Below are 115,343 nucleotides of genomic sequence, written 5' to 3'. Positions count from 1 at the left end.
CTATCCATTGTATCATATGCGAGCGTCAAATAGGTGTGTTTGCCCAGCGGAAGCGGGCGGAAACAAAAAAAAGCGCATCAAATCGTTGCCGATCCGTGCGCTTTCTTATTCTAATTCTTTTGTCAAAAAAATGTCCAACGCCTTATCTCCCTGCTTTCTTACCCGTTCCTAACCGGCAATGCAATCTTTCCTTTCACGCCGTAGTGAACGGTCCATGTAATCATTTTCCCTGCGATGCTGACCGCAAGAATCGTATACAATGTTTCGGCGATCGGCAAATAAACAAGCGACAGCAATAATACGATCACGTCAAACAATATGAACATCGTTCCGATTGAAATTCCGGTCCACTTGCTCAGAAATAAAGCCAAGATGTCGTCGCCGCCCGTCGCTCCGCCGAAGCGAAGCACGATCCCGGCTCCGAATCCGGTCGTTACGCCCGACAATATCGCCGCGATGAGCATATTATGGCGAAAGTCCATGACCAAAGGCGAGAAGCGCTCGAACAAATCGTAAAATATGGACAGCGAGGCTGCGGCAATTACCGTATTGAGCAAAAAATTGCGCCCTTTCACAAACATCGCAGCGACAATGATCGGAATATCGAGCATCAGCATCGTAATCGCAGGCGACCAGTCAAACGCGTACTTGCCCAGCAATGCCAAACCGACAAAGCTTCCTTCCGCCAAATTATTCTGAAAATTGATGTGATAGTAACTAAAAGCCAAAATAAACGTACCGATTAAAATGACAGCAATTTGTTTACCCTGTTGAATCCGTTCTTCTTTTCTCCTCATATAAGTTCCCTCTTATCGTCGTTGGTTTCGTTTCAAACGTACAACCAACCACGTGAAGAAACTTCGAGGACTTCATCCTTCGCATCATCACACTCTTCTTTCGTAATTGGTTGTTGGCAAGCCGACATATCAACCAATGACGAAGCTAAGTGTAGGAGAGATCATAACGTTTCCAGACTGTCCTTTGGGAATTCGTCCTTCGGGGACACATGGTATCCTGATCCTTTCTTTTTTTGAAATGATACATTTATTATACCACAACATGCATCGTTTAAGAAGAAAGAATTTTCAGAATATTTTGTCTAATAAAGGCGGTTTTTGTATCGGAAACGTTCACCTTTCGGCCGTTTTTTCTGTGACTTAGATCACAATTCACTCCCTTTACCGGTACTATACTGGGACTCATGGCGATATGCCAAGGGATGCAACACATTATACGATGGAAAAAGAGGGATGAACGATGTTGAATCAACGAACGATATCATTAAATCGACTGTACCGGTGTTGGAGACGAACGGCCGGGCTATTACGGAAACATTTTACAAGCTCTTATTTGCGAACTACCCCGAACTTTTAAATATATTCAATCACGCCAACCAACGGCAAGGCAAACAGCAGGCGGCGCTGGCGAATGCGGTATATGCCGCCGCGGCCCACATCGATCGGCTGCATGCGATCATGCCGACGGTCGAGCAAATTGCGCATAAGCACCGTGCGCTCCCAACACCCTGCCCCCGCGCTCGCGGACGGGGTGTTGGTTTATTTTTTGCAAATCGCGAAAATTCCGCTTGAAATGAGAATCCGTATTCGCTATTCTGAATATAATCATAACAGGAACATATGTTTGATTATTGGAATAAATTATACAACCGTTAAGGAAGTGTTCGCATGAAAACCGTTCCCCAGCAAACGGAAGAAGATTTCCTGCTCGTCAAACAATACGTGCTGCTCCCGATCTTGCTCGATGTACTGGAGCGGGATATTAACGTTCTTGGAACCGTCCGTTTAAAGATGCCCGAAGTCTATATTAACCATCTGCGCCAGGTGCAAGATCAAACCCACAAAGATTTGGTACGAATCAGAAACAGGCTGAAGACGCGCGGCATTCGCGTATATGAGGAGAATCGAACGGCAAATGGCATCGAAGCCCTTTATCTTTGCCGCGGATACCACCGCAAATTGTCCATGCTGTGGAGTGTCGTGAAGTCCGACATCGAAAGGGGGCTTACCCGGTATCTTCAGAATTGAAATTTTTGACAAAACCTCGCTCGCTTCCCCTGCCTTCTTCTTTTTGCTGCTTTATCGATAACTTATTTGCTGTAGATTTAGGAGTATCTTGGCGATTTTTACATTCTAATTATTCCCATTGCATTACGAACGTACATTCTGTATATAATAAGAATACACGTTCGTATTGGGCGGCGTGTACCGACTTTGTTAGCACTTCTCCGAATCGATTATAGGAGTGAATTGCCATGCATCAAGAGCGAACCATTATGTTAATTGACGGACAATCATTCTATGCCTCGATTGAAAAGGCGGGCCGGCCGGACTTAAAAAACAAGCCGGTAGCCGTAGGCGACCCTTCCAGAAAATCCGGAATCATTCTGGCCGCTTGCCCGGTGGCCAAATCACGCGGCGTAACAACGGCCGAAAGAGTGGGCGAGGCGCTTGCGAAATGTTCCGATTTGATCGTCATACGGCCCCGAATGCAAACTTATATCACCATATCCTTGCTTCTTACCGAGATCTTCGAGTCCTTTACGGACCAGGTCGAACCTTATTCCATTGACGAACAGTTTCTTGATATTACAGGTTCTATCGGTTATTTCGGGGCGCCGGAGGAGATTGCCCGCGAGATCCAAACGCATGTCCTGCTATCGACGGGAGTTTGGACGCGTTGCGGAATTGGACCAACGAAAGTGTTGGCCAAAATGGCTACCGACAATTTTGCCAAAAAGACGTCCAAAGGCATCTTTAAACTTGGCTTCGACAATTTGGAATCCGTATTATGGCCGTTGCCGGTGCATCGAATGTTTATGGTCGCTTCCCGAATGACTCGGCATTTTACGCGCATGGGTCTTTGCACGATCGGCGACATTGCACGTCTGGAACTGAATGATTTTAAAAGGCGCATGCGGCAGGAGATGGGTAAACAAAGCGATATACAGGCGGAATATTATTGGCAGACGGCGCGTGGAATAGACCCCAGCCCTGTCGTGGCAAGCATTCGCAATCAATTAAAATCGGTTAGCCACGGCAAGGCGCTCAGAAACAGCCTTTATCGGAAGATGGAAGATATTGAGGTTGTGCTGCTGGAATTGGTGGTGGAGGTTTGCCGCCGCAGCAGAAGGCTGGGTTATATCGGGCGGGTCGTGTCCGTCGGAGCGGCGGAAACGGATGGCCAACGTTCGGCCTCGTTTCATAGACAGGTAACGATTCCTCATCCTACCTCCCTTTCACATGAAGTCGCATCGGCGGCTCTCGGAATTTTCCGTAAACATTGGAGCGGCATGCCCGTTAGCCATCTCTATGTTGCATTGACCGAGTTGACAGACGATAACGTTATTCAGCTTACTTTTTTCGACGACCGAATCAAGGCATACCGCCTGGAAAGAGTAACGGATGAGATTAAGGATAAATACGGCAGCGCCGCTATTATGAGGGCATCGTCGTTACTACAGTCCGGAGTAGCCCGCGAGCGGGCGGAACAGATTGGAGGCCATTACAAATGAGCAAACTGGACGGCAACGAACGGTGGAAGTCCAAAATGCTGCTTACCGAGCATCAAGAACAATACGAACATCGCCACGACGCAAAGAACTCCCGGAAACGGCCTACGGAGGACGAGTTGATCATGATCCGGGACTGTATCCTGCTTCCGTACATGTTAAGCATGGTACAAAAGAGCATCGAAGACATAGAGAACCGTTCCAATCTTCTAAAGCAGCTTTATTTGACCGCAGGCCGGGTATTAATGAACCGAATAAGTGCGGATTTGTACAGACTGCGCCGCGAATTGTCAAGGCGTAATATTAAAATCATGAATGACGAGCAAGCGGATATGGTAATATATCACCGTTTTATTTGCAGAGGATACGAGGAACGCTTTGGAATGGTTCGGGATGTTATGCGTTCGGAAATCAGCATTCGATTGTCCAAATATGTGAAAGAATTGGCCGGCCGAATGAGTGCAAACGAATAATCGTTACTGCCATTAAAACAATGTTTCAAATAAAAGAAATATGTTCAATAGGACGACTAAAAAAGCGATGATCCAAGCCAATATCGTTGTCAAGCGGCGATTCACTAATCCCCCCATAATATTCCTATTGCTTGTAAACATAATGAGCGGTACCAGCGCAAAAGCAATTCCAAATGAAAGCACGACTTGGCTTATCACTAGCGCATTCGTCGGATTGACGCCTGAAATAATGATTAGCAGCGGCGGAATCATCGTAATCGCTCTTCGGATATATAAATGGATTCGTTTGTTAATAAACCCTTGCATGACGATATCGCCCGACAATGTACCGACGGCGGAACTTGATAATCCCGCTATAAGCAAACCGAGAGCGAATGAAATCGAAGCAGTCGGTCCGACATACTTATGAAATTCGTCGAAAGCAATACTTAAATCTTCTATAAACAAGCCGTATTTATGAAACAATGCCGCCGACACGACCAGCATGCTCATATTGATCGCCCCCGCGACGACCATTGCTATAATAATATCGATAAGCTCAAATTTGAAAATTTGCTTTTTTTCTTTCTCGTTCTTTCCGACGACCCGATTTTGGGTAAGCGAAGAATGCAGGTAAATGGCATGCGGCATCACCGTCGCGCCCAATATGCCGGCAGCGAGCAGAATGCTATCCGTCCCTTGAAACCTTGGCGTAAATATACTTTTGGTCACAGCGGCAAAATCGGGTTTCACCAAAAAGATTTGGACCGCAAACGCCAATACGACAATAAAAACCATGGAGCCGATGACGGCCTCAAAAGTACGGTATCCCCGCCGCTGAAACTCCAATATGGCAAATGATCCGACAGCTGTAATCGCGGCAGCCGGAACCATCTGAATATGAAATAATAAATATAATCCTAACGCAGCCCCTATAAATTCCGCCAAATCCGTTGCAATAATGACAAGTTCGCTTTGAATCCATAAAAGAACGGAAACGAATTTAGGTATTCGTTCTCGTGCTACCTCGGGCAAATTTTTCCTTGTTGCGATGCCCAGCTTAGCCGACAGGGATTGAATGAGTACCGCCATTAAATTGGAGACGACAATGACCCACAGCAAAAGATATCCGTATTTCGACCCCGCTGTAATGTTTGTTGCAAAGTTGCCGGGATCAATATAGGCAACAGCCGCTATGAATGCCGGGCCCAGGAACGGGAAAATTTTTTTTACGCCTGACAGCTTCCCTTGCAGCGCCGCCTGTGCTTTCCGGGAGGTTTTTTGGGTCGGGGTTCGGTTCTTCAATGTCATCCGTCCTCCATAATTAAGATGGATAGGAAGAAAACTTAATTTAGCTTGCCCGAATCAGGGGTCCCTTATCAATCGACTGTGAAAAGCGCAAACCCAAAGTCTCTTGCAAAACGATTCGGATAAAATGGCTCCGATTGTCAAAAAATAAAGTGAAAAATTCGCAAAGTCAGGGGATTGGCATGAAGTTATCTTCGTTATTGATCGGACTCGTCACGACACGAATTTCCGGCGACCCGCATATTGAGATTAACCGCATCGTCGTCGATTCCCGACAGGTGAAGCAGGGAGATCTGTTCGTCTGCATTCCCGGCTTGACGGTCGACGGCCATCGATTCGCGGCCGAAGCGATAGCGAATGGAGCCGTTGCCTTGATGACCGACCGGGAAATGGCCGGATTGTCCGATCCGATAACGATCGTACAAGTGCGCGACACCCGGCGGGCTCTCGCCGTTATGGCCGACGCATTTTACGGGCATCCTTCCCATCGTTTGAAGCTGATCGGCGTGACCGGCACAAACGGCAAGACCACGACAACCCATATGATCGAAACGATCCTGAACCGTTACGGCCAAAAAACCGGCTTAATCGGTACAATGTACATGCGTATTGGCGAGCATCAGGAGAAAACGGTAAATACGACGCCCGAATCGTTGGAGTTGCAGCGCTATTTGCACGATATGAAAAAGCATGGGGCCGAATACGCCGTTGTGGAAGTTTCGTCTCAAGCGATCGATATGGGCAGAGTGAGAGGCTGCGATTTCAAAACGGCGGTATTCACCAATTTAACGCATGATCATTTGGATTACCACCGAACGATGGATCGATATCTTCATACGAAAGCGCTCTTGTTCGCTCAACTCGGCAATAAATTCGGGGCGCCGCCGAAGACGGCCGTATTAAATACGGACGACCCCGCGGCACAATATATCGCCGAACAAACTTCCGCGACCCTCGTCACATACGGAATCCGCCATCCCGCCGACGTATGGGCGAGCGACATACGAACGATGCCGGACGGGATGACGTTTACGGCGAATACGTTTCGGGGCGCGTTTCCGATCCGTTTAAACATTGTCGGCTGGTTTAATATTTACAACGCGCTGGCCGCGATTGCCGTTTGCCTCATCGAAGGCGTGCCCGTCGAGCGTATTCGCTCAGGCCTTGCGTCGTTTATGGGGGTGAAGGGCCGGTTCCAACCGATACGCAGCGGACAAGACTTTTCGGTTATTGTCGATTACGCGCATAATCCCGACGGGCTGGAAAAGGCTTTGAGAACGGCGCGCGAACTGACGAGCGGCAAGCTGATTTGCGTCTTCGGCTGCGAAGGCGACCGCGATCGGGAGAAGCGTCCCATGATGTCGCAAATCGCCGCGCAATGGTCCGACCTCGCGATTCTAACGTCCGACAATCCCCGTTCCGAAGATCCGGATCGCATTATTGACGAGATGGCGCGAGGGCTGGGCGCGAATCCTTTCGCCGACCGCTGTTTGCGCATTACAGACCGCAGGGAAGCGATTCGCCACGCGATCCATGCGGCAGGGACGCAGGATTGCGTCATTATTGCCGGCAAAGGGCATGAGACGGTCCAAATCGTTAAAACGGACAAGCTGCCATTCGACGACTCCGAAGTGGCCGCGGAATTCATTCGGGAGAGAAGCCGAAGCAGATAGGAGACGCTACGTCCGACCTTTTCCCCGTTGCAAGCCGGAGAGGATCATGATCGCGTACGCCCAGAAAAGCCATGCGCACAGAAGCGGAAGTTGTTCCGCGGTCAACCCGGGAAAGACCGTTTGGTACCAAGCAATACTGAACATGTCCAGCAGCATGCCGGGGACAGCCACCGAGACGGCAGCATGCATACGTTCGCCGCGGGAAACGTTTCGCAACTTGAACAACCCGATTAAGACGGGCCGCATCGCCAGAACGACGGCAAAAAGGACAACAATCAACGTCATATTGCCGGGATCGAGCAAGACCGAACCGCCGAACCTGAAAACGAGCGTAGCGGCCAGCCATAACAAAAAACCGAATATCGCAAAAAAAATCATTGCAATCCCTCCCTATTCGCTTGCGTCAAACCATAAGTTGCAAAGCCGCTCGACCGCATCGTACGCATCGTCGACGGGAAAATCCTCGTTCAACAGAGCTTGCAGCGCTAAACCGTCAATCAGCGCATTGATAAGAATCGCGGCCGTCCCGGACGGCAGTTCTTCCGTTCTCTGTCCCGCGCCGTCCAGCAATTGGCTGAGGCGGTCGTTTTCCATCCGAAGCAATGTCCCGAGTTGTTTGCGAATATCGGCTTGCTGAAAACCGGCGACTACAAGCGAATAAAACAATTGATGGTAAAAAGATCGGTATTGGCAGCGGCTTCGGGCGGATTGCAGCGCTTGCCCGATCCCCTCCCTGCACTCGAGCGAAACGGTCCGGTTATTCAAATCGTTCCATGAAGATTCGCATAAATCTTTGACAATTTCGAACAATAGCTGATCTTTCGTACGAAAGTGATAAAATACCGTGCCTTGCGTAACGCCCGCTCCCTCGGCAACCGCCTTGAGCGTGAGCTTGCCGATTCCGTCTTCTGCAATGCAACGCTTGGCTGAAGCAAGCAAATCCGCTTTCGAAACGACATTCGGTTTCGCCATAGGTTCATCTCCCTCGCATATGTAAGTTATCCAACTAACTAACTTAAGTTCATTGTAACGATCTGCCGTTTCCAAGTCAACGTCTTTTCCGAAAGGAATCGCCCAAAAAAACGCCAATACGCAAACAAGCGCCTCTCTCGAAGAAGACGCTTGTTCGATGCCCCGGCGCATTACCTGAACATGCCCCATAGCTTTAACAGATGAAACGTATTATTCGGATCGATTTTTTGATCGATAACGAACGATACGATTTGTTCTTCCTGCACACTGGTCAATCTTTCATGCAAAATGCCGCAAGCCGTCTTCAGCAGCCTGCGGACTTTGACGCGATCCTGAAGATCGTATTTCGTCACTCCGTTCATTAACTGCTTCATCCTGTCTTTGACGACGGGATTTTTCATTTTCAGCTTCACGCGCTCGACCAAGGCCGGATCGATGCCGTATTTATGATAGCTCAACGCGAGCACCTCCTGGAAAAGACCTATTTTCCAAGTATATGCCGCATAGCTTGGCTAATTGATCAATCCAACAGATCGCCCTGGAAAATTTGTTCGCGCTGCAAGAAACGGCGCAGCGGCGCATATTCCGCAGCCGTCCAGAAGCGTTCTTCCGCCACAAGCGCCGCCGCATCGTCCCTGGCCTGTTCCAGTACGGCAAAATCGCTCACCATATCGGCAAGCCGAAATTCCGGCAACCCGCTTTGTTTCGTACCGAAAAAATCGCCCGGCCCGCGCAGTTCCAAATCCCGGCGCGACACTTCGAACCCGTCGTCCGTCTCCGTCATCACCTGCATGCGTTCCTGGCCTACCTCCGATTTCGGATCGGCGATCAGCACGCAATACGATTGATGCTCGCCCCGGCCGACACGTCCGCGCAGCTGATGAAGCTGCGACAAGCCGAACCGGTCGGCATCCATGACGATCATAAGCGTCGCATTCGGCACGTCGACTCCAACTTCAACGACCGTGGTGGAGATAAGCACATGTACGCTGCCTTCGCTGAACATGCGCATCACTTCCTCCTTCTCCTGCGCCGCCATCCGGCCGTGCAGCAAGCCGATCCGGTATTGCGGCAGCGCCTGCTGCATTTGCACGTGCAGATCGATGGCGTTCTGCACGTCGAGCTTGTCCGATTCCTCAATCAGCGGACATATCATATAAGCTTGCCGGCCTTGATCGACTTCCTTGCGAATAAAGCCGAGCACCCGGTCCAGCATATCGTGCTTGACCCAATAAGTAATGATCGGTTTGCGTCCCTTCGGCCGCTCCGACAGCGTCGATACGTCCATATCCCCGAACGCCGTAATGGCGAGCGTACGCGGAATCGGCGTCGCCGTCATCGTCAGCACGTCCGGATTCATCCCTTTCCTCCGCAATATGCTGCGCTGATTGACGCCGAACCGGTGCTGCTCGTCCGTAACGACCAATCCCAATTGGCGGAAAAACACGTCCTCCTGAATGAGCGCGTGCGTACCGACAACGATATCGATGATGCCCATTTGCAGCGCGCCGAGCAATTCGCGCCGTTTGCGTTCCGTCAAGCTGCCCGTAAGCAGGCCGACTTCGATGCCATGAGGCGCGAACATTTGCTGCAGCGATCTGCTATGCTGCTCGGCCAATATTTCCGTCGGCACCATAAGCGCTCCTTGATACCCGGCCTTTACCGTCGCATACAAAGCGATCGCCGCCACCGCAGTTTTGCCCGAGCCTACATCGCCTTGAAGCAGACGGTTCATGCAATATGGGGCGCGCATATCGTTCAAAATTTCGAGAACCGCCCGCTTCTGCGCGTCCGTCAATTCATACGGCAAACTGCGCGTAAATTGACGAACCGTTGCGTTATCCACCGCTTGCGCGGCTCCGTCCATCCGGTTGCGCGTTAGAGCGCGGAACGCTTGCAGTTTCAGCTGAAACAGAAACAATTCCTCGTATACCATCCGTTTGCGGGCCAGCCCGCCTTCCGCCGCATCCTGCGGCTGATGGATATGCGCAATCGCCTGTTTCCGGGGCATAAAACCGTATTTAGCAACGAGCGGCTGCGGAAGCACTTCCTCGATCATCGCTCCGAACTGCGTCAACGCTTGCGTCATCGTCTTGCGCATCCATGCCTGCGTTATTTTGCCGCCGACGGAATAGACAGGCTGCAGCGTGCCCGAGCGGCCTCCGCCGCGATCCGGAAATTCGGATTCGCCCACGGTTAACTGCATCCTTTTCTGCTCCCATTTCCCTGTCATGACGATTTCCCTGCCGACCGTAAGCTGATCGCGCAGGAAATGGCGGTTAAACCAAGTCGCCGTCACCATCCATTGCTCAATCATCACTTTGCAGCTCAAACGCGATTTATTTCGCCCGTATCGCTGCAGCACCGGCACGCCTACGATTTTTCCGAGCACGGTAATTTTCTCCCCATCCTTAACCTCGGATAGATTCCGCAGGCGGTAGTCTTCGTAACGGTACGGGAAATATTCAAGCAGATCGTCGACCGTACAGATGCCGAAGGCGTGAAGCTCTTGTTCCTTCAGAGCTGTCACGCCATGTACTTTTCGAATCGAAATGTTATGTAGTTCCATCTTATTCCCTCATTACTTCGCTTTAGGCGGGACTCATGAACACCGCTATAACGCCGGGCCCTACGTGTGTGCCGATCACGGAGCCGATCAGCGTATAATCGACTTCCGCAACGTCGAAATGTTCGCGCAATTGCGCCTCCATCGCCTCGGCTTCGCTTCGATCGGTCGCGTATCCGATCGTAATATTGACCCTCATGCTCCCTAAATTGCCTTTTAACAACTCGATAATGCGCGCTACCGCTTTTTTATGGCCGCGCACCTTTTCGACCGCATGGACTTCGCCTTCATCGTCAATCGACAGAATCGGCTTAATATTTAGAATCGTGCCGAGCATCGCCGAAGCTTTTCCGATACGTCCGCCTTTTTGCAAATATTCCAACGTATCGACGAGAAAATATAGTTTCCTGCGCTGGCGGAGCGTTTCGACCGCTTCCAAAATTTCTTCCTTGCTCTTCCCTTCCGCGGCCAACCGGGCGGCAGTCACGACCAACATGCCAAATCCGTACGATGCGGACTTTGAATCGATAATCGTAACGTCGATCTTGTCCTCCAACATCGATTTGGCTAAGACGGCCGATTGGTATGTGCCGCTTAGCGCCGCCGAGAGATGAAACGAAATAATTTCCGTGCCGGGTTCAGCGCCAAGCCGCTCATACACTTCCACAAAGTCAACGGGCGAAGGCTGAGACGTCGTCGGCAATTTGCTCGCTTGCTGCAGTTTTTCGTAAAATTGTGCGGGCTCGATCGTAACGGCGTCCGAATACTCCTCCTCGCCGAAATGAACTTTCAGCGGGATCATGGTGATGCCCCACCTCTCCCGCACCTCGCGCGGGATGTCGGACGTACTGTCGGTAACGATTCGAATTTTCCCCATACGGTCCCTCCTCATTATTCATATAATAAGTTCAGCGCAATCCCTTAGACGATCTTCCTTCGTTTATTCAACCGAAAAGAGAAAATGATACACGGGTTGTCCGCCTTCATGCATCTCGACTTCCACATCGGGATGCGCTTCATGAAGCCATTGTACGAGTTCCTCGGTTACCGCCTCATCCGCATCCTCTCCGGTCAAAACCGTAACGATTTCGGCGCCGCCTTCCAGCAAATGATCCAGCAGACGCTTGCAAGTTTCCGTTATAGATTCCGTAGCGGCAACAATTTTCGAGTTGTGAATGCCGATATAGTTGCCGGCCTTAATCTCCAAATCGTCAAAGTTCGTATCTCTCACGGCGTACGTTACTTGTCCGGTTTGTACGCTCGCGATCGCCTGCGACATCGCTTCTTCGTTCGCTTCCGGCATTTCATCCTCTTGGAATGCAATCGCCGCGGCAATTCCTTGCGGAATCGTCTTCGAAGGGATGACCGTAACGTTGCGATCCGTCAAATCTTTCGCTTGCTGCGCGGTCAATATAATATTGGAATTGTTCGGCAGCAGGAACAGATGCTGCGCGGCGATCGAATCGATCGCTTTGACGAAGTCTTCCGTACTCGGGTTCATCGTCTGTCCGCCGGTCAATACGATATCGACGCCTAGCGAGGTGAAGATGTCGGTAATGCCTTTGCCGGACGCGACGGCAATGATGCCGTACGGCGCCATTTCTTCCGCCGGCGGTTCCGCGCTGACTTCGACTCTGGCCGGTTCAGACGAGATTGCGGCATACAACTCCGGCATCGGAGCGACGTCGCCGCCGTCGGCGAGCAAATCGCGATGCTGCTCGCGCATGTTCAAAATGTTGATTTTCGTCAATTCGCCGAATTGCAACGCCTGGGTCAGCACATCTCCCGGAGCTTTGGAATGAACATGCACTTTGACGATTTCGTCGTCGGCAATCACAATAATCGAATCCCCATTTTTTGCAAGCGCTTTCCTAAAATGTTGCTCGTCAAAGGGTTTCGAGGAAAAATTACCCAGTTTCAAATTGATGAAAAACTCCATATCGTACAGAAACTCGATATCTTCCGTTGCCAATTTCGACTGTGCCGATTGACGGCTCACGCGAATATCCGGTACGGCGCTATCTTCCGCCGGCTTGACCGACCGTTCGGCCGGAGCGGCATGTTCCGCGGCGAACGGTACGGCGCCTTGCTCCAACGCCTTCATGAAGCCTTCGTAAATATAAACCAAACCTTGCCCGCCGGAATCGACAACGCCTACTTGCTTCAGCACAGGCAGCTGTTCGGGCGTTCTCGCCAGCGCCTCCTGGGCTTTGCCGCATACTTCCCTCATCAATTCGATAACATCCGGATGGCGCCGCGCGTGCGACACCGCATGCTTCGCCGCTTCCTTCGCTACCGTTAATATCGTGCCTTCGACAGGCTTGACGACCGCTTTATAAGCCGTATCGACACCGCTTTGCAGCGCTCCTGCGAACTGCGCCGCATCCACCTCGTCCAGACCGGCCACAGCCCGGCTGAAACCTCGAAACAACTGCGACAAAATAACGCCCGAATTCCCTCGCGCGCCCATAAGCAGTCCCTTGGAGAGCACTTCGGCGCATTTGCCGATCGAAGGCGAAGATTTGGCCTTTAATTCGCCCACTCCGGCAGTCATCGTCAAGTTCATGTTCGTTCCCGTATCTCCGTCCGGAACCGGAAATACATTCAATGAATTGACATGATCCGCTTGCTCATGCAGCCGCTCGGCACCTGCCAATACCATGTTCGTAAAATCTGCTCCATTTAATGAAAGCTTCCTCAACCGTGAATTCCCCTTCCTAACTTGATACGCGGACGCCTTGCACATAAACGTTGACGACATCGACGTGAAGCCCTAGAACTTCGTTCAACACATATTTCACTTTAACCTGAATGTTATGCGCAACTTCCGATATTTTTGTTCCATAACTGACAATGATGTACAGATCGATTTGGACTTGATCGTTTTCCCTGCGTACCTCTACGCCGCGCGTTAAATTTTCGCGGCCAAGCAGTTCGGTAATTCCGTCTTTCAACTGCTTGCGCGAAACCATGCCTACGAGCCCATAACATTCCAAAGCTGCCGAACCTGCCAGGATCGACACGACATTGTCCGATATGTTTATCTTCCCATATTCCGTACCGAGTTGAATGGCCATCCTTATCCACTCCTTCTTGAGTATTATGGACTAATCAACATTGTACTATAAGATAATGGATAAATAAATAAAGTTTTTATTTGAGTTGACGAAGCTTTTTTGGCTATGCTATTATATTTAAGTATTGTTTTATGCAGGGTCTTCATACAAGGAGGTGTAACAATATGTCTCGCAAATGCTATGTAACAGGCAAAAAACCGGGAAGCGGAAATCACGTGTCTCACGCGAATAATAAAAATAGACGCACTTGGGGCGTAAACGTACAAAAAGTTCGGATTTTGGTAGACGGCAAGCCGAAACGTGTCTACGTCAGCACTCGCGCTCTGAAAGCCGGCAAAGTAACGCGCGTGTAATCCATTACGATGAATATGCAGGACAAAAAGCACCTGGCCGACAGGTGCTTTTTCTACGTTTAAATTCAATAAAGTTTGCGGTCACCGCTGCAGTTGTCGACCCCGGTCGGCACATCCATAACTCATTGAATACGCTTGTTAATTTTTATGGAACGTATTTAAGATTGCCTTCACGAATCCTCCCAAAAACTTCGGCAATTTGAACGTGTAAAATTTCATGCTTCACCCTCCCCGCTAACTTCGAACCTTCGCTATGTAAACATATGTATGCGGGGAACGCATGCCCTATTCCTCATACGGGAATCGGATGTTCCCGAATATAATTCACAAATGCCAATACGATAATGAATATAAAATAAATGACGACGGCCGACGCGATGAAACCGATGCGCATCTTGACGGATTCGAAATTTTTAAAAAACCGGATGCCTAAAAAGATGGCGGCCAGCGACGCGATCATACTGACGGGAAACGGCAGGATCGAGTATAAGCCAAGCAGCGTTCCGCATAAAACGCTGCTTACGATAAACGACAACGTCTTGGTCAAGTCGTTCTAGTCCCCTTCGCGCCGAACGCTTGCGCGAATCGCGTCGATCGCCGCTTTCCTGTCCGGATGGCCGAATATCGCACTCCCGGCTACCAGCACGTTCGCTCCTGCGGCATATACCTCAGGAGCCGTTTCCGCTTGAATGCCCCCGTCCACTTCGATATGCACATGTTGCAAGCCCTTCTCGTTCAACAGGCTGCGCAGGCGTCTAATTTTGGATAGCGTTCCGGAAATGAATTTTTGTCCGCCGAATCCCGGATTGACCGTCATAACGAGAATGAGATCGATATCGTCGAGGATCTCCTCCACCGCGGCCAGCGGCGTTGCCGGATTGATCGCGACGCCTGCCTTGACGCCAAGCTCCTTAACGGAGTGAACGACGCGATGCAGATGGGTGCACGCTTCGGCATGGACGGTAATCCAATCCGCTCCGGCCTTCGCGAAGGCGGGTACGTACAACTCCGGCTTTTCGATCATAAGATGCACGTCGAGCGGCAGCGCAGTATGCGGGCGAATCGCTTCGACGATGAGCGGCCCAATCGTAATGTTCGGGACGAACTGCCCGTCCATGACATCGACATGAATCCAATCGGCGCCTCCGCGTTCCACATCTTGAATTTCCGCGGCCAGTTTGGCGAAATCGGCTGATAAAATAGATGGTGCGATCGTTAGCATAATTAATACCTCCGTTTTTTGTCTTTCATTTCCGCATGAAATTGCACATAATGCTCATAGCGGCTTGTCGCGATGCGGCCGCTTTCCTTCGCTTCGATGACTTTGCAGCCCGGTTCATGCAAGTGGGTGCAGCCGCGAAATTTGCATTGATCGGCATATTCGCGGAATTCCCGGAAGCAGGAGCCGAGTTCCTCGACCCCAAGCTCCAGAAAGTCCAACTGGCTGAAACCCGGCGTATCCGCCACAAAGCCTCCGCCCTCGAGCGGAATGAGTTCCACATGCCGGGTCGTATGCTTCCCGCGGCCGAGCTTCGCGCTGATCCGGTTCGTCTCAAGATGCAACCCGGGAATGATGCTGTTCAACAGAGACGATTTGCCGACGCCCGATTGACCGGCGAATACGCTGATGCGCCCCGCCAGCAATTTACGAAGCCTTTCCCTCCCCGAACCGCTTACCGCGCTTGTCCCGATCACCTCGTAACCGATCGTTTCGTACATTTCCTTTGCCTGTGCCAAAAGCGCCTTATCTCCCGTCGAGGCTCCGAGCAAGTCCTCCTTCGACAAGCAAATAACCGGGTCGAGCCCGGCATGTTCGATATGAACAAGAAATTTGTCCAGCAATTGCAGATTGAGCGCAGGCTCCCGCACGGAGAATACAAGAATGCCCGTCTCCACGTTCGCGATCGGAGGCCGAATCAATTCCGAGAATCGGGGGAAGATTTCGTCCACCGTTCCTTCCCCGTTCTCGGTCAACATGTATCGAACCTTGTCCCCTACGAGCGGGGAGACGCCTTTCTTCTTGAATATTCCCCGCGCCCTGCATTGCACCGTTTCCGCTTGCGGCCCTTCCTCCGCCAGCGGCTGAACGTAATAATATCCGCTTAACGCTTTAACGATCAAGCCTTCCGGCATATAGTCGCTGCCTCCCGTTCGTAGTCTAGTCCGTAAATTGCTGTTCCGGAGCTTCTCCGTCATGATGCTGTTCTTCTTCATAGAACGCATCCGTGTCGGGAGGAATGTCGGGCTGCGGAACGTTCACCGTTCCCGTCTTCGCTTCCATATACGATACCGGGTAGGTGTCCAGGAATTCTCCATCCCGGAAGACGGATACCGCGCCGTCCTTGTTCGGCGCAAGGACGAGCTCGACCGAGAAAATTTGCGGATTGGTTATATTTTGCGTGCCCCATTCGATATTTTCGCCGCGGGCGTCCGTATAAGTTAACCGGATCTTGCTTTCCGTACCGACTTCTTTCGGCGATACCGGAATATTGAAATCATATACGATCGCCTCCGGCGGATAGCCGGAACTGACGTAGATCATAATTTCCGTTCCTTTCGAGACCGCTTCGCCCGGTTCATGCGGCCATTGCTTGAATACTTCCCCTTTCTGGAAATAGCTTGGTTCCCGCATTATGCCCCCGGATTCCTTCGCCAATTTCAAATCGTTCTTCTCGATGATAGCGATCGCTTCGCTCTCGGTTTTTCCGATCAGACTCGGCATCTTGAACGTTTCGCTGCCTTTGCTGACCGTCAGCGTAATTTGCACCGACTTCGGATCGACCATCTCGCCTTCCGCCGGGCTTTGCTTGAAGATCAGGCCGCTTTCCATCTCATCGTCATAGCCTTCCTCCTGTTTAATTTGGCTTGCGTCGATATTTTCGCTTTCGAGCATACGTACGGCGTCCGCGAATTTCTGGCCGCTCAAATCGGGCATTTTAAACTGAGGCGTGCCTTCGCTGACCGAGATGATGACGGACGAGCCCTTCTTCACTTTCGTGTTCTCAGGTTTGCTCTGGTCGAAGACGATGCCTTTATCGAACCCTTCCTTCGGTTCCCTGATAATCGGATCTTCCACTTCGAGGCCCAATTCGTGAAGCTGCTTGACCGCTTCTTCTTCCGTCAAATTGATCAACTTCGGCATCGTCACCTCGGGCACGACGACTTGGCTTAAAACGTACATAACAAGTCCGAACATCAATCCGAGCACCAGCAGCGTCGAGCCGATCCAAACGACGGGCTTGGCCCAAGGGCGATTGTTCTTGGGCTCCTCCGCTTCCCGATCCTGCTTGGGAGGCTCTTTCTTCGGTTCCCGCGAAGCGGAGGCCGAAGGCTTGGCCGTTTTCGGCTCGGGCCGGATTGCCGGAACGACGCGCGTCTTCTGATCGTCGGCATCCGCATCCGCATCGTCGTCGAACGTTATTTTCGCATCATGCAGGCGTTCCGGCGATAAGCATGTTTCCAAGTCCCGCAGCATTTCCTGCGCCGACTGGTAGCGTTCCTGCGGATTTTTACGCATCGACTTGAGAATAATATTTTCGACGCTTTGCGGAATTAACTTGTTCACTTTGCGCGGCTCTTCGAACTCGTCCTGCAAATGTTTGAGCGCTACGCTGATCGGACTTTCCCCGAGAAACGGCAACTGTCCTGTCAACATTTGGTACATCACGATGCCGAGCGAATAAAGATCCGACTTCGTTCCCGTCGCCACGCCTTTCGCATGCTCCGGCGAAAAATAGTGCACCGAACCCACAACCGAGCCGGTTTGCGTAATCGTCGACGATGTAACGGCCCGCGCAATGCCGAAATCGGTCACCTTCACGCGGCCGTTCTTGCCGATTAATATGTTATGCGGTTTAATGTCGCGATGAATGATTTCGTTATGATGCGCGTGATCGAGCGCGTCGCAAATTTGGGATGCGATATGCACCGCTTCCTCGACTTGCAGCGGTGCTTTTTCCTTAATGATCTCGTTTAAATTATGCCCTTCCACGTATTCCATGACAATATAATGCGTATCGCCTTCCTGGCCGACATCGTATATGCTGACAACGTTAGGATGCGACAACGAGGCGGCAGATTGCGCTTCGCGCCGGAAACGATGGATGAACTCCTCGTCATGGACGAATTGCTGGCGGAGCACTTTAATCGCCACATACCTGTTCAGCAGGAGGTCGAGCCCTTTATACACGAGCGCCATTCCGCCGCCGCCGATGCGCGTTACAATTTCATAACGGTTCCCCAATTCGTGACCAATCATCTATTCCACCCCCTTGCCGATACCGTTGTCCGCGTCATCCGTTTGTTCCAGCAGCACAACGGTTATGTTATCCTCTCCGCCCGCTTGCAAGGCATCCCGCAGCAGACGCTCGGCTTTCTCTTCGAGAGATAGGCTCGGCAAACTGACGATCGCCGCGATTTCTTCGTCCGTCATCAAATCGCTAAGGCCGTCGCTGCAGAGCAGCAATATTTCCCCTTGTTCCAGTTGGATCGGATTGATGTCGACCTCAACTTCGGCATCCGTTCCCAGCGCCCTGATGACAACGTTGCGCCGCGGATGACGGCGCGATTCTTCGAGGCTGATTTGGCCGGATTTCAACAATTCGTTCACCAAAGAATGATCGTCCGTCAGTTGGCGAATAACCGTGTCATTTATGTTGTATGCGCGGCTGTCCCCAATATGACCGACAAATCCGTTTTCCCCGTTCAACAGAACGGCGACGATCGTCGTGCCCATATTATGGTATCGCTCGTCTTGCGACGCCATTTCATAAATGACGTTGTTGGCATGCAATATGGCCTCGCGCAACGCCTCCGCGCACGCCGGCCCCGTTAATCCGGGGGCCAGCGGCATGAGCCTCTCCGCGACCGTTTCAACCGCGATGCGGCTAGCAACTTCCCCGGCCTGATGACCGCCCATCCCATCGGCGATGATCGCGAGCATATATCCGTTCTCAAGCCGCTGTGCCCAGGAACGGTCTTCATTCACCGCTCGCCGTCCGATATCCGTTCGATGTACGACTTTCATTTCAATCACCTCGCACCTAACTCCAAATGCTTCGCTCGCAGCTGCCCGCATGCCGCCGCAATATCATGTCCTTGTTCCCTGCGGATCGTGACATTGATCCCTTTGCTCTGCAATACCCGCTGAAACGTAAAAATATCGTTGCGCGGCGTCCGCACATAATTCCGCTCCGGAACGTAATTGACCGGAATCAAATTGACGTGGCAGAGCATGTCCTTAATCACTTCTCCCAGTTCTTCCGCATGTTCGGCTTGATCGTTGACCCCGCCGATCAACGCGTATTCGAACGTAATGCGCCGCCCGGTTTTGGCAATATAGTAACGCAGCGATTCCATGACGTCGGCAAACGGAAACCGCCGGTTGACAGGCATGAGCTTCGACCGGAGCGCATCGTTCGGCGCATGGATGGAGATAGCTAAGTTGATTTGCGTATTCTCGTCCGCAAATTTATAAATGTTCGGGACGATCCCGCTCGTCGATACGGTTATATGCCGCTGGCCGATTTTCATGCCTTTTTCATGAGTCATAATACGCAAAAATTTCATCGTCGCTTCATAATTTTCAAACGGTTCGCCCGTTCCCATAATGACGATGCTGCTCACTCTTTCGCCGCGCGGGTCCAATATTTTTTGCGCTTGAACGACTTGCGCGACGATTTCGCCGGGCGTCAAATTGCGTTTCAAACCGCCGAGCGTCGAGGCGCAAAACCGGCAGCCGATACGGCAGCCCACCTGGGTGGTGACGCAAACGCTGTTGCCGTAGTTATGCTTCATCAGCACCGTTTCGATCGCATGATCGTCATGCAGGCCGAACAGAAATTTCACGGTGCCGTCCTTCGATTCGAATTTCGTAATCTCGTTCAGCGTTACGAATTCGAATTGATCGCTTAACTTGCTTCGCAGCTCTTTCGGCAAATTGCTCATCTCTTCGAAATTGTCGGCCCGTTTGCCGTATAGCCAATCGAATACTTGGCCGGCGCGGAAACCGGGTTCCCCGTTCTCCTGCATCCATGCCTGCAATTCTTCCAATGAATAATCGTAAATAAAAGGCTTCATGATAAGTTTCCACAACCTTTAACCTGTACAGTATAGTTTCCCTAATCTATGAAAAGAACGGTCTCCACCCTATAAGAGGTTGTTCAAAAAGTCCTCTTTCGATCACTTTGTGAACACGCATAGTAATCTCTAGTGTGATCCTATTCGATTTATTTTAACATAAAAAAATGCGCCGCTAAAGTAGGCGAACCCGCTGCGGTTGGCGGGCGGGTCGGTTGCGGTCACATTTGTTTTTGCATTCTGGCGATAAAGAAGCCGTCGGAGTGGAATTGATGCGGCAAAATCCGCATCATTCCGGCGCCTGCCGGATGTGGTCCGGTGCGGCGGATTGCGCTCCGCCACGCTTCGTTCTCCGTAGACTCGTCAGCCGGTATAAAAGAAGGATTTTCTTTCAAAAAGCGGCTGATTTGCCTTTCGTTCTCCCCTTGCTCGATCGTACAGGTGCTGTAAACGAGAATGCCGCCCGGACGGAGCAACCGTCCCGCCTCGGCTAACAATTGGCGCTGCAAAACGATAATTTCCGCGATTTCCTCGCTGGCCTTCGTCCATTTCAAGTCCGGCTTGCGCCTAATGACGCCCAAACCGGAGCAGGGGGCGTCCAGCAGGACGCGGTCAAACGAAGCGTCTTCCAGCCTTTGCGTTAACAATGCCGCATCGCTTACCATCGTACGAATCGATCGAAGCTGCAAGCGGTCGGCCTGCTCGGCAATCAGCTTTTGCTTGTGCGGATGCACGTCGTTGGCCAGAATCATGCCTTGATCGTCCATCATCTCCGCCATATGCGCCGTCTTGCCTCCCGGCGCGGCGCAGCAATCCAGCACTTTCATGCCAGGCTGCGGATTTACCGCGGCGGCAACGAGCATCGAGCTTTCGTCTTGAATCGAGATGAGCCCGGCACGGTACCAATCGGTGAACGCCATATTGCCGCCGCTCTCGACGACGATGCCGTCGCTCGACAGCAGGGAAGCGCGGACTCGATGTCCGGCATCCGCCATTTTATTCATCATTTCGTCGCGGGAAATTAGCCTGCGGTTCACGCGCACGCTCACATGCGGCGGCTCGTTGTTCGAAGCGCAGATCGCCCTCGTTTCCTCTTCGCCGTACTGCTCGATGTAGCGGGCAACCATCCACTCCGGGTGGGAATGAGCAAGCGCAATCCCCTTTACCGGATCAAGCGAGGCCGGTATTTCCAGCTCGTCCGTCGCACGGAGCACATTGCGCAGCACGCCGTTCACCATGCCCGATATTCCTTGATGTCCGCGGCGCTTCGCCAAGTTAACCGCCTCGCCCACGGCCGCGTAAGGCGGAATCCGGTCCAAATAATACAGTTGGTAGAAGCTGAGCCGAAGCAAGCTTCGTACCCATGGCTGCAATTTCGACATGCCTCTGGATACGAATCTCTCCAAAAAATAATCGATCGTATTCAAACGCTGAATCGTACCGTACACCAATTCCGTTGCGAAGGAAGCTTCTTCGCGCGCGAGCTGATGCTTTTGCAGCGTTTGGTTTAACAGCAAGTTGCTGTAAGACCGCTCTTGTTCCACTTTGGTCAGCACGTCGAGGGCCACCTCGCGCGCCGACGGTTTATGCCGGGATTGACTCACGTCAGTATCGTCCCTTTCGTCAATTTACTGCCGCGCGCGAATTCGGACACGTCCATCGCTTTTTTGCCCGCAGGCTGCACTTTCGTCAGCCATAGCGAGCCGTCGCCCGTCTTCACTTCGATGCCGTTCTCGCCGACGGTTAACACCGTTCCCGGCGCGGCGCCGCCTTCCGCTGTCCGTTCCGGCTTGCGGCAAGCCCAAACTTTGAACACTTCCCCGTTCCAATGCGTAAACGCTCCGGACCAAGGTACCAATCCGCGCACTTGATTATACGTTTCCCAAGACGAGCGGTTCCAATCGATCCGTTCGTCCTCGCGCGTTAAATTGGGCGCATAGGTGGCTTCGGCGTCGTTCTGCGGCTCGGCGGCGATTTCTCCCGCGATTAGCCGGGGCAACGTCCGGCGCAGCAAGTCGGCGCCGGCTAGGCTCAGCTTCTCGAATAACGTACCCGACGTATCCTCATCGGCAATTTCCACCTCGACGCGGCTGATCATGTCGCCGGTATCCAATCCTTCCGCCATATACATAATCGTCACGCCGGTTTTTTTCTCGCCGTTCATAATGCAGCGTTGAATCGGGGCGCCGCCCCGGTATTTGGGCAGGAGCGAGCCGTGCACGTTGATGCAGCCGAGCCGCGGCAGTTCTAGCACAGCCTTCGGCAATATTTGTCCGTACGCTGCCGTTACGATCAAATCCGGCCTCAATGCCGCAATTTCCGCAATCGCCTCCGGACTGCGCATTTTGACCGGCTGCAGTACGGGCAAGCCGCGCGACTCGGCAAGCTCCTTGACCGGCGGAGGCGTCATGACGCGCTTTCTCCCTTTCGGACGGTCGGGCTGGGTGACGACGGCCGCTATGTTATATCCTTCTTCGAGCAGCATATGTAGGGAAGGCACGGCGAAATCCGGCGTGCCCATAAATACGATGTTCATCTGTCATTCCCTGCCTTTGCGCGGCTGAATTTCATATACGCTTTCCGCGATATCCGTAAACAATACGCCGTTTAAGTGGTCGATTTCGTGCTGGAACGCGCGGGCGAGCAAGTCGGTGCCCGTAATCGTCACTTCGACCCCGTCGCGATTCAGCCCCTTAACGGTTACTTGCTGTGCGCGCCGAACGTCTCCGTTCAGCCCGGGAATGCTCAGGCAGCCTTCGGGCCCGAACTGCTCCCCTTCTTTCGCTACAAGCTCGGGATTAATCAATTCGATCAGCCCGTTTTCGTCGCCGACATCCACGACGATGACGCGTTTCAATATGCCGATTTGCGGCGCGGCCAAACCGACGCCCTCGGCGTCATACATCGTCTCCGCCATATCGTTCAACAATTTATGAATGTTCGGCGTTATCTTCGTAACTTCTTTCGCTACTTCATGCAGCACCGGATCAGGCTCTTTCACAATCAAACGAATGGCCATTATCGCACCTTCCTTATCTCTTTCCCATTGATAACGTCAATGATTACATAAGCATTTGCGGGTCGACGTCGACGCCGATTTGCAGCTGATGGCGCCTCATCGCGTCGTCGAACTCCATCGTCGTCCGACGGATCATGCCCGCCAAATCCATGCTTCCCCGATATTTTATCATACATTGGAATCGGTATCTATTTTTCAAGCGCGGAATGGGCGACGCGACGGGACCGAGCAATTCCATCGCGTCAGGTTGGCTGCTATGGAGCGGAGCGAGCCATCCTGCCGCGGCCGCTTCTTCCTTCAGCCGGTTTGCGAAATTTTCGCTCATTCGCACAAGCAGCGGCAACTGCTCATGCGAGAAGGTGATCAATATAAGGCGGCAGTAGGGCGGATAAATCCGCTTCAGCCGATGCTCCAACTCATCCGAGACGAACGCTTCGTAATGATGTTCTCCGGCGTGTACGATCGAATAATGTTCCGGCGTGTACGTTTGCACGAACACTTCGCCGGGCAAGTGATGCCGGCCCGCGCGGCCCGCAACCTGCGTAAGCAGTTGGAACGTTTTCTCGGCGGAGCGGAAATCCGGAATATTGAGCGCCGAATCTGCCGTTATGACCCCGACGAGCGTAACGTCGGGGAAGTCGAGCCCTTTCGCCACCATTTGCGTGCCTAGCAGCACATCGGCCTTACGGTCCCGGAATATGCCGAGCAGCTTCTCGTGAGCCCCCTTCGCGGATGTCGTATCGACATCCATACGCACGACGCGAATGCCGGGAAAAAGCTTCGCTAGCTCCTCCTCCACCCGCTGGGTTCCTGTGCCGAAATAGCGAATATGCTCGCTGCCGCACGACGGGCACACCGAGGACGCCGTTTCGGCATAGCCGCAGTAATGGCAGCGCAAGCGGTTCGACTTTTGATGATAGGTGAGCGAAATGTCGCAGTCCGGACACCCGGCGACATATCCGCAAGTTCTGCACATGACGAAGGTAGAGTATCCCCTTCGGTTGAGCAGCAGCACGATTTGCTCGCGCCGCTCCAGGCGGGCCGCAATCGCTTGATGAAGCGCGCGGCTGAACATGGAGCGGTTTCCGTTCTTCAATTCTTCCCGCAAATCGACGATATGCACTTGCGGCAATTTCCTGCCTCCGACGCGAGTCGGCATTTCCAGCAGCTTCAGCCGCAGTTCCGTTCGTCCCTCTTCCTTCATTGAGCGGGCTTCGGCGTTCGACGCAACGGCCGCCTCCCGCCCGGCTCGCGAGCGGACCGCCGCCTCGTAGCTTTCCAACGAAGGGGTGGCCGAACCGAGCACGACGACCGCGCCATGCCGTTCCGCGCGTTTCATGGCGACATCGCGGGCGTGATACTTCGGGCTCTCCTCTTGCTTGTAGGAAGTTTCATGTTCTTCGTCGATAATGATCAGCCCGAGCCGTTCGAACGGGGCGAAGACGGCCGAACGCGCCCCGATCGCCACCTTCACTCGCCCTTCGCGGATTTTGCGCCATTCGTCATACCGTTCTCCGTCGGACAAACGGCTATGCATGACGGCGACCATCGATCCGAAGCGGCTTTTGAACCGCTCCACCATTTGCGGCGTGAGCGAAATTTCCGGCACAAGCACGATCGCCGCGCGATCTTGAGCTATGCATCGCTCGATCGCCTGCAAATACACCTCGGTCTTGCCGCTTCCGGTCACGCCGTGCAGCAAATAGGCTTCATGCCGGCGCGCGTCCAAGTCGGAAGCGATTTGCGCGTAGACGCGGCTTTGTTCCGCCGTGAGCGGCAACGGTTCCGTAGGCCGGAAGCGGCGCTCCGCGTAGGGATCGCGGAAAACTTCCACATCCCGTATTTCGATCCATCCTTTGTCCGCCAGCCCCTTGACCGTTGCCGCCGTCGTGCCGAGCTGAGCAATCAGATCTCGCAGCCCGATCGGTTCCATACGGTCAAGTAAAAAGGCGAGCACTTCCTTTTGTTTGCGGGCTTTCGCGGACAACGATTCCAACGCCGCTTCCGCTTCCCACGCATCAATGCGCAACTCGACGGTTTTCACCGTCTTCTTGGCTAATTTGTCTTTAATGTTCTGTGTTTCGATCAATTTGCCCGTCCGCAGCAGACGCTTGATCAAGGAGGCATCGTTTGGAAAGGATTGCTTCAATTGCTCCAGACGGATCGGGGCGTTCCGCTCGACATATTCGAGCACTTCGCTCTCCGCCGGCTCCGCAAGCAATTCCGCCGCCCATCCGTCCGCTTCTCCGTTCGGGCCGCCTTCCGCACCCGGTTCGGGCAAGCTGACGTATCTTTCCGCTTTTCCCTTCAACGCTCTTGGAATCATTGCCTGCAAAGCGGTTATTTCATGGCATACGTACTGCGCGCTCATCCACGCGCCCAGCTCAATCAAGTCCGGCGAGAGCGGAGGCGTAAGATCCAGCAGCTCTTGAACCGGCTTCACCCGGCCGGCGTCCATATCCGAATCGGCGCTGAGCGCGACAACGAATCCTTGCACGACTCTTGGGCCGAACGGAACGCCTACGCGGCTCCCCACCTCGATCCAAGGCGCAAGCTCGGCCGGAACGGCATAATCGAACGGCCGGTTCGTTTGCTTGCTGGGCACATCCACGATGACTTTGGCATAACGCATCAATCCGTTTCACCCGCCAACCGACCGGCGACGAACTGCAGCAATCGGAAGGCCACTTCCGATTTCGCCATTTGCGGCAACGTTTCGACCAGCCCGTTACGGTCGTATATTTGAACGATATTCGTATCCTTGCCGAAACCGGCGCCTTCCGCCGTAACGTCGTTCGCTACCAGCAGATCGCAGTTTTTGCGGCGCAGCTTGTCCATCGCGTATTGTTCCAAGTTATCCGTTTCCGCGGCAAAACCTATCACATACTGGGTTGTTTTCCGCGCGCCGACTTCTTGCAAAATATCCGGCGTTTTCTCCAGATGGAGCGTAAGCTCCCCGCCCGACTTTTTTATTTTGCGCAGGGCTGCTTGAACCGGCCGGTAATCGGCCACAGCCGCCGCCTTGACGATGATGTCCGATTCGGCCATATGCCGCATGACCGCATCAAACATGTCTTGCGCGGAAACGACCCGGGTCACTTGAATCCCGGACGGCGGATCGATGGCGGCATTCGCCGCGATCAGATGCACCCGCGCCCCCATCGCATGCGCCGCTTCCGCAATGGCAAATCCCATTTTGCCGGAGGAATCGTTCGTAATGTACCTTACCGGATCGATCCGCTCGATCGTTCCCCCCGCCGTCACCAACACGCTTCGCCCTTTGAGCGGCTCGTTCCGCCGCCCGCGCCGCGCGAAGAACGACTCGATCCACGCGAATATCTCCTCAGGCTCCGCCAGCCTTCCTTTGCCGACGTATCCGCACGCAAGCTGCCCGAAGCCCGGCTCGACAAACATGACGCCGCGCTTCCGCAGCGTCTCCATATTGGCGACAACCGTCGGATGCTCGTACATATGAACGTTCATGGCGGGAGCAACGACGATCGGAGCAGTCGTGGCGAGCAAAGTCGTTGACAGCATATCGTCGGCCAGGCCGTACGTCATCTTGGCGATCGCGTTCGCCGTTGCGGGAGCGATTACAACCAGATCGGCGCGGTCCGCCAAATCGATATGCGATACCACCGAAGGATCGCGTTCGTCGAACGTATCGGTATAGACCGGATGACGCGTAATCGTCTGCAATGTTAGCTCGGTTACGAATTTCGCGGCCGACTTCGTCATAATGACATGAACCTCCGCACCGCTCTGCGCAAGCTTGCTGCAAAGCGCGATTGCCTTATAGGCCGCAATTCCGCCGGTAATGCCCACGATAATCGTTTTTCCTTTTACCATATGGCCACCCTCCTTGCCGAAAAAAATAACAACCTTTCGGTTGTCAGAGCAATGATCATCTACGAATCGTTTATTGCTTGCTTCGGTCGATCTGCACGAAATCGCCGTAAATTTCCTCTAACGCGACGCCTACGAACTTATGGGATTTCGGGTTGCGCAGTTCGCTTTTCTCCCCGTCTCTAAGCTGTCTGGCTCTGCGGGATGCCGCTACAACGAGCGAATATTTGCTGTCTACTTTGTTCATCATTTCGTCTATAGACGGATACAACACGAATTACCACTCCTTTTCCAAATCTATTTCACAATTTTGCAATGTTCCGCCACGATAATCGCCTGGATCCGATCGCACGCCTTCTCGATTTCATCGTTGACGACCGCGTAATCGTAATGTTTCATCAGATTGATTTCATCGACCGCGACGGACATGCGGTGATCGATCACGGAATCGTTCTCCGTTCCCCGGCCTTTAATCCGATCTTTCAATTCGTCCATGGAAGGAGGCAATAAAAATATAAAGATGCCCTGCGGAAATGTTTCTTTTACTTTCAATGCTCCCTGCACTTCGATTTCCAGAATGATATCTTTGCCTTGAGCGAGCGTCTGCTCGACGAACCGGCGGGGCGTTCCGTAGTAGTTGCCTACGTATTCCGCATATTCCAACAGCTCGTCCCGTTCGATCATGTCAAGAAACTGTTCCCTCGTCTTAAAGAAATAATTCACGCCGTCCTCTTCGCCAAGCCGCGGCTGGCGCGTCGTAGCGGAAACCGAGTAGACGAGCTCGGAGCTTCTCTTGCGCAGCGCGCCGCATACCGTGCCTTTGCCGACGCCGGAAGGACCGGACAAAACAATTAACAAACCTGATCTCATAATCTTCTCCATCTTTATTCGTCGTTGTCGTCATCTTTCGTCGATAAGCGATGCGCAACCGTTTCGGGTTGAACCGCGGATAAAATGACATGATCGCTGTCGGTAATAATAACCGCTCGTGTACGGCGCCCGTAAGTAGCGTCAATCAGCATATGGCGATCGCGCGCCTCTTGAATGATTCTTTTGATCGGTGCGGATTCCGGGCTTACGATTGAAATGATTCGATTCGCTGACACGATGTTGCCGAAACCGATGTTAATCAGTTTGATTGCCATTTTTTTGGTTCCCCCTATAAAAGTTCCTTTATTCCATATTAGCCACTTGCTCGCGAATCTTTTCCAGTTCGGCTTTCATGTCTACGACACGGTTCACAAGCGCCAAATGATTGGCTTTGGAGCCAATCGTATTCACTTCCCGGTTCATCTCTTGAATGAGAAAATCGAGTTTGCGCCCGACCGGATCTTCGGATTGCAGCAGTTGCCTGCATTGTTCGAAATGGCTGCGCAGCCGTGTCAACTCTTCGTCGATATTGGAGCGTTCGGCAAATAGAGCGACTTCCATTCCGAATTTATATTCGTCGATTGTAAAAGCGGAGTCTTGCAAATCTTCCAGCTTCTGCTTCAGCTTCGTGCGGTATTCCTCGACGACCGTCGGAGCGAGACCCGCCATTTCGGCGTGGATCGACTCCAAGTACAAGAGCCGGTCCATGATGTCCCGGGCAAGATGCTCGCCCTCGCGCGCCCGCATACGGCAAAGCCCGTCAAGCGCTTCGCTGAGCCCCGCAAGCAGTTCCTTCTCCATCTCTTCCTCGGACAGCGTCGCTTCATCGCGCATCGCGATGACGTCGGGCAGCTGCAATATATCCTGCAGCCTTACCGAATCGGTCAAGCCGTAACGGTTCCTCAGCCGATCCGCCGCCTGCATATACGCTTCGACCATCGGCCATTGAATATCGACGGCGGACTCGCCCTCTCCTTCGCGTTCCCGATGGATAAAAATATCGACCCGTCCGCGCTTAATGCGCTGTTGGACGGCGCGTTTCATCGCTTCTTCGAAGCAAGTCCATTCCCTGGGCATCCGCACGACGATTTCACTGTAACGATGGTTGACCGATTTGATCTCGATTTGCACTTTATATCCGCCGAAATGGTTGGCGGAATGACCGTATCCGGTCATGCTTCGTACCATGGAAACCACATCCATTACACTATTTTAATTCATTCCGGTAACCGACACAAGTGGGAATCCGGGCGGGCCGCTTTTTCTCTCACATATTGCGTTAACTGGACGGTCATCTCGTAAAACATGAATGGAGTAATCAAATAAATGCCGTTAAAATATCGGACCGCCGTATCCAGCAATTGCTTCGCGATTTCAACTCCTACTTTGCGCCCTTCCTCCCCTTCGAGTCCGGCCATTCGTTTGCGGACTTCGTCGGATAGTTGGATGCCGGGCACTTCATTATGCAAATATTCGGCGTTTCTCCCGCTGGCCAGCGGCATGATGCCGATAAAAATCGGAATGCTCAAATGTTTGGTCGACTCGTAAATTTTGACGATTAACTCGGGATCGTATACCGGCTGCGTCATAATATAGTCCGCGCCGGCCTCGATTTTTTTCTCCATCCGTTGAACCGCTTTATCCAAATTTTTCACATTCGGATTCAAAGCCGCGCCGACGACGAACTTCGCCTTTTGTTTCAACGGTTTGCCCGAGAACGCGATCCCTTCGTTCAATTGTTTGATCATCCGAATAATTTCGAACGAACTCAGGTCGTATACCGAGCTGGAACCCGGCAAATCCCCGAACCGGGCGGGATCTCCCGTCACCGCAAGCACATGATCGATACCGAGCGCGTCGAGCCCCATCATATGGGATTGCGTGCCGATCAAGTTGCGGTCGCGGCAGGCGATATGGACGAGCGGGCGCAGCCCGATTTCGTCCTTAACCTTCAATCCGAGCGCCATGTTGCTCATGCGGGTAACCGCGAGCGAATTGTCGGCGAGCGTGAGCGCGTCCGCCTGCACATCCCTCAGCGCCCGCGCCCCGTTCATAAATTTCGTAATATCGAGATCGCGCGGCGGATCGAGCTCTACGATGACCGTATGGCGGCTCCGCACGAGGTCAACCAGCGAAGGCTCGCGGCTTGCGCCGCCGGATTGGGCCGCATCGGCGTCCGTCCGGCTTCCCTCCACGGCCAAGCTTTCCGCTTGCGCCGGTTCCGCAACCGGCGCGATCGTTGCCGCCGCCGCGCCGGACTCATACGCCGCCGTTTCCGGCACATAGCCGGCAAGCGCTCCTGCCATCGCCGCGATATGCTTCGGCGTGGTGCCGCAGCATCCGCCGATAATTCGGGCGCCGCCGACGGCAAATTTCAAAGCGAATTCCGCGAAATATTCCGGAGTGGCCATATATTCATATTTTCCATCTATATAATCGGGAATACCTGCATTTGGAAATACGGATAACGGGACTCCCGCTCCTCCTTGCAAGGTTTGGATCGAACGCATTATGCCGTTCGGACCCGTGCGGCAGTTGAATCCGATCACATCCGCTCCTTCGCCCGCCAGCACGCGGAACGATTCGGCCAGCGTCCGGCCGTCCAACGTTCTGCCCCCGTCTTCCACCGCAAACTGGCATATAACCGGAAGCGGGCTTCGTTTCCGCACTTCGCGCAGCGCAAGCTGCAATTCTTCCAAATCGTAAAACGTTTCCAGCAAAATGCCGTCCACATCTTCTTCCAGCAAGGCGCTTATATGTTGTTCGAAATTGAGCGCAAGCTCGGCATCGGATATGTTTTTCCGTTTGCCGGCGCGGATCGAGCCGACCGCCCCGACGACATAGGCTTGATCGCCGGCGGCCTGACGGGCGATTCTCGCCCCGGCACGGTTAATTTCCTCCACCTTGCCTTCCAAGCCGTATTTGGAGAGCTTATCCCGATTGGCAGAGAACGTATTCGTTTCGATCAGGAGGGCTCCCGCATCCACATATTGTTTATGCACGTCCGCGATGACCTCGGGACGAAGCAAATTCAATTCTTCATACGAAATGCCCACCGGAAAACCCATTTGATATAAGTAAGTCCCCATCGCTCCGTCGCCGACAAGAACTTGTTGCCGCAACGCTTCGCGGAAATCCGTTTTCATCTCCATCCCATCCTTAAGCAAGCTATCCATAATACTTTATCATAAATCGGGCCGAAACATAAGAGTTTTGAACCTATTTTCACAAAACCGACCGAACGCGAACATCCCGCCCCACGTTGTACGCGTGGCGACGGGATGATCGGCATTATCGAGGCAAGCCTTTATACAATTATGAAGCCCGAACGTTCGTGCTTCCAATCATCGGACGGCCCGGCTTCGAACGTTTCGATTTGCCGTCGGACAGCACGCTGCCGATTCCCATCACGAAAGTCGGAATGCCTGCCATGACGAACGTAATCGCCCATTCCCGCATGCCTAACGAAACCGTCTTGAATATCGGCTGAAGCGGTTCGATATAGATGACGGCAAGCAGCAGCAAAACGGAAGATATGACGGACAATACGAGATAGCGGTTTTGAAACAGGTTGCGATGGAAAATGGAACGGGAGCTGCGGCAGTCGAATACATGAATCAATTGCGCCATGACAAGCGTGGCGAAAGCGACCGTTTGCGCCAGCGTCAGCTGCGCGGCGCTTTGCGGATCGACCCGCAGCGTCAGCCAAAAGGCGGCGAGCGTGCAAATGCCGATCAATACGCCGCGGCTAATAATTTTCCACCCGAGCCTTCTGGCAAAAATATTTTCCTTGGCGCCGCGCGGCTTTTGCTCCATCAAATCTTTCTCGGCCTGGTCGACGCCGAGCGCCATCGCAGGCAAACCGTCGGTCACCAAATTGACCCACAATATTTGAATCGGAACGAGCGGCAGCGGGAATCCCATCATCATCGCGAGAAACATCGTCAATATTTCCCCGACGTTGGAGGCCAGCAAATAGCGAATAAATTTGCGGATATTCTCGTATATGCCGCGGCCTTCCTCAATCGCCGCCACGATCGTGGAGAAATTGTCGTCGCTAAGCACAAGCGACGAAGCTTCCTTGGATACGTCCGTGCCCGTAATCCCCATCGCAATGCCGATATCGGCCGCTTTGATGGCGGGAGCGTCGTTGACCCCGTCGCCGGTCATCGCAACGACATGCCCGCCGCGCTGCAGCGATTTGACGATTCTGAGCTTATGCTCCGGCGATACGCGGGCGTAGACGTACACGCGCTCGACATGCTGGTCGAGTTGATCGTCCGTCATGGCCGACAATTGCTGGCCGGAGAGCGCCTGCCCGCCGCGCGGCATAATGCCGAGCTGTCCGGCGATCGCTTCGGCCGTCGTTTGATGATCTCCGGTAATCATGACCGTCTTGATGCCGGCGCGGCGGCAAGTTGCGATCGCATCGCGCACCTCCCGGCGCGGCGGGTCGATCATGCCTGTCAGGCCGACGAAGACGAGCTGCTTCTCCACATCCTCGTCCGTATTGCACGGATCGGTCGGCTTCAAATCGCGGTACGCCATCCCGAGAACGCGCAATGCCGATTTCGCCATCGCCTCGTTCGCCGCAAGCACCTTCTGCTTCAGCGTTGCCGTAAAAGGCACGACTTTGCCGTCCCATAGCATATAGGCGCATTGTTCGAGCATCACGTCGGGCGCGCCTTTCGTACAGATTAAACGTCCGCCCTGATGCTTCACCAGCACCGACATTCGCTTCCGTTCCGAATCGAACGGAAATTCCCGTTCCCGCACATACATGGCGCCGAGAGACTGCGCCGTCATCCCCATTTTGACCGCCAGCGCGACAAGCGCGCCTTCCGTCGGGTCTCCCTTCAGCTCCCATGTCGATTTCAGCTCTTCCTTCGCTTTTTTCTTGCGTTGTTCTTCGGGGAAGGTTTCATAGATCGAAGCGTTGTTGCACAAGGCGCCAACTTGCAACAACCGGCGCAGCGCCTGATCGTTTTTCAGCTCCACCGGTTTGCCGTCGTCCAGAATTTGCCCGAACGGTTCGTATCCTTCTCCCGTCACTTCCAAATTGCGGCCGCCTAGCCACAGACGGGTGACCGTCATTTTGTTTTGCGTCAGCGTGCCCGTTTTGTCCGAACAGATGACGGAGGCGCATCCCAACGTTTCGACGGAAGGCAGCTTCCTGACAATCGCCTTGCGCTTAATCATCCGCTGTACGCCGAGCGCGAGCGCGATCGTGACGATCGCCGGCAACCCTTCGGGTATGGCGGCAACCGCAAGGCTAACGCCGGCCAGAAACATGCCGTACGCCGGTTGCCCGTGCAATATCCCGGCGACGACAACCATGACCGTCAAGCCGAGAGCGACGACAATCAATATTTTGCCAAGCTGTTCCAAACGGCGCTGCAGCGGCGTCTCCGCCGACTCGGTGCTTTGAATCAATCCCGCGATTTTGCCCATTTCCGTATCCATGCCGGTTCGAACGACGATGCCTTTGCCCGTGCCGCGCGTCATCATCGTACCCATAAAGCCTAAATTTTTCATATCGCCGAGCGGAACGTCCGCTTCGTCGATTCGCTCGCAATGTTTGCTCACGGGGACCGACTCTCCCGTCAACGCCGATTCTTCGACATAGCAACTGTTCGTTTCGATAAAACGGATGTCGGCCGGAATCCGGTCCCCGCTCTCCAGCAGAACGACGTCGCCCGGGACGAGCATGCTCGCCTGAATTTGCCGCACTTCCCCGTCCCGTAACACTTTGGCGGTTGGAGCGGATAATTGTTTCAATGCGCGAAGCGAACGCTCCGCGCGAAATTCTTGTATAAACCCGAGAATCGCGTTCAGTACGATAATCGCGATAATCGTAATCGCATCCAAATATTCGCCGAGCAACCCCGAGATGAGCGTCGCCCCCACCAGCACAAGAATCATAAAATCTTTAAATTGATTCAACAACAGCGTAATCGGGGAGATCTTTTCCCCTTCCGACAGTTCATTCGGCCCGAATCGCTCGTAGCGCTTGCGCGCTTCCTCGGACAAAAGCCCCTGTCCGGTGACATCCAGCGTCTGCTGCAGCTCCAGTGTATCCATCTGGTGCCAATTTTTACGTTCCATGCTCCGATTACCCCTCCCGCTTCCGCATTGATTGATCATTAGGATCGGCATCCGCCAAGCCGGACAAAAGCATCCTTGGACAGACACCTAGGGTAAATGTATTCTGACAAGCCGTAAAATATCCCAAATTGGGCTCTTCCAGCGAGGCAAATTTTTTTGAAGCGCTCAAACCGAAAGCGGCCGGGGGCGAATCGGCATCGTTATTCGTTTGGCGGGACGGCCAAGTTGGCAATGGCTTCCCCGTTCCCGGTTACGAATTGAACCGAAGAGACCGGGTATCCGGACGGAATGTCGACTTTGATCACCTGAAACGGATACGTCAATACCGTCAAGTAATCCATATCGGGCAGCGGCTGCAATTCATGGAACATAACCGTAATCCGTCCGTCTTGCATCGTCACACTGGATGCCGCGATACTGTAGCCGCTGCTTCCTTTTTCGCCCGCGAACAGCCCGATCAGAAGCTCGTCCTTCGCCGCTTCCCGTTTCTCTTCGACCTTGTCGCGCTGCTTGCGGACAAACTCCTTCCATGTTTGCGGAGTAAACAGCGTGAAACTGCGGTCTTTTTGGCCGCGGCTTGCATCCGTTAGATTCGCTTCGGCAATCACTTCGAAAGGAAGCGTCATAACGCCCGACATATTCCGAAGCAAGCGCAAAGAGTTTTGGAATCGAATGAAATCCTGCCGTTCGACGCCGGGTGCCGACAGTTCAAATCGGTGCCCCGCCGAGGACCAAGTCAGCTTGGTTTCGTTTCCTCGCCGGCTCCACTCGCTTTCCCGATCCGGCGCATCGCGTTCTGCAGGACTTTGGGAGAAGAGGAGCGTTTGCGTTTCGTTTTCGTTCGTATAGATCCCTCTAAAGGTTGCGCCCTGCGCTTCCACATATTGAAGCCGGTACCCTGCGGGCAGTTCGCCGGGGACGTAAACTTCCGCTTGCTTCGCATGTTTTAGCGCTTCGAAATCGGAGTAACGCTCCCATTTGTCCGGTAGTTTTATACGCACCGTCTTTTTGGCCGGTATTCCGGCAGCGCCTCCTTCGACAACACGCACCGATTGTTCGAAATCGACCTTCACGCCTTTCGCCTCGGAATAGAGGGCAAACTGCAAGGCCAGCACGCCGGCGACCGGCAGCAGACCGTACACCCATCGTTTTTTCACGGTATCCCTTCTTTCTGAAATAGGTTTTATGTAATGAACGGAAACGATTGCCATATTGTTGCATGGCTCAAACGTGAGCCGACGGAAGTTTCGCCTCCTTATGAATAAGCCGGAATCCGATTTTTGCCGCTAGCGTTGCATTGAGCGTTTTGCCGCGCTTCCGGCAACAAGTCATTTACGGACAGGTTCAACTCTGCGGATACGGCAAACCCCTTTTGTCGAAATCCCCCTCGCTCAGCAGGCTGAAACAGTGTCCGGCACAATAACCCCAGTCGGTATTTAGGATGCAATATCCTCATGATGCTTCGCTTCTGAACGAGGGGGATTTTCACAAACGGCCGAAAGAAGCTTGATCTGCACGAAAGGTACGAAAAAGCCTATTGCAACGCGAATGAGTTTTTGCACTTAAATTTTTTCCGAAAGTATGGCATCATTAGAAAATAGACGAAATGGCGAAATGGAGATAATGATATGGCATTAGACGGAATCGTAACGAGAGCCGTCGTCGCAGAGCTGCAGCGCTGCGTCGGCAGCCGTATTAATAAAATTTATCAACCGACCGAGCATGACCTCGTATTTCAGCTTCGTTCGCAAGGGGAGAACGTGAAGCTGCTATTGTCGGCGAATCCAACCTACCCCCGCGTCCATTTGACGCAACAGCAATTTCTCAATCCGCAGGAAGCGCCGATGTTCTGTATGCTGATGCGCAAACATTGCGAAGGAGCCGTCATCGAATCGGTGCGCCAAGTCGAGATGGAACGAATCATTCATATCGAAGTGCGGCAGCGCGACGAACTAGGCGACATATCGGTCAAAAGAATCGTAATCGAACTGATGGGAAGGCACAGCAACATCATTCTAACCGATCCGCCGACCGGCACGATTGTGGACGGAATCCATCACGTGACGCCAGCGATTAGCAGCTACCGCATCGTTATGCCCGGGTTCGGCTACGTCGCGCCGCCGCAACAGCATAAACGGCATCCGTTGGAAGTGGCGGAGGACGAGTTTGCAGCCATTATGACTGCGGCTGCCGAGCCGGACGCCGCAAACGGGGAAGAACCCGCGGCGGCCCGGGAGACCGATATCGCGCATACGCTGGTCGACCGCTTCAGCGGGTTAAGCCCGCTGATCGCCCGGGAAATCGAATATCGCAGCCGCCAGGAAGCGCCCGCTTCGGCGACATCCGGACTTGCGAGTTTATGGCGCGCTTTCGCCGCGCTGATGCAAGACGTCCGCGACAACCGCTACGCGCCGACCCTTGCGGAGAACGAGAAGGGCAAGACGTTCTTCTCCGCCGTTGCCTTGACCGCAATCGAAGGCAAGCTGCAAACGTTCGATACGATCAGCGCTTGCATGCAAGCCTTCTACGGGGATAAAGCGTTGAGAGATACCGTGAAGCAGCGGGTCGGCGACTTAATTCGATTCGTGCAGAACGAGAAGAACAAAAACGTCAAAAAAATCGACAAGCTGCGCGAATCGTTGGAGGAAGCGAAAGACGCCGATCAATACCGCATTGCGGGGGAATTGCTGTTTGCTTCGATTCATCAAATCGAACGCGGGCAAAAAGAAATCGAGGTCGTCAATTATTACGACGAAGAACAACGCCCGATCCGGATCGCCCTCGATCCGCTGCTGTCACCGTCCGAGAACGCGCAACGCTATTTAAAAAAATATAACAAATATAAAAATAGCTTAGCCGTAATCGAGCAGCAAATGGACATGGCGCAGGAGGAAATCCGTTACTTCGAATCGCTCCTACAGCAATTGGAACAAGCGTCGCTGCACGATATTGACGAAATTCGCGAGGAATTGATCGAGCAAGGCTATTTGCGCGATCGCGCGAAAAAAACGCGCAAAAAGAAAAAATCGGACAAACCGACCGTCCAATGCTTCACCTCGTCGGAAGGAATCCCGATCTATGTGGGCAAAAACAATATTCAAAACGAATATGTAACGAACCGCCTCGCCAACCCGTCGGATACATGGCTGCATACGAAAGACATTCCGGGTTCGCATGTCGTCATCCGCGGCACCGATTACAGCGACGCGACGCTGGAAGAAGCGGCGCAGCTTGCCGCCTATTTCAGTCAGGCGAAGCAATCGAGCATGGTTCCGGTGGATTACACGCTGATCCGCCATGTCCGCAAGCCAAACGGCGCCAAGCCGGGCTTCGTCATCTATGAAAACCAAAAAACGCTCTATATTACGCCGGACGAGCAAAAAATAAAAAGCATGCCGAGCACGCTGAAAAATAATTAAAACGGGATCTATGAATGCTCTCCCTGCAATGTAAATGCGAATTTCGCCCGAGCAGCTGCAATTTTCCAGCTATTTCAGCCCGGATGACCGTAAACAATGGGATACGAGGTCGATGAAACGAATCATTGCCACGAGCGTTTGCATCGAATGTTTTATTGCGTTTCAAGCCGACGATTCCGATTGGGATGAACAAAGTTTAACGGATTTTGGAGGCCTTATTCGATCCAATAACGCTGTTATGGCGGAGTTAGCGGATTTGAGGGTTCTATTTTTGTCGAAACTAACAACACCAGGGATTCTCAGGCCGATCGCGCCATGTTAACGGTTCGAAAATCCGTTAATTCCAAATATTCGACTGGGATTTAAAAAATAAGACCTCGGAAATCCGTTATATTTGCTTGGCACCGCATCCCAGTTAGAAAATTTAATGCACGCTAGCGAACCATTGCGGTTACTGTGCACCAGAATGGATGTTAGTCGAGTAATAAAAGAACCGGGGAGGAAAAAGCCCGCCGGGGGCGGTTTCCGGCTGCCGAATGCGCAAAAAAGGCTGTCTCTTCGTCAAATTGACGTAGAAACAGCCTTTCCTATGGTTAAAACATCGGCCGCGCGCCGATTTGCGTCACGACTTTGGACGAAATTTGAATCGCCTTTTCCGCCGCGCGGGTCGGGTCGCCGGTCCGCACATACGTGCTTAGAAACGTTCCGGTGAACGAATCCCCCGCTCCGGTAGCGTCGATCGCCTTCACTTTCGGCGCCGGAATTTGCACGCATAATTCATTATCGAACATGAGGCAGCCGTCGGCTCCCAATTTCAGGACAGGGTAAGGGACATACGTTTTTAATGCGGCCAAAATTTTATGAGGCTCCGTTTCCCCTGTCAAAAACACGCCCTCGTCGTAGTTCGGGAACAGAAATGTAACGCCTTCCAAAAACCGCAGAAATTCTTCCTTCCTTCCCTCCAGGAAATGGGTAGAACTCGGATCGAGCGCAATCGGAATGTTGCGGGAAACAGCGATGCGCTTGGCATGCTCGACCGCTTGGCGCGGCTGGTCCACGAACAGGCTATAGCCTGACAAGTACAGCAAATCGCTGTCCTCGATGCCGGTAATATCGCTTTCCGACAGCAGCAAATTGGCTCCGCGGTCCGGAATCATCGAGCGCTCGCCGGTCTCGCTGTCAATAAGCACGACGATTTTCCCGGTCGGCGCATGCGGATCGACTGCGATGCCGCCGGCGGTTCCCTGCTTCCGCACTGTATCGATTAAGAACGTGCCGAACACGTCATCGCCCACTTTGCCGATCAGCCGGGTCTCCGATCCGTCCCGCGCCGACCAATAGGCGACATTGTTCGCTTGCCCGCCCGCACAAACTTCAATCGATCCGTCCGTATCCGTTCCGAATTTCGTCGCTTCCTTCGTCACCAAAATATCGACAAGCAAATCGCCAATTACGGTAATCATACGCCATGGAAAGCAACCGCGATTTTCGCAGCGGTTTTCGCATTATTTTTCATCAGCTTAATATTCGAATCCAGGCTCTTGCCTCCTGTCGTTTCTTTAATTTTCGACAGCAGGAACGGCGTAACCGGCTTGCCGGAAATGCCTTTTTGCTCGGCTTCTTTCAAAGCTTCGGTGATCGTCGTTTCCACCAATTGCGGATCAAGCTCCGCTTCTTCCGGAATCGGCACGGCGACGGATACCGCATAGCGGAATTTCATCTCGTCTCTTACTTTCAGCAAATCAACCAATTCGTTCAATTCGATTTTCTCGACGGAATGCCCCGAATCGCGCACATAAAATCCGGGATAGCGATCCGTTTCGTAGCCGTACACAGGCACGCCCAGCGTTTCCAAATATTCGATCGTTTTCGGAATATCGAGAATCGATTTCACGCCGGAGCTGACGATGCAGATCGGGCAGTCGGCGAGCAGCGTCAAATCGGCCGAAATATCGTACGATTCGTTTACCCCGCGATGTACGCCGCCCAGTCCGCCTGTCGCGAAGAAGCGAATGCCGGCCAAGTTGGCTGCATAAGCGGTCGCCGCCACCGTCGTCGCGCCGATCAAATTGCCGGACAATACGCGCGGGAAATCGCGGATGCTCGCTTTAAATACGTTCTGGTCCGTACCCAAACGCTCGATTTCTTCTTTGGACAAGCCGATGCAAATTTTGCCGTCCATAATGGCGATCGTTGCCGGCACCGCGCCTTGTTCGCGGATGAGCTCCTCAACGTCCAGCGCCATTTTCACATTGTCCGGATAAGGCATACCGTGGGAAATGATCGTCGATTCCAATGCCACAATCGGCTTGGATGCCGCTAATGCTTGCTGTACCTCTTCGTTGATTTTCAGAAAACTCATGTCAATTCCTCCTATTTTGTATTCATAGTGTTTGTAAAACTGCTTCCAAACAATCCGTGCGGCGAACATTTGCGGCCGATTTGATTGAAAGCGATGAATAAACTTATCGACATTATTGCTATCGTTGGCAATTTTAAAAGGGAACAGCCGATCCGTTTGAATAACGTTGACTGCCGAACGGGGAACTCGGTTCTTAGATCGATTCCCTTTCAACAATGGTCGGCATAATCATGATGCGTTTGGCTGACACGTCTTTCCGCTCGATCTGTTCGATCAGCAATTGCAGCGCGGTTTCGGCGATTTCCGCCTTCGGCTGGTCGATCGTGCTAAGCGCCGGGAACAAGTATTGCCCCATTTTCAAGTTATCGATGCCGAGAATGCCTATATCCTCGCCGATCTTCACCCCGTTCTCGGCAAGTGCGCGATATACGCCAAGCGCGCGTTCGTCGCCGGAAACGAAGATCGTTTGCACGCCGCTAACATCGTTGATCAGCTTCAACGTCGCGCGGTAACTCGATTCAAGATCGGTCAAACCGAATATGACCGGATTCGTCAGCTGTTTCTCATTGCAAAATTGGCGAAATCCTTCGGCCCTTTCCTGATTGACCACCGATTTTTCGTTCCCGAGCAAAAACGCGAAGTGGACGAAGCCGTTTTCATAAATATACTTTGCCCCTAAATAACCCGCGTATTTGTTGTCCAGATCGACATACGACGTTTCGTAGTGGCTATTGTCCTTGCCGATGACGGCGAACGGAATTTTCCGTTCGTGGAAATATTCAATCCGCTTATCCCCGACTTGCGGGTCGAAAATAATCGCGCCGTCGCACAGGCCGTGCTTGACCAAATAAAACCCGTCGTTCTCGTCTTCCTCGAAACTGTCGGGAGACGAGGCCGATATGAGCATGCGAAGATTTTTCGACTTCACCAACCGCTGCAGTTCGACCAAAATTTCGTTATGATATGCCCCCCAGTACACCCCCTGACGTTGATCGATAAAAACGACGATTTGATTCGTTCGTTTTTCCTTCAAACTTCTCGCTATCATATTGACCGAGAAGCCCAGTTCTTCGATAACGGCTTGAACCTTTTCCCGCGTTTCTTTCTTGACGTTCGGATCGTTGTTAATGACGCGCGAGACGGTACGGATCGAGATTCCACTTGCTGCGGCGACATCTTTAATCGTAACCTTTTTCATCGCTTCATACCTCTAAATTCAGCTTTGCCAACGATGGCATTTCTTATGCTTTCATCATATTCGATCCCGATCCGGTTGTCAACAACAAAAAAACGCAGGCTATACATACCCGCGTTTCATATCTCGTTGGAACCCTAAATATCTTGTGCCTTGAAAGGTTAATTTCCCCGTGTCGCCTTCCGCCAACTGCCCGTATTCATTTCCGGCCACCCGAAATTCGAGCCGGTCCCCGCTTTCCACTTCGAATGTCACATAGTACGTCGTGTCGGTATGGCTATGCATATGCCCGTCATGCGTATTATGACGATGCCTAACATCGGTTCGTTTGCCGATCAGCCTCGCATCTACCGACAGCACCGGCTGCTTATTGTTATGCGACCATTGCGACACGCCTTTGAAAACCGAGAAAAGGATCGCGATTATAATGACGGCGAATACGATAAAGAAAAAAACCGGAAAAAGATCCCATATGCCCCCGAACGGACTTCCGAATCCTCCCACATCCATGACGAATCCCACCTCTATCATTCATATAGTCCGACACGCTCCAACGTTTATTGTTCCCCGCGCCGCAGACGCGGCAATATATCGACGCTCACCGTGCGTCCCCCAATATCGCCGTGAAATACGATCCCTTGCCTGGCGCCGTGAAAATCGGATCCTGCCGTCGCGATCAATCCGTGACGTTCCGCCATCGCCGTATACCGTGCTTGGTCGGCTGGCGAATGATCCGAATGATGCGCTTCAATGCCTGCGATGTTCGTTTCGCGGATGATCCGCTCCACCAGCGCGTCGTCGCCGTAGAGCCCCGGGTGAGCCAGGACCGGCGTTCCTCCGGCTTCGCGTATCCATTGAACCGCTTGTTGCGGCAAAATACGGGGAGGATTCACATAGGCCGCTCCCCGCTCGCCCAAATACCGGTCGAACGCATCGCGTAGATCGGCGGCATACCCTTTCCGCACGAGAACGTCGGCAATATGCGGCCGGCCGATCGATTCGTCCGGCATAAGCGCGCGGCCGAGTTGGGCAACGACTTCGTTCATCGTAATCGGGATGCCGAGTTCTTGAAGCTTGGCGATCAGCATATCGTTGCGCCGTTCGCGTATCGAGCGAAGTTCCCCGAGCCGTTCCAGAAACGTCTCTTGCTTGCAATCGATATAATAACCGAGAACGTGGATATCCGTTCCGGACAGGACGGTGCTGATTTCCACGCCGGGAACGACGACGATGCCGAGCCGCTTCCCTTCCTGCAAAGCTTCTTCGACGCCCGCAACCGTATCATGGTCGGTGATGGCCACCGCGGCGAGCCCGGCAGCCTTGGCCAGTCGCACGTTCTCAGCAGGCGGCTGCATGCCGTCGGAAGCGCTTGTATGGGTATGCAGATCGGCACGCCCGTCATTCGAACCGTTAGACATCATCTCAATCCTCTCTTGATGGTATGGGCGCGGGCGCCTGTTCCCGCAAAAACGTTAAGAACGTAACGGCCGTAATCGGCAATATTGTCGATTTTAAATAAATGGAATAAAAGCGGCGTTTAAATTCAATGCCGCGAATATCGATGATTTTGACGAGCCCTAGCGCCACTTCATGCTTCACGGAAGACGGCGACAAAACGGCAATGCCCAGGCCCGCTTCCACCGCCGATTTGACCGCTCCCGTACTGCCAAGCTCCATGACGGCGCGAACGGATTTCATCTCGATGTTTCGAAGCCGCAGCTCCTCTTCCATCACTTGCCGCGTTCCGGAGCCTTGCTCGCGCAAAATGAACGGATATTGCAGCACTTCCTCCATCTCAACCTGCTCGAATTCGGCCAGCGGATGGCCCGCGGGAACGATCAGCTTCAATTCGTCATGCATAACGGCATCGATTTGCATATCCGGATGTTCCACCGGCGCCTCGATCAAACCGAAATTGAGCTGGTGGCTCCGTATTTCCTCCAAAATTTGCGCCGTGTTGATCACTTTCATGCTGATTGTTATTTTCGGATATTGTTGGCCGAACGGGCCGAGCAGCCGCGGCAGCACATATTCGCCGATCGTCAAGCTGGCGCCGAGTTGGAGCCTGCCTTGCAGCATATGCGTAAATTTGGACATCGTCACTTCCGTTTCTTTCACGAGATCGATGCTTTTACGGGCGAACGGCAGCAACGCCCTTCCCGCTTCGGACAGCTCGATTTTTTTCGTGGAACGGTGCAGCAATTTGGTGCCGAAATAATCCTCCAACCCTTGAATCTGCATCGTCACGGCGGGCTGCGTCATATGCAATGCTTGCGCTGCCGCGGAGAAGCTTCCCTTTTCCGCTACCGTATAAAATATGTGAAGCTGGTGAAAATTAAACGCCATTTTCCCTCCTAAAAAAAGCATGCGGCGATTTATCCGCATGCTTGCATATTTGAAACGGTTTATTTGCGTTTACGGCTATTTTTGATCAGTGTCATCCGGCGAGAGTGGCGCAGCCAGGAATAATACGTTTTCAAATCGCGGAGCTCGATCGTTTCGGACATGCGCCCCAAAAACGTAACGATAATCATTTTATGCAGAGGGTTTCCCGCAATGTCGATTTCATTTTCCAAAATAGGAAATTCCGCCACAACAACGAGATCTTCATCAATAAGATATACGTCCTGTTCATTACGATAGTAAGGTTGAATGCGGTTCTGTTTCAAGCATTCCCAAATAAACATGGCAATATCGTCATAGCCGGTTTTGTCGCGCTCAACACGTTCGGCCCAACGATTTAGTGCATGGTTCGTAATCACGACGTCCGCAACCTTCTTATCGCCTAAGGTTACGTAGAAAGGCTCATACGTGCTGTAACGCTCCATAACCTTATCTCTCATTGGGGTACCACTCTCCATTAGATAGGTCTTACTACCTAAGTATATACCCATTATATTACATGATTGCTGAATATTTCTCAAGACTTTATTTTAATGAATATGATGAAGTTATATACTGTAAAACCTCGTTTTATCCGGAATATCCTTGGAATATTCCGTTTTGATTTCATTCCGGTAAGAACGTTCGATGCGTTTGACGAAAGCGAGCCTGCGCACGTTTTTCATCGCCTCTTCCGCACGGTCCGCATTCACATACATAACAACATAATGCATTCTACGCGAAATATAATGAACGGTTCCGTATTTCTCCAGATTTCTGGCCGCTTTCAGATCCGACACCCAAATAATATACCCCGTACGTTCCGCAAACATCGATAACCCCCTCTTTCAACCTACTAACCGCATGATCCGGCGCAACCGCCGCCGCCGCCGCAATTGCAGCCGCCCCGTTTCGGGTTCGGATCGTTGCTGGGAACCTTGATCGTTTCCGATACCGAATAGGCGATCGTAGCAGATATATTGTACAGCATTTCATCCAGCAGTCTTTCCGCTTCTTTAAACCGTCTGACTTCCTCGTACGATTCCAATTCCTTCTCCGCTTGCTCCATGCTGTCCTTGGCCGCATGATAATCGGGATGGAAATGGCCGAAGCGTTGGCATTCCTCGAAAAGCTCCTTTTTCTTGACGAACTGCCGGATCGCCGCCTGAATTGCCTCGTTTCCTTCGACCCGCCGCTTCCAAAACAAATAATTTGCAACATCGGCAGAATTATTAATCATATCGCCCAACTCATAGGCGTTCGTCAGCAGCGAGGCCATATCGATCGTGTTCACTTGGGACACGCTCATATTCTCATCTCGCTTTACTATAAATTTGTTGCAACTCTATCATATCATGAAAAAGGATGTTGTTCGAATTTTTTTTCATCCGTTCCCGGAACGACCAGCTTCATTTCCTCCCAATCGCTCGGAAACAGCCGTTGTTTTCCCGCATCGTCCGCGCCGTACCAATATCCTTCCACCGACCAGTCTTCTTTCGTCGATTGCACGCGAAGAGGGAGGAAGGGCATCGCCTGCCCGTCTTTTTGCAGCACGACTTGCGTCTGCCATTCGACCGCGAGCTCCATCATTTCTTTGCGCGTCGACGCATGATAAGAGCGCATTTGCTTCGTCCACATATTCGGCAACGTTTCCAGTTTCGGAAACAGTTCGTTCAAATCGGGAATTTCCATATCCAAATCATAATAAACCAATGAAGAGCCGGTGTAAACGATTCCTTGGGAAGCGAAGTCTCCGGCATCGTCTCCCGCCCCGTTCCAAGCGCCGTCGTCAAGCAAACGGTTAGCCGCAGGCGCCGAATCCAGACGCGGGAACGATGGGGCGGGCAGGGCGCCTTCCCCCGCAATTTGCCTTTTCGGCGTATATCCGATTTGTTCCAACAACGGCCGAATTTCTTCGATCCGTTCCTTGGCGACGATAAAATCCGTCTCGCCCAGCGGCTGCAGCATGCCGTTCAGCAGGGAGGAGTTCCGTATCGCGGCGGCGACTTCGCCGTCTTCGCAGCGCAATAGCGTCGTTTCGGCGAAATGCACCTTGCCGTATTGCGACTTCCATTGTTCCAGCGCGATAAGAACGTTGTCGGGTATGCCCGCGGCGGACCATTCGCCGAGCAACCGTTCGATATCATGCGGCGATCTGCCGTTTTCCACCGCATGGACGAAACTTTCCTTAGCGAGAACATAAATAACGGCGATATCGCTTTTAAGCCGTTTCGCGCAGCATTCCAATTCCCATCGCACCGCAAACGGCACATCCGGAGGAACGATAATTTCAAAGTCCGGCTGTACGTAAAAAGAAGGGCGAAAATGCGCCCCGATCGCGCAATCCCCCATTCGTTCCAGCGAATCCGCCTCATATTCCCGGTCCGCCTCAAAGCGCGTACCGCAAATCCAGCGAAACAGCAAATCGCCTTCCTTGCCCCGCCCGAGCTCTATCCAGCCCAGCGCGCATAGCACGCTTAGCCAGCCTTCCCAAATCGTCTCCGCCGTCATCTCCCGGGACAGTTCGCTTTGCGGTCCGAATTCGTGCAGACGAATCCACTCAGCCGCATCCTCCGCGCGGTACCAACGCCCCGGCGTCAATTCGCCGAAGCAGAGAGCGTATGCCAAATGCTGCAGCCAGCCTTCGCGCGGAGTATACCGTTCGACGAACAAACGGAGCAATTCGGCCTGCATCCGCTCCGCCGGCAGATGCAGCCATTCGTTCAGGCGCGGGAAAACCAACTGGAACCGCTCGGATTCCTTGCGCAGCAGTCCTAGCCGCAACGCCATATCCAGAACCAAAACGAAGGCGGGCGAATAGATTTCGGCATGCGCATACGCAAGCCTAAGCGGCGCGACGTCGCGGTCGCTAAGCTCCAGCTCGGAGGAAAGCTTCTGTATGTTTCGTTTATGAACCGTCCCTTTGCCCGTCAGCGGAAGACCGTGTTTGGCGGTAAACGACAAGGTATAGAACAATTCGTAGACGAGTCCCCGCTTCGCTTCGCGAACAACGTTCGCCGCGCCGGCTTCGTTCTCGTCAAGCGGCTGCAGGCGCAGAGGAGCGACTTCCCGCTGCAAGAGCGGAAACAGATCGATCGGAATAAAAAAAAGCCGCTCTCCCCACGTTTTTTTGACCGCGTAAAGAAGACCTTTTTGTCTCAGGCGCATCCAGCCCACTTTGATTTGCGCTCCGCTCAACCGTCCATCCGCCATCTTATCCAGATCGGCCATCTCGAACGGCGCAAGAGCATGCCTTTTTACTATGCGTTCAAGGGCGGCAAGCTCAAGCGGGGAAAGCCCGGCGATCGCCGATGACGCGTCCGGCCGTCCGCCGAACCGTTGCGCTTCCTCCCCTTCCGCCGTCCGCTTGAACCGGCGAAATATTTCATTCGTATTCATGTTCCCGCCACCTCCTGATAGCGCCGCATCGCATCTTCGCCGACCGTTTCAATCTCGTACGTATAGCCTTGTTCAACGAGAAACAGCTGCCTTTTTATCGCAAAATCCTGTTCTTTCGAATGCGAAGAAACCAATGTATAAAAATATGCATCGCTTCCGCCCCGCTTCGGCCGCAAAATGCGTCCGAGCCGCTGCGCTTCCTCCTGCCTCGAACCGTAGCTGCCCGAAATTTGGATCAGCACCGTCGCATCCGGCAAATCGACGGCAAAATTCGCCACCTTGGACACGACCAGCAGTTTGATCGCTCCGCTGCGGAATTCGGCGTATAGCTCGTTGCGCCGCTCCTGCGGCATCGAACCGGTAATGAGCTGCGCGGATAACGCCTCCGAAATAAGGCGAAGCTGATCCAAATATTGCCCGATAACAAGCGTAGGCACTCCGTCATGCTGCGCAAGCAAACGGCAAACCCAATGCAGCTTGTCCGGATTCTCGCAAGCGATGCGAAATTGATGTTTCGGCTCCGCCAGCCGGTAGCGCTCGAGGGAAGGGGGCCGCAGCGGCAGCCGAATTTCCCGGCAACGGACGCGAGCGATCCATCCTTCGCGCTCCAATCGTTTCCAAGGCAATTCCAGCCGTTTCGGGCCAATTAGCGAAAAAACATCCTTCTCGCAACCGTCCTCGCGAACCAAGGTCGCCGTAAGCCCGAGTCTCCGCGTCGCCTGGATGTCTGCGGTCGCGCGAAAGACGGGTGCCGGCAGCAAATGAACTTCGTCGTATATGATCAAACCCCAGTCCCGTTCGTTAAACAGCTTCATATGCGAGAAATCGTCCGTTTTCCGTTTGCGGTGCGTCAATATATGGTACGTTGCGATCGTAACCGGCTTTACTTGTTTCGTAAGGCCGGAATATTCGCCGACATCGTCCGCCGCGATCGTCGTTTTGTCGAGCAGTTCCGCCTTCCACTGGCGCACGGACGTTACATTCGAGGTCAGAATGAGCGTCTCGCATTGCAATCTCGCCATGGAGGCGATGCCTACCACCGTTTTGCCGGCGCCGCATGGCAAAACGAGCACGCCGCTTCCTCCCGGGTCCGCGCCCCCTTTGCCTGTAAATGCGTCCGCCGCCAGCCGCTGATAGTCGCGCAAGCGAAACTCCCCTCCTCCGGGCAGCTCCTGCCGTAAGGACACGGCAAGCGGCCTTCCTTCATGGTATCCGACGAGATCGACGACGGGATAGCCCAGTCTGGTTAATTCCTGTTTCAACAAGCCGCGATGGCGCGGCAGAACGGAGACGGTTGTGCGGCTTGTCCGCAAGCCGAAATAAGAACACGCGGTTTTCTCCGCGTGCAATTCGTCGAGCGTCTCTTCGTCCGCCGCTGCCAGTTGCAGCGTTTGGCCGGCTTTCTCCAGGCGGAGCTTCCCGTAACGCGACATCCACAGTCGAATTTGCCGCTCGACCGCAGACGGAAGATCCCATCTGGAATACCCTCTCAGCGCGGAGACGACCTCCTCCGCGGTTAAGCCGGATGCGGCCGCATTCCATAAAGATAAAGGCGTAATCCGGTACGTATGTACGGAGACAGGGCTTTTCACCAATTCGGCAAAGCGAAACAGCATGTCGCGCGCCTCTTCGAACGAAGGATGTTCCGTCTCCAGCAGTACGGTAAAATCCGTTTGTACGATGCAAGGTTTGGCGGATCGATGAAACGGCACCTGTCTTCCTCCTAACATTTAGTGGACGTAATGGTTTTCCGAAATTTCGCTGAGCGCTTGCCCGGCTTCGTTCACGAATATATGTCTGATCGCCAGATCGCCCAGCGAAACGATGCCGACCAATTCGCCGTTCTCCACGATCGGCAAACGCCGGATTTGTTGATCGGCCATCAATTGGGCCGCATCGTCCACCGACATATCCGGGGACGCGGTCCGAATCGAAGAAGTCATCACTTTATCGACGGTTTCCGAGCCGGAATGCTTCTCCGCATACCCGCGCAACACCAAATCGCGGTCCGTAACGACCCCGACCATTTTTTTGCCGTCCAGGACGGGAATAAAGCCGATATCGTTCTCTTTCATTTTCACCGCGATTTCGTATAAACTATCGTTCCGGTTCGCCGTTACGCAATCCTTGGACATAATGTCTCTTACATTTCTCATGTGAATCCTCCTAAAAGTTTTGTGAAGCTTCGCTTCTTGGGTGATCTTCGCAACAAAACTCGCTTCGGAAGCATATGCCTAAGTTTTGTGAAGCAATTGCCTCTTGCTTAGTCCTCGCAACAAAACTTACTTCGGAAGCATACGCTTTGCATATGCACTGCAAATAGATTGCCCGAAAGCGGGAGGAAACATTCATAGACCGCAACCGAAAAGTCAAACTTTTCGGCGCGGCCGGAAACTCTTTATTTGCCGTCTAAAGCATAGTCGACCGCCATCCGAATCATCACCTTGGCCGCATTCATCATCGACGCTTCGTCGATATCGAACCGGGGATGATGGTGCGGATGCACAATCCCGTCGCGCTCGTTCCCCGCTCCTACGAATAGGAAGCAACCGGGAACGCGCTGCAAATAATAGGCGAAATCTTCAGCCGGCATGACCGGCCGGCAGCGCTCGACCTTCGCCTCCCCGAACAATGCCGTCGCAACGCGGAAAAACCGTTCCGTTTCCCGTTCATCGTTCACCAGCGTCGGATAGCCTTCCAAATATTGGATCTCGGCTTCCGCGCCGTACATTGCGCAGGAGTTGCGCACCGTCGCTTCGATTCGGTCGCGAATCAATGTCCGCGTATGCTCGTCGAACGTTCGGACCGTCCCCTTCAAACGGCAGCGGTCGGCAATGACGTTCTGGGTCGTCCCGGCTTGAATCGATCCGACCGACACGACCGCAGGTTGAAGCGGATCGACGCTGCGGCTCACGACGGTTTGCAGATGGAGGACGATCGACGCCCCGACGACGACGCTGTCCACCGTATCATGCGGCAAGCCGCCGTGTCCGCCTTTGCCGATGACATCGATGACGAAATCGTCTACCGAAGCCATCATCGGCCCGGGAGCGGACGATACTTTCCCTGCCTCGAGCGGCGTCCATAAATGAACGCCGTAGATGACATCGACGCCATCAAGCGCACCGTCGCCGATCATTCGGATCGCTCCGCCCGGAATCACCTCTTCCGCCGGCTGAAACAGAAAGCGGATTTCCCCGCGGAGCAGGCTGCGGCGCTCGCTGAAATACGAAGCGACTCCGAGCAGCGTCGCCGTATGCCCGTCATGCCCGCAAGCATGCATGACCCCTTCCGTTTTCGATGCATATCCGCACTCTTTCTCATCCTGAATGGGGAGCGCGTCGATATCGGCGCGCAAGGCGACGACAGGCCCCTCCAAGCTTCCTTTTAATATGCCGACCACTCCATGTCCCCCGACGCCGGTTCGAACGTCCATACCCAAATTCCGCAATGTCTCGGCCACGAATCGGGAAGTGTTATATTCCTGAAACGACAATTCCGGATGTTGATGCAAATATCTGCGCCATTCCACCATTCGCGGAAATATGCGATCCAATAGGGATTGATCGATTTCCTTATTCACTCAAAACACCCCCGCAAGAATTGAAATATCTCTGTTCATAAATTTTCGCCCATTCGATCCGAATTTGTCTATACCCATTTCACAAAATATTCAAAACCATAATTCACCAACTGTCGGGACTCAAGGCTTGCACAACTTTGGGAAACATACTATCATGAAAAGAGAAGATGAACGCTAAGGATGATGGCGTATGCTTCCGCTGCGAAGCGCAGCCCGAAGCATTTTCCAAAATTATGAGGGGGAACGATAACGATGCTATTTGAAAATACAGGCCTGGTTGGATTGAAAAGCGATCTGGCCTATTTGGACGAATCGATGGATAAAGTCGGATTTTTCCGTTCGCAATGGGATTACAATTTCGCTACATACGACCTCAAATTCGAAGACAAGAAGAACAATGCGGATTATTATTTGCGCATCAATACGAGACCGATTGACGGAAAACTGGAAAGCCCGCATGCCGTATTGGAGATTGAAGCGGTCTACATGGGCAAAGCGATGCGCCCGCAAGGCATCGAATACGAAAGCCCGATTCCGCAGCATTTGCTGACCAATGCGACGCAGAGACTGGAAGATCTCAAAAGATTGTTGGATGCATAGCAGGTAAACAATGAGAGAAACTGAGCCACAAACGAAGAAAGGTGCACCGGATTTCCAACTGTTGATCCTCACCTTGATGTTGGTGGGATTCGGTTTAGTTATGGTTTTCAGCGCAAGCTCTAGCATTACCGTGATCAGCAAAAATTTCAATTACGATTCCTTATACTTTACGAAACGGCAACTGTTGTGGGCCGGTCTTGGCGGGCTCGCCATGCTCGTCGCCATGAATATTCATTATGCCAAATATAAAAAGCTGTTCGTGCCCGTCTTCGTCATTACGATTATTATGTTAATGCTCGTTCCTTATATCGGAGTCGTCAGAAACGGGGCGAGAAGCTGGTTCGGCGTAGGGTCGCTCGGCATTCAACCTACGGAACTTGCCAAAATTACGACCATTCTCTACCTAGCCGCCTTGATCACGAAAAAAGGGGATCATTTCCGTAATTTTCGCAAAGGCTTTCTTCCGGTTATGCTGATCGTCGGTTTTATTGCCGGCTTAATTATGCTCCAGCCCGATCTGGGTTCATGCCTCATTCTCGTCGCCTGCTGCGGCATTATCATCATTGCCGGAGGCGCGAACTTGAAGCATATCTTCGCCTCGATTCTTGTGCTAATCATCGGAGCGAGCCTGGTCGTCAGCGTCAATGCTTTGTTCAACCCGGATCGAGGCTCGGACTATCGCGCAGGCCGGATCGCGTCTTTCCTCGACCCGTGGGGAGATCCGCAAGGCTCCGGATATCATCTGCTCAGTTCTCTAAAGGCGTTGGGCCACGGCGGCTTAACGGGAGCCGGTTTCGGACAAAGCATTCAAAAGCTGCACTATCTCCCGTATCCGTATAATGATTTTATTTTTGCGGTCATCGGCGAAGAATTCGGTTTTATCGGCAGCGCCGCATTTTTGCTTTGTTATTTGTACTTTATATGGAGGGGGCTTATCGTTTCCTTGCGTTGCCCCGATCCGTACGGTACGCTCGTCGGAGTTGGCATCGTCGGCTTAATCGCCGTACAAGCCTTTATCAATATCGGCGGGGTGTCCCATACGATACCGATTACCGGCGTTACATTGCCGTTCATTAGTTACGGAGGTTCCTCGCTGTTGATTATGATGGCCAGCATGGGCATATTGTTAAGCATTTCACGCGAATACAACCGGGTACAGCGAACGGAGAAGCCGAAACGGTTCTAGCGCAAAAAAGAAACATCCTTTCGACGCTATGGCGTAAGCGACTCGGGATGTTTCTTTCTTTTCAAACGAACATCGTAATGATAACTATTATCTTCATTCGCTTCTGCGGTCATTCGCTACTTAACCCGATTCATCAATTCTTCGGTTTCTTCCTCTTTAAAGGAGACGCCTTCCACTTTCACATTGACTTCGACGACGCGAAGCCCGGTCATATTTTCCACCGTTTCACGCACGTTTTGCTGAAGTTCAAGACAAACCTTATGAATCGATGTGCCGTATTGGACGATGACGCGCAAATCGATAGCCGCCTCTAATTGGCCGACTTCAACGGTAACGCCCTTTTGCGCGTTTTTCCCCGACAGCCGCTTTGCCCATCCTTCCGATATGCCGCCCGACATGGCCGTTATTCCTGGAGTTTCCAAAGCAGCCAAACCCGCGATCGTAGCCACTACATCATCAGAAATACGAATTAGTCCATTTTGAAGCTCTTCAGACATACTTCTCACTCCTTCTTCAACCTTCTATGACATTAGTTTAAAGCCTTTTGGAGCGGAAAGCAAATGCGGCGATTATCGATTCGCTTCACATGTTTGCCGGATTTGGGGTATATTATAATCCATAGAAGCGCGCAAGCTTCATTCAATTGCAATTGAGGTGTCCATTTTGAACCAAAAACTGTTTTTCGCCTTACTGGCCGTTTCGTTTCTTTTGAGCGGGGCGGCGCATTATGCCGGATGGAACGAAACGGTGCAGTTCGTTATTTCCGCGGTCGCTATCGTCTTCGTAGCCGGCTTTCTAGGGAAAGCGACGGAAAACGTGGCGCATTACGCGGGGCAACGCATAGGCGGACTGTTGAATGCAACGTTTGGAAATGCGGCGGAGCTGATCATCGCCATCTTCTTGATCAGAGAAGGATTGTTCGATATGGTCAAGGCGAGCCTGACCGGTGCGATTATCGGCAATTTGCTGCTCGTTCTCGGCCTTAGCCTATTCCTGGGCGGCTTAAAGCATAAAATTCAAACGTTCAACCGAACGCTTGCCGGTCATAACGGTTCTTTAATGTCGATCGCTATCATCTCTCTGTTCATTCCGGCGATGTTCGCCGGCACGAAAGCGATCACGCATGAGGAGACGCAGTTGCTCAGCTTTGCCGTGGCGGGAATTTTAATCGCGGCATACATATTATGGCTCTTATTTTCTTTGGGGACGCATAAGCGGTTTTTGGCGGACGAAGCCCATCCCGGCGAAACTCGTGAACCGGAAGAGGAAAAGCCCGCTTGGTCGAGATCGATGTCGATCGTCGCTCTCGTCGTCGCAACGGTGATGGTCGCTTTCGTCAGCGAATGGCTCGTCGGAACGATTCATGCCTTCACGGATCGATTCGGCATGTCCGAGCTGTTCGTAGGCGCGTTCATTATCGCCATTATCGGCAATGCCGCCGAGCATAGCGCCGCCGTTATGCTTGCGATGAAGAACAAAATCGGCGCTTCGGTGGAAATCGCGGTCGGCAGCAGTTTGCAAATCGCCCTGTTCGTCGCCCCCGTCCTCGTATTTGTCAGCTTTTTGTTCGGCAATCCGATGGATTTTGTCTTTACGACGATCGAATTGGTCGCAATCGGCGTTGCCGTCATTATCGCCAAATCGATCACGCAAGACGGCGCGACGAATTGGTACGAAGGCTTCCTTCTCGTGAGCGTTTACGCGATTTTGGGCGTCGCATTTTTTTTAATTTAAATGTAAAGTTCAAAAAGTCCACTTTTTGAACAACCCCTTTTAATGAAAAAAAAGAGTAGTCTTCGACGGAAGGCTACTCTTTTTGGTTTAATGCTTCATACAGCGAGGCTAAATTGCGCTCCAAATTGCTGATCAGTTCTTTGCCGACGCTCTCCTGAATCAATCCGGCTCTGACGGCAAAATCAACTTCGCGGGAAAAGCCGTACATTTGCGTATCGAGCACTTCCTCGTATAAAGGACATTTGCGCGTCGTCAAATTCTCCATCTGAACTTCAATCAATTTCTCGATTTTATCTGCATCCCCTTGAAGAAGAGATAACGCTTTATGGTGTAAATGCTCCATAATTTCCGATGAAGACATGTAACTTCCCCCCTGTGTCCAACTTCATCATCTTTCTATCCCTAATATTAGACGAAAACGAGAGTTTACACAAGGAATTCTGTAAAACAATTAAATATAAGCGGCTGCGAAACGCCGAAAAAAAGAAAGTCCCGATCCGTAGGGAACGGGATGCTCTCTTATTCTTCTACAACGGTCACGTTAAGATTATGCTTGGCAAACACTTCTGCCATCGCCGCTTTCGCTTCATCCGCGTCGGGACCGTGCACATGCAATTCGTATTGGTGGTTGTTCAACAACGTCGTGAACAATCCGAGAATGCTTTTGACATCGATATACTTGTTTTCGGTTTGAAGTACGATGGACGATCTGAATTTGCTGGCCGTTTGCGCGATTTCTACAATTGCGGTATTGTTGGACATGACAATCCCTCCGTCAATGTTCATTATAATGAATCTCCCTTAATGATACATTGACTTCCTATTTTTTAGCAAGAAGAAGTTTCACGATTTTAAGTTTTCGGGATTCAATCCTTGCAGTTCAGGCAGGACGAAGATGCCGTCTTTGCGAATCAATACGTCGTCGAAGTAGATTTCCCCGCCTCCGTATTCCGGACGTTGAATCAATACGATATCCCAGTGAATCGATGACTCGTTTCCGTTATCGGTCTCGTCGTAGGTTTGCCCCGGCGTAAAATGCAAGCTGCCGGCTATTTTCTCGTCGAACAGCGTATCTTTCATCGGCGTCAAAATATACGGATTGAAGCCGATTGCGAACTCCCCGATATACCGCGCTCCTTCGTCGGTATCAAGAATCGCGTCCAGTTGCTCTTTGCTGCCCGATTCCGCGTCCGCTTCTACAATTTTTCCGTTTTCGAAACGGAAGCGGATATTGGCGAACGATATGCCGTTATATACCGTCGGCGTATTGTATGTGATCGAACCGTTTACGGAATCGCGGACCGGCGCGGTGAACACTTCGCCATCCGGTATGTTTCGATGCCCGGAACATTTCTTCGCCCCGATTCCTTTGATGGAGAATGACAAATCGGTTCCCGGCCCGACGATGCGCACCCGGTCGGTGCGGGCCATCAAATCGGCCAGCGCATCTTGCGCTTTATCCATTTTCGCATAATCGAGGTTGCATACATCGAAATAGAAATCTTCGAACGCGTCCGTACTCATGTTGGCGAGCTGCGCCATGGAAGGGCTCGGGTAACGGAGTATCACCCATTTCGTCCGTTTTACCCGTTCATCCAAATGAACTTTATGGCTATAGATCGATTGATACCATTTCATTTGCTCGTCGGGAACGTCGGACAGTTCGCTAACGTTCTCGCCCGAACGAATGCCGATATAGCAATCCATTTTTTTCATTCGTTCCAAATCCAGTTCGGCCCACGTTTCAATCTGCTCCTTGTTCGCATGCGTAAGCAGCGTGCGGTGAACATTGCGGTCGGTCAGTTCCACGAACGAATTCCCGCCGCGCTTCGCCACTTCTTCAAGGATGCACTTGAGCAATTCGCGTTCGGAACCGATCATTTCGACGAGTACGTTTTCGCCGGGCTGAACGTCGACGGAGTAGCATACTAAATTTTGGGCCAATTTTTGCAATCTTGTATCTCTCATTGCTAAATATTCCCTCCTCCTAATCGAAAAAAACTTAATAATGCTATGTATTCAGCAATACAATCTATTGTACCATGGTCAAATCTATTCGTCATCTTTTCGTTGCGAAGTTTATCGATAATTTTTAAAATAGGCGTCCGTAATCAGTTCTTCGCGGCGATCCGTTCCTTCCGCTTTATATCGGGAAGCGGTGACCGACACGAGACGATGCGGCAAATTCGTCTTCCGGTGAATCCATAACGTATATGTCGTATCCACCTGCGCGTCTTTCAGCATCTGTTCAAGCTGATTGCGTCCCTGATTGACAACATCCGCCAGCTCCGAGCGCAGCCGTTTCGTTTCCGCAGCGGACAAAACCGGGCGGGATGAGGTTTGCAGCAATGGTGCGCTCAGCTTGTCCATCTCATCGCGCAGCTGCCGGCCCAGAAGTTCTTTCGCATCCTCCGGATTGAGCACGATCTCCAGTACCGCGAAGCCGCGGCCCGATTGATCTTCAAGCAAAGAGACCGTTTTGCGCGAAGCGTGGATCGCCTCCATCTGTACGAGCGGATTCCATCGCTCCGATACGTTCGTTTGCTTGGAATTGATCCCTTGCCCTCTGACCGCGATTTGCTTATGGTTCCGTACAACGCCTTCGAATTCAAGATGCTGCAGCGGTGCGGACGAATGCCCCGACAGCGATTTCACATTTCCGCTAAACGTGAAATCGTCGACGCCCGACAGACCCGACAATGCCATAGAGAATAATTTCTCGGGTTGTGGCGAGAATAGCGTGCAGCCGGCCGTCGCCAGAGATGCGATCCATAAAGCCAGCGTTCCGGCAGCGATCGTTCTCCATTTGTTTTTCATGCGATGTTCGCCTCCGTTCATCGTTTGGACTTCGTCCCTTATCGTCTCCTTTTCTTCCCAACTTATACGCATATGAAAAACGCCCGTCTCTTGAACGGGCGCTAATGAGGCATCAACCATTTTAATGGATTTTAATTTGATTTCTGCCGTTTTTCTTGGCACGGTATAATGCCATGTCCGCCTTGTAGAATAGCGATTCCACGCTTACCTTCTCGTCCTCCCAGTTCCAATCGGCGATTCCGCACGATACGGTGACGCCGGGTTCCGTCTCCTCCGCAACCCTCGAGCGGATTCGTTCGGCGGCATGCAGCGTCTGCTGCGCGTTCAACTGGGGAAAATAAACGGCGAGCTCTTCCCCGCCCCAACGCGCGGCAATATCCGTTTCGCGGATGGCGGTGCGGATAATATCGCATACTTGCTTCAAAATTTTGTCCCCGACCTGATGGCCGTACGTATCGTTAATTTGTTTGAAATGATCGATATCGATGACGACGAGCGATCCGCAGAAATCGATTTTTTGCTTCTGGTTAATTTGGCCGTCCAAGTAATGGCGGGCGTATAAGCCGGTCAAATTGTCCCGGTTCGCCATGAGCTGCACTTTCGCATGCAGCGACGCATTCGCGATCGCCACGCCGATATGGGCCGATAGCGTCTGCAGCAGCTTGAAATTATCGTATGAGAAATAATTCGATTCTTTGTGCGAGAGCAAAATCGCCCCGTTAACTTCCGAATTGACGACAAGCGGGGTTGCGATTAAAGATCTGGATTCGGTCTCATCCATCAGCATGGAACGGACTTTGGATTGAGCGCGGTAATCCGGCAAAATAATCGGTTCCTTCGTCGAATAGATCAATCCTCCGAAGCCGTAATCGAGCGTGAACAATTCTTTGGAGATCGTCGCCAAGTTGCACGCCATCACTTTAAAATTGTTTTTGTCTTTATCGAGTTGCAATATGCAGCAATAATCCGCTTTAAATATCGTCAACAATTCGTATGTCGCGAAATTGAATATTTCATGCAAACTTAAACTTTGGTTCAATCTTTTCGTCAATTCGTTAATTAACCGCAGCTCGCTGATCAATAAATTCGCCTGCTCGTGCAGCTTGGCGTTCTCAAAGGCGGTACCCGCCGTATCGGCAAGCATGGTGATCAGTTGTATGTCCAGATCGCCTAGCAATTGTTCCTCCGCTGTGAGAAGAAGAACGCCGTAAGCCCCTTGCTTGCCGCTGAGCGGAACGGCGATTTTCAACAATGCGGAATCATTCTTTCCGATAACCGTCTCTTGTACCACTTTTCCTTCCATAAAAGCGCGGACGCGCAAATCGTCTTTCGAGTTTCGGAATCGTAACGGTTTGACATGGATGTTAGTGCTGCGTTGATCTTGGGAGATGTATAATTCCAACTGTACGGTAGGATATATGTGAGCAATGCTGTCTATGACTTCCGTGAGCACGGAGTCGACGTCGATCGTACCGTGAATCTTTTGTACGGCGTTGAATAAAATCGTTTTCTTGCGCGCCGCCTCGTCGGCTTGCCGCTGCAATCTCATGACGTCGCGTATAAAGACGAGTTCGAATCGCCGGTAAAAGCAATTGCGGAAATGAAGCGATCCGTTCGTCAGCAATTCCGGCATGTACGCTTCAAACGATTGCAACGGAATGCGGCAAGCGAAGAGCGCAAACAGTTCCGCTCCGCTTCGCGTCATTACCGGTACGAGGATTGTGGCATACGAATGCAAATCTACGCGTGAATGGCGGCCGCCTTTCCAAATGACGGGGGCTTTGGCCGCAAGACAAGACGCAACCGCTTGCTCGTCCCACGGCAGCCCGGAATCGGCGCCGGTCTGTTCGCCGCTGCTTGCCGCCAAATTGCCTTCATGGTCGAATAAGGCGATGGACGCTTGTTGAACGAAGGGCAACGATTCCGACTGCCGGAGCCATTCGTTGAAGCTTTGCACGAGCATCGGCCGGATGTATGGGAAATCGAAAGCGGTAATATCCTGCTCTTGCAGCCAAGAATCGCTGTAATATACGCTTAAAGGCGGATCGGTCGACTGGCCTGTATGATCATGTTTATTTTCTACATTCGTATCGCGTAGATTTTCAATCACACTTTGCTCCCCCCACCCTAATGTCCAAAAATACAATAAAGACGTTCATAATTCTAATGACTCACTTTCATCATACCGTGTTTCTACCATTTTTGCACTAGTATTATCGCAAATTCAATTATTTTTTTAGGTCGTAAGAACTAGTTTTTCATTATGAGTCCGTTATGCAAATCTTCCCTTGACATTGCCTTCTATTTTCATATAATATTTATTGTTGAGTACAAATGTACAAATATTGATAGCACATGGGCGAAGCGATTGTGTCACCCTCGCGAATTTTGTTGCTGACAAGACAGCGGCTGAACTTTCTTGTCAGAGTCGATAAGGGCGCTATCCCCTCGTTTGACGCAAACAAAATTCGGCGCAATGAAAGCCATGCCCAACATCACACTACAAAACGAGCGTTCAAAAAGCACTTTTTTGATCGTCTCTGACAAAGGAGTCTATTTATACATGTCACGTTACACAGGTCCGAAATTCAAACTAAGCCGCCGTCTTGGCATTTCCTTGAGCGGCACCGGCAAAGAATTGAAACGCCCGTTCCCTCCAGGCCAACATGGCCCGGGACAACGCAAAAAAATTAGCAACTACGGCATGCAGCTTCAAGAGAAGCAAAAATTGCGCCATATGTACGGCTTGAACGAGAAACAATTCCGCAACTTGTTTGACAAAGCTGCCAAAATGCAAGGCATCGCCGGTGAAAACTTCATGATCTTGCTGGAAAGCCGTTTGGACAACCTCGTTTACCGTCTGGGACTTTCCAACTCCCGTGCCGGCGCTCGCCAATTGGTCGCTCACGGCCATGTTACCGTTAACGGCAAAAAGGTTGACATTCCTTCGTATATCGTAAGCACAGGCGATGTGATCAGCCTTCGCGAAAGAAGCAGAAACCTTGCCACGGTAAAAGAAGCGCTCGAAAACCGCAATCATCTTGCGGCATATCTTGAGTTTAACGAGAACGCGATGGAAGGCAAATATATCCGTTTGCCTGAGCGTTCCGAGCTTCCTCAAGAAATCGACGAGAAGCAAATCGTCGAGTTCTACAGCCGATAAGAACGACAAAACAACAACCTTGCCTCGGTTATGCCGAAGCAAGGTTGTTTTTCTTTGCCCGCTTCCCCGCTTACGACGCCGGCATGTGCCGGGACGCTCCTTCTTTGTCTTCCGCCGGCGTAAAGAAGAAATAAAACAACGCAATGACGCCGAGCAAACCCGCGCTGATCCAAACGGTGGCCGTCTCGCCGTATATGCCGGCGATCGCCCCACCTATCGCCGGTCCGATCATGACGCCGATCCCTTCCACGCTGGACAGTACGCCCCAGCCCATTCCCGGATGTTCCTGCGGCACATAGCGCGCCATAAGCGCATTCCAGGCGGGCATCGCGGCCGCAAAGGCGATTCCGATCAGGACGGCGAAGGGAATCATATAGGCGAGACCGCGAATAAACGTGATGCCGAACAAGAAGGCCGTGATCGCCCCGAAACCGATCACCAGAAAGACTCTGTAATGCAGACGATCCGTCCACTTCCCCATCGGAATGAGCAATGCCGTGGCGCATATCCCGCCGACCAACAACAAGAGCGAATATTGGGAATAATTCAATTCAAGCGTATTCGCCGCAAAGCCGGGCAATATCGGCACAAGCATCCCGCCCGCCGTCGTCTGCAGCACCATTCCCGGAATGAGCGGCTTCATCCGAACCAGCTTATTGCGCAATTCGATCCATTGCCGTTTCAACGGAATTTGCCGGAGCGCCGAATTCGCCTCGGGCTCGAACGGCAATGCCGCAGCGCATCCTGCGCAGCACATCGCCATCAGCACGGTAAAAGCAGTAAATATATCATGATCGATCAAAAAATTCGTAATGACGAGTCCGCCCCCTAGACTTGCAAACCAGGCGGTATACAACATTCCCATCTGCGACGCCCGGCCGACCGGGTTTACTTCGCTTAAGCAGATGAGCCATATCGGAGACACCCCGATGCCGATCAAAGCGGTCCCCGTCACGAAAGACCAAACGGATCCGGCATAATTCGCGAGCAGCAAGCCCCCTGTTACGCAAGCAAGCGAGAAGTATAAAATCAACCTCGGATTCAGCCGGTCAAGCCAGAAGCCGGCGACGCATTTGATGAGCGTATCCGCGACATAATGAATCGATATCGCGATTCCGATCACGGACGCGGACAATTGCAACTCATTCGCGGCATATGCCGGCAAATAGGAAAACACAAACCCGCTCCGCGCAAATTCGATAAAAAATAAAATAGAGACCGCATGGATAAATGTGGAGTTCCGGATTCGATTCCGCTTCATATCATCGATTTCTTCCTTCCTGACTCGATTTCCAAAATTTATTATATATTCGGCGCAGGAACAGCCGCAAATGACTTAAGGCCAGTTTCATACTGGACTAAAGTCAAAGGCGGAGGCCCCTCCTTATTATCGGTCTTTCCTCCCCTTTCTTGAACAATTATCCAAAAGTCAAAGGCTTTATGCTATAATATACCTGTTATAAAGGAGGAACCGATACATGGTTGGAGACAATGTAGAGCAGCAAAAGGACAGTTCCGAACCGAACAAAGGAAAGCGGCGCAGGTCGGCAGGCCGAATCATCTGGAATATTGCCAAATGGTTGTTTGCCGTCATCTTCATCATCGGCTTGTTCGGCGGAGGAGCTGTATTCGGTTACGTCGCTTCGATCGTGAAAGACGAACCGATCCGTTCCCAAGCGCTCATCCAAGAGAAAATTAGCGAAAATACCGAAACCGGTTTTGTCTATTTCAACGACGGCACCTTAATCGGCCAGCTTCGGACCGACGAAGACCGAAGACTGGTAGATTTAAAGCAAATTCCACAGCCCTTGATCGACGCGCTCTTGGCTACGGAAGACAACAATTTCTATAACCATATTGGAATCGACTTCAAGGGAACGACGCGAGCGGTGCTGCAAAAAGTGCTGAACAAAGAAACGCAAACGGGCGGAAGCACACTGACGCAGCAATTGGCCAGAAGGGTTTTTCTTAATTTGGACAGGACCAACGACCGGAAAGTGAAGGAAATTTTCCTGGCGTTGCGGCTGGAACGTTTTTTATCCAAAGACGAAATATTGGCGGCTTATTTAAATAAAGTTCCTTTCGGCAGCGGCTCCCAAGGTTATCAATTGCACGGCGTCAAGGCGGCGGCGAAAGGCATTTTCAACATCGACCAGCTCGACCAATTGAACATCGCCCAGAGCGCTTATATTGCGGGATTGCCGCAGCTTCCTTCCGTCTACTCCGCCTTTAACGGCAAAGGCGAATTTAGCGAGAAAGGCTTTAAGCGAGCGATCGAAAGACAACAATTAGTATTGCGCCGCATGCTGGAAGAGTCGAAAATTACGAAAGAACAATACGATGAGGCTTTGCGATTCGACATAAAAAGTTCTCTGGCCAAACCGGCGGCGAACAAAGCATACAATACATATCCTTACCTCATGATGGAAGCCGAACGCGAAGCGGCCAAAATTCTGGTCATGCAAAAAGATTCGTCCTTGACCGCTGCGGATTTATCCAAAAAGGAATACAGCGAACTTTTGGAAGAAGGACGCGAACATTTGCTGCGGGGCGGCTACAGAATTTATATGACGATCGACAAGCAAATTTACGATCTCATGCATCAAATATCGAGCAATCCGGATCACTTCTCCCCCGATCACGACGTCAAAGGGGTGGAGCAAATTGCCGCCGTCATGCTCGATCATAAAACAGGCGCGATTCTTGGAATGATCGAAGGCAGAGACTATTACTTGGAACAAATGAACTTTGCAACGCAAATGCTGCGGCAGCCGGGCTCCGCGATGAAACCGATCGCGGCGTATTTGCCGGCATTGGAGGAAGGCTTAATCCAGCCGGGCAGCATTATCGACGATGCGCCGATTGTGCTGAAGAACGGCACGAACGGCTATCATATACCAATGAACGTGAATCGCACATATGAAGGTTTGGTAACGGCGCGCCACGCGCTGAATAAGTCGTTGAACTTGCCCGCTCTGAAAATATTTTTAGAAAAGCTCGGCATCGAGAAATCATGGGAATTCGTCAAGAAAGTCGGCATTCACTCCATTCAACCGGAAGATTACCATGCCCAGACCGGCGTCATCGGAGGATTGAAGTACGGCGTATCGGTTGAGGAGTTGACGAATGCGTACGGCACGATCGCCAACCGCGGCGTGTTCAACGACGCTTATATCATCGGCAAAATTGTGGATTCGAAAGGAAATATCGTTTACCAGCACGAATTGAAGCCGGAAACGGTCGTTTCCGAACAGACTGCCTACTTAATGACCGATATGCTTAGAACGGTCGTTACGTCCGGAACGGCTTCCCGCATTACTTCCGAATTTAAAAATTATAAGAAAATTCCGATCGTAGGCAAAACGGGAACGACGCAAAACTATGCGGACGTATGGTTCCTCGGCTACTCGCCGGATATTACGCTCGGCGTATGGGCAGGCTACGACCAGCCGATTCATACGCTTTCGACGGACGGCAGAACGCGCGCCCGCAAAATTTGGGCAACCATTATGAACGAGGTAACGGATGCGCGACCGGATCTATTCAAGACGGCAAGTTTCGAAAAGCCGGACGGCATCGTGTCAATGACCGTCTCCGGATACAGCGGCAAGCTGCCGTCGGAATTAACGAGACAATCCGGACGGCTCGTTACGGATATTTTCAATAAAAAATACGTCCCTACCGAGCAGGAAGACGTGCTTGTCAGCATGAAATACGTTACTTACAACGGAGTCAATTATATACCGCATCCGACTACGCCGGATGACATGCTGCGCGAGAAGATCGTCGTGAAACGGGAAAAGCCGTTGCAAGAACTGATGAAGGAAATCGAGCAAGCATTGCCGAGAGTGACGAGCAAAAACCGCGGATCCTTGCAGTCGTACTTGCCGAAAGATGCCGGTCTCGACGCTCCTGCTTCCGAAGATCCGAGGATCGACGACGGAGCGACGCCGAATCCGCCGCAAAACGTACGCCTGGAGAAGCTTGACGGACCGGTGCGCATCTCTTTTACCGCCTCCGGGGAAACGGATGTGGCCGGTTACCGCGTGTACCGTTCAATGAACGGCGCGCCCTATCAGAAGATTGGCACGGTGCTCACAGGCGATGAGCTGCAATTGAAGAACGACATATCGTCAAGCAATCAATATAGCTATTATGTAACCGCAGTGGATATCGCCGGGAACGAATCGGCCCCAAGCCAAATCGTCTCCCTTGACGGCGGCGGCAGCCCGGTCTTCCCGGATTTGCCCGGCCTCGGCGAGGAAGGATCGGATGGCGGCGAAGATTCGGATACTACGGCAACAAGTGCGCCCAGTACGCCGCATAAGCCGACCGTGGCGGCCAATGCGCTCGGCCTGTCGTTATCTTGGAAAGAAAACGGCGCCGGCGAGCAAATTAAACAGTATACGATCTATTACAGCGAATCGAAAGACGGCACATACAAAAAATTGTCGACCACGACCGTACCTAAATTTGATTATATCGGGGCCGGTTTATCCGGATGGTATCGCATTACCGCCTCGAACAGTTTCGGCGAATCCTCGCCTTCCGAAGCCGTGGAGTTTAAAGAGTAACGAATCCTTCGCAACAACGTGCAAAATCCCGTATCACGCCGAACGTGATACGGGATTTATTTTCGCTTCGAAACGTCTTGCGACAGATGCCGTTCGCAATCTAGAGCTTTCCGTTTATTTTACAGCGCCTGCGGTCATGCCGCTCGCGATTTGTCGTTGGAAGACGATATAAATGATCAATACCGGCAGAATGGACAGTACGAGACCGGCGAAGAGCGGCCCCCATTCCGTGCGGTATTGCATTTCGGCTTGCATGACCGCGATGCCGATCGGCAGCGTATATTTGGACGGATCGTTGACAAGCACGGTCCCCATAATATATTCGTTCCATATGTTTAATACATTCATAATTCCGACCGTAATTAATCCGGGCTGCGCAAGCGGCAGCATAATCCGGAAGAACGAGCCGTAAAACGAAGCGCCGTCGATCGATGCGGATTCGTCCAATTCTTTCGGCAATGTTTTGAAAAATCCGACCATGACGAATATGCCGAAAGGAAGGACGCTCGCAGCGTATACAAGCGTTAAACCGAATAAATTGTTAATAAGCCCGAATCTGTTCAAGAGGAAAAAGAGCGGGATGAGCCCGAGTATCATCGGAATCATCATGGAAGCCAAATAGGTGTTGTACAGAACTTGGCTGCCGGTAAACCGGAAACGCGCGATAACGTAAGATGTCGTCGAGGAAAGCAGCAATGCGAGCAAAGTGCTTCCTACCGTAACAATCAAAGAATTCGTAAAATAAGTGCCCACATGATAATTGTTCCAAACATTGGAGAAATTCTCCCAAACGAGCGGAATTTGCGGCAAACTCCAAGGTTTATTAAGCAGAAATTGCTGATTGTCTTTCAACGCGCCTAGAATAGTCCATACAAGCGGATAAAGAACGCATACCGCCCATATCATCATGAAGGCAAGCGCAATGGCGCGCAGAAACGAAAATCGTTTTCGATTGTCCATAGTTCGATCGTTTGCCTCCTTATGAAATCTCGTACGTTTCTTTGCGCATCAAGCGTTGAAGCGACAATATCGTAATTAAAGACAGCACAAGGATCAGCACGCCGATTGCCGCCGCATATCCCATATGGAACTGCCTGAAACCCATTTGATACAAATAGGAGCCCATTACTTGCGTTGCGTTGTCCGGGCCGCCCTCCGTCATAATCCAGACGATAATGAAAGAGCCGTTCAGCGTCGTCATGACGATATGCAAGACGGACACTTTGATTTGCTCCCATGTGAGCGACATCGTAATATGAATAAATTGCTGCCATTGCGATGCCCCGTCCAGGCCGGCCGCTTCGTAGATCGAATCGGGAATGTTCAATATCGCGGCGATTAACAAAATCATATAAAACCCGATCCCCGCCCAAATCGATGGCGGCAGGAGCGACCAAATCGCATAGGCGGCGTCGCCGAGCCACGGCGTCGTCACCGGTTCCTTCGTGAATAGCGACAAAAACGAATTCAAAAATCCGATGGTCGGATTGTAAATATAATTCCATAATACGCCGATCACGACGACCGAAATGACGTTCGGAATAAAGAAGATCGAGCGGAAAAATCCGGACCATATCATGCGCAGCCTCGTAACCGCCACCGCGAAAAAGGTAGCGAGCAGCATAATCCCGATCGCCTTGCCGACGACGAGAAAATAGTCGTTCAAGATGGCCCAGCCGATAATATTGTCATGGAGCAGCAGTTCCTTAAAGTTGTCCAAGCCGATAAATTCCATATTCGCCCGGCTGCTGGAACCGGACCAGTCGAAAAAGCTAATATAAAGCCCGTCAAAGATCGGGTAAATCGTAAACAAGCAAAAAAACAAGAATGTTGGTACGATAAATATAAAAATGAAAATTTTCCGTTTCGTTTTCCAACTCATTGTACTCGGGGTCCTGTTCACCGTTCTCCCTGTCGCGCTCTCCAAGTCCGAGCTTCCGTTCAACGGCTTTCCCCTCCATTTCCGTATCGATTTTCAACATGTTAAAGCGTCCCGGGGGAAACGCTTTTCCCCCAAGACGTTGAATTATTGTTATTTCCGCGCTTTCGCCGCCGCTTTTTCCAGCCGGTCCATCCACTCTTCCGGTTGGATTTTGCCCGTCATCAGCGCTAACGTAGCATTTTGCTTTTCCGTGTCGACATCCGCATTCAATTGGACGTAAGGTGCGACAATCGTGTTGTCGGAGCCGTAAAACTTCATCGCTCTCTTCGATAATGCGCTCGCATCCGAATTTTCCAAGTCCACTTTAATGTTGCCTAATGCGCCCGTTTCAACGGCCCATGTCGTTGCCGACTGTTTCGTGAAGAGGAATTCCAGGAACGCTTTCGCAGCGTCCGGATTTTTCGCGTTTTTCGAAATGGCGACCGTAGCCGTAAACGGAATAGCGATATATTTCCCTCCCGGAGCTTGCGTAATGGAAGGCATGAAGCCGAAATCGAAACCTTCCGGAACATCCTTTTTCATCTCGTTCTCCAGCCACAAGCCGTTCGGAATAAATGCGTCCTTATGCTGCAAGAACATCGCTTGCGAATCGGTATGATTGATTTGCGCCGAAGCCGGATCGATAATTTTGGCGTCGCGGATTTTCACCATTTGATCCAACGCTTTTTTGACCGGCTCGCTTTTGAAGATGCCTTCTTCGAGCGCCGCCATTCTTTGCAAAATGGAAGTGTCGTTATCGTTATTGACGACAAACGCCGAATCCAAAATGCCGCCGTGGAAGTAGTACGGGTATTTGCCGGTGAAAATCAACGGATACATTTTACCGGAGTCTTGAATTTGCTTGGAAATGCTCATGAAACTTTCGAAATCCGTCGGTTCGCTCCAGTTGTTTTTCGTAAATTCGGCTTTATCGTAAAATATGCCCCACGAACCGAAGACAAACGGAATGTCATAATATTTGTCGCCTTCGTATTGGATCGGCTGCAGCAGCAACTGATCCATAATTTTGTCGCCGTCGGCGTTTTTAGCTTCCTTGATGTAATCGGTTAAATCCATCAATTGGCCGTCGAGCACCATTTGCGTCGCGTTCGAGCCCGCTCCGTCGATGTATACGAAATCAGGCGTATCCCCGGAAATCCAGCGCGGCTTCATTTGTTCGTTAATTTTCGGTCCGGCGGATTCTTTAATGTTTACATTCGGGTATTTTTCTTTAAACGCGGCGAGAATTTTTTTCCAACCTTGGTCGCCGTAACCGCCTACAAAGTATTGAATTTCAAAATCGCCGGAAATCTCTTTCGCGGCGGGCTCGCCGCCGCCTTCCGTCGTACCGCTGTCCGTATTGTTGTTCGTGTTCGTATTCGTATCCGTACCGGAATCGGACCCCGCTTCCGTCTTCGCTCCCTCGTTCGGTTGTTCCGCCGTTTTGGAACCGCAGGCTGCCGCCAACGTAAGAACGAGCATGGCGATGAGCAGCACTGTTATTGATTTCCCCCATCTGATTTTCATTTTTTAAACTCCTTCCAGCGTCGTTTAAAATTTTACAAAACAATTCGACACAACAAAAAGGGCATACGTCAAAGAAGTTTGCTAGCCAACCTCCATAACGCATGCCCTGTCAAGGTAACATGTTATGTTCATGAATTATTTTGTTCACAGAAATCATAACGTCTGCTTCATAAATTTGTCAATACATTTTTTGCAAAAAGTTGAATATATTTGTTCGTTAATCTTCGATCGTCGAAAGATCGCCAGTCGGCAAGTTCAATTCCCATGCCTTCAATACGCGGCGCATAATTTTGCCGGACCGGGTTTTCGGCAATTTATCCTTAAATTCGATTTCCCGCGGCGCGGCATGCGCAGCGAGGCCTTCTTTGACGAATTTGGCGATCTCCGCTTTCAATTCGTCCGAAGGCTCATACCCTTCCCGCAGCGATATGAACGCCTTGATCAATTCCCCGCGCACCGGATCCGGCTTGCCGATGACGCCCGCTTCGGCCACCGCCGGATGCTCGATCAGCTTGCTCTCGACCTCGAACGGCCCAACCCGCTCGCCGGCCGTATTAATGACGTCGTCCACCCGGCCTTGGAACCAGAAATAACCGTCTTCGTCCATATAAGCCGAATCGCCGGATACGTACCAGCCCTGAAAGCGGAAATACTCCTCGTATTTGGCAGGGTTGTTCCAGATTTGGCGCATCATCGACGGCCAAGGCGTCTTAATGGCCAAATTGCCCATCCGGTACGGAGGCAGCACATTGCCGCTATCGTCGATAATCGCCGCCTGTACGCCGGGTACCGGACGTCCCATCGATCCCGGTTTGATCGGCATGCTCGGATAGTTGCATATGAGTTGACCGCCCGTTTCCGTCATCCACCACGTGTCGTGTATGCGCTGATTGAACGCTTTCATGCCCCAGCGCACCACTTCCGGATTAAGCGGCTCACCGACGGAAAGAACGTGCCGCAAGCTGGACAGATCGAATTTGGCGAGCGTTTCCTCGCCCGATCCCAGCAGCATCCGAAGCGACGTAGGTGCCGTATACCATACGGTTACTTTATATTTCTCAATCGTGTTGTACCAATCGGACGGGTTGAACCGGCCGCCGCGGACTACGTTCGTCGCCCCGTTCAGCCACGGCCCGAAGATGCCGTACGAAGTTCCGGTTACCCAACCCGGATCGGCCGTACACCAATAAACGTCGTCCGGCTGCAAATCGAGCACGACTTTCCCGGTATAATAATGCTGCAGCATGGCGTTCTGCACATGAAATACGCCTTTGGGCTTGCCGGTCGAACCGGAGGTGTAATGCATAATGAGGCCGTCTTCGCGTCCCAGCCATTCAATCTCCGTCTCATCGGAAGCTTGCTGCATTTCCGCGAAATAATCGATCGTCCCGGCACTCGCCTCCACATTTTGCCCGACGAGCACGACATGCTTCAATTCCGGCAATTCGTCGCGGCGTACGCGGTATTCCAGCTCAGGCGTCGTGACGACGGCCACGGCGCCGCTGTCCTCAAGCCGGTCTTTGACCGCCGTTTCCATGAAAGCCTCGAACAGAGGTCCCACGACCGCGCCTACTTTCAAAATGCCGAACAAAGCGATATATAATTCCGGGGAGCGAGGCATAAAAATAAAGACGCGGTCCCCTCTCTGTATTCCATACTTGCGCAGCACGTTGGCGAATTGGTTCGATTTGCGCGACAATTCCGCGAACGTGTACTTCTCGTCGCGCTCCGCATTGCTGTAGTACAATGCGATCTTATCCCCGAGCCCGTTCTCCACATGCCTGTCGAGCGCCTCATACGCCATATTCACTTTTCCCGTTTCGTACCAGGAGAAATGTTTCTCGACTTCCTCCCAGTTGAAACCCGCATACTCTTCCTCGTAATTTTTCAAGTTCGAATTTGTCGCCACAACTTGCAGTACTTCGTCTTGCATGTTCTCCATTTTCCATCCTCCCATTTCATTTACAAATATAAGTTTCCTTTACTCGCAATTTAGGTCAAAAAACGGCAATTTAAACGCTTTCAAGGGAAATAAAACGTAGGTCGCAGGATGAATCTCATGCTGTCAATACGATCGATCAGAAAAGTTTGTATATTTTATGGCAACAACCATTATAGCATACCTGACTTCATTCGCCTATTCCTTTTCAAAAAATCGTTTTTTTGTTATAAGTTAATAGAGATGAAAGGAGTTGTGCTCGTGGAACATCGGAAAATTTATCACGCCCATGTGTTGCAGTTTCAGGATAAAGTGCTGATCGTCGAAGGTCCGGTTCGCGCCGAAACGCTCAAAACGCTGCAGATGCACCCGGGTCTGCGCGCCTTTCGAAGGCCGAAGGAACAGCATGAAGCCTTGATCGAAATTAGCGAGCTGCCGGAAGGCAGAATTATCGTCGCAAGGGACGAGCATACGATCGTCGGATACGTAACATTTCACTATCCGGACGAATTGGAGCGCTGGTCGGAAGGCAACATGGAAGATTTGATCGAACTCGGGGCGGTTGAAGTAGCCAAAGAATACCGCAGTTTCGGCCTTGGCAAAAAAATGATCCAAACCGCGTTCGAAGACGATCAGATGGAAAACTATATCGTGTTCACAACGGAATATTACTGGCATTGGGATTTGGACGGCAGCGGGTTGAGCGTATGGGATTACCGCAAAATGATGGAGAAACTGATGCAATCGGTCGGCATGATTTGGTACGCCACGGACGATCCGGAAATTTGCTCGCATCCGGCCAACTGCTTGATGGTCCGCATCGGCAAGGACGTTCCGAATTCCTCGGAACAGCAATTCGACCGCGTCCGTTTCCAACGGAGATTCATGTATTAATTATAGCTCGCGAGGGGGTGGCGTTCGACTTATGTCGTCTGCAAACGCTTTATTCGTTCACCATAACGATACGTTAACATATCGCTTCAACGATGATCATCCGTTCAATCAGAACCGGCTGAAGCTGACGGGCGATCTGCTGACACAGATCGGCGCTCTTCGCCAGGAGCAAATCGTATTGCCCCGTACGGCGGCGGACGAGGATCTTCTTCATATCCATCAACCGAAATATATCGAAGCCGTCAAGGCGCTCAGCGAAGCCGAGCCTGCGGCCGATTGGACCCGGCTTGCGGAACTTTTCGGGCTGAATACCGAAGAAACTCCCTACTTCGCGCAAATGCATGAAGCGGCGGCTGCGATTGTCGGCGGGTCGCTGACGGCGGCGGATGCGGTGATGTCCGGCCGATGCTTGCATGCGCTGCATCTCGGCGGAGGGCTGCATCATGCATTATCCGGGAGAGCGGCCGGTTTCTGTATCTATAACGACGCTTCCATCGCCATCGCTCATATCCGCAAACGTTACGGCGCCAGAGTGTTGTACATCGATACGGACGTCCATCACGGCGACGGCGTGCAATGGTCTTTCTATACCGATCCGGACGTCTGCACCTACTCGATCCACGAAACGGGCAAATATTTGTTTCCCGGCACCGGATTCGTGCATGAACGAGGCGAATCGGACGGCTACGGGACATGCTTCAACATTCCTTTGGAACCGTTTACCGAGGATGAGTCGTGGATGCAATGCTTTCGCGAAACGGTCGTTCGCGTCACGTCCGTCTTCCGGCCCGACGTCATCGTCAGCCAGCACGGCTGCGACGCCCACGCCTACGATCCGCTGTCGCATCAGCATTGCAGCATGCGCATATACGCCGAAATGCCGGCGATTATACACGAGCTTGCGCATCGTTTCTGCGGCGGGCGATGGATTGCGCTCGGCGGAGGAGGCTATGACATATGGCGAGTCGTTCCGCGGGCATGGAGCCTTCTATGGCTTGAAATGAACGATGACCCGCTGCTGCGCGCAATCAAGGAAAATCCGCTTACGCCTTTGCCGCGCCCATGGCTCGAGCGCTGGCAGCAAAAAACCTCGCTACCGCTCCCCGCAACCTGGTTGGATGACCTAACCGAATGGGAAGCGATACCGAGGCGTACGGAAATTTGCAACAGAAATTTGCGCACGATCGAAATCGCCATGCAAGATATTCCTTAATTAGAAATGATTTATCATTTCGCTAATAATTTGAACCGAATGCTCGGAAGCCTGTTTCGTAAACTCGGGAAAATTCGTATGCGCGGAACCGTCCGCTTTGTCCGACATCGAACGAATGACGACAAACGGCGTTCCGTTCATCGCGCATACTTGAGCGACGGCGGCTCCTTCCATTTCGACGCATGCGCCGTCCATCGTTTCGAACAACTCCTTGACGATGGAACGGTCGGCGATAAATTGATCCCCGGACAATACTTTGCCGAGCATATGCCGCCCGCCGAACAGTCCTTCGCATGCTGCGGCGGCAAGCTCGACCAAGTCGGGAGCCGCCGCAAATTCCGAGCGTTCCTGAAAAGGAATGACGCCGCGCGGAAAGCCGAGCGCGCTTACGTCTATATCATGCTGCATGCAAGTCGTGGACACGACGATATCGCCAATGTTTAACGAAGGGTGCAACGCGCCCGCTACGCCGGTGAACAATATGCAATCGACGCCGTAAGCGTCGATCAAAATTTGCGTCGTAACCGCGGCGTTCACTTTGCCGACGCCCGACTTGCAAACGACGACGTTGCGATCGCGGAACACTCCTTCGTGGTAAACGACGCCCGCCCGCTCAGTACGCCGCACTTGTTCCAATTGCTGAAGCAACAGCTCGATTTCCTCGTCCATCGCTCCGATGATTCCAATTTTGCGGTATTGATGTTTCATCCCGTTACTCCCCATCACGAATTGACATGGCTCACGGACAGGCGAAGGATCGTCTCATGCGGCAAGATGACATGGGATTGCTCCACGTTCTCCTTCTTCATGAGCTTGGTCAATAAGCGCATCGCTACCGCGCCGATATCGTACATAGGCTGGGCTACGGTCGTCAACTGCGGACGAACCATCGATGCCATCCGAATATTGTCAACGCTGATCACGGAAAAATCGTCGGGAACTCTCAATCCTGCGTCTTGGATGCTGTGAATGGCGCCGATCGCCATTTCGTCCGTTGCCGTAAATACGGCCGTCGGTCTTCGTTTCAATCCGAGGAAGTATTTCATTGCTTCGACGCCGGATTCGTAACGGTAGTTGCCGATACGCACCAAATCCTCCTGATACGTAATACCCGCCGTTTCCAGAGCTCGTTTGTAGCCTTGGAAGCGGGCATAACCGTTCGCCGGATCCTGCAGCGTGCCGCTGATCATCGCGATTTCCCGATGGCCGTGGCGAATGAGCGTGCTGACCGCGTCGAACGCCGCGCCTTCGTGATCGATGTCTACCGAAGGTATAGCGCCATGCTCGTCCTTCGTCGCGCACAACACAATCGGCACGGACGATGTTTGGAACGCTTGAATATGGTCGTCTGTGACCGTGCCTCCCATGAACAGCAATCCGTCAACCTGCTTCTCGAGCAGCGTGTTAATGACGCGGATCTCCTTCTCTTTCTTCTTATCGGCATTGCAAAGAATGATATTGTAATGGTACATGTTCGCGATATCTTCGATGCCTCGAGCAATTTCCGCGAAAATTTGATTGGAGATGTCCGGAATGACTACTCCGACCGTCGTCGTCTTCTTGCTGGCCAATCCTCTCGCTACCGCATTCGGGCGATAGCCCAAACGTTCGATTGCTTCGTACACTTTTTTGCGGGTTTGCGGTTTAACGTTCGGGTTGTTGTTTACGACCCGAGAAACTGTCGCCATCGATACCCCCGCTTCTCTTGCTACATCGTAAATAGTTACCGTCACATTCCTTCTCTCCAATATCTACAGATTTTTTAGAGCATATTTAGCAAATTTTCCAAATGGGTCGTTTCATTGCAGTACATATTAAATGTAATAATACGACAATTTTTTACTTTTCGCAACGTAACAGCGCATTCACCTTATTGTATCATACTCCAAAGTAGCTCCGCGAGCGGCGGTCCTTCCCTCAAGCTTGCGCATCGCTAGGAGCTTACTTCGCATTCGATCGATAGGCATGCAAGGAAAACGACGTAATTTGCGTTAATCGTTTCTCGATCTCCGCCGTCCAATGTCGATCGCTCAACGATCGAGCCAATAAATAAAGATCCAGCAATTGATTAATTCTCTCTTCCAGCATCGCCTCAATATTGCGAACATTGGCGTAAGCGAGGCCCTGCGTAAAGACTTCGTACAGAACGTCGACCAGTTCGTTGCAATCTTCGAAACGAATCGGGTGCTCGTCCGGATTCGAACCCAGATTCGCTATCAATTCCTTCAAATCCCGCTTCACGTCGTAGAGCACTTCGCTTTGCGAGCAAGAGCCGCATGAGAAAATCGGAACATTGGCGATTTCCGTTTTGCCTGCATAAACGACAGTTCGAAGCAACAATTTCATCTCATTACCGCATTGGCAACGTTTGTGCACACTGACCACCCCGTTGAATGTCAAAATGATCGTCCTTTATTGCGATCAGAATAATAATTTATACATTCGACTTGTTCGGCGGAACTCCTTCTATCCCGATGGTAGTAATTATTATCTCTATAGGAAAGCAATGATCTTGATCACATTCTTTGGTACAATAGAGACATAGCAACTAGCTAAGATTGTGAAGGAGTTGATGGTCAATGCGTTTAACCGGTAAAAAAATTATCGCGCTCGTCGATGACGAATTCGAGGATTTGGAACTATGGTATCCCGTGTATAGAGCAAGGGAAGAAGGCGCGATCGTGACGCTGGTCGGCCCGGAAAAGGGCAAAAAATACATCGGCAAATACGGCGTTCCGGCCGAAGCCGAGCTTTCGTTCGACGAAGCGGACAGCGCCGATTACGACGGCATCCTCGTTCCCGGAGGCTGGGCGCCGGACAAGCTGCGCCGCTACGACAAAGTACTGTCGCTTGTTCGCGAAATGGATGCGGACCGTAAGCCAATCGGGCAAATATGCCATGCGGGGTGGGTGCTCATCTCCGCGAAAATTTTGCAAAATCGCAAAGTTACGTCCACGCCAGGCATTCGCGACGATATGGAAAATGCCGGAGCCGAATGGTTCGACGAAGCGGTTGTTGTCGATAACCATATCATCTCCGCCCGCCGCCCTCCCGATTTGCCGCCATACGCGAAAGCGTTCTGCGATGCGCTGGCAGCGCGTTAGCACGTCGGATAGACCGCCGGTACCATTCCCGGCGGTTATTCTATTTGCCAAGCAACGCCTGAATCGTCGATACAGTTCGGCCTGTTCGCCGGGATGCGCTCCGGTTTCCATGAAACGACCGTTTTCCCTATATTTCATCATATACGAAAAAAGGGGGCGAGCACAACTCATTTTCATCGATTTTCACTTTATTTCATGGTTATTTTCAACATTTTCATGAAAATGTCACTTCCACGCATTACCTAGTTTCGCCAAATATGTATCGAAACTTTCTTCCATATCACAACTTTATTGTACTAATTGATCGCCGTATCCGGTTTGCCCGTTTTTATCATGCACATTGATCGCACTGAGAGCAGCATTAGTATCTCGATTTTTTGCCGTCTGACTCTGATACATATATCGGTTCTTACTTATTCTCCACAGAAGAAGCTCCGCATTCGCCTTTTACAGCATGCACTTTTCATATTTAATAACGTTTTCCGTTGCCCTTCGAATATGCATTCCATTCGCTTTCTTGAATATAGTTTCCATCCTTTTCGATTCCATAGAAACATGTATTGCGATATCTTTCATGGCTATAATATATGTACCTTGATCAGAAGGTACGTAAAAGAGATACATTCGCCAAAAAGATCCTCGATATCCCAATTATGGCTTGATAAACGAACGTATGTTTGTTATAATATGTATAACAAGGAGATGAGGATGTGATAGGATGATGTCGCTGGACGCTTTTATGCGGCAATTCGGAGATGACGAAGCTTGCCGGTCGTACTTGAGCGAACTGCGTTGGCCAAGCGGTTTTTGCTGTCCAAGATGCGATAGTAACCGGCATTGCTACATCGAATCCCGTCATGTACACGAATGTCTCGATTGTCACGCCCAAATTTCCGTTACATCGGGAACCGTCATGCATGGGACCAAGCTGCCCCTATCCTATTGGATGTTTACATTTTGCTGGATCGCATCCGGCGAACTTTGTACTGCGCGCAAATTGGCGGCAACGTTGCAACTGAATTATCGTAGCGCAAGCCGGATGCTAAGAGCGGTTCGAATGGCGATGCAACATTCCAACGGATTTCACCCTTTATCCGAAGCCGCCAGGAAGAAACCCGTTCGGCCGCAGACGGAGCCTGTTATTGAAAAAGCGAGAGAAATTTCGAGGCGTAGAGCGCTTAGGTTTATTCGGTCCGTCTATCGCAAAGTCAGCCCGGCCTATTTGCAGAGCTATGTTGACGAATACTATTTCCGGTTTGCCCGGAACTTCTATAACAAACTGGCCTTGCCCGTGCTTGTAAGAGCCGGACTTTATTTATCTTTTCCCGGTACGCAGGCGTATCGCTGAAATGCGGCATAACGGCAAAAAGGGCCGCCCGCTTCACGGCAGCCCCTTCAATATTTATGTTATTCAAGAGCGAACGTATCGAGCAATTGTTCGACTTCTCCATTCGTCCGGCATTCGAACAGCGAAGGGAAAAATTCGGCGCAAGCTCCGCTATCCGTTTGCAATATACGATTTTTCACCCGCAAAATCGAATGAGCGGACATGCTTAAGTTACGCACGCCCATCGCAAGCCAGATCGGAACGGCTCTTTCGTCCCCGGCCATTTCGCCGCAAACGCTAATCGGTATGCCCCCGTTCCGCGCCGCTTCGACGATCGTTCTTAACATTCTTAATATGGCGGGATGAAACGGTTCATACATATGGGCAATTTGTTCGTTCATCCGGTCGACCGCCAGCACATATTGCACCAAATCGTTCGTGCCGATACTGAAAAAGTCGACTTCTTCCGCAAGCAAATCGGCAATCGCTACAGCAGCCGGCACTTCGATCATAATGCCGGCGGGAATATCCGCAATCCCTTTTTCGCCTCTTGCCTCCAATTCCTGCTTCGCCTCTTCCAGCAGCCTTTTCGCTTCCCTTGCTTCGTCAATCGAAGAAATCATCGGAAACATCACTTTCACGTTTCCGTAGCGGCTCGCGCGCAAGATCGCACGCAATTGCGTCTTGAACATTTCCTTGCGGTCCAAACAAACGCGAATGGCCCGGTATCCGAGCGCGGGATTGTCTTCTTCGGGCAGATCGAAATAGTCCAAATGTTTGTCGCCTCCGATGTCTAACGTTCGAATGACGACGCTCTCCTCCCCTAGCCGTTCAACAACGCTGCGGTATACCTCGAATTGCTCGTCCTCGTTTGGAAACTGGCTGCGGTCCATATATAGAAATTCCGTGCGGAACAATCCGACCCCGGTCGCTCCGTGCTTGAGCGCGAGATCCAATTCTTTTGCGGAACTAATATTGGCGGAAAGACGCATGACCGCTCCGTCCGGCGTAACCGACGGCACATGCGCCAGACGCTCCAGCCGGTTCTTCTCCTCGTGGAGATCGCGCTGGAGCTGCGCATAGCGCTCCAAGACCTTGTCCGAAGGATGAATATTGATCGTCCCGGCTCCCCCGTCGATGACGAGCATGTCCCCGGTTTGAATCGGCTGCATCAACTTGCCTTCCAGGCCGAGAACTAACGGGATGCCGAGCGCGCGCGCCATAATGGCGGCATGCGATGTTTTGCCTCCGAGCATCGTCACCAGACCCAGCACGTTGTTCGGGTTCAAGTTCGCCAATTGGGAAGGGGACAATTCTTTCGCCACGAGAATGTACGGCTGGTTGTCGGACGGCAGCGTAATTTCCGGCGCGCCGAGCAAATGCTTGAGCAGCCTGTTGCCGACATCTTTAATATCCAGAGCCCGTTCCTTCATATATTCGTCGTCGAGAAGATCGAACATCATGACGAAATGATCGATCGCTTCTTTGACCGCTACTTCCGCCGCTTTATATTGACGTTCGATAATGCCTTGAATTTCATTCATAAAGACCGGATCGTCCAATATGGCCAAATGGGCGTCAAAGATCGACGATTGCTCCGGTCCTACGATTTCCCGAATTTCATTTTTCAAAAACTCGATTTCGTTTTTAGAGGTACGAATTCCTTCGTACAGCCGTTCGAATTCTTTGGCCAAATCTACCGCATCCATTTTCTGCTCGGGCAAATCCCATTCCCACGTAGGCAGCACGAAGGCTCTGCCTATCGCAATTCCTGTCGATGCGCCGATGCCTTGGATCATTGTGTACCCCCTCCAACATCACTGTCGTTGATTACAACGGACATCACCGAAGCTTGTCCTTTTTTAACCGCTTTGAACGGAGCGAAGCTCCACGATTTAACCCGTTCCGGATTGGTGATCACCATCGGCGTCGCCAAAGACGCGCAATGTTTACGGATATAGGCGAGATCGAATTTCATCAGCAATTGTCCGGGCGCGACCTCGTCTCCTTCCCGGGCGCTTACTGTAATGCCCTTCCCGTTTAACTCCGAAGTATCGATTCCAAGGTGAATCAGAACGTTCAACCCTTCCGGCGTTTCGATGCCGATCGCATGCTTCGTCGGGTAGACGGTCATGATGCGCCCCGCGACGGGCGCTACGACTTCTCCCCGGTCGGGTATGAAGGCAACGCCGTTGCCTACCAGCTTCCGGGCGAATATTTGGTCGGGAACGTCCTCTAACGGAATCATGCGACCCTGCACCGGAGCGTTGAAGAGAACCTGATTTACTTTCTTATGCATCAGTTTCTCAATTTCCGCCCGGATAATTTCGGAATACGTGCCGAAGACGACTTGAATATTGCCGCCTCCCAGCCTGATCATGCCTGCCGCGCCCAATAAGCGGAGCGCGCTGCGGTCCAGCTTGCGGTCGTCCACAAGCGTCAGGCGCAGTCTTGTTACGCAAGCTTCGATGCGGACAATATTCTCTTTCCCTCCCAGCGCCTGCAAGATGAGCGGCGCCCGATACGGCAAACTGCCCGCCCAATCGTCCAATACCGATCCTTCCTCCCGTCCCGGGGTCGGAATTTGGAATTTCCGAATAACGAAGCGAAACAAAAAATAGTAAGCCAGCCCCAGACATAGGCCGATCGGAATAAGCAGCAGGCCCTTCTTCGCCAAATACCCGTTGAGCACATAATCGATCGCGCCCGCCGAAAAAGAAAACCCGTGATGGATATCCAAATAATAGGTAAGCCACATGACGAAGCCGGACAACAAAGCGTGAATAACGAATAAATACGGGGCTACGAACATAAAAGCGAACTCGATCGGTTCGGTAATTCCCGTCAAAAAGCTGACAAATGCCGAGGTGAGAAACGTTTTGCGAATTTTCGGCCTAAGATCTTCGCGCGATTCGTGAATGATAGCGAAGGCAATCGCGGGAATTGCAAACATCATCATCGGGTAAAGTCCCGTCATGAACTGTCCGGCCGTCGGGTCCCCCGCAAAAAAGCGCATCAAATCTCCGCGTATAACGTCCCCGCTGCCGTTGTCATAGGTGCCGACTTCAAAAAACATGACATAGTTCAATAAATGATGCAAGCCGAAAACAACCAGAATCCGTTGGAAAACGCCGAATAGAAACACGCCGATTCCGCCGGACGCCAGCAACAGATCGCCCAATGCTTGGATGCCCGCCTGCAAATACGGGAACAGCCACATCATTAGAAAAGAAATGAAAACCGAAGCGATTCCCATAAACAACAACACGAAACGCGGTCCGCCGAAAAACTGGATATATTCGGGCAGTTTCAAATCCTTATACCGATTATGGACGCTGCCCGCAATAACGCCTAAGATGACGCCGACCAAATTCGGCGGATGGGAATCGATATGGGCGATCTGCTCCATCATTTGCTGGTAAATAAAAATGCCGAGGAGCGCCGCAATACCGGCCGTACCGGCATTGTTCGCCATGCCGAGGGCGACTCCCACGGCAAAGAAATAAGGAAGAAACGTAAATATCGTTTGACCGGCCACCACCAGGACGTTGCCGATTGCGGGCATGCCGGCATGTTCCCACGGCAAATGCCCTAAGCTTAACATGATGGCGGCAACCGGCAGCACCATCGTAGGAAGCATGATCGCTCTTCCGAAATGCTGCAACGCTCCTACACCATTCAAGCGTATCCTCTCCTTCCGAGAGCGCTGGAAACTTTATTTGCCGTGCGGCAAAAGGATGGAATCCTCTACTTTAATGCAGCGGTCCATAATGGCGGTCATGCCATGCCGCGCCGCAATGTCAGCCGCTTCCTCGTTCACGATACCGAGCTGCAGCCACAGCACCTTCGCCTTGATCTCCGTCGCCTCTCCGGCAACGGACGCGCAATATTCGCTGCGGCGAAAAACGTTGACGATATCGACCGGCTCCGGAATCTCTTTGAGCGAAGCATAGCATCTTTCGCCCAAAATTTCGGTCGCATTCGGATTGACCGGTATAATGCGGTAACCCTTTTGCTGCATGGCGGCGGACACCATATACGACGTCCTTTCCGGATTGTCGGAAAGACCGACGACGGCAATCGTATGGGACGCCATTAAAATCTCCTTGATTTGTTCGCGAGTTGGATTTTCAAATGCCATACCGTTTCTCTCCTTTCAAATCGAGCAAAGTTTACGAACCTTCGACCCATTCCACCTGCGCGCCGAGCGCGCGGATATGATCGAAGTATTGGGGATACGACTTCGCGACATGATGCGCGTCTTTAATGCGGATTTCCCGTTCGGATCGCAATCCGACAACCGACAGCGCCATAATGACGCGATGATCGTAATGCGCATTGATCTCGACGCCGCCTTCGACGCCCTCCGGACGGCCGTGCACGATAATTTCCGCTTGGCGCTCTTCGACATGGGCGCCGGCTTTGCGCAATTCATGTAAATAGTCTGTAATTCGATCGCATTCTTTATAGCGTAAATTTTCCACATTGTAAAAACGGGAGGTTCCTTCCGCAAATACGGCGGCCGCCACCATCGCGAGAACCGCGTCCGTCGCCGCGTCGCCGTCGAACTCGACCGCCTTCAATTTGCGGTTGCCCCGTACACGCACCGTACCGTTCTCATGCGTCAGCGGCACTCCCATCATTCGGAGCACGTCGACGACCGCGCGTTCGCCTTGCTTGCTGTTTTCGGCCAGGCGGTGAACCGTTACGTCGGATTCCGTCACCGCCGCCGCAGCAAGAACGGCAGCCGATCCCGGATAATCCCCTTGCACCGTATACGTCTGCGCTTTATATTTCTGTCTGCCCGGCACTTTAAAGTACATATAATCTTCGCGCGCTTCAACCGTAATTCCGGCTTGCTCCAACACTTCGAGCGTCTGGCCGACGACGACCTTCGATTTCAAATCGTGCAGCACTTCGATTTCGCTGTCTTCCTCGAGCAGCGGCGTCAAAAAGAGCAGCGCGCTTAAAAATTGCGAGCTTACGCTGCCCGAAACTTGAATTTTCCCGCCGCGCGGACGGCCGCCGCGAATGGTGATCGGGAGCTTGCCGTTATGATGTTCTACCCCGACGCCCATTTGTTCCAGCGCATCGATCAAATCGTCATGCGGCCGCTTGCCGAGGGAGTCGGGATACGTATTGACGAACGTCAGTGCAGGACATAACGACGCAATGGCCATCAAAAACCGCAAGACCGCTCCCGCATTGCCTACGTTCAATTCGCTGATATGCTTCGGACGGCCTCCGAAACCGGTAATGACGATCTTCTCATCATCCTCTTCCAATACGGCTCCCAAATCGCGAATGCAGCGGCGCATCGCGTCGCTGTCTTCGCTATGCGCCGGATATAGAATCGTGCTTGTCCCTTCCGCCAATGCCGCGGCCAACAAGTAACGCGTCGTATAATTTTTGGAAGATAAGGCTTGAATTTCGCCCTGCAGTCGAGGGGTAGGTCGAACGATGACATCCATAAATTTTTCTCCTTCCAATATCTATGCTAATATGATTATGATATATATGAAAATAAACTTCACTTCTTTGGAGGAAAACGAAATGACGGTCAATATTATTTTGCCCGAGGAAATCAAATCCAGATTGGGTCAAGGCGAACGTTTGAATCTGATCGACGTGCGCGAGGCCGAAGAAGTGGCCGAAGGCATGATCCCGGGCGCCAAACATATTCCGCTCGGCCAAATTCCGGAGCGGCTTGAAGAAATCGAGCAAACAGGCGAAATCATTATGATTTGCCGCAGCGGCTACCGCAGCGAGCGGGCTTGCGAATATTTGCAGCAGCTTGGATTCCAAGGCCTCAAAAATATGCAAGGCGGAATGCTCGCTTGGCAAGAACTTTAAAGTAACGTTGCATAGCTTATCGCCGCCGTCGCCGATTCATACTTGACGCCTTGCCAATATGAGTTCGGCGATGGCCTCGACGGTTAGATCCGTCGTATCGATCGTCACATCGGCAAATCCATAAACGTCTTTGCGCCGTTCCATCAATTCCGCCACCCGTTGGCGTGCGTTGCCCTGCAACAGCGGCCGCGCGGGATCTTGCTCTACCCGGCGCACGATGACATCTTGGGCAGCCGTGAGCGCCACCACCCAGCCGCGCTCCAGCATCAATTCGCGATTCTCGCGGCGAAGAACGGCTCCGCCTCCTGTCGCTATAATTTGGCTGGATTGCCGCAGCGCTTCGTGCAGCACTTCGTGTTCCGTTTCGCGAAATCGCGATTCGCCGTGCAGCGCGAAAATTTCCGGAATCGTGAGCGATTCCTTGCGTTCGATCAACGCATCCGTATCTACAAACGTCCAGCCGAGCTTCTCTGCAAGCTTGCAGCCGACGCTGGATTTACCCGTACCCATAAATCCGATTAAAATAATGTTACGCTTCTTCGAAATCTCTTCCGGGTTCACCAAGACACCTTCTTTGCCTATATCATCCGCTAAACTTCCCATATCATACCATAGGTACAAAAGATCAGACAATCTTTAAAAACATGTATAAAAGACCCGTTATTTTCGTAAAGATGTTAATACCAAAATTTGCAATAGTAGGAGTGAAAATGGAATATGCCATCAGCGGCCTTCAACGCCAATTCCACGACACGGCGATTGGAACGGATCTTCGATCCCGATCATCCGCTCTGCAAAGAGGACGTCGTCTGGATATTGGAATATATTAAAAAAAAGGTGGCCGATGAAGATCCGAGCCTGCTAGATCTGTCTCAGCCACGCTTATTAAAAAATTTCCATTGTTTCGCCGAGGTCGCTCTATCGCTTATACACCGCCGCACCGTGTACGACCAGGAAATCGATGGGTTAAGATCGTACTTGGCGGAAGCCGTTCACGGCTTGTACGTTCATAAATCTTAGAACCAGTTGAAGTGGAAGACGCCTTCCTTGTCTACCCGTTTAAACGTATGCGCTCCGAAATAGTCGCGTTGCGCTTGCAGCAGGTTCGCGGGCAATCTTTCCGTGCGGTAGCTGTCGTAGTATGCCAGGGCGCTCGAAATGCCTGGAACCGGAATGCCTTGCGTTACCGCGACGGACACGACTTGTCTCCACGCGTCTTGATACGTTTCGACGATTTGTTTGAAATACGGGTCCAGGAGCAAGTTTTTCAAGCCGGGCTCGCGGTCGTACGCGTCTTTAATGTTTTGCAGAAAACGCGAACGAATGATGCAGCCGCCGCGGAAAATCATTGCGATGCCGCCATAGTTCAAATTCCAGTCGTATTCTTCCGAAGCTGCGCGCATTTGCGCGAAACCTTGGGCATAGGATACGATTTTGCTTGCGAACAGCGCTTTGCGCACCATCTCCACAAGCTCCGCCTTATCTCCGCTGTATGCCGAAGCGTTCGGCCCGCTGAGTACTTTGCTCGCATAGACCCGCTCTTCCTTCATGGCCGACAGGAAACGCGAGAATACCGATTCGGTGATCATGGAGAGCGGAACGCCCAAATCGAGCGCGCTTTGGCTCGTCCATTTTCCGGTGCCTTTCTGTCCGGCCGAATCCAGAATCACGTCAACCATCGGTTTGCCCGTTTCAGGATCGACTTTGGAGAAAATGTCTGCCGTAATTTCGATCAGATAGCTGTCGAGTTCCCCTTCGTTCCATTCCGAGAAGATGTGATGCAATTCTTCCGCGCCCACATTCAATACCGACTTCAACAAATGATAAGCTTCGCAAATCAACTGCATATCCCCGTACTCGATGCCGTTGTGAACCATTTTCACGTAATGGCCTGCGCCGTCCGGACCGATATATGTACAGCAAGGGTCGCCGCCAACTTTCGCGGAAATAGCCGTCAAAATCGGCTCGACAAGCTTATACGCGCTTTCTTGCCCACCCGGCATGATGGCAGGACCTTTGAGCGCGCCCTCTTCGCCGCCCGAAACGCCGGCGCCGATGAAACGGATGCCTTTCGCTTCAAGTTCCTTGTTTCTGCGCTGCGTATCCGGGAAGTAGGCGTTGCCGCCGTCGATAATAATATCGCCTTCGTCCAAATGAGGAATTAACTGCTCGATCGTCGCATCCGTCGCCGGACCCGCTTGAACCATAATGAGAATTTTGCGGGGGCTTTCCAAGGATTGGACAAATTCTTCGATGGAGTAGGTGCCCACCAAGTTTTTGCCTTGCGCTTCGGCAATCAGATCTTTCGTTTTCTCGGGAGAACGGTTGAATACCGAAACCGTAAACCCTCTGCTTTCAATATTTAAGGCCAAGTTTTTGCCCATAACCGCTAAACCGATCACACCAATTTGCTGTTTTGACATTTGGTTCTTCCATCCTTTATCTAGATTATTTTTCGCAATACATCTATTTTACTCTTTTTCGCCCAAGATGTGAACGTTCAGACCGAAAATAACGATAAAAATAAGTGATCGCGCCCTAATCATGCGAGTTCAAAAAGTCAACTTTTCAGCACCGAGAAGGTTGCGAGAACCCGAAGCCCATGCTTCCGAAGCGAGTTTTGCTGCGCAAAACTTTCAGGAGGAGCGCAGTGTAGGCAAACCTACATGAGCACCTGAAATGTTTCCGGAGGAAACATACTTCGTAAGCATACGCTCTTCGAGGGTGAACGCAAGATTCGATGTCGAGTGAACTCTCATAAATGCTTCGTGATCAAAAGGGGACTTTTTGAACAACCTTTAAAAACGCAAAAAAACGCCCCAGGCTTCGTCCGCTCTTCGCGGCTTCTTATACCAGGGCGCTTCGTCGTGGTCTGCGTGTGATCATGTTTCATCTCCCTTACATTTCTCGCAACCGTTCTCTACAATTCCAACAAAAGCATCTCGTGCCGCAATACGGCCAGCTTTTCCTTGCACTTTTCCGTCTCCTCGGCATCGTTCCGCCGCATCGCGTCGTACAGGCAAGCGAGCTCGTAATCCAGTTCCACCCTGACCTCCTTGGCCCGTTCTTCCGCCCGCTTCGATTGAAAGGCCTTGGCCACTTCTTCGTTTGTCACAAGCGGACGTTTCTGGAAGATGACCCGATGCTCCATTCCGGATACTTCAACCTGGCGGATCAATTCGCCGAACAAAATATTTTCGATCAAAATTTGCCTGTCTTTGAATCGCTTCACTACCGCATGTCCGCGGGTATCCCCAATGAGCCGTTCGATAAATTCGCCGAGCTTCTCATCTTTGATCGTATAATCGCCGACGATTTTATAACGGTTCTGCAGCCGTTGAAACCGAAGCTTAACGAGCTTGCGCCCGGTCCGGATGGAGATGATGAACGAAGAATCGTTCTCGCTCCAGTATAAGGAATACCCTTCATGAATCAAATCGCGAATGAGATTTTGGATATGCCGACGTTCGAATCGTAATTCCAAATTGCAATATTCAACTTCATAACTTTTATTCACGGCAATCCCTCCTAAACGAAATGGGTCAAGCTTTCATGAATTGATCCGATTGCAAATCCGAGCGGAAACCTACGATAATTCACGAAATATTGTGATCATTCCTTCTTACTTCATATCTTATACTCCATCTTATGTTTCGGTAACTTGGATTATTGACTATTTTTGCGTCCAAACGAAAGATGGATGCAAAAAACCTTGAAACCGCACCTTTGTGCGATTTCAAGGTTTCACTCCTTTATCGTGCCGCGGATTGCCCCGGTTTTAAGACGAATGCGCCGAAAGCAAGCAATATGATCGAAAACAACAGCAAGATTCCGATATGGATGATCACGCTCTCGAATCCCCCGCCGTTCGCAAGCTTGCCCGCCGCGTCAATCGCCCATTTTTGCGGTACGAAATTGGCGATTTTCTGCATATAATCCGGCATAATGTACAGCGGCCAGAAGCAGCCTCCGAGCATGCAGGTAGGCGTAACGATCAACGTGTTGATGTGCCCGAGTCCCGCCGGGTTTTTGACCATGCTCGCCGTCGCGCTGGCCATCCCGATCGCCGCCAGCAGGAAGCATTCCAAAATGACGAACAATTGAACGAGCGGCATACCGTAATCGTAACCGATCGCATAGCGGGTAAATAGCAGCGTTACGGCCATTTGGATCGTACCGACCAGAAACGCGCCGATAAAATTGCCCGCCGCAATTTCGAACGCGTTGACGGGAGCCGTATACATGCGCGCCATCGTCAACTGCTCCCGATCCTCGACCACCGAATAGATCGAACCGTTGCAAGCGAGCAAAATAAACAGCACCATTATACCGATCACAGTAGAAGCGAGCGGATTGCGAGCCAACCCGAAATCGGCCTCCTTCGTTTCGACGATCCGCTTTTCCTGAGCCTGAAGCAGCGCTTCGAGCAGCTTCGTTTGCTCCTGTTCGTTCCCGTCCGCCGCGGCGAACCCGGACGCGCTAACCGCCTGCTCGATCCGCTGTATTTCCAGATCGATATAAAGCTGCAATTTGACGGATTCCTCGCTCTCGTTCAATTGATACATCATCGCCTTGGACGGTTCCCCCGCCAGCAAATTCGCCGTAAAGTCGGAAGGAATCGCCAGCGCTCCGGCAACCCGATGCGAGATGACCTCTTCTTTCATGTCCGGGGTGCCGGACGATTCGACGAGCTTGATGCTCATCTTGTTCGTCAAACCTTGGAGGACATGCGCGCCGAGTTCCCCCCGGTCTTCATTCACATACGCGACTTTGACCGGTCCCGGCCCTACGCCGCCGATGACGGCGATGATGCCGGAAATAACGGCGACAGGGAGCAAAATGCGGGTAATAAAACCTTTGCGGTTGCCGATGACCCGTTTCATCAAATGCATTGCGATGACCCAACTATTCATGGATCGAACCCACCTTTCTGAAGCTGAACAGCGCCAAAACGAACAGAGCGGCGGAAATCCACGCAAGCACGCTCATGTATTGATATGCGACCGCCTGCTCGCCTCCCAGCATAAACCGCAGCATGCTTCCATTCGCCCAATGATTGAGCGTGAACTGCCCGATTTTTTCCATGTCTTCGCTGAAAAAAACGATCATGCCCCCGCTTAGGAACGTCATCAAAATGATGAGCAGCGAGTAGATCGATTCGACCGCCTTGCTCGTCTTGGCGTACGCGGCGAGAATAACCGCCAAGCTGATCGAAGCGATGATCGTCAATACGATGACCGCCGCGACTCCGGGCAAATTCCCGCTCCAATCGACGCCGTACGCGAAAGCCGAAAACAAGATGATGATCGCCGCCTGCAGAACCGCGAACAGGCCTGCTCCGAGCAATTTGCCGAGGACGACTTTCCAAGGGGCGATCGGCAGCGCAAACATCCGTTCCAACGTCTTTTTTTCCTTTTCGTCCAATAGGCTGATTGCCGCCGACATGCCGGAGAACAGCAAGAACATAATCAACATCGTAGCGGAATAATATTCGAGGGCCGACGCGTTCTGCAATTTATCATGCAGCTTGCCGATCTCCACCCTGCTCCCGCCGCCTGCGGCCTTCGCTCCCTCCGCGGCCATGAGGTCCGCCTGCGCCGCCGACTGGCGATCGAGCACGGTATGGTTCGCGAACGATTGCTGCGTCTTCTCGAGAAACAGATTGATGACCATTTCCGCCGAAATATTCCGATCGTGGCTGCGGCCGGGATACAGCGTCCATACGCTCGTTTCCGCGCGAAACAGCTTGTCGGAGAAATCGGCCGGCACAACCAGGCCGTAATCCGCCTCTCCCTCCCGCAGCGCTTCTTCCAATTCGGAGACGGAACCGACTTCCATCACCCGAACGTATTGCCTCGTCTCCGGCGCGTCCAGATAACGGTCCAAACCGTCTTTCATCGGTCCCGTATCCATATTGAGCACGGCAACCGCCGCCTGTGGCGGCTGCCGCTCTTCCGTCGCAAATTCGCCGGAGAGCGCAAGCCCGAGAATGAAAATAATGAGCAAGGGACTTACGATCATTAATATCATTACCGTTTTCATCCGCATCATCTTCCGCAATTCATTCATCATAATCGTCCAAATCTGCATATCCGTCGCCTCCTAATCCCGCAGCGTGCGGCCCGTGAGCGTCAAAAACAGCGACTCCAAATTCGGCTCCGTCCGCGTAAACGATTGGACGCGGACTTGATGCTTCGCCAAAATAAACATAATGTCCTGCAATACGCTGTCCGCGGCTTTTAATGTAATCTCGATCGAGCGCTCCTCGATTTGCATCATTTTCAATCCCGGGTGGCGGCGAAGCTCCTCCGCTGCCTCTTCGTTCATCTCTTGCACGGAGAACGACAGCTTCTCTTCCCCGCCCAGCTCTTGCAGCAGTTCATCCTTCGTGCCGCATGCGATGAGCTCGCCGTGATCGATAATGCCGACCCGCGTGCCGATCGCTTCCACCTCTTCCATGTAGTGGCTTGTATAGATAATGGTCGAACCCATCTCGTTCAATTGGCGCACCGACTGCAAAATATGGTTGCGCGATTGCGGATCGATGCCGACGGTCGGTTCGTCCATAATAATGAATTCCGGGCGATGCATAATCGCACAGGCGATGTTCAAGCGCCGTTTCATCCCGCCGGAGAACGCGGCCGGTTTCTCGTTCTGCCGATCCGTCAAGCCGACGAACTCGAGCGCTTCGTCGACGCGCTGCATCAATTGCTTGCCGCGCAATCCGTATAATTTTCCGAAAAAATGGACGTTTTCCCGTGCCGTCAACATCTCATAGATGGCTAACTCTTGCGGAACGAGTCCGATTTTCCGTTTCACTGCCAAGGGACGTTCCGCGACGGATACGCCGCCGACGCGGATTTCCCCCCGGTCGATCGGCAGCAGACCGCTCATCATTTTGATCAATGTGCTCTTTCCCGCCCCGTTGGGCCCGAGCAGCCCGAAAATTTCCCCTTGTTCAATCGTCAAATTCAAATGATTCACCGTAATTTTCGTTCCGTAACGTTTCAAAACGTCCTGCATGACAACAAATCCCATCTTCAAGCCTCCCATTGCGCAATCCATTCGTTTTTGTTAATTCGATTGTATTACGAAGGAAAGCCGCCGGACACGTCCGAAAGGTCATCAATTCGGGTGACGAAAGTCACCTTAGCGTCAATGGCGAAAGTCATAGCCGGCTTGGTTATGTTATAATGGGAACAACATTTTGCGCGCCAGAGGTCGATTGGTTCATGAATATCGTGTTGCCGTGGCTTCGCCACCTGCTTATCGTCGTGCCGGCGATCGGTTCGCTCGGTTCGGATCGAATCGCATCCCATTCCGTATACACGCTGCTCGTTTTATTGGCTTTATTGATCGTCCGCATTCGCATCCAATGGCCCCGTTTTCTTCCCGCCGTGTTGTTCTGCGGGGAAGTCGCCTTTGTCGGCTATTTGAGCTATTCATTCGGCGGCATTCTTTTCTTATGCCATTTGTCCGCGCTTATCTCGATCTTCGAACGGCGGCCGGCCGGCTTGACGTTTCCAATGCCGCCTTGGCTCGCCGCCTTGCTGCCTGCCGCGGCCATGAACGCTGCCTTGGCGGGACAGCCGATACAATCGCCCGAGACCTTCCTGCTTGCCAACGTCGTCTTCGGTTCGTTCGGCTTGCTGCTGTATGTTATACAAACGGCGGCCGTGCAAAAATCGGAGGTCGAATCGTTGTACGACGAATTGAGCCGCAATCATCTCGAATTGCAACATGCGCGCAAAAGGTTGATGCAGTATGCCAAACAGGTCGAGGAATACGCGCAGTTGGTGGAACGCAACCGCATCTCCAAAGATATCCACGACGATTTGGGGCATCGCCTGATTCGGCAAAAAATGATGGTCGAGGCCATTTTGAGCATTCGCGCGGCGGAACCGGAGAAAGCTGCGCTCATGCTCGAACAGGTGCGGGATCAAATGACGGAAAGTATGGACACGCTGCGCCGAACGGTACGCAATATGTCGCCGGAGACGCATGCGAGCGGGCGCTATTCGCTGGAGAAGCTGATCGAGTCTGCGGGAACCCAGCTTGGGATTGACGTGCGCTATCGAACGGAAGGGCTGCCGTACGCGCTTTATCCCAGCCTGGAATATATTTTATACCGGAACGCCCAGGAAGCCATTACGAATGCGATACGCCACGGCGGAGCGACGGAAGTGGATATCGTCCTTGCGTATACTCCGGATCATGTGGCGATGAGCGTAAGCAACAACGGAAGCTTGCCCGATCCCGAGTCGAAGGTTCGCAAAGGTCTCGGAATTCGGGGAATGGAGGAACGCGTATCGCTTGTCGGCGGACGCGTCGATTTGGGGGGAGACGGCTCGTTTACCGTAACAACCGTTCTCCCTCATTACCGCCAAGACGGCCGGGAAGGAGGAACAGCATGATTCGCGTTTTAATAGTAGACGACGACGCGTTTATTCGCGAAAGTTTAAAAATGATTTTCGAATATCATCCCGCGATCGAAGTGGCAGGGGTATGCGGAAACGGGCGGGAAGCTTTCGAATTCGTGCGGGAACGCCCGGACGTCGAAGTGGTGCTGATGGATATTCGGATGCCGGAGTGCGACGGCGTCGAAGGCACCCGGCTCATTAAAAGCGTCGCTCCGCATATCGCCGTGCTCATATTAACGACATTTGACGACGACGATTACATTGTCGAGGCGATCCGCAACGGGGCGGGCGGATATTTGCTCAAAAACATTGCGCCGGAACGAATTGTCGAAGGCATACAGACGGTACATAAAGGCGATCTGCTCATTCATCCCGACGTCGCCCGCAAGCTGGCGGGCTTAATCGGCGATGCGCGCAAAAGACCGAGCCGCCCTGCCTCCGGACCGAATCTGGAGTCGTACGGCATCACGCCGACCGAGCGGCAGATTATTGCGTTAATTGCCGAAGGGCAATCGAATAGAGAAATTGCGCAATCGTTGTTTTTGAGCGAAGGTACGGTCAAAAATTATATATCCGACATCCTGAGCAAACTACAATTGCGCGACCGGACGCAAATTGCCATCTTTTATTTGAAACAATCCCAAAACTAGCATCGTTGCAGGAGGTATCGAACATGGTATTTCAAGGTTTTGCCGAATCCGATTTCGACACGTTTCACATTGACGGTCTGGATGCCAGAATGGAAGCGATCCGGACGCGAATCCAGCCGAAATTTCAAACGATCGGCGAGGCGTTGTGCGGCAATATCGCGCTGCTTGCCGGGAACGAAATGTTTGTGCATATCGCGAAGCATGCCAGACGCACCGTGAATCCGCCGAAGGATACATGGCTGGCCGTCTGCCATAATAAACGCGGCTATAAGCAATATCCGCATTTTCAGGTCGGCTTGTTCGACGACCATGTTTTTCTTTGGCTTGCCCTTATTTACGAAGTGCAAGGCAAACGGATAATCGCGGACCATTATTTGAAGCGCGTCCGGACGGTCAAACGGACGGTGCCGCAACATTATGTCGTATCCTACGATCATATGAAAAAAGAGGCCGTTTCCGCCAAGGAGCTTACCGAGAAACGTTGGCGCGAAGCGCTCGAGCGATTCCGCGACGTCAAAAAATCGGAGCTGCTGATCGGCCGCCATATCGCGGCGGACGATCCCGTCTTGCAGGATGGACAAGCTTTTGTCCGTCTGGCCCAAGAAACGTTCGAAACGTTGATGCCGCTCTACAAGCTGGCCCGCGACGCGAAGTAACACGAAGATAGCCCGCGCCTGAATGAAAGGCGCGGGCTATCTTCGTCCCGGATATCGAGCTATACGGCCGTTTCCACCGGCGATTGCGCTTTGTCCAGCATTCCGAACCGGATGATGAGTCCGATCGCCGCAATGCACAGCACGCCGCCGATCAGCATCGGCAAATGAATATTAAAGTTGAATACGAACGTCGCGAGCAGCGGACCGGTAATTCGTCCGAAGCTGTCCATCGACGAGCTAAGCCCGGATGCGACGCCTTGCCCGACGGTCGTTTTCTGTGTAATCAGCGAAGTTACGCATGGGCGCAGCAGCGCGTTTCCCACTCCGAATACGCATAAAAATACGGTAGCGTTCACTAGATTCGAGGAGAACAGCAGCAGGAAAAATCCGGCCGCCGAAACGACAAGGCCGATAACAATGACTCTTTTCTCCGCCCCGTTCTTAATAAATTTGCGCACGACTCCTCCCTGCACGAGGGCGCCCGCGAGGCCGCAGAAGAAAAACATGAGCCCGACTTGAAAAGCGTCGATGCCTTCGATTTTGGCCGCCGTAAAATAGAGTAGCGTCGCCTCCAATCCCGCCAGCGTGAACGTTACGAAAAACGCAAGCACGTACAAATATTTCATGCGTCCGGTAAAGGCCGTCCACCGCGAAGGGGACTTGTCCGATTTCGTTCTGCGTTTTTCCGCGGGCAACGATTCTTTCACGAAAGCAAACCCTAGTACAAAAGTCAAAAACGTCAAAATCGAAGCGGCAAAAAACGGCGCGTTCATTCCTAATTTACTGAGCAATCCGCCGAAAGCCGGACCGAACGTAAAGCCCATTCCGATCGATACGCCGACGAGGGCCATCCCTTTCGTTCGCTGCTCCGCCGTCGTAATATCCGCTACATAGGCGACAATGACGGACGTAACCGCCCCGGAAAAAATGCCGCCCAGCACGCGGGAAGCGTACATGATCCATAGGCTGCCCCCCGCCAAACCGAACAGCAAGTAACTTGCGCTGAAGCCGAGCGTCCCGATGACGATCAGCGGCCTTCTGCCGATCCGGTCCGACAATCCGCCCCAGAACGGCGATAATATAAACGAAACCGCCGAATAGATCGACAGCATCAAGCCTAAATGAAATTCATTCGCCCCCGTATCCGTAATCATGACGGGAAGTACGGGAATGACGATGCCGAAGCCGATAAAGACCATCATAAGGATAAGCATGACAATCGTCATTTCTTTCTTCATTATGATTCCTCCATTCGTGACGTAGATCACAATCCATCGTTATCTTACCACAATTCGCTCCTTTGCGGTAATGAACAAATGAAGAACAAATAAAACGGCCTGCGTTGCCGCGCTTACCCAAAACGGCGCTTGCGGGCCGAATAAATCCCATAGTTTGCCCGAAATAATCGGGCCGAGGACCATTCCCGAACCGTTAATCGTCAGAAAAAACCCCCAAGTCGCCCCCCGTTCCTCCTTCGGTACGATCGAACCGACCCAAGCGTTCCAGGCCGGCAAAATAAGCGCATAGCTAAGTCCGATCATGCCGACAACCGAATAAACGGCAGGGAGAGAACGCGTCCACGTAAGCGTGACGATCGCAGCGGTCGACAGCGCAAAGCCGATATGCAAAAACCAGGAGGATCCGAACTTGTCCACCAATTTCCCTGCCGGAATGAGGCCGAGAAGCGTAATGCCGCCTCCCGCAACGAGGAGCATGCTGAACTGCGAAGGCGACAAATGCAGCACCGTGCGCGCATAGAGCGTAATGACCGGCGATAATAACCCGACGGCGAAAGTTTGCAAAAACAAAGCGGGATAGAACCATCTGCTTACATGCAGCGTTCTGCCGATTTGGCGGTACGACCCGACAATGTTGCGCCAAAGACCGCGCGGCGCCAATCGAGCATCCGCGCTGCCGCCGTCCTTTTGCCGATCATGCATCGCCTCGGTTTGACGTTGACCCGGCAGAAACAGCGCGATCACAATAATCGCGGTCATGCAAACAAAAAGGACGCGAAATGCCGGCGCAAACGAATCTTTCATCACAAAATTAATAATGACCGGGCCGGCTCCCGTTCCCGATAACCACGCCGCATTGACGATGCTTAGCACGGTTCCCTGCTTCTTCTCCCCCGCCATCTGGGTAGCTCCTGTCACGACGCACGGCCATAGCGGCGCCGTTCCGACACCCAGCAGCGCGCAGGCGACTACGATCCACCCTACGGAAGACGTATAAGCGATTATCGCTACGGCTAGCAAAGTCAGCGCCAAACCCGCGATCATACTGGCCCGGTAGCCGATTCTTTCTACCACCCAGCCGATCGGGCTGCGAAACGCATTGTCTCCGATATATTGCAGCGCGAAAGCCCATCCGATGGAAAAGGCCGATAATCCCAGCACCGTTCCCATATAGACCGGCAATATGGCGACAAGGAGCGCTCCTTTCACAAATTCGACCAAAAACATAATGATTAACAGTTCAATAACGAACGGAGAGAACAGGTGTCGGTTATGCCTTAACATTGTTGCGGTTTTCATTCGATCACGACTTTCCGGATAGTTTGTATGGGGATAAGCTATCCTATAGTCTGACCTATACGATGTCAAAACTTGCATTTCAAGCCGATATTCGCATGCCAAGCGGCCCTCGGCATACGGTGCAAAACGGTTCTTGCAATCCGTCGTGATTTTGTTATACTCAACTTTGTTTATATGTTTATGCACATGAAAGGTTGTGACAGTGAAATGGATCATCAACGCACGCCGTTATTCACCGCATTGAAAAAGCATGCGGAAAGCAATCCCGTACAATTTCACATTCCCGGACATAAAAAAGGGGTTGGAACGGACCAAGAATTTCGCCAATTTATTGGAGATAACGCCCTTTCCATAGATTTGATCAACATCGCCCCGCTCGACGATTTGCACCAGCCTACCGGAGTGATTGAAGAAGCGCAGCGCCTGGCGGCGGACGCTTTCGGAGCCGATTATACGTTTTTTTCCGTACAAGGAACGAGCGGCGCGATTATGACGATGGTCATGTCCGTCTGCTCGCCCGGCGATAAAATTATCGTGCCGCGCAATGTGCATAAATCGATCATGTCGGCCATTATTTTCGCGGGAGCCAAGCCCGTCTTTATTTCCCCGGCGCGGGACGCCAACTTGGGAATCGATCACGGCATAACGACCCGTTCGGTAAAACGGGCGCTTACGAAACATCCCGACGCCAAAGCTGTGCTCGTCATTAACCCGACCTATTACGGCATATGCGCCGATTTGCGGGAAATCGTCGAACTGGCCCACTCCTTCCGCGTTCCGGTACTTGTCGACGAAGCTCACGGCGTTCTGATCCATTTTCACGACCAATTGCCGATGTCCGCGATGGAGGCGGGGGCGGATATGGCCGCGACCAGCGTTCATAAACTGGGAGGGTCGATGACCCAGAGCTCGATTTTGAACCTTAATGTCAAGAACGGATACGTCAACCCGCAGCGGGTTCAAACGATCATCAGCATGCTGACGACGACATCGACATCTTATATTTTGCTCGCTTCGCTGGACACATCGCGCCGGAATTTGGCGTTAAACGGGCGTAAAATCGCCGAGGAAGCGATCCGATTGGCAAACTATGCGCGGGACGCAATCAACGAAATTCCGGGCCTGTATTGCTTCGGAGACGATATTCTCGGTGACGAGGCGACGTTCGATTACGATCCGACCAAAGTAACCGTTCACGTTCGCCATCTCGGCATCACCGGCTACGAAACGGAAAATTGGCTTCGCGAACATTACAACATCGAAGTCGAATTAAGCGATATGTATAACATCCTTTGCCTCGTTACCCCGGGCGATACCCAGGATACGGTCGATATCCTTCTCGCCGCCTTGCGCCGTTTATCCGAGCAATATTATAACGTTAACGAAGCGAAGGAACTGATCGTGAAAATACCGGAAATACCGCAGCTCTCGTTAATACCGCGCGATGCTTTCTACGGCGATACCGAAGTGATTCCTTTCCGTGAATCGGCCGGCAGAATAATCGCCGAGTTCATTTACGTCTATCCGCCGGGCATCCCGATTCTGCTCCCGGGGGAAGTCATTTCGCAGGAAAATATCGACTATATTATGGAACATGTCGAAGTCGGTTTGCCCGTAAAAGGTCCCGAGGACCGCTCGATCCAGCACATTAAAGTGATCGTGGAGACGGAAGCGATATTCTAGTTCCGCTTCTCCGCCGGCAAGAAGCCCGGAACGTCAATCGTTCCGGGCTTCTTATCAGATGATGAATGCGATTTCAATATTGATCGTGATATCCCATGACGGGTATCCGCGTTTTCAGAAATACCGATAAATCTTCGCCGACCTTGTCATCCGTAATATGAAACATTTTCTGCAAATAGTCGACATGATCCAGATCGTCGGCGCTTATGACGGCGGATCTCCCTGTCTGCATGCAAACGACCAAAGGCTTGCCGAAAAAATGGTTCGTGAAAATAATGGAAAAATCATATCTCGCTCTCTCGGAAATACAACCTACAAAACTTACATTCGCTTGCTCTGTTTCATCATACAGATGTTCAAACACGTTACATTCCTCCTTTCAAATGTCGATCCACTCAAATTTTCTGAATATTTTAACTACTATAACACGGAAATGTTTGTTCAAGCAACAAAAAAATGCCATTTTATGCCGTCGGCAATAAAAAAACTTTTTCGAAAAAGCGTATGGTTTTGCATTCTCTTACATTGTATAATATGGAATGGAAGCGATATAACGCTTGGAAGACATATACGAAGGTGGTGTGCCAATGAGTCAAAGCGCTTACATAACATTCGCGGAAGGGTCCGCCGTCTCGGGGATGACGCTAAGCGAACTGAAAGAGGCGTTGCTGCATTACAAAGAGCAAACCGCGTTAACCGGCAAGCAATTGGATTGGGATTATGCGGAAGCCGCATTTCCGTATACGATCGAGACCAAACCCGGCGAAGAAGAACGTTGGTTTTATTTAAAAGGCAAAAATCCGTTATATAAATACATCGTATTCGGCGTAGGAACGAAAGTAGAAGCAGACAAGTCCCGCAATTTTGTGCAGGTTGTCTTGCCGGACGACGCTACGCACGGGGACAAAGCAAAAGGAAACGAATTGTGCAAATATTTGGCCCGCAAGCATAAAGCGGAATTGAAGATGTTCAACGGACGAACGATCTACTACAATCCGCGCAAATAATCGGCATTTTCTAGCGAAAGAAAGCCCTGACTCCGATCTTCCGGAATTAGGGCTTTCGCTTGGTTCTTCAATTATGTTCATGCGCCGCAACGAGTTCTTCGTAAGCCTGTTGCACACGTTCCCACTCGGCTTCGTCTTCGATATTGTACAGGACCATTTCCTCGTCCTCTTCTTCAATGCGCAAGATGACGCCGTCCGCTTCGGGGTTGTTGCGTTCCAACAAAAGGGCGTAGACGTTGTCGTCGCAATTGAATGTTTCTACAAGCGCCATTTCCACTTCTTTCCCGTCTTCATCCGTCAAAGTCAGCACGAAATCTTCGTGTTCGTGATCGTGGTCATGGCTGTGATCATGGCCGCATCCGCAGTCGTCATGTTTATGATCGCTCATCGGTATACCTCATTTCAGTAATTTTAACGTTCCTTCCGTATCGTACCATGTTCCAATTGGGAGGTCAAACCGCAGCGACGAATCGTCATTTTACGAGATGACGTTAATTACTTTTTCGGATACGAGCACGTAATCGCTCGTTTTCGATTGTTTAATATAGAAGCCGACCGTATATTTGCCGGTTGCCGCAAAGTCGTAAACCAGTTCCTCCGTTTGGAACGTAAAATATTCCGTCTTCTCCTTCACGTTTAGTTCTTGAATCGTCGTCGATTTGCCGGCCGGATCGGTAATCGATACGCGGAAAGAGTCGACGTCGGCAACCATATTGTCGCCCGATACCAATACGTTAAATTTTTTCTTCTCGCCCTTCTTCACAATGCCGAATATATCTTTGCCGGAGAAAGTCAACATATGTACATTCGGTTTATATACGGTTACTTTCTTGGCGTTCTCGTCCCAATCTACCATCGCTTGCAGCGAATCGGAAATTTGTTTGACGGGGATATACGCCTTTCCGTTCACCAGAATTCCTCCTTCGCTCGACTCTTGTCCGTTTACGAGGAGGCGAACTTTTTGCGAGACGGAATCGGCAAACATTAAGGAGCCGCCCATTAAGGAAAACGCTAGCGCTAACAAAATCACTCTTCTTGCTTTCATGCGTGCATACCCTCCATTGCGATTACTGTTATTACTTTATACTCCGGGATGCTCGAAGAGTTGCGGTCGAAAGCGGTATTTTTTATTAGACAAATCCCTTGTCCCAAACGTAAAGGATCGTCGCCAATTGTCGGCTTATGTTGTTGAATTATGCGAATACCCGGGAAATGAAAACAGGCGCCGCTCCCATTTCCCGCGGCCGTTATTTGCTGACTTTCACGCGCGTCAATATGCACGGCACCCCGTTGCCTACGGCACCAGGCTGCGACATTCTCTCCAAATAACGCAATCCTCTTGCGCATTGCTGCTTGCATACGTGGCAAGTCTCGGAGGTTACGATTTTCATCGTATATACGTTCCGGTCCGAAGACGTTAATTTTTTCTTTTTCAGCGTTTTTGCCATGGCCACACCTCTTTTCATTCATTAGAAGTTCATTTCTTTCAGTCTTCTAACAACATATGAAAAAAGGCGCCGCCCCGACTTCCGCATCCGCCTAAAAAGAAAAGCCCGCACCGGCCGAGCGCCGATTGCGGACTTTACAACCTTTTTTTATTCGAAGCTGGGCAAATTGTCCAAATTATTGGACGGATCCCCATCCGCATCTCCGCGAATGTAAGTCTCGCCGTCACGCCCTTTAAAAGCGTTCGCCCCGGCGATCCGCCCGTTCTGTACTTCCTGAAGAGCTTGCTCGTACTCCAGCACGCGGCCGGACGAAGTTTTAAAACGAGTAAGGTCGCCGTCTCCGTTTTTTTGCACCGCTACGAATGTTTCCCTTTGATCCGCTTCTGCCAATTGAAACGCCTCCTTCCGCTTTCTTGATGTTAGCATGCGCCTACAATTGCTTTTTCATACGGACATGAAGGATTCCCGCATCATAGAACGGTTCTTCGGAAACGACGGCGTATCCTAATTTCGCATAAAATTGCTCCGCTTGGCATTGCGCGTCCAAAATCGATTCCTTCAATCCCAAATCCCGGGCAAGCTGCTCCAGCGCGAGCAACAAGACGCGTCCCAGACCGGTGCCCCGATGCGTCTTGCGTACGGCAATGCGCTGCATCTTCGCTGCATTGTCGCCGTATAGGATCAACCTTCCGGTCGCAGCCGCCCTCTCCTCATCCAACACAAGCATATGATAAGATTGCGCGTCGAGGCGGTCGTAATCGTCGTATTCCAACGATTCATCCACTCGTTGCTCCCGCACAAACACTTCATTTCTTATTTCAAGGCATTGTTTCAATTGTTGTTCCGTTGTAACATGAATCATTTCGACAGCCATCGCTTTCACCTCTACTGGACAATATATGGACGCAGTAATTATACAAAACATTTATTTGCATGTATAGTTCGGCATGTGAAAACGACAAAAGCCTGCGTCAGGTCGCAGGCTTTTTCAACTTCATATTAATCGTACACCGGTGCCATTCCTTTTTCGTAGACGTCTCTCACTACGCTCGGAGGGCCGTTCCGCACCATAATCGGCTTCATCCCCGCCTCCGGTCCCTCGTTTTGTTCCGCTGGCGAACAAGCTGTAAGCCCAGCCGCAACCGCCGCAATCAGTATGCATTTCAGTATTTTCATGATCTCACTCCACTTTTGTCGCCATAATGATATAAGTATAGTATTGACAAAAGCGTTTCTTTTTAACCGCGAATGAAAGATTTCCACTCCGCTCGTTTATTGATCGGAGTCCACCTTCCTGAGCCATACGAACTGCTCGTCATAGGACATGCTGTCCCGCTCGATGAATATCGCCGTCAGCCACGCAACGAGAATAACAAGTCCGAACAGCCCGATCATCCATCCGATAAATAAACCGAATTTCTCCACGCCCGCATCCCTCCCGCACAATCTATTACTTCAACTTATGTACCGGCAAGGTCCGCAATGCATCCAAATGTTGAAAATATCTATATTTTTGTTAAGATAAAGACAAAAGTGAAAGTCATACGATCTAATGAAAACGAATATTGCCGATTCGGCAAAATTGCAAGCTGCAAGGGGGACCTGAACATTGAACGATCTGATAGGCAAAAGAGTTCAAATCTTTTACGGCGATCATATGCAATATAAAGTGAGCGGCACCATTGACGAATGGGACGAGAATGGGCAGTACGTCCGCCTGGAGCCGGAAGGCATCGTTCTGCAGTTTCAAGATATCGCCAAAATCGAATTGCTGGAAGCAGTTGACCGTATTGCCGAGTCTCCCGCCCCCTCCTATCATGCAGGAAACATTCGATTCGTCATGCGAAACTCCGTTCAGTTCGATAATGCGATCCTGTTCCGTTCCGCCGTTTCCGTATGGAAGGACAACCGGATGCTTGTTCTGGAAGGAATTATAGCCGAACATTCCGAGGATACGGTTACGATGACAGACGGACGCCAGTTTCCGAAGTCGGAATGCCAATTTGTCGTGAAATCGATTCTCGGTTCGCGCGGCTGATCATGCCTTTTCATGAGGTAAGGTGCTCTCAAGGAGCACCTTATTGCATGTTCCGGAACGAAATGCTATGTGCCATTTTTTTAATATCCGCAAATCGAACGCGACACGATAACCAGAAGTATGAAAAGGACTAAAATGACACCCACGCTAGTAAACACGCCACCGTAGTAGCCGCCTACTTCTCCGACTGCTCCCATTTTTATGCTCCTTTCATAACTGATTTGTAATCCAAGGTATTGTATGTTTGTCAAATACAATGTGTTTGGGCGAACAACCCTTACTTGATAAGGGATTCCGCAACGGCGATCAAATCGTCAGTCGTTTGATTTTGCTTGTTGATCCCGATATTATAGTACAAATTGTTTTTCTCGAAGCTGAGGAAACAAAATTGTTCGTTCTCGTTCAACTTCGCTTGCGTCCCGTCTTTTAACGAAATCGTTTTGTACGGCATCGCTTGGTCCGGCTTATTATCGATCGTCCATATATAGATTTTGCAAACTTTCCGGATCCGTTCGTTCGAGAATTCCAATTCCAATTTATCGTTGGCGATAAAGCCGAAGCTTCGCGTATCGTCAAACGGCAATTTTACCGGCAGCATAATTTTAATGTTATGCAGTTTCTCGAATTCCTTCACCGCTTTCTTCACCGATTTGGCGCCTTCGGGATAATCTTCCCGCGACATGCCGTTGATTCGCTGCGATTCTACTCCCATTGCGTGTAAATTCGCACCCCCATGCATCCCTATCGTGACGGCCAGCATAAGTGCAGCCGCAACTTTTGTGATCCGCATTATAATCTCCTCCGTATAGTTTATTGGCCGGCCCGTTCGAAACGGCCTCTCTCCTGTAATAATTTCCCTTTACGGCCGGAGATTTATTCAAATCGAAGAGCATTTACATGAATTTCAACGTTTTGGAAATCGTAATTAGAAAACAAAAAGATAAGGTGAATCGAATGAAATGGCTGCTCAATATCGCTCTCGCATCAATGTTGCTGGCGACATTCCCCAGCGTTACGCATGCGGATACGGAAATTCATATCAATTTGTGGAAACGGAAATTGCAGCTTCTGGAGGACGGGAAAGTCGTCAAAACGTACAATATCGGTGTCGGCACGAAGGATACGCCTTCTCCCATGGGTATATTCAACATCGTCGACAAACGGAAAAATTGGTACGACGGCTTCGGATCGCGCTGGATGGAGCTGAGCGTTCCGTGGGGAACGTTCGGCATCCACGGTACGAATAAGCCGTATTCCATCGGCGGGTTCGTCAGCGAAGGCTGTATCCGGATGTACGATCATCAAGTAGAGGAACTGTACGAGCATGTTCGCATCGGAACGAAAGTTACGATCGACGGTCCCATTACAGGGTCTCCGGACGTTACCTACCGCATCCTGGTCAACGGTTCCCGGGGCGCGCTCGTCCAAATGGTCCAGAACCGGCTGCAAGCGGCAGGGTACTACCAAGGCATCTGCAACGGCCGGTTCGACCGGTTGACGGAAGTGGCCGTCATGCGTTACCAGAAAGACCACGGCTTGCCCCTTACCGGGCAAATCCGGTACGAAGAGATGATTCATCTCGGCATCGACGAATGAAGTGTTTGGGAAGGCGCTGGCTCGGCCTGCCTGACGCGTGTATGAGTCTGGAACGGCGGGACTGTACGAGTCTGTAACGCTGGCGCGTGCAGTGAGCTGCGTAATCGATCGATTCCCGTGAGCGGCCGTTTGTAGTGCCTGCCGTTTTCGTTGTACTGATTCGCCCTTGCGCCCCATGATGTTTGTGCGAAGTCATTTTCTTGAACGTCAAGCCGGTTCGCATAGGCGTTAACGGGCGCGAGGGCGTTATTATATGTTGCAAGGCGTTGTTCTTGCGAAGATAACGGACATCACCTTATGACCCCTTGGAAGCTACTTGCTCGCTCCCCCGCAATGTAACTGCAAAAATCCATTTACAAAAGTCGATTTAGGCGAATTTCGCTCGAGCAACTGCAATTTTCCAGTTATTTCCGCCCAAAAACCATAAATTTGGATTAAAGCGGCTCGATTAGCTGGATAATTGCAGTTACTATGCTCAAAAATCGGGTTTTATCGAAAAATTAATGGATAATTGCATTAGCGTTGCATCGAGCGTATTGCTGCTCTTCAAGCCCGAGGAAGCGTTTTGTCGGCCCTTTTCTGTGAAAATCCCCTTCGTTCAGATGCTAGAAAGCCAGGGATTATTACATACGGAGCGGGATTGGATTGCTGCATGCAGTTCTGAACGATCGTTTGCCGCAGAGATTATGGAAGCTGTATAGCGTGCTGGCAAGCGATTCCCGTGGGGTAAAAAAGGTAAAGCCTGCGATCAGAGTCCACTTCATCATACCGCTGGCGGCTGACGATTCGCCCGAGCGGGCTAACGAAACTGATACACGCTAATCGCCTGTAAATCATCATGTTGCAATGTCTAACGAAACTCAAACACGCTAATGAGGGGAAATAGGCGATACAATCGCCGATTTCCAATGAATAGCGATGCGTACTTTCGTTAGGATGACAACATCTTCAATTGGAGCCCAATAAGGATCGTTAGTTTCGTTTGCGAGCCAAAAGATGCTCCTCTGTCAGGAAAGTGGACACCTCTAAGTTAAGCAACGCGTTCGTAGTACAGTTGCTCAAAGCGTATCGGCGACATGTAGCCTATGGTGCTGTTGGATCGTAAAAACTCGCGATCGCGGTATAACTTCTGCTGCGCTTCTTCCTTGGTTTTAAATTTTTGGTCTGGGATAAATGAATTCCTGCTTTAGAGGCATACTCAGAACCTCGTTCGGAGTGATGAATGTAACCCTTCTTCGGCTTTTTTGCGGTGACTGCCTGTTGCAATGCTTCCAGTACAAGATCAGTCGTCATGCGATCGCAACTTCCAACCCACGATTTGTTTCGTGTACAGGTCCATGATGCTAGCGAGCTCAAATAACGCCTCTCCCTCGCCTTCTATCTAATCGAATTTTGTAACTTGTTCGTTTTCGCAGATGCCGAAAAATAACTCATTTCCACGACGGAAATGGGCTTTGTTTTTGCTTTCTCCTTCTCTTCTTCTAAAACGTCGTCTTGACTTTTATCCGAGCATTCCTGGCGAGGTCTCCCTTCTTTCAACTTGATATCAATAAAATCAACGATCCGTTGAAGTGAGGAGATTTGGTTCACAATATTATCACGATGGCTTCTTAATTGATCCACCAACTCCGTATATTCCGCGGAATCAGTGTTGGCTGAAGCCGCCAAAAATGGTCGCATAGCCTCGAGCGGCATACCCGTTTTTTTTAGGCAGGATATCAGTTTGATCATATAGATGTCCTCTTTTCGATAGACGCGATGCCCGTTTTCCTTCCGATCCGCCCGAGGCAGCAGCATGATCTTTTCGTAATATCGAATCGTATCCTCGGAAATTCCGGTTTGCTCGGCGGTTTGCTTGATCGTAAACGTTAGTTCTTCCATTGCGTTCCCTCCCTAAATTGCATTTTGACCATTATACATCTTGGACCCGACTCCAAGTCAAACTGATTCTCCTATCTCTTTTCCCTGGGCACCTCCTTTGTTTTCGCACCTTGACTTGGATTCGACTCCAACTTCTATGATTAGCTCTAACAGGGAGAATTGTCCTGACCATAGGAAGGAGGAAAATGTATATTGGACTCGAGCCAACTCGATATTTCACACAGTTAACCGACGCCTAGGGCGTGGATCGGATCTGAACTGCAATTATTAAAAAGTAGGAGTGGACATCTATGAACCGTAAATATCAACCTTTAATGGAGTCGTTTCGTTTTAAGAATGGTATCCAAGCAAAGAACCGTATCGTTCATGCACCAATGACGATATCTTATTCTAAGCAAGACGGTACAGTATCTGATGAGTTAATCGCATATTACGAAAGTCGTTCGCACGGAGTGGGAATCGTTGTCACTGGGAGCACAATCATCACACCAAACGCCAAGGTGTTTGGCGGCGAATTAGCGGCTGATCGCGATGATATGATCCCGAGTTTGCAACGCCTGGCAACAGCCATTAAGAAACGTGGGGCAAAAGCCATTCTGCAAATCTTTCATGGCGGTCGCGAAAGTTCGCCGGAATTGGTACCAAACAGCGAGATTGTAAGTGCGAGTGCGGTTGCTAAAGAAGGCTTGAGCGTGATCCCTCGAGCACTCCAAGAGAAAGAAATTGTGGAGATTATTCGCGCATTTGGCGATAGCACTCGTAGGGCAATCGAGGCTGGTTTCGACGGGGTAGAGATTCATGGGGCAAACCGGTTTCTCATTCAACAATTCTTTTCCCCATACACAAACCGACGCGATGATCGATGGGGAGGAAATATAGACAAACGTATGGCATTTCCACTCGCTGTTGTAGATGCAGTGATAAAAGTGGCGGCTCAGCATGGCAAACAGCCGTTTCTTGTGGGATATCGGTTATCGCCGGAAGAAGAATCGACGCCCGGTATTACAATGGCCGATACACTTAAATTGGTGGATGCCCTCGCATATAAAAATTTGGATTATTTGCATGTCTCTTTAATGGATTTTTGGTCTAAGCCTAGACGTGGAGTAGAGGACAATCGTTCCAGAATGGAGATTATTTACGAGCTCGTCAAACAAAGAGTTCCCATTATCGGCGTAGGATCGATCCGTACGCCCGACGAGGCGCTTAAAGCGTTACAATCGGGAGTTCCATTGATTGCTCTTGGACGAGAACTGATTATCGATCCAGATTGGGTTGAAAAAGTAACTTTGGGTAAGGAAAACGAAATTCGTACGGAGTTAACTTTAAATGATCAAGAAAAATTGGGGATTGCTGATTCGTTATGGCTGAAAATCATCAATACTCCAGGATGGTTCCCTATCGCAAATAAAATGTAACAGACTATAGTTACATAACAGTATCTGCCCGTTAGAGAAGATAGAAAAATGTCCCCAATTCGTCCCCAAATCATGTTTCTACTTTCTTGGAGACCATGATCAAATTTTAGCTAACAAACATTATGCTATAATTTGGCTAGTACAATAGAATGGCTTACAAGGGCGGTCGGCTAATCTCCCGGAAGGGAGGTGATGCCAATGAGCGTATATGAAGCACTATCCGTAATGCTCCAATTCGGACTTTGGATACTTGCGTTAATAACCCTAGTTATTACGCTGCTGATATATCTCGCTAAACGAAAATAGACCGCCTTCGACAAAGGTATGCGGTCTATTTCGCCTAACTTAAAGTAAGCCCTCCGCCCTTAAAAGCGGCTATTGTGCTAGGAGTCGGCTGCAACCGACTCCTTTTACATTGTAGGCAGTTCTTATAACTAATATACCATATGATTGTTAAAAATAAAATATGGAAAACTAATAATCAATTTTAAGATCATCGCCCCTATAACGATTGAATTCCGGTATGTGTTCACATGATTGATTCATCTGTACAATCTTAGCTTTGATTTTTAAAGAGCCTCTGTAACGCAATAAATTTTCGCAAACAAAAAACCCCTTGTGTATCAAGGGGTTTCGGCTTTTATGTATGGTGATCTGTAGTGGGCTCGAACCACTGACCCCCACCCTGTCAAGATGGTGCTCTCCCAGCTGAGCTAACAGATCATAGCGATAAGACGCTTAATTATAATACCAAGATTATGTTGTGATGTCAATCATTTTTTTGAGAATTGTGACGATCTCTATGTATTATTGCGCTTATCTATCAACCAAATTGCTGCCAATGATAGATCAAGGATGACAATGGTGGGCCCTGAGGGACTCGAACCCCCGACCAATCGGTTATGAGCCGACCGCTCTAACCAACTGAGCTAAGGGCCCTTATATCTCAAGATCCTATTCTTAGTAATTTGGTTGCGGGGGCAGGATTTGAACCTGCGACCTTCGGGTTATGAGCCCGACGAGCTACCGAGCTGCTCCACCCCGCGACATCGATGCACACTGCCTAAACTAAATCGAACAGCGACAAAAATAAATATACACTATTTCGGCTTGTAAAGTCAAGTAGGAAACCATGGAAAAAGGGGTGGCAATTATTTACATAGCCAACATGCCGGGTTAAGGCATAAATCGAACGCCATATCGGCCCGTGCGCGAGCGAAAGATTTCAATTTCCCGGGGACAGTCGTAACCATACAGCCATGAGTCGTGTTCGATCCGTTTCACGATGCATCCGGCTTGAAATTTCGTATTATAGAGCCTTCCCCAATATACCCATTTCATCATATTGCCACCTCCATGGAACTTGACTACGAATAGAATACCCAAAATTTATGAGAAAATTTCGCGGCTGCGCTTAAAGCTTGTCATCGGCTGTCAAGGCGCCGCATCCATCCGCTCTAACTCGGATCCCGGCATTACGCGTGAAAAAGCCCCGTTCCATGAAGGAATCGGGGCCGAATCGTACATCATAAACTTATCTAACTGGCATGTTCATCCGCATCTTCCTGCCGATCGTTCGCTCGTTCCTCGGCGTCCCGGTAATGATGGGCGAGCCGGCTTGAGGCGGAAGCGGCGATGCTGGCGACGAGATCGTCCAGAAACGTATGAACTTGCTTGCCGGACTTCGTATCCAGTTTTTTAATAATGCCGATTTTATTTTTATCCAAATAACCGAACGTCGTAACGCCGATACTGCCATACCCCAGCACCGAGCCGAGCGCCAACGTTTCGTCGCAGCCGAACAAGCTTTCATCCGAGGCGACGATCGACTGCAGCGGTTCGGACAGCAGACCCTTTTCCGCCAGCACATCGAGTTCGATTCCAACGAGCAGCGCATGCAGCAATTCTCTCTTGAGCAGTACCGACCGGACGCTCTCTTCGCATTCGTTCAATTGCAAATCTTCGTTGTACGGAGATTGCATCTCGTATACAATTTGGGCAATATCGCGAATCGTCACGCCGCGTTCCGCCAATTTGGCCAGGGCGGCATCCTTGATTTCTTGGCTATGCACTCTCCGTTTCATGCTGCATCCCTCCAAGTTGATCCATTAGTCAGAGTAAACCGTACCGAACGTTTCCATACCGCCGCCCATATCGAACTGTTTCTTCGGATCTTTCTTCAATTCCTGCAGCATGGCGTCGCCTTTCGCCTGCCACTCTTTCAATGCTTCGGCAGACGTTTTCTTATCTTCAATCACTTGTTGGAAATACTCTTGCCCTTTTTGCGTCACTTGCCACAAGTTCTCATATTTCCGGTACAACTCATTATCATCGTCTACCGGAGGCAGCGGTTTTAACGTATAGAAAGCAGCCGTGTTATAGCTCAATCCTTCGCGCGGCTGAATGAACGATTTGCGCGATACAAGTTCATAGCTGCTGCGCGATTTCAGTTTTGCCCATTCCGGACTGTTCAGAAATTTCACAAACGCCCAAGCGTCGTCCGGATTTTGCGCTTTCGCATTGATCGCCATAATGTTGCTTAAATAAATATTGCCGCCGATTCCCGGCGCTTCCGGATGGGTAGGCATCGTCACGACATCCCAATCCACTTTTTTCATGCCATCAATTTTCTCTACATTTTTATTGGCGTCGATTAATTCTGTAATATATCCATAATCGGCAATCGTCATGGCCACTCGGCTCGACAAGAAATTATCTCCGTCATACCGATTCCAAACTCCTTCTTTCCGCGGGGCGAAATTTTCCCTTCCGTTCGGCATGATTTTATCCTTGCTTAATTTGGCGATCGTACTCCACGCTTTCTCCCACCCCGGCGTATCGACCGTCATTTTTTCCGCTTTGTCGTCAAACGTGCGCAGTTGCAGCGCGGACATATAGGTGTTCAAATCCCACCACGGATCGCCGCCCCACCGGTTCAATTGAATGCCGAATTGGCGGTTTTCTCCTTCTCCCGTACTAATGCGGCGAGCGAGATCGAAAATATCGTCCCATGTCATATTGTCTTGCGGAGCCGGAATGCCCGCGTCCAAGAACATTTGCTTATTGTAAAATAGTGCGGAGGCGCCGAATGTCGGAGCTAAACCGTACAAGTTGCTGTCGCCCAAATCTTTAATGCCGTCGATCACGGTCGGCACGAAATCCGTAATATCGTATTTGTCTTTCTGAATCAACGGATCAAGCTGTTGCAGCATATTTTCGTTAACGAGTTTTTTATACATTCCCGAGTCCAGCATCACGACGTCTACCGGATTGGCGCCTGTCAGCAATTTTTTCATACTTTCCAACTCGTCAGGCCGTTCCGGCGGATTGTTCGGATCGGTATACATATAATCGCTGTTGTCAATCGCTCCTACGAACTCGATTTTAATATTCGGATTCGCATATTCGAATATATCCGTATATTGCTGGCGCATATAAGAATCGTCTCCGCCGTAATTCCATACCGTGCCGATTCGAAGAACGCGTTCCTTATTATTGTCGTCGCCGCCTTTCGAACCGGTACATGCCGCGAGCAGCGGCACAAGCAGCGTTAGTGTGAAGCATACCGTGATTAGTTTGCGAACGAATAATTTCCTGTTAGTCATTTACGTTACCCCTCCAATGATTTAGGTGCTCGAATGATAATCGTATCACCGTCAAATTCCATAGATGCCTTATCGTTAATCTCCAAGGCTTCCAAATATTCTCTCGGCACTTGCAGCCGCCCGACGCGATCCACGACGACGTACGCTTCGTGCACTTGTTGCAGGGCGCTGTTATGCCCCTGCTCGCCCCCGGCCGCATCCAAATTCGGATTCCGCTTAATGAATTCGGTGCTTGTTAAGCCGTCTCGTATCGCCACGACCCGATCCACCTTGCCGGCAAGAGACAGGTCATGCGTAACGATGACGATCGTAACGCCCAGTTCTTGATTCATTTTGCGGAAAATGTTCATGATCATATCCGAAGTTTGCGTATCGACCGAGCCGGTAGGCTCGTCGGCAAGCAGCAATTTCGGGCGGTTCGAGAGCGAGATCGCGATCGCGACCCGCTGCTGCTCCCCGCCGGACAGTTGATGCAGCTTATTGTGCATACGCTCCTTGAGCCCGACCCATTCCAGCAACTGTTCGGCATAGGCGCGGTCGACTTTGCCGTTCAGCATCATCGGCATCTCTACGTTCTCGATCGCCGTCAAATACGGAAGCAAGTTTCGGGCGTTATTTTGCCAGATAAATCCTACCGTATTTCGTTTATATTCAACAAGCTGGTCGTCGGTGATTTTGAGCAAATCCCACGGTCCGACCCGCACTTGGCCGGCGGAAGGGCGGTCGAGCCCCCCCAGTATGTTCAGGAAGGTCGATTTGCCGCTTCCGCTATTGCCGATGATCGCCATCATTTCGCCTTCCTTGACGGAAAGATTCAGTCCTTGAAGCGCCACGACTTCGATTTCATCCGATTTAAAAATTTTGACAAGTCCTTCGCAATGAATCATCGGTTAACGCTCCTCTCCCATTTTGACGGCTTGATGGACGCGAAGTCTGCGAATTTGCATAAACAGCAGCGTTGCCCCGGTAAGCATCATCACTCCGACTACGATATATAACTGCAACGTATCCCTCGCTTCGAAAACGATGCGAAACGGCGGCACTTGCGTTTTGACGTTGTCGGCGGTTTGCAGGAACGGCAGGAACAGCTTGCTCGACAGCTTGCCGATCAGTACGCCGAGCGCAATCGACAATCCGGCCGTAAAGATTTGTTCCAACAGCAGCATGCCGGTCAATTGCTTCCGCGACAAGCCCATCGCCCGGAGCACCCCGAATTGCACGACCCGTCCGGACAGATTGAAGAACCAGTACAATACATATCCGATCAACGAAATGATAATGGATACGAGGAATCCTAAGCTTAAAATACCGAATACGCCTCCGCGCGTCGGATGTTTGCTTTGGGTTACCAAGTCGGTGCGCACGTCTTCGATCGACGCGATCTCGATGCCGCTCGCTGTCAGTTGGTCCATAATCGGTTTGACAAGGGCGTTCGGCTTCATCTTCAGCCATACTTCGTAAGGCATGATCGGAACCTGATCGTAAATATAATCGAGATTGGCAATGAAGAACGGCGTTTGATCCGGATATTGGCTAGGCCAATACGGCAATATGCCGACAACGACAAACTCCACCATTTGATCCTGCAAAGCGATGGAAACCAAGTCGCCCTGCTTAAGCTGATATTTCTCCGCGATATTCGTCGGAATGATGACCGCATGCTCGAACGCGCCGAGCAAATTCAAGTAATTATTCGGATGATGCGGAAATAAATCGTTGCGGAACCATGCCACTTTGGCAAAGTCCACATTATCGATGCCCATCACCATGCCTTGGCCGATCGAACGGCCGGATACGTTCACGCTGCCTTTCGTCAACAAGACGCGAGCGGCGGCTTCTACGCCGTCCAATTCGCGGAAGATTTCAAACGGCGGCTCGGAATATAACCATTTGGTCGGCGCTTGCCCTCCCGGTCCCCCGGGTCCGCCGGGACCTCCGGGGCCTCCCGGATTGCCAGGATTGTTCGGATTTTGGCCTCCACCCCCGCCTCCGCTGTTGTTGCCTTTCGGCTTAACCTCCGGCGTGCCTTCCCATACCGTCTTGATCCGAACGTCGGTGCCGTATTTATACAACGTGCGCTCCGTCGAGTTCAAATCGATCGTACGGGCGGCGGATGAATTATACACCCCAAGCCCTAACGTCAAGATCAGCAAAATCATAAGCGGATAGTAGGAGCTTGACGAACGCGACAATTGCGTCAACGTTAAGTAGAACGGTACCGGCATCAGCTTCTTGAAGATCCATCCGATCAGCCGCAATACCCATGGGAAGACGCGCAAAAAGAACAGTCCGAACGCGAAAATGGATAGTGCCGGCACAAAAAACAGAAACGGATTGACTTGCAATTGATCGGTCGTCATTCCGGTTTGGAACGAGAGCATTTGACGTTCGTTAAACAAATAATAACCGTAACCCGCTACCCCCAGCAGCGCAACGTCAAGGAACCAACGCTGCCAGACCGGCTTCCGGTCCGAACGGGCGAGCTTTTGCTTATAATTGACGATCGAAGCTTTCGCGAATACGACCGCCGGAATGACGCTGGCAATAATGGCGATCAATACGGCGATGAGACCGTACAGCACCGCGTCCGTATTCAATCCGACCGGGATCGATTTACGGTCCACGAACGTGAGGAATCCGTTCGCCGAACCGATGCTCTTCGCCATAAACCAGCCCAATAACGGCCCGATCACCAGAGCGACAAGACCGAGAAAGACGCCTTCCAGCAAATAAATCATAATGATTTGATTTGTTCCCGCTCCGCGGCTGCGCAGCACGGCGATGTCGCTACGCTGCTTGTCGAGCGATTGGCGGGCATTCATCGCAATATAATAGAACACCATCGCGATCATAGGCATCGCGAGCGTAAACAGCAGCGTTTGCAGCTGCAGGCTTTGCTTTCTGAATTCGGCGAGCGTATCGGCAAAGGAAATTTCGACTTTCGTCTCTTTCAGACGTTGAAAGAGCTCGATTTGAAGCCGGTCCAAAGTGCTTCCTAGCGGAGTCAACTGGCTCGTTTTGACCTCGCGCAAATCGAATGCGTAGTACCAACTGGAGTTATGTAGCGGCACTTTGGATTGTTGTAGCAAATAATCGTTAAAAACGTTCGAGCTGATATACAGCGAATTCATCATGCTTTCGAAGCCTTGGTACCAATAAGGCTCCGTCTCGTTCAACGCTTTGAACGCGCCGACGATTTTCACCCTTAGCACGAGATTCGATCCGCCGGACACCGGGTATTCGAATATATCCCCGACATGCAAGTCGTTGCGGTACATCGCCTCTTCCAGAACGACGGCTTCGACGAGACCGTCTTTCACCTGATCCGAATAGGGATTGCCCAAGCTCATTTCCACTTTGTCCGGCAAGCCCGTCATTGAGGAGATCGCCATCGTCCTCATCTTGCTCGCATCCACCGTGGTCGGATCGACCGGCGACAGCTGCGCCGAACGAATCGACCGGCTATTGACGAATACGTCGAACGGGAAACCGACCTGTTCAGGAACGCCATTCCGAATGAACTCGTCGACCGTCTCCAGCGAGCCCAGATCTGTCTTGCTCCCTCCCGCCGCTTGATAACGCATCAACAGCGAGCCGGCAGGCAAGCCGGTGCTTTTCTCCTGGAGCGATTTGGCGACAACGCGCTTCAATGAGCCGTCAGCGTACATCGGAATGCTTACTGTAAACGAGACGGCCACTACGAGCCCGAGCAGCGTGCTAAGGGTAAGCCATCTCGTATTCCACATTTTACGATATAAAAAACGCAATAACGGCATGCCCATTAGCGACCCACTACTTTCTGCCCCGGGGTCAATCCGCTGACGATCTCTGCATGCGTTGCGGATTGTTGTCCGACTTCGACGTCCACTTCGCGTTTGCCGTTTTCGTCGACGACTTGCACATACGTGCGCGAACCGATCGAACGCAGCGCAGCGAGCGGAATCAAGGTAACATCCGTTTTCCGTTGCGTAATGATTTTCACGCTCAGCGGCGTGCCGCGGTTCAGCCCTTCCGGCGTTTTATCCAATTGAACGATCAGGAAATCTTCGATTCGTTCCGGCCTGTTCTGATTGCCGCCGCCTCCGTTGTCCTGCTCGGTCTCGACGGATGGCAACGCCTTAACTTTCCCTTTTACCGCGCCGACGCCGTTAATATCGACCAGCGCCTCCATGCCGACCGCCACATTTTTCAAATCGTCTTTGCTAAGCTTCGCGGTGACGACCAATTGGGACGTGTCCGCTATGGTAGCGATCGGATCGTAAGCTTTGATCGTGCCGCCCTTTTCCACTTTAAGCGAAACGAGCGTGCCTGCGAACGGAGCGACCAGCTTGCCTTTGGCGATTTGAGTCTCCAAATCGACGATGGCTTGGCGCGCTTCCTCGAAGACGATCATCGCCTGTTCGAAATCGAGCTCATCCATCTGATCTTTCTCGCGCAGCGTCTCTTTCATCGTTACTTCTTGCTTGCGAAACTCAAGCTTTTTTTTGCGTAGATCCTTCTCCAGACTTTCGACATCCAATTCCACCAGCAGCTGGCCGGCGGTTACTTTATCGCCGACTTTAGCGTGGATCGCCTTGACGCGATTGTTGCTGTCCTCGGTGAAGAACAACGTTTCCTCCTGCGCCGACATCAGCTTGCCCGTTCCGGACGCTGTCCGCTCGAGCGTGCCTTTGGTCACTTCGTATTCCGGCCTTTTGGATATGACCGGCGGCGTAATCGGCGGCAATATTTCTTCTTCATCCTCCTTCGGCAACAGCGAGCAGCCCGAGGCGAAGATCAGAGCGCCGCATAAGGATGCCGCAACAACGCGGCGTATTCTTTGACCGGGATCATGAGATGAATTTCCCGTCAACCATTTCATAGACATGGTCCGCTACCTCCAAAATTGTAGGATCGTGTGTTGTCATGCATATTGAGACTTGTTCTGTTTGAATAATGTTTTTGAATACGGCCATTACTTGCGCACCCATCTGCGAATCCAGCTCCGCCGTCGGTTCGTCAGCCAGCAAAAGCCGCGGCCTGTGCGCGATCGCTTTCGCGATGGCGACCCGCTGCTGCTCCCCCCCTGACATTTCGAACGGACGGTGAAACATCCGTTTCCCCAATCCGACCAATTCCAGGCAATGAGTAACCCGCGATTTCCACTGGTCCCGCGGATATTCCGCCATGCGCAAAGAAAGTTCGACATTTTCCCACGCCGACATGAGCGGCATAAGCGCATACGCCTGAAAAATAAAGCCGATATCTTTGCGGCGCGTCAAAGTGCGGCGATCGTCGTCCCATTGATGAAACGGATTGCCGCGGAAGAAAACTTCGCCTTTGGAAGGCTGGTCGAGTCCGCCCAGCATATTGAGCAGCGTCGTTTTCCCCGATCCGGACCTGCCCTTCAGCATGACGAGCTGTCCGGGAAGAACCTGCATATTGATGCCTTTCAGTACATGGAGTTGACCGCCGCCTACCGGAAAAAAACGTTCGACATCTTTTACGACCAGGATCGGATCCCGATCCAATTCCCTTGCTGGGAGCATGGCCTCCGGCTGATTTGTTTCAAGTTCATCTGCTATGTAATCGGCATCGGATTTTTCTTTCGTTGCAGGCTTATCGTTTTTTATGTCTTTCACTGCGTTGCGTTTTCGGAACCAAGCCATCGATTTTTCCGCTCCCCCTCCAATATTTTTCATTTTTACAGTTTTATAGCGAGACGGTACACTCTAGAATTATAGACGATCTATCTTCGCAAAAAGTTACAATCATTTTAATCGATTTTCGAAAAAAACAGTTTTTTTTGAAATTAAGACAAAAGCACTAGATTTGCAGAGACGCAGAAAAGCGCCCGCCGCATAGCGAAGCGCTCTTCTTATACAGAATCCTATTTCGTTTCCCCTTTCCGGCGGAACAACCGCGACGCGAGCAGCATCGCCGCCAGCCCCCATGCCGCCATGACGCCGCAATTGATCCAGAGCGACGGTTCCTCAATCCCGGCGCCAAATACCATCCCGTCCCGCACGCCATTGGCGAAATATGTCAAAGGAAGCACGGTCGAGATCGGTTTAATAAAAGCGGGAAGCGCATTGATATCGAAAAAGATGCCGCTCAAAAACATCATTAAAAAGCTGAGCAGGTTGGCGATCCCCATATAGCTTTCGATAGACTTGCTGACAGAGGCGATCAAAAAGCCGATGCCCGCGAACGAGAGGGTGCCGATCACAAAAATCAATAAAAAGGACAAAATATTAACCTAAATTTCGAAAGCCCGTAATATCAAACACTGAATATAGTGGATCTGCCTCGCGGACTGTAAAAAAGTGGAGGTTTCCCAGTTCGTTCGGTTCAAGTCAACATTATGTGGATACACTTTCCCCCT

At 51.5% G+C, this 115,343-nt stretch carries 113 protein-coding genes, 3 tRNA genes and 1 pseudogene; 27 read left to right on the top strand and 90 right to left on the bottom strand.

Going from position 1 to position 115,343, the window contains the following annotated elements:
- Window positions 1-158: 158 nt before the first annotated feature.
- Window positions 159-797, bottom strand: coding sequence for a YitT family protein (locus tag LQ229_RS13005; RefSeq protein ID WP_216539995.1), 639 nt, complete (start codon window positions 795-797; stop codon window positions 159-161).
- Window positions 798-1,250: 453 nt separating this feature from the next.
- On the opposite strand from LQ229_RS13005, the pseudogene LQ229_RS13000 reads away from it, so the two are divergent.
- From LQ229_RS13000 to LQ229_RS12985, 4 genes and pseudogenes are all read left to right on the top strand, one after another.
- A pseudogene (locus tag LQ229_RS13000) lies at window positions 1,251-1,517 on the top strand (globin domain-containing protein); the annotation flags it as partial.
- 168 nt (window positions 1,518-1,685) lie between these two features.
- Window positions 1,686-2,045 (top strand): hypothetical protein, encoded by a 360-nt coding sequence (locus LQ229_RS12995; RefSeq protein WP_216539997.1) that lies wholly within the window; start codon window positions 1,686-1,688, stop codon window positions 2,043-2,045.
- A gap of 227 nt (window positions 2,046-2,272) precedes the next feature.
- Complete coding sequence (locus tag LQ229_RS12990; protein ID WP_230191940.1) at window positions 2,273-3,532, top strand: DNA polymerase IV; 1,260 nt, start codon at window positions 2,273-2,275, stop codon at window positions 3,530-3,532.
- Window positions 3,529-4,002, top strand: coding sequence for a hypothetical protein (locus tag LQ229_RS12985; RefSeq protein WP_216539999.1), 474 nt, complete (start codon window positions 3,529-3,531; stop codon window positions 4,000-4,002). The genes LQ229_RS12990 and LQ229_RS12985 overlap by 4 nt, the downstream gene beginning before the upstream one ends.
- 12 nt (window positions 4,003-4,014) lie before the next feature.
- Here LQ229_RS12985 and LQ229_RS12980 read toward each other — a convergent pair whose 3' ends face one another.
- Entirely contained in the window at window positions 4,015-5,286 is a 1,272-nt protein-coding gene (locus LQ229_RS12980; protein WP_230191939.1) for an Nramp family divalent metal transporter, read from the bottom strand.
- A 185-nt stretch (window positions 5,287-5,471) separates the two neighbouring features.
- Between LQ229_RS12980 and LQ229_RS12975 the strand changes: the two genes are divergently transcribed.
- Complete coding sequence (locus tag LQ229_RS12975) at window positions 5,472-6,962, top strand: UDP-N-acetylmuramoyl-L-alanyl-D-glutamate--2,6-diaminopimelate ligase (protein WP_230191938.1); 1,491 nt, start codon at window positions 5,472-5,474, stop codon at window positions 6,960-6,962.
- A gap of 6 nt (window positions 6,963-6,968) precedes the next feature.
- Here the strand turns inward: LQ229_RS12975 and LQ229_RS12970 are convergent, their stop codons facing one another.
- The 7 genes from LQ229_RS12970 to LQ229_RS12940 form a co-directional block, all read right to left on the bottom strand.
- Window positions 6,969-7,340, bottom strand: a complete 372-nt coding sequence (locus LQ229_RS12970) for a DUF5367 family protein (protein ID WP_216540002.1) — start codon at window positions 7,338-7,340, stop codon at window positions 6,969-6,971.
- 12 nt (window positions 7,341-7,352) lie between these two features.
- On the bottom strand, window positions 7,353-7,934 hold the full coding sequence (locus tag LQ229_RS12965) for a TetR/AcrR family transcriptional regulator (RefSeq protein ID WP_230191937.1): 582 nt from the start codon (window positions 7,932-7,934) through the stop codon (window positions 7,353-7,355).
- Between the two features lie 170 nt (window positions 7,935-8,104).
- Complete coding sequence (locus tag LQ229_RS12960; protein ID WP_216540004.1) at window positions 8,105-8,392, bottom strand: stage VI sporulation protein F; 288 nt, start codon at window positions 8,390-8,392, stop codon at window positions 8,105-8,107.
- A gap of 62 nt (window positions 8,393-8,454) precedes the next feature.
- Window positions 8,455-10,503: an ATP-dependent DNA helicase RecG gene (recG, locus tag LQ229_RS12955; RefSeq protein ID WP_216540005.1), complete on the bottom strand. Its 2,049-nt coding sequence runs from the start codon at window positions 10,501-10,503 to the stop codon at window positions 8,455-8,457.
- Between the two features lie 22 nt (window positions 10,504-10,525).
- On the bottom strand, window positions 10,526-11,377 hold the full coding sequence (locus LQ229_RS12950; protein ID WP_216540006.1) for a DegV family protein: 852 nt from the start codon (window positions 11,375-11,377) through the stop codon (window positions 10,526-10,528).
- A 63-nt stretch (window positions 11,378-11,440) separates the two neighbouring features.
- Entirely contained in the window at window positions 11,441-13,162 is a 1,722-nt protein-coding gene (locus tag LQ229_RS12945) for a DAK2 domain-containing protein (RefSeq protein WP_230191936.1), read from the bottom strand.
- 55 nt (window positions 13,163-13,217) lie between these two features.
- A complete protein-coding gene (locus LQ229_RS12940; RefSeq protein ID WP_216540008.1) occupies window positions 13,218-13,577 on the bottom strand; it encodes an Asp23/Gls24 family envelope stress response protein in 360 nt (119 codons plus the stop codon).
- Window positions 13,578-13,741: 164 nt separating this feature from the next.
- Here LQ229_RS12940 and rpmB point away from each other — a divergent pair, with 164 nt between their 5' ends.
- Window positions 13,742-13,930, top strand: coding sequence for a 50S ribosomal protein L28 (gene rpmB, locus LQ229_RS12935; protein WP_216540009.1), 189 nt, complete (start codon window positions 13,742-13,744; stop codon window positions 13,928-13,930).
- A 138-nt stretch (window positions 13,931-14,068) separates the two neighbouring features.
- Here the strand turns inward: rpmB and spoVM are convergent, their stop codons facing one another.
- The 19 genes from spoVM to LQ229_RS12840 form a co-directional block, all read right to left on the bottom strand.
- On the bottom strand, window positions 14,069-14,149 hold the full coding sequence (gene spoVM, locus LQ229_RS12930) for a stage V sporulation protein SpoVM (protein WP_018751565.1): 81 nt from the start codon (window positions 14,147-14,149) through the stop codon (window positions 14,069-14,071).
- Window positions 14,150-14,222: 73 nt separating this feature from the next.
- Window positions 14,223-14,477 (bottom strand): hypothetical protein, encoded by a 255-nt coding sequence (locus tag LQ229_RS12925; RefSeq protein ID WP_216540010.1) that lies wholly within the window; start codon window positions 14,475-14,477, stop codon window positions 14,223-14,225.
- A gap of 6 nt (window positions 14,478-14,483) precedes the next feature.
- Window positions 14,484-15,152 carry a ribulose-phosphate 3-epimerase gene (gene rpe, locus LQ229_RS12920; protein ID WP_216540011.1) on the bottom strand — a complete coding sequence of 223 codons (669 nt, stop codon included), beginning with the start codon at window positions 15,150-15,152 and terminating at the stop codon, window positions 14,484-14,486.
- A 2-nt stretch (window positions 15,153-15,154) separates the two neighbouring features.
- The gene (gene rsgA, locus LQ229_RS12915) at window positions 15,155-16,063 is read right to left on the bottom strand and encodes a ribosome small subunit-dependent GTPase A (RefSeq protein WP_216540031.1); all 909 of its coding nucleotides are present in this window, start codon (window positions 16,061-16,063) and stop codon (window positions 15,155-15,157) included.
- A 25-nt stretch (window positions 16,064-16,088) separates the two neighbouring features.
- On the bottom strand, window positions 16,089-18,188 hold the full coding sequence (gene pknB, locus LQ229_RS12910) for a Stk1 family PASTA domain-containing Ser/Thr kinase (protein WP_216540012.1): 2,100 nt from the start codon (window positions 18,186-18,188) through the stop codon (window positions 16,089-16,091).
- Window positions 18,189-18,956 carry a Stp1/IreP family PP2C-type Ser/Thr phosphatase gene (locus LQ229_RS12905; protein ID WP_216540013.1) on the bottom strand — a complete coding sequence of 256 codons (768 nt, stop codon included), beginning with the start codon at window positions 18,954-18,956 and terminating at the stop codon, window positions 18,189-18,191.
- Between the two features lie 5 nt (window positions 18,957-18,961).
- Window positions 18,962-20,008 carry a 23S rRNA (adenine(2503)-C(2))-methyltransferase RlmN gene (rlmN, locus tag LQ229_RS12900; RefSeq protein WP_216540014.1) on the bottom strand — a complete coding sequence of 349 codons (1,047 nt, stop codon included), beginning with the start codon at window positions 20,006-20,008 and terminating at the stop codon, window positions 18,962-18,964.
- Window positions 20,009-20,229: 221 nt separating this feature from the next.
- Complete coding sequence (gene rsmB / locus LQ229_RS12895) at window positions 20,230-21,612, bottom strand: 16S rRNA (cytosine(967)-C(5))-methyltransferase RsmB (RefSeq protein WP_216540015.1); 1,383 nt, start codon at window positions 21,610-21,612, stop codon at window positions 20,230-20,232.
- Window positions 21,609-22,544, bottom strand: a complete 936-nt coding sequence (fmt, locus tag LQ229_RS12890; RefSeq protein WP_216540016.1) for a methionyl-tRNA formyltransferase — start codon at window positions 22,542-22,544, stop codon at window positions 21,609-21,611. The genes rsmB and fmt overlap by 4 nt, the downstream gene beginning before the upstream one ends.
- Before the next feature lie 3 nt (window positions 22,545-22,547).
- Window positions 22,548-23,027, bottom strand: coding sequence for a peptide deformylase (gene def, locus LQ229_RS12885; protein WP_216540017.1), 480 nt, complete (start codon window positions 23,025-23,027; stop codon window positions 22,548-22,550).
- A 43-nt stretch (window positions 23,028-23,070) separates the two neighbouring features.
- Complete coding sequence (gene priA / locus LQ229_RS12880; RefSeq protein WP_230191935.1) at window positions 23,071-25,659, bottom strand: primosomal protein N'; 2,589 nt, start codon at window positions 25,657-25,659, stop codon at window positions 23,071-23,073.
- Window positions 25,659-26,876, bottom strand: a complete 1,218-nt coding sequence (gene coaBC, locus LQ229_RS12875) for a bifunctional phosphopantothenoylcysteine decarboxylase/phosphopantothenate--cysteine ligase CoaBC (RefSeq protein WP_230191934.1) — start codon at window positions 26,874-26,876, stop codon at window positions 25,659-25,661. The genes priA and coaBC overlap by 1 nt, the downstream gene beginning before the upstream one ends.
- A 70-nt stretch (window positions 26,877-26,946) precedes the next feature.
- Window positions 26,947-27,147 (bottom strand): DNA-directed RNA polymerase subunit omega, encoded by a 201-nt coding sequence (gene rpoZ / locus LQ229_RS12870; RefSeq protein ID WP_230191933.1) that lies wholly within the window; start codon window positions 27,145-27,147, stop codon window positions 26,947-26,949.
- Window positions 27,148-27,170: 23 nt separating this feature from the next.
- On the bottom strand, window positions 27,171-27,743 hold the full coding sequence (gmk, locus tag LQ229_RS12865) for a guanylate kinase (protein WP_216540021.1): 573 nt from the start codon (window positions 27,741-27,743) through the stop codon (window positions 27,171-27,173).
- Window positions 27,744-27,757: 14 nt separating this feature from the next.
- A complete protein-coding gene (remA, locus tag LQ229_RS12860; RefSeq protein WP_005548256.1) occupies window positions 27,758-28,018 on the bottom strand; it encodes an extracellular matrix/biofilm regulator RemA in 261 nt (86 codons plus the stop codon).
- Between the two features lie 28 nt (window positions 28,019-28,046).
- A complete protein-coding gene (locus LQ229_RS12855) occupies window positions 28,047-28,931 on the bottom strand; it encodes a YicC/YloC family endoribonuclease (protein WP_230191932.1) in 885 nt (294 codons plus the stop codon).
- A gap of 29 nt (window positions 28,932-28,960) precedes the next feature.
- Window positions 28,961-30,889 (bottom strand): bifunctional homocysteine S-methyltransferase/methylenetetrahydrofolate reductase, encoded by a 1,929-nt coding sequence (locus LQ229_RS12850; RefSeq protein WP_230191931.1) that lies wholly within the window; start codon window positions 30,887-30,889, stop codon window positions 28,961-28,963.
- A 169-nt stretch (window positions 30,890-31,058) separates the two neighbouring features.
- Window positions 31,059-33,848, bottom strand: a complete 2,790-nt coding sequence (locus tag LQ229_RS12845) for a calcium-translocating P-type ATPase, SERCA-type (protein ID WP_230191930.1) — start codon at window positions 33,846-33,848, stop codon at window positions 31,059-31,061.
- Window positions 33,849-34,048: 200 nt separating this feature from the next.
- Window positions 34,049-35,005, bottom strand: a complete 957-nt coding sequence (locus LQ229_RS12840) for a protease complex subunit PrcB family protein (RefSeq protein WP_230191929.1) — start codon at window positions 35,003-35,005, stop codon at window positions 34,049-34,051.
- Between the two features lie 471 nt (window positions 35,006-35,476).
- Here LQ229_RS12840 and LQ229_RS12835 point away from each other — a divergent pair, with 471 nt between their 5' ends.
- Window positions 35,477-37,267, top strand: coding sequence for an NFACT RNA binding domain-containing protein (locus LQ229_RS12835; RefSeq protein WP_230191928.1), 1,791 nt, complete (start codon window positions 35,477-35,479; stop codon window positions 37,265-37,267).
- Between the two features lie 593 nt (window positions 37,268-37,860).
- Here the strand turns inward: LQ229_RS12835 and LQ229_RS12830 are convergent.
- The 13 genes from LQ229_RS12830 to LQ229_RS12770 form a co-directional block, all read right to left on the bottom strand.
- Complete coding sequence (locus LQ229_RS12830) at window positions 37,861-38,730, bottom strand: sugar kinase (protein WP_216540027.1); 870 nt, start codon at window positions 38,728-38,730, stop codon at window positions 37,861-37,863.
- A complete protein-coding gene (locus LQ229_RS12825) occupies window positions 38,727-39,629 on the bottom strand; it encodes a pseudouridine-5'-phosphate glycosidase (protein WP_216540028.1) in 903 nt (300 codons plus the stop codon). The genes LQ229_RS12830 and LQ229_RS12825 overlap by 4 nt, the downstream gene beginning before the upstream one ends.
- 193 nt (window positions 39,630-39,822) lie before the next feature.
- A complete protein-coding gene (locus LQ229_RS12820) occupies window positions 39,823-40,827 on the bottom strand; it encodes a LacI family DNA-binding transcriptional regulator (protein ID WP_216536353.1) in 1,005 nt (334 codons plus the stop codon).
- 99 nt (window positions 40,828-40,926) lie between these two features.
- A complete protein-coding gene (locus LQ229_RS12815) occupies window positions 40,927-41,334 on the bottom strand; it encodes a DUF2500 domain-containing protein (protein ID WP_216536352.1) in 408 nt (135 codons plus the stop codon).
- A 47-nt stretch (window positions 41,335-41,381) separates the two neighbouring features.
- On the bottom strand, window positions 41,382-42,242 hold the full coding sequence (locus LQ229_RS12810; protein ID WP_230191950.1) for a PHP domain-containing protein: 861 nt from the start codon (window positions 42,240-42,242) through the stop codon (window positions 41,382-41,384).
- Between the two features lie 4 nt (window positions 42,243-42,246).
- Window positions 42,247-43,170 carry a selenium metabolism-associated LysR family transcriptional regulator gene (locus tag LQ229_RS12805; RefSeq protein ID WP_216536351.1) on the bottom strand — a complete coding sequence of 308 codons (924 nt, stop codon included), beginning with the start codon at window positions 43,168-43,170 and terminating at the stop codon, window positions 42,247-42,249.
- A gap of 59 nt (window positions 43,171-43,229) precedes the next feature.
- Window positions 43,230-43,667: a hypothetical protein gene (locus tag LQ229_RS12800; RefSeq protein WP_216536350.1), complete on the bottom strand. Its 438-nt coding sequence runs from the start codon at window positions 43,665-43,667 to the stop codon at window positions 43,230-43,232.
- A gap of 108 nt (window positions 43,668-43,775) precedes the next feature.
- Window positions 43,776-44,039 (bottom strand): YlbG family protein, encoded by a 264-nt coding sequence (locus LQ229_RS12795; protein WP_216536349.1) that lies wholly within the window; start codon window positions 44,037-44,039, stop codon window positions 43,776-43,778.
- Window positions 44,040-44,062: 23 nt separating this feature from the next.
- On the bottom strand, window positions 44,063-44,515 hold the full coding sequence (locus LQ229_RS12790) for a YlbF family regulator (protein ID WP_216536348.1): 453 nt from the start codon (window positions 44,513-44,515) through the stop codon (window positions 44,063-44,065).
- Window positions 44,516-44,559: 44 nt separating this feature from the next.
- Window positions 44,560-46,605 (bottom strand): helicase-associated domain-containing protein, encoded by a 2,046-nt coding sequence (locus LQ229_RS12785; RefSeq protein ID WP_230191927.1) that lies wholly within the window; start codon window positions 46,603-46,605, stop codon window positions 44,560-44,562.
- On the bottom strand, window positions 46,602-48,317 hold the full coding sequence (locus LQ229_RS12780; protein WP_230191926.1) for a DNA repair helicase XPB: 1,716 nt from the start codon (window positions 48,315-48,317) through the stop codon (window positions 46,602-46,604). Before LQ229_RS12780 ends, LQ229_RS12785 begins: the two co-directional genes overlap by 4 nt.
- A gap of 18 nt (window positions 48,318-48,335) precedes the next feature.
- On the bottom strand, window positions 48,336-48,761 hold the full coding sequence (locus LQ229_RS12775; protein WP_216536345.1) for a CBS domain-containing protein: 426 nt from the start codon (window positions 48,759-48,761) through the stop codon (window positions 48,336-48,338).
- A gap of 242 nt (window positions 48,762-49,003) precedes the next feature.
- Window positions 49,004-50,140: a M20 family metallopeptidase gene (locus LQ229_RS12770; protein ID WP_230191949.1), complete on the bottom strand. Its 1,137-nt coding sequence runs from the start codon at window positions 50,138-50,140 to the stop codon at window positions 49,004-49,006.
- Window positions 50,141-50,440: 300 nt separating this feature from the next.
- Between LQ229_RS12770 and LQ229_RS12765 the strand changes: the two genes are divergently transcribed.
- The gene (locus tag LQ229_RS12765; RefSeq protein ID WP_216536344.1) at window positions 50,441-50,788 is read left to right on the top strand and encodes a YugN family protein; all 348 of its coding nucleotides are present in this window, start codon (window positions 50,441-50,443) and stop codon (window positions 50,786-50,788) included.
- Between the two features lie 10 nt (window positions 50,789-50,798).
- On the top strand, window positions 50,799-51,974 hold the full coding sequence (ftsW, locus tag LQ229_RS12760; protein ID WP_216536343.1) for a putative lipid II flippase FtsW: 1,176 nt from the start codon (window positions 50,799-50,801) through the stop codon (window positions 51,972-51,974).
- Between the two features lie 116 nt (window positions 51,975-52,090).
- Here ftsW and LQ229_RS12755 read toward each other — a convergent pair whose 3' ends face one another.
- Entirely contained in the window at window positions 52,091-52,471 is a 381-nt protein-coding gene (locus tag LQ229_RS12755; RefSeq protein WP_216536342.1) for an Asp23/Gls24 family envelope stress response protein, read from the bottom strand.
- Between the two features lie 166 nt (window positions 52,472-52,637).
- Between LQ229_RS12755 and cax the strand changes: the two genes are divergently transcribed.
- The gene (gene cax / locus LQ229_RS12750) at window positions 52,638-53,708 is read left to right on the top strand and encodes a calcium/proton exchanger (RefSeq protein ID WP_230191948.1); all 1,071 of its coding nucleotides are present in this window, start codon (window positions 52,638-52,640) and stop codon (window positions 53,706-53,708) included.
- Window positions 53,709-53,781: 73 nt separating this feature from the next.
- On the opposite strand, the gene LQ229_RS12745 is transcribed toward cax, so the two are convergent.
- The 5 genes from LQ229_RS12745 to LQ229_RS12725 form a co-directional block, all read right to left on the bottom strand.
- Window positions 53,782-54,069, bottom strand: a complete 288-nt coding sequence (locus LQ229_RS12745) for a YlaN family protein (RefSeq protein ID WP_216536340.1) — start codon at window positions 54,067-54,069, stop codon at window positions 53,782-53,784.
- A 158-nt stretch (window positions 54,070-54,227) separates the two neighbouring features.
- Complete coding sequence (locus LQ229_RS12740) at window positions 54,228-54,470, bottom strand: HPr family phosphocarrier protein (protein WP_216536371.1); 243 nt, start codon at window positions 54,468-54,470, stop codon at window positions 54,228-54,230.
- Between the two features lie 81 nt (window positions 54,471-54,551).
- A complete protein-coding gene (locus LQ229_RS12735; RefSeq protein ID WP_230191925.1) occupies window positions 54,552-55,676 on the bottom strand; it encodes an aminopeptidase in 1,125 nt (374 codons plus the stop codon).
- Between the two features lie 111 nt (window positions 55,677-55,787).
- Window positions 55,788-56,597 carry a hypothetical protein gene (locus LQ229_RS12730; protein WP_230191924.1) on the bottom strand — a complete coding sequence of 270 codons (810 nt, stop codon included), beginning with the start codon at window positions 56,595-56,597 and terminating at the stop codon, window positions 55,788-55,790.
- 49 nt (window positions 56,598-56,646) lie between these two features.
- Entirely contained in the window at window positions 56,647-58,635 is a 1,989-nt protein-coding gene (locus tag LQ229_RS12725; protein ID WP_216536337.1) for a sensor domain-containing diguanylate cyclase, read from the bottom strand.
- A 453-nt stretch (window positions 58,636-59,088) separates the two neighbouring features.
- Here LQ229_RS12725 and rpsD point away from each other — a divergent pair, with 453 nt between their 5' ends.
- Window positions 59,089-59,688, top strand: coding sequence for a 30S ribosomal protein S4 (gene rpsD / locus LQ229_RS12720; protein WP_216536336.1), 600 nt, complete (start codon window positions 59,089-59,091; stop codon window positions 59,686-59,688).
- 70 nt (window positions 59,689-59,758) lie between these two features.
- Here the strand turns inward: rpsD and LQ229_RS12715 are convergent, their stop codons facing one another.
- Window positions 59,759-60,949 (bottom strand): MFS transporter, encoded by a 1,191-nt coding sequence (locus LQ229_RS12715; RefSeq protein WP_216536335.1) that lies wholly within the window; start codon window positions 60,947-60,949, stop codon window positions 59,759-59,761.
- 217 nt (window positions 60,950-61,166) lie between these two features.
- On the opposite strand from LQ229_RS12715, the gene LQ229_RS12710 reads away from it, so the two are divergent.
- Entirely contained in the window at window positions 61,167-64,262 is a 3,096-nt protein-coding gene (locus tag LQ229_RS12710) for a transglycosylase domain-containing protein (protein ID WP_230191923.1), read from the top strand.
- A 114-nt stretch (window positions 64,263-64,376) separates the two neighbouring features.
- Here LQ229_RS12710 and LQ229_RS12705 read toward each other — a convergent pair whose 3' ends face one another.
- The 4 genes from LQ229_RS12705 to acsA all read right to left on the bottom strand — a co-directional run bounded on the left by LQ229_RS12705 (window position 64,377) and on the right by acsA (window position 69,652).
- On the bottom strand, window positions 64,377-65,222 hold the full coding sequence (locus LQ229_RS12705; RefSeq protein ID WP_230191922.1) for a carbohydrate ABC transporter permease: 846 nt from the start codon (window positions 65,220-65,222) through the stop codon (window positions 64,377-64,379).
- Between the two features lie 19 nt (window positions 65,223-65,241).
- Window positions 65,242-66,144 (bottom strand): sugar ABC transporter permease, encoded by a 903-nt coding sequence (locus LQ229_RS12700; protein WP_230191947.1) that lies wholly within the window; start codon window positions 66,142-66,144, stop codon window positions 65,242-65,244.
- Window positions 66,145-66,294: 150 nt separating this feature from the next.
- Window positions 66,295-67,710, bottom strand: a complete 1,416-nt coding sequence (locus LQ229_RS12695) for an extracellular solute-binding protein (RefSeq protein WP_216536332.1) — start codon at window positions 67,708-67,710, stop codon at window positions 66,295-66,297.
- 217 nt (window positions 67,711-67,927) lie between these two features.
- Window positions 67,928-69,652 carry an acetate--CoA ligase gene (acsA, locus tag LQ229_RS12690; protein ID WP_230191921.1) on the bottom strand — a complete coding sequence of 575 codons (1,725 nt, stop codon included), beginning with the start codon at window positions 69,650-69,652 and terminating at the stop codon, window positions 67,928-67,930.
- Between the two features lie 258 nt (window positions 69,653-69,910).
- Between acsA and LQ229_RS12685 the strand changes: the two genes are divergently transcribed.
- Both LQ229_RS12685 and LQ229_RS12680 read left to right on the top strand, forming a co-directional pair.
- On the top strand, window positions 69,911-70,543 hold the full coding sequence (locus LQ229_RS12685; protein WP_216536330.1) for a GNAT family N-acetyltransferase: 633 nt from the start codon (window positions 69,911-69,913) through the stop codon (window positions 70,541-70,543).
- Between the two features lie 31 nt (window positions 70,544-70,574).
- Window positions 70,575-71,756: an acetoin utilization protein AcuC gene (locus LQ229_RS12680; protein ID WP_216536329.1), complete on the top strand. Its 1,182-nt coding sequence runs from the start codon at window positions 70,575-70,577 to the stop codon at window positions 71,754-71,756.
- On the opposite strand, the gene LQ229_RS12675 is transcribed toward LQ229_RS12680, so the two are convergent.
- From LQ229_RS12675 to LQ229_RS12665, 3 genes are all read right to left on the bottom strand, one after another.
- Window positions 71,757-72,464 carry a 5'-methylthioadenosine/adenosylhomocysteine nucleosidase gene (locus LQ229_RS12675; protein ID WP_216536328.1) on the bottom strand — a complete coding sequence of 236 codons (708 nt, stop codon included), beginning with the start codon at window positions 72,462-72,464 and terminating at the stop codon, window positions 71,757-71,759.
- A gap of 14 nt (window positions 72,465-72,478) precedes the next feature.
- Window positions 72,479-73,489 carry a catabolite control protein A gene (gene ccpA / locus LQ229_RS12670; protein WP_216536327.1) on the bottom strand — a complete coding sequence of 337 codons (1,011 nt, stop codon included), beginning with the start codon at window positions 73,487-73,489 and terminating at the stop codon, window positions 72,479-72,481.
- A 208-nt stretch (window positions 73,490-73,697) separates the two neighbouring features.
- Window positions 73,698-74,102, bottom strand: a complete 405-nt coding sequence (locus tag LQ229_RS12665) for a hypothetical protein (RefSeq protein WP_230191920.1) — start codon at window positions 74,100-74,102, stop codon at window positions 73,698-73,700.
- Window positions 74,103-74,335: 233 nt separating this feature from the next.
- On the opposite strand from LQ229_RS12665, the gene LQ229_RS12660 reads away from it, so the two are divergent.
- Both LQ229_RS12660 and LQ229_RS12655 read left to right on the top strand, forming a co-directional pair.
- The gene (locus tag LQ229_RS12660) at window positions 74,336-74,860 is read left to right on the top strand and encodes a type 1 glutamine amidotransferase domain-containing protein (protein ID WP_216536325.1); all 525 of its coding nucleotides are present in this window, start codon (window positions 74,336-74,338) and stop codon (window positions 74,858-74,860) included.
- Between the two features lie 718 nt (window positions 74,861-75,578).
- On the top strand, window positions 75,579-76,208 hold the full coding sequence (locus tag LQ229_RS12655) for a transposase (RefSeq protein ID WP_216536324.1): 630 nt from the start codon (window positions 75,579-75,581) through the stop codon (window positions 76,206-76,208).
- Between the two features lie 59 nt (window positions 76,209-76,267).
- Here LQ229_RS12655 and ptsP read toward each other — a convergent pair whose 3' ends face one another.
- The 4 genes from ptsP to aroA are packed head-to-tail and all read right to left on the bottom strand — an operon-like array spanning window position 76,268 to window position 81,658.
- Window positions 76,268-77,986 (bottom strand): phosphoenolpyruvate--protein phosphotransferase, encoded by a 1,719-nt coding sequence (gene ptsP / locus LQ229_RS12650; RefSeq protein ID WP_216536323.1) that lies wholly within the window; start codon window positions 77,984-77,986, stop codon window positions 76,268-76,270.
- Entirely contained in the window at window positions 77,983-79,869 is a 1,887-nt protein-coding gene (locus tag LQ229_RS12645; protein ID WP_216536322.1) for a glucose PTS transporter subunit IIA, read from the bottom strand. Before LQ229_RS12645 ends, ptsP begins: the two co-directional genes overlap by 4 nt.
- A gap of 33 nt (window positions 79,870-79,902) precedes the next feature.
- Window positions 79,903-80,328, bottom strand: coding sequence for a CoA-binding protein (locus tag LQ229_RS12640; protein WP_230191919.1), 426 nt, complete (start codon window positions 80,326-80,328; stop codon window positions 79,903-79,905).
- Window positions 80,329-80,359: 31 nt separating this feature from the next.
- Complete coding sequence (aroA, locus tag LQ229_RS12635; RefSeq protein WP_216536320.1) at window positions 80,360-81,658, bottom strand: 3-phosphoshikimate 1-carboxyvinyltransferase; 1,299 nt, start codon at window positions 81,656-81,658, stop codon at window positions 80,360-80,362.
- Window positions 81,659-81,740: 82 nt separating this feature from the next.
- Between aroA and LQ229_RS12630 the strand changes: the two genes are divergently transcribed.
- Complete coding sequence (locus LQ229_RS12630) at window positions 81,741-82,040, top strand: rhodanese-like domain-containing protein (protein ID WP_230191918.1); 300 nt, start codon at window positions 81,741-81,743, stop codon at window positions 82,038-82,040.
- 36 nt (window positions 82,041-82,076) lie between these two features.
- Here LQ229_RS12630 and LQ229_RS12625 read toward each other — a convergent pair whose 3' ends face one another.
- Complete coding sequence (locus LQ229_RS12625; RefSeq protein ID WP_290370031.1) at window positions 82,077-82,601, bottom strand: shikimate kinase; 525 nt, start codon at window positions 82,599-82,601, stop codon at window positions 82,077-82,079.
- Window positions 82,602-82,757: 156 nt separating this feature from the next.
- Here LQ229_RS12625 and LQ229_RS12620 point away from each other — a divergent pair, with 156 nt between their 5' ends.
- A complete protein-coding gene (locus LQ229_RS12620; protein ID WP_216536318.1) occupies window positions 82,758-83,060 on the top strand; it encodes a hypothetical protein in 303 nt (100 codons plus the stop codon).
- Here LQ229_RS12620 and gndA read toward each other — a convergent pair.
- The 5 genes from gndA to LQ229_RS12595 form a co-directional block, all read right to left on the bottom strand.
- Window positions 83,057-84,463, bottom strand: a complete 1,407-nt coding sequence (gene gndA / locus LQ229_RS12615) for an NADP-dependent phosphogluconate dehydrogenase (RefSeq protein ID WP_230191917.1) — start codon at window positions 84,461-84,463, stop codon at window positions 83,057-83,059. The two genes, LQ229_RS12620 and gndA, sit on opposite strands and share 4 nt — an antisense overlap.
- A 497-nt stretch (window positions 84,464-84,960) precedes the next feature.
- Window positions 84,961-85,557: a hypothetical protein gene (locus LQ229_RS12610; RefSeq protein WP_230191916.1), complete on the bottom strand. Its 597-nt coding sequence runs from the start codon at window positions 85,555-85,557 to the stop codon at window positions 84,961-84,963.
- A 235-nt stretch (window positions 85,558-85,792) separates the two neighbouring features.
- Window positions 85,793-86,953 (bottom strand): ABC transporter permease, encoded by a 1,161-nt coding sequence (locus LQ229_RS12605; RefSeq protein ID WP_230191915.1) that lies wholly within the window; start codon window positions 86,951-86,953, stop codon window positions 85,793-85,795.
- Complete coding sequence (locus LQ229_RS12600) at window positions 86,946-88,130, bottom strand: ABC transporter permease (RefSeq protein ID WP_230191914.1); 1,185 nt, start codon at window positions 88,128-88,130, stop codon at window positions 86,946-86,948. The genes LQ229_RS12605 and LQ229_RS12600 overlap by 8 nt, the downstream gene beginning before the upstream one ends.
- A gap of 12 nt (window positions 88,131-88,142) precedes the next feature.
- Window positions 88,143-89,078 (bottom strand): ABC transporter ATP-binding protein, encoded by a 936-nt coding sequence (locus tag LQ229_RS12595; protein ID WP_216536313.1) that lies wholly within the window; start codon window positions 89,076-89,078, stop codon window positions 88,143-88,145.
- A gap of 155 nt (window positions 89,079-89,233) precedes the next feature.
- Here LQ229_RS12595 and LQ229_RS12590 point away from each other — a divergent pair, with 155 nt between their 5' ends.
- The 3 genes from LQ229_RS12590 to LQ229_RS12580 are packed head-to-tail and all read left to right on the top strand — an operon-like array spanning window position 89,234 to window position 91,766.
- On the top strand, window positions 89,234-90,454 hold the full coding sequence (locus LQ229_RS12590; protein ID WP_230191913.1) for a sensor histidine kinase: 1,221 nt from the start codon (window positions 89,234-89,236) through the stop codon (window positions 90,452-90,454).
- Window positions 90,451-91,110 (top strand): response regulator transcription factor, encoded by a 660-nt coding sequence (locus LQ229_RS12585; protein ID WP_216536311.1) that lies wholly within the window; start codon window positions 90,451-90,453, stop codon window positions 91,108-91,110. The genes LQ229_RS12590 and LQ229_RS12585 overlap by 4 nt, the downstream gene beginning before the upstream one ends.
- A 23-nt stretch (window positions 91,111-91,133) precedes the next feature.
- Window positions 91,134-91,766, top strand: coding sequence for a DUF1054 domain-containing protein (locus LQ229_RS12580; RefSeq protein ID WP_216536310.1), 633 nt, complete (start codon window positions 91,134-91,136; stop codon window positions 91,764-91,766).
- A gap of 59 nt (window positions 91,767-91,825) precedes the next feature.
- Here the strand turns inward: LQ229_RS12580 and LQ229_RS12575 are convergent, their stop codons facing one another.
- Both LQ229_RS12575 and LQ229_RS12570 read right to left on the bottom strand, forming a co-directional pair.
- Window positions 91,826-93,004, bottom strand: coding sequence for an MFS transporter (locus LQ229_RS12575; protein WP_216536309.1), 1,179 nt, complete (start codon window positions 93,002-93,004; stop codon window positions 91,826-91,828).
- A 39-nt stretch (window positions 93,005-93,043) separates the two neighbouring features.
- Window positions 93,044-94,381 (bottom strand): MFS transporter, encoded by a 1,338-nt coding sequence (locus LQ229_RS12570; protein ID WP_230191912.1) that lies wholly within the window; start codon window positions 94,379-94,381, stop codon window positions 93,044-93,046.
- 129 nt (window positions 94,382-94,510) lie between these two features.
- On the opposite strand from LQ229_RS12570, the gene LQ229_RS12565 reads away from it, so the two are divergent.
- Window positions 94,511-95,986 (top strand): aminotransferase class I/II-fold pyridoxal phosphate-dependent enzyme, encoded by a 1,476-nt coding sequence (locus LQ229_RS12565; protein ID WP_230191911.1) that lies wholly within the window; start codon window positions 94,511-94,513, stop codon window positions 95,984-95,986.
- Between the two features lie 73 nt (window positions 95,987-96,059).
- On the opposite strand, the gene LQ229_RS12560 is transcribed toward LQ229_RS12565, so the two are convergent.
- Window positions 96,060-96,350: a DUF3055 domain-containing protein gene (locus LQ229_RS12560; RefSeq protein ID WP_216536306.1), complete on the bottom strand. Its 291-nt coding sequence runs from the start codon at window positions 96,348-96,350 to the stop codon at window positions 96,060-96,062.
- A gap of 223 nt (window positions 96,351-96,573) precedes the next feature.
- Between LQ229_RS12560 and LQ229_RS12555 the strand changes: the two genes are divergently transcribed.
- Window positions 96,574-96,993 carry a DUF1885 family protein gene (locus LQ229_RS12555; RefSeq protein ID WP_216536305.1) on the top strand — a complete coding sequence of 140 codons (420 nt, stop codon included), beginning with the start codon at window positions 96,574-96,576 and terminating at the stop codon, window positions 96,991-96,993.
- Between the two features lie 67 nt (window positions 96,994-97,060).
- On the opposite strand, the gene LQ229_RS12550 is transcribed toward LQ229_RS12555, so the two are convergent.
- The 7 genes from LQ229_RS12550 to LQ229_RS12520 form a co-directional block, all read right to left on the bottom strand.
- Window positions 97,061-97,381, bottom strand: coding sequence for a DUF1292 domain-containing protein (locus LQ229_RS12550; protein ID WP_216536304.1), 321 nt, complete (start codon window positions 97,379-97,381; stop codon window positions 97,061-97,063).
- A gap of 90 nt (window positions 97,382-97,471) precedes the next feature.
- Window positions 97,472-98,038, bottom strand: a complete 567-nt coding sequence (locus tag LQ229_RS12545; RefSeq protein ID WP_216536303.1) for a stalk domain-containing protein — start codon at window positions 98,036-98,038, stop codon at window positions 97,472-97,474.
- 202 nt (window positions 98,039-98,240) lie between these two features.
- A complete protein-coding gene (locus tag LQ229_RS12540) occupies window positions 98,241-98,441 on the bottom strand; it encodes a hypothetical protein (protein ID WP_216536302.1) in 201 nt (66 codons plus the stop codon).
- Window positions 98,442-98,588: 147 nt separating this feature from the next.
- A complete protein-coding gene (locus LQ229_RS12535; RefSeq protein ID WP_216536301.1) occupies window positions 98,589-98,867 on the bottom strand; it encodes a DUF3892 domain-containing protein in 279 nt (92 codons plus the stop codon).
- Between the two features lie 4 nt (window positions 98,868-98,871).
- Window positions 98,872-99,315: a GNAT family N-acetyltransferase gene (locus tag LQ229_RS12530; RefSeq protein ID WP_216536300.1), complete on the bottom strand. Its 444-nt coding sequence runs from the start codon at window positions 99,313-99,315 to the stop codon at window positions 98,872-98,874.
- A gap of 125 nt (window positions 99,316-99,440) precedes the next feature.
- Entirely contained in the window at window positions 99,441-99,617 is a 177-nt protein-coding gene (locus tag LQ229_RS12525) for a hypothetical protein (protein WP_216536299.1), read from the bottom strand.
- A 96-nt stretch (window positions 99,618-99,713) separates the two neighbouring features.
- Complete coding sequence (locus tag LQ229_RS12520) at window positions 99,714-99,866, bottom strand: hypothetical protein (protein ID WP_230191910.1); 153 nt, start codon at window positions 99,864-99,866, stop codon at window positions 99,714-99,716.
- A gap of 184 nt (window positions 99,867-100,050) precedes the next feature.
- Between LQ229_RS12520 and LQ229_RS12515 the strand changes: the two genes are divergently transcribed.
- Complete coding sequence (locus tag LQ229_RS12515; RefSeq protein WP_216536298.1) at window positions 100,051-100,479, top strand: hypothetical protein; 429 nt, start codon at window positions 100,051-100,053, stop codon at window positions 100,477-100,479.
- An 80-nt stretch (window positions 100,480-100,559) separates the two neighbouring features.
- On the opposite strand, the gene LQ229_RS12510 is transcribed toward LQ229_RS12515, so the two are convergent.
- Both LQ229_RS12510 and LQ229_RS12505 read right to left on the bottom strand, forming a co-directional pair.
- Window positions 100,560-100,676, bottom strand: a complete 117-nt coding sequence (locus LQ229_RS12510; RefSeq protein ID WP_230191909.1) for a sporulation protein YjcZ — start codon at window positions 100,674-100,676, stop codon at window positions 100,560-100,562.
- Between the two features lie 80 nt (window positions 100,677-100,756).
- Window positions 100,757-101,269 carry a hypothetical protein gene (locus tag LQ229_RS12505; RefSeq protein WP_216536297.1) on the bottom strand — a complete coding sequence of 171 codons (513 nt, stop codon included), beginning with the start codon at window positions 101,267-101,269 and terminating at the stop codon, window positions 100,757-100,759.
- Between the two features lie 164 nt (window positions 101,270-101,433).
- Here LQ229_RS12505 and LQ229_RS12500 point away from each other — a divergent pair, with 164 nt between their 5' ends.
- Entirely contained in the window at window positions 101,434-102,075 is a 642-nt protein-coding gene (locus tag LQ229_RS12500; RefSeq protein WP_230191945.1) for a L,D-transpeptidase family protein, read from the top strand.
- 1,083 nt (window positions 102,076-103,158) lie between these two features.
- Here the strand turns inward: LQ229_RS12500 and LQ229_RS12495 are convergent.
- The gene (locus LQ229_RS12495) at window positions 103,159-103,368 is read right to left on the bottom strand and encodes a hypothetical protein (RefSeq protein ID WP_216536294.1); all 210 of its coding nucleotides are present in this window, start codon (window positions 103,366-103,368) and stop codon (window positions 103,159-103,161) included.
- Window positions 103,369-103,452: 84 nt separating this feature from the next.
- Window positions 103,453-103,956, bottom strand: coding sequence for a MerR family transcriptional regulator (locus LQ229_RS12490; RefSeq protein ID WP_216536293.1), 504 nt, complete (start codon window positions 103,954-103,956; stop codon window positions 103,453-103,455).
- Between the two features lie 290 nt (window positions 103,957-104,246).
- Here LQ229_RS12490 and LQ229_RS12485 point away from each other — a divergent pair, with 290 nt between their 5' ends.
- Both LQ229_RS12485 and LQ229_RS27295 read left to right on the top strand, forming a co-directional pair.
- The gene (locus LQ229_RS12485) at window positions 104,247-105,374 is read left to right on the top strand and encodes an NADH-dependent flavin oxidoreductase (RefSeq protein WP_230191908.1); all 1,128 of its coding nucleotides are present in this window, start codon (window positions 104,247-104,249) and stop codon (window positions 105,372-105,374) included.
- A 192-nt stretch (window positions 105,375-105,566) separates the two neighbouring features.
- Window positions 105,567-105,680 carry a putative holin-like toxin gene (locus tag LQ229_RS27295; protein WP_356710600.1) on the top strand — a complete coding sequence of 38 codons (114 nt, stop codon included), beginning with the start codon at window positions 105,567-105,569 and terminating at the stop codon, window positions 105,678-105,680.
- 341 nt (window positions 105,681-106,021) lie between these two features.
- Here LQ229_RS27295 and LQ229_RS12480 read toward each other — a convergent pair.
- From LQ229_RS12480 to LQ229_RS12430, 11 genes are all read right to left on the bottom strand, one after another.
- A tRNA-Val gene (locus LQ229_RS12480) sits at window positions 106,022-106,097 on the bottom strand.
- Between the two features lie 139 nt (window positions 106,098-106,236).
- Window positions 106,237-106,313: transfer RNA gene (locus LQ229_RS12475), tRNA-Ile, on the bottom strand.
- Between the two features lie 30 nt (window positions 106,314-106,343).
- Window positions 106,344-106,420 (bottom strand) — tRNA-Met (locus tag LQ229_RS12470).
- Between the two features lie 130 nt (window positions 106,421-106,550).
- Window positions 106,551-106,718 carry a hypothetical protein gene (locus LQ229_RS12465; protein WP_216536374.1) on the bottom strand — a complete coding sequence of 56 codons (168 nt, stop codon included), beginning with the start codon at window positions 106,716-106,718 and terminating at the stop codon, window positions 106,551-106,553.
- 194 nt (window positions 106,719-106,912) lie between these two features.
- Entirely contained in the window at window positions 106,913-107,458 is a 546-nt protein-coding gene (locus LQ229_RS12460) for a phosphatidylglycerophosphatase A (RefSeq protein ID WP_216536290.1), read from the bottom strand.
- Between the two features lie 24 nt (window positions 107,459-107,482).
- Window positions 107,483-108,979, bottom strand: coding sequence for an extracellular solute-binding protein (locus tag LQ229_RS12455; protein WP_230191907.1), 1,497 nt, complete (start codon window positions 108,977-108,979; stop codon window positions 107,483-107,485).
- A gap of 5 nt (window positions 108,980-108,984) precedes the next feature.
- Window positions 108,985-109,866 carry an ABC transporter ATP-binding protein gene (locus tag LQ229_RS12450; protein ID WP_216536288.1) on the bottom strand — a complete coding sequence of 294 codons (882 nt, stop codon included), beginning with the start codon at window positions 109,864-109,866 and terminating at the stop codon, window positions 108,985-108,987.
- A 3-nt stretch (window positions 109,867-109,869) separates the two neighbouring features.
- A complete protein-coding gene (locus tag LQ229_RS12445; protein ID WP_230191906.1) occupies window positions 109,870-112,761 on the bottom strand; it encodes an FtsX-like permease family protein in 2,892 nt (963 codons plus the stop codon).
- Window positions 112,761-113,846 carry an efflux RND transporter periplasmic adaptor subunit gene (locus tag LQ229_RS12440; protein WP_216536286.1) on the bottom strand — a complete coding sequence of 362 codons (1,086 nt, stop codon included), beginning with the start codon at window positions 113,844-113,846 and terminating at the stop codon, window positions 112,761-112,763. Before LQ229_RS12440 ends, LQ229_RS12445 begins: the two co-directional genes overlap by 1 nt.
- Window positions 113,809-114,507 (bottom strand): ABC transporter ATP-binding protein, encoded by a 699-nt coding sequence (locus LQ229_RS12435; RefSeq protein ID WP_230191944.1) that lies wholly within the window; start codon window positions 114,505-114,507, stop codon window positions 113,809-113,811. The genes LQ229_RS12440 and LQ229_RS12435 overlap by 38 nt, the downstream gene beginning before the upstream one ends.
- A 341-nt stretch (window positions 114,508-114,848) precedes the next feature.
- Window positions 114,849-115,208: an ABC transporter permease gene (locus LQ229_RS12430; protein ID WP_230191905.1), complete on the bottom strand. Its 360-nt coding sequence runs from the start codon at window positions 115,206-115,208 to the stop codon at window positions 114,849-114,851.
- Between the last annotated feature and the right edge of the window lie 135 nt (window positions 115,209-115,343).

The organism is Paenibacillus sp. CECT 9249, from assembly GCF_918697855.1.
GTDB lineage: Bacteria > Bacillota > Bacilli > Paenibacillales > Paenibacillaceae > MSJ-34.
The sequence above is the reverse complement of the archived record's forward strand: the minus strand, read 5'-3'. Positions and strand labels throughout refer to the sequence as shown.

Excerpts from the sequence above, each read along its gene's own strand:
- LQ229_RS13005 (WP_216539995.1), bottom strand. The coding sequence starts at position 797 with ATGAGGAGAAAAGAAGAACGGATTCAACAGGGTAAACAAATTGCTGTC.
- LQ229_RS12995 (WP_216539997.1), top strand. The coding sequence starts at position 1,686 with ATGAAAACCGTTCCCCAGCAAACGGAAGAAGATTTCCTGCTCGTCAAA.
- LQ229_RS12990 (WP_230191940.1), top strand. The coding sequence starts at position 2,273 with ATGCATCAAGAGCGAACCATTATGTTAATTGACGGACAATCATTCTAT.
- LQ229_RS12985 (WP_216539999.1), top strand. The coding sequence starts at position 3,529 with ATGAGCAAACTGGACGGCAACGAACGGTGGAAGTCCAAAATGCTGCTT.
- LQ229_RS12975 (WP_230191938.1), top strand. The coding sequence starts at position 5,472 with ATGAAGTTATCTTCGTTATTGATCGGACTCGTCACGACACGAATTTCC.
- LQ229_RS12970 (WP_216540002.1), bottom strand. The coding sequence starts at position 7,340 with ATGATTTTTTTTGCGATATTCGGTTTTTTGTTATGGCTGGCCGCTACG.
- LQ229_RS12965 (WP_230191937.1), bottom strand. The coding sequence starts at position 7,934 with ATGGCGAAACCGAATGTCGTTTCGAAAGCGGATTTGCTTGCTTCAGCC.
- recG (WP_216540005.1), bottom strand. The coding sequence starts at position 10,503 with ATGGAACTACATAACATTTCGATTCGAAAAGTACATGGCGTGACAGCT.
- LQ229_RS12950 (WP_216540006.1), bottom strand. The coding sequence starts at position 11,377 with ATGGGGAAAATTCGAATCGTTACCGACAGTACGTCCGACATCCCGCGC.
- LQ229_RS12945 (WP_230191936.1), bottom strand. The coding sequence starts at position 13,162 with ATGGTATTGGCAGGTGCCGAGCGGCTGCATGAGCAAGCGGATCATGTC.
- LQ229_RS12940 (WP_216540008.1), bottom strand. The coding sequence starts at position 13,577 with ATGGCCATTCAACTCGGTACGGAATATGGGAAGATAAACATATCGGAC.
- rpmB (WP_216540009.1), top strand. The coding sequence starts at position 13,742 with ATGTCTCGCAAATGCTATGTAACAGGCAAAAAACCGGGAAGCGGAAAT.
- spoVM (WP_018751565.1), bottom strand. The coding sequence starts at position 14,149 with ATGAAATTTTACACGTTCAAATTGCCGAAGTTTTTGGGAGGATTCGTG.
- rpe (WP_216540011.1), bottom strand. The coding sequence starts at position 15,152 with ATGCTAACGATCGCACCATCTATTTTATCAGCCGATTTCGCCAAACTG.
- rsgA (WP_216540031.1), bottom strand. The coding sequence starts at position 16,063 with ATGCCGGAAGGCTTGATCGTTAAAGCGTTAAGCGGATATTATTACGTT.
- pknB (WP_216540012.1), bottom strand. The coding sequence starts at position 18,188 with ATGATTGGTCACGAATTGGGGAACCGTTATGAAATTGTAACGCGCATC.
- LQ229_RS12905 (WP_216540013.1), bottom strand. The coding sequence starts at position 18,956 with ATGAAAGTCGTACATCGAACGGATATCGGACGGCGAGCGGTGAATGAA.
- rlmN (WP_216540014.1), bottom strand. The coding sequence starts at position 20,008 with ATGAAGCCTTTTATTTACGATTATTCATTGGAAGAATTGCAGGCATGG.
- fmt (WP_216540016.1), bottom strand. The coding sequence starts at position 22,544 with ATGAACATCGTATTTATGGGCACGCCGGATTTCGCCGTGCCTTCCCTA.
- def (WP_216540017.1), bottom strand. The coding sequence starts at position 23,027 with ATGGCCATTCGTTTGATTGTGAAAGAGCCTGATCCGGTGCTGCATGAA.
- priA (WP_230191935.1), bottom strand. The coding sequence starts at position 25,659 with ATGCGTTATGCCAAAGTCATCGTGGATGTGCCCAGCAAGCAAACGAAC.
- coaBC (WP_230191934.1), bottom strand. The coding sequence starts at position 26,876 with ATGGTAAAAGGAAAAACGATTATCGTGGGCATTACCGGCGGAATTGCG.
- gmk (WP_216540021.1), bottom strand. The coding sequence starts at position 27,743 with ATGAGATCAGGTTTGTTAATTGTTTTGTCCGGTCCTTCCGGCGTCGGC.
- remA (WP_005548256.1), bottom strand. The coding sequence starts at position 28,018 with ATGGCAATCAAACTGATTAACATCGGTTTCGGCAACATCGTGTCAGCG.
- LQ229_RS12855 (WP_230191932.1), bottom strand. The coding sequence starts at position 28,931 with ATGGTACGAAGCATGACCGGATACGGTCATTCCGCCAACCATTTCGGC.
- LQ229_RS12850 (WP_230191931.1), bottom strand. The coding sequence starts at position 30,889 with ATGAAAACGGATTTCCGCGAAGCGTTGCGGCAACAAGTTCTTGTCGGC.
- LQ229_RS12845 (WP_230191930.1), bottom strand. The coding sequence starts at position 33,848 with ATGGAACGTAAAAATTGGCACCAGATGGATACACTGGAGCTGCAGCAG.
- LQ229_RS12835 (WP_230191928.1), top strand. The coding sequence starts at position 35,477 with ATGGCATTAGACGGAATCGTAACGAGAGCCGTCGTCGCAGAGCTGCAG.
- LQ229_RS12830 (WP_216540027.1), bottom strand. The coding sequence starts at position 38,730 with ATGATTACCGTAATTGGCGATTTGCTTGTCGATATTTTGGTGACGAAG.
- LQ229_RS12825 (WP_216540028.1), bottom strand. The coding sequence starts at position 39,629 with ATGAGTTTTCTGAAAATCAACGAAGAGGTACAGCAAGCATTAGCGGCA.
- LQ229_RS12820 (WP_216536353.1), bottom strand. The coding sequence starts at position 40,827 with ATGAAAAAGGTTACGATTAAAGATGTCGCCGCAGCAAGTGGAATCTCG.
- LQ229_RS12815 (WP_216536352.1), bottom strand. The coding sequence starts at position 41,334 with ATGGATGTGGGAGGATTCGGAAGTCCGTTCGGGGGCATATGGGATCTT.
- LQ229_RS12810 (WP_230191950.1), bottom strand. The coding sequence starts at position 42,242 with ATGTCTAACGGTTCGAATGACGGGCGTGCCGATCTGCATACCCATACA.
- LQ229_RS12805 (WP_216536351.1), bottom strand. The coding sequence starts at position 43,170 with ATGGCGTTTAATTTTCACCAGCTTCACATATTTTATACGGTAGCGGAA.
- LQ229_RS12800 (WP_216536350.1), bottom strand. The coding sequence starts at position 43,667 with ATGAGAGATAAGGTTATGGAGCGTTACAGCACGTATGAGCCTTTCTAC.
- LQ229_RS12795 (WP_216536349.1), bottom strand. The coding sequence starts at position 44,039 with ATGTTTGCGGAACGTACGGGGTATATTATTTGGGTGTCGGATCTGAAA.
- LQ229_RS12790 (WP_216536348.1), bottom strand. The coding sequence starts at position 44,515 with ATGAGCGTGTCCCAAGTGAACACGATCGATATGGCCTCGCTGCTGACG.
- LQ229_RS12785 (WP_230191927.1), bottom strand. The coding sequence starts at position 46,605 with ATGAATACGAATGAAATATTTCGCCGGTTCAAGCGGACGGCGGAAGGG.
- LQ229_RS12775 (WP_216536345.1), bottom strand. The coding sequence starts at position 48,761 with ATGAGAAATGTAAGAGACATTATGTCCAAGGATTGCGTAACGGCGAAC.
- LQ229_RS12770 (WP_230191949.1), bottom strand. The coding sequence starts at position 50,140 with ATGGTGGAATGGCGCAGATATTTGCATCAACATCCGGAATTGTCGTTT.
- LQ229_RS12765 (WP_216536344.1), top strand. The coding sequence starts at position 50,441 with ATGCTATTTGAAAATACAGGCCTGGTTGGATTGAAAAGCGATCTGGCC.
- ftsW (WP_216536343.1), top strand. The coding sequence starts at position 50,799 with ATGAGAGAAACTGAGCCACAAACGAAGAAAGGTGCACCGGATTTCCAA.
- LQ229_RS12755 (WP_216536342.1), bottom strand. The coding sequence starts at position 52,471 with ATGTCTGAAGAGCTTCAAAATGGACTAATTCGTATTTCTGATGATGTA.
- LQ229_RS12745 (WP_216536340.1), bottom strand. The coding sequence starts at position 54,069 with ATGTCTTCATCGGAAATTATGGAGCATTTACACCATAAAGCGTTATCT.
- LQ229_RS12740 (WP_216536371.1), bottom strand. The coding sequence starts at position 54,470 with ATGTCCAACAATACCGCAATTGTAGAAATCGCGCAAACGGCCAGCAAA.
- LQ229_RS12735 (WP_230191925.1), bottom strand. The coding sequence starts at position 55,676 with ATGAGAGATACAAGATTGCAAAAATTGGCCCAAAATTTAGTATGCTAC.
- LQ229_RS12730 (WP_230191924.1), bottom strand. The coding sequence starts at position 56,597 with ATGCGTATAAGTTGGGAAGAAAAGGAGACGATAAGGGACGAAGTCCAA.
- rpsD (WP_216536336.1), top strand. The coding sequence starts at position 59,089 with ATGTCACGTTACACAGGTCCGAAATTCAAACTAAGCCGCCGTCTTGGC.
- LQ229_RS12715 (WP_216536335.1), bottom strand. The coding sequence starts at position 60,949 with ATGAAGCGGAATCGAATCCGGAACTCCACATTTATCCATGCGGTCTCT.
- LQ229_RS12710 (WP_230191923.1), top strand. The coding sequence starts at position 61,167 with ATGGTTGGAGACAATGTAGAGCAGCAAAAGGACAGTTCCGAACCGAAC.
- LQ229_RS12705 (WP_230191922.1), bottom strand. The coding sequence starts at position 65,222 with ATGGACAATCGAAAACGATTTTCGTTTCTGCGCGCCATTGCGCTTGCC.
- LQ229_RS12700 (WP_230191947.1), bottom strand. The coding sequence starts at position 66,144 with ATGAGTTGGAAAACGAAACGGAAAATTTTCATTTTTATATTTATCGTA.
- LQ229_RS12695 (WP_216536332.1), bottom strand. The coding sequence starts at position 67,710 with ATGAAAATCAGATGGGGGAAATCAATAACAGTGCTGCTCATCGCCATG.
- acsA (WP_230191921.1), bottom strand. The coding sequence starts at position 69,652 with ATGGAGAACATGCAAGACGAAGTACTGCAAGTTGTGGCGACAAATTCG.
- LQ229_RS12680 (WP_216536329.1), top strand. The coding sequence starts at position 70,575 with ATGTCGTCTGCAAACGCTTTATTCGTTCACCATAACGATACGTTAACA.
- LQ229_RS12675 (WP_216536328.1), bottom strand. The coding sequence starts at position 72,464 with ATGAAACATCAATACCGCAAAATTGGAATCATCGGAGCGATGGACGAG.
- LQ229_RS12665 (WP_230191920.1), bottom strand. The coding sequence starts at position 74,102 with ATGAAATTGTTGCTTCGAACTGTCGTTTATGCAGGCAAAACGGAAATC.
- LQ229_RS12660 (WP_216536325.1), top strand. The coding sequence starts at position 74,336 with ATGCGTTTAACCGGTAAAAAAATTATCGCGCTCGTCGATGACGAATTC.
- LQ229_RS12655 (WP_216536324.1), top strand. The coding sequence starts at position 75,579 with ATGATGTCGCTGGACGCTTTTATGCGGCAATTCGGAGATGACGAAGCT.
- ptsP (WP_216536323.1), bottom strand. The coding sequence starts at position 77,986 with ATGATCCAAGGCATCGGCGCATCGACAGGAATTGCGATAGGCAGAGCC.
- LQ229_RS12640 (WP_230191919.1), bottom strand. The coding sequence starts at position 80,328 with ATGGCATTTGAAAATCCAACTCGCGAACAAATCAAGGAGATTTTAATG.
- aroA (WP_216536320.1), bottom strand. The coding sequence starts at position 81,658 with ATGGATGTCATCGTTCGACCTACCCCTCGACTGCAGGGCGAAATTCAA.
- LQ229_RS12630 (WP_230191918.1), top strand. The coding sequence starts at position 81,741 with ATGACGGTCAATATTATTTTGCCCGAGGAAATCAAATCCAGATTGGGT.
- LQ229_RS12620 (WP_216536318.1), top strand. The coding sequence starts at position 82,758 with ATGCCATCAGCGGCCTTCAACGCCAATTCCACGACACGGCGATTGGAA.
- gndA (WP_230191917.1), bottom strand. The coding sequence starts at position 84,463 with ATGTCAAAACAGCAAATTGGTGTGATCGGTTTAGCGGTTATGGGCAAA.
- LQ229_RS12605 (WP_230191915.1), bottom strand. The coding sequence starts at position 86,953 with ATGAATAGTTGGGTCATCGCAATGCATTTGATGAAACGGGTCATCGGC.
- LQ229_RS12600 (WP_230191914.1), bottom strand. The coding sequence starts at position 88,130 with ATGCAGATTTGGACGATTATGATGAATGAATTGCGGAAGATGATGCGG.
- LQ229_RS12595 (WP_216536313.1), bottom strand. The coding sequence starts at position 89,078 with ATGGGATTTGTTGTCATGCAGGACGTTTTGAAACGTTACGGAACGAAA.
- LQ229_RS12590 (WP_230191913.1), top strand. The coding sequence starts at position 89,234 with ATGGGAACAACATTTTGCGCGCCAGAGGTCGATTGGTTCATGAATATC.
- LQ229_RS12585 (WP_216536311.1), top strand. The coding sequence starts at position 90,451 with ATGATTCGCGTTTTAATAGTAGACGACGACGCGTTTATTCGCGAAAGT.
- LQ229_RS12580 (WP_216536310.1), top strand. The coding sequence starts at position 91,134 with ATGGTATTTCAAGGTTTTGCCGAATCCGATTTCGACACGTTTCACATT.
- LQ229_RS12575 (WP_216536309.1), bottom strand. The coding sequence starts at position 93,004 with ATGAAGAAAGAAATGACGATTGTCATGCTTATCCTTATGATGGTCTTT.
- LQ229_RS12570 (WP_230191912.1), bottom strand. The coding sequence starts at position 94,381 with ATGCAAGTTTTGACATCGTATAGGTCAGACTATAGGATAGCTTATCCC.
- LQ229_RS12565 (WP_230191911.1), top strand. The coding sequence starts at position 94,511 with ATGGATCATCAACGCACGCCGTTATTCACCGCATTGAAAAAGCATGCG.
- LQ229_RS12555 (WP_216536305.1), top strand. The coding sequence starts at position 96,574 with ATGAGTCAAAGCGCTTACATAACATTCGCGGAAGGGTCCGCCGTCTCG.
- LQ229_RS12550 (WP_216536304.1), bottom strand. The coding sequence starts at position 97,381 with ATGAGCGATCATAAACATGACGACTGCGGATGCGGCCATGATCACAGC.
- LQ229_RS12545 (WP_216536303.1), bottom strand. The coding sequence starts at position 98,038 with ATGAAAGCAAGAAGAGTGATTTTGTTAGCGCTAGCGTTTTCCTTAATG.
- LQ229_RS12540 (WP_216536302.1), bottom strand. The coding sequence starts at position 98,441 with ATGGCAAAAACGCTGAAAAAGAAAAAATTAACGTCTTCGGACCGGAAC.
- LQ229_RS12535 (WP_216536301.1), bottom strand. The coding sequence starts at position 98,867 with ATGCTAACATCAAGAAAGCGGAAGGAGGCGTTTCAATTGGCAGAAGCG.
- LQ229_RS12530 (WP_216536300.1), bottom strand. The coding sequence starts at position 99,315 with ATGGCTGTCGAAATGATTCATGTTACAACGGAACAACAATTGAAACAA.
- LQ229_RS12525 (WP_216536299.1), bottom strand. The coding sequence starts at position 99,617 with ATGAAAATACTGAAATGCATACTGATTGCGGCGGTTGCGGCTGGGCTT.
- LQ229_RS12510 (WP_230191909.1), bottom strand. The coding sequence starts at position 100,676 with ATGGGAGCAGTCGGAGAAGTAGGCGGCTACTACGGTGGCGTGTTTACT.
- LQ229_RS12505 (WP_216536297.1), bottom strand. The coding sequence starts at position 101,269 with ATGCGGATCACAAAAGTTGCGGCTGCACTTATGCTGGCCGTCACGATA.
- LQ229_RS12500 (WP_230191945.1), top strand. The coding sequence starts at position 101,434 with ATGAAATGGCTGCTCAATATCGCTCTCGCATCAATGTTGCTGGCGACA.
- LQ229_RS12495 (WP_216536294.1), bottom strand. The coding sequence starts at position 103,368 with ATGACGACTGATCTTGTACTGGAAGCATTGCAACAGGCAGTCACCGCA.
- LQ229_RS12490 (WP_216536293.1), bottom strand. The coding sequence starts at position 103,956 with ATGGAAGAACTAACGTTTACGATCAAGCAAACCGCCGAGCAAACCGGA.
- LQ229_RS12485 (WP_230191908.1), top strand. The coding sequence starts at position 104,247 with ATGAACCGTAAATATCAACCTTTAATGGAGTCGTTTCGTTTTAAGAAT.
- LQ229_RS27295 (WP_356710600.1), top strand. The coding sequence starts at position 105,567 with ATGCCAATGAGCGTATATGAAGCACTATCCGTAATGCTCCAATTCGGA.
- LQ229_RS12465 (WP_216536374.1), bottom strand. The coding sequence starts at position 106,718 with ATGATGAAATGGGTATATTGGGGAAGGCTCTATAATACGAAATTTCAA.
- LQ229_RS12460 (WP_216536290.1), bottom strand. The coding sequence starts at position 107,458 with ATGAAACGGAGAGTGCATAGCCAAGAAATCAAGGATGCCGCCCTGGCC.
- LQ229_RS12455 (WP_230191907.1), bottom strand. The coding sequence starts at position 108,979 with ATGACTAACAGGAAATTATTCGTTCGCAAACTAATCACGGTATGCTTC.
- LQ229_RS12450 (WP_216536288.1), bottom strand. The coding sequence starts at position 109,866 with ATGATTCATTGCGAAGGACTTGTCAAAATTTTTAAATCGGATGAAATC.
- LQ229_RS12445 (WP_230191906.1), bottom strand. The coding sequence starts at position 112,761 with ATGGGCATGCCGTTATTGCGTTTTTTATATCGTAAAATGTGGAATACG.
- LQ229_RS12440 (WP_216536286.1), bottom strand. The coding sequence starts at position 113,846 with ATGTCTATGAAATGGTTGACGGGAAATTCATCTCATGATCCCGGTCAA.
- LQ229_RS12435 (WP_230191944.1), bottom strand. The coding sequence starts at position 114,507 with ATGCTCCCAGCAAGGGAATTGGATCGGGATCCGATCCTGGTCGTAAAA.